Below are 112,242 nucleotides of genomic sequence, written 5' to 3'. Positions count from 1 at the left end.
ACATGAAACTGACCCCTCTGTTGTTACTGATCCCCCTGCTGAGCGGCGCCGCTCTGGCCGACCCCCAGTGTACCCAGACCGACAAGAGCAAGTGGCTGAGCGAAGCAGATGCCCAACAGCAGATCAAGGCGATGGGCTACGACATCAAGAAGTTCAAGGTGACCAAGACCAGTTGCTACGAGATCTACGGCTGGGACAAGGACAAACGCAAGGTCGAGATCTACTTCGACCCGACCGATCTGAAGAAAGTGAAAGAAGAGATTGACGAATAACCCTGCCATGGGCTCGTCTGTCTCCGACCCCTTTGATGGAACCTTGCCATGACAACCCCGTCTGAAGTGAAAGTCTGGGATCCCCTTATCCGGGTGTTTCACTGGGCCACCGTCACCCTCTGCCTGCTCAACTTCTTCATCCTGGAAGAGGGCAGCAAGCCCCACAAATATGCCGGCTACGTGGTGGGCATCCTGCTCATCATCCGCCTGTTGTGGGGCATAGTCGGCCCCCATTACGCCCGCTTCGGCCAGTGGTGGCCGACGCCAGCCCGCATTCGTTATTACCTGCGCCAGCTGGCACAAGGTCGCCACCCCTATTACCTGGGCCACAACCCGGTCGGGGCTCTGATGATCTGGCTGCTGCTGCTGTCGCTGGTCGGTACCGTCGTCACAGGCTGGCTCACCACCTGGGATGCCTTCTGGGGTGAGGATTGGCTGGAGGAATTGCACGGGACCATTGCCAACACCCTGATGGCCGCCGTCGGCGTCCATGCGGCTGTGGTGATCCTGACCGATCGTCTCACCCGCAGCGACCTGGTGCGCGCCATGGTACTGGGCAAAAAACGGGTACCCGCCGATGCCAAGGTGGAAGATCCGCGCAGCGAATGACCGGGCCGCCCCCGGCCCCGGTTTTTTGCTGCAATGGCCCGCGACACAGGAAAGATGCGCCGCCATGCCCCCGTGCTGACCATCACGACAGCCCCAAGGTACCTGCTGTTGCCCGTCACCAGCCCCTGATCCCCCACATATTCCTGCTGACGCCGGCCCTGGCCGACGCCAGCCCGTGACAACCCATACCCACAACGCCGCCCCGCGCCCCGCTGCAAACCGGGGGCAAGGATGCACTCATTATTGGCCCCCTCAGCCACCGGTCGGGAGACAGGCCCACTTTCGCCAGCCTAGGGTTGTTCTGGCCCCTCAAGCACCGCGACCGGCGGCCGGGTCGTCCCAAAAAACAAACCCCTGCCGAGGCAGGGGTTTGTCGTGGTGATGGCGAGGCGCGCTCAGATCATCACACCGGCGATCACGGCGGAGAGCAGGCTCACCAGGGTGGAGCCGTACACCAGCTTCAGACCGAAGCGGGAGACCATGTTGCCCTTCTCTTCGTTCAGTGCCTTCACCGCACCGGCGATGATGCCGATGGAGCTGAAGTTGGCGAACGACACCATGAAGATGGAGAGGATGCCGACGGTGCGCGGGGAGAGCTCGGCAGCGATCTTGCCCAGATCCATCATGGCCACGAACTCGTTGGTCACCAGCTTGGTCGCCATGATGGAGCCGGCTTGCAGCGCTTCACCGCTCGGAATACCCAGGATCCAGGCGATCGGATAGAAGAGGTAACCCATGACGTACTGGAAGTTGACGCCAAACGCCAGCTCGAACAGGTAGTTGACCAGGGCGATCAGGGCGATGAACCCCACCAGCATGGCCGCCACTATCACGGCCACGGAGAAACCGGCCATGATGTACTCCCCCAGCATCTCGAAGAAGTTCTCCTTCTTCGGAGTGTGGTGCTCGTCACCCTCGGCCAGCGCCTTGGCGTCGGTCACTGTATTGTCCGGCTCGTACGGGTTGATCAGGGACAGCACGATAAAGGTGCTGAACATGTTGAGCACCAGCGCGGCCACCACGTAACGGGGCTCGATCAGCTGCATGTAGGCACCGACGATGGACATGGAGACGGTGGACATGGCCGTCGCCGCCAGGGTGTACATCTGCTTCTCGTTCAGGTGCGGCAAGGTGTTCTTGAGCGCGATGAAGTTCTCGGACTGGCCGACGATCATCGAACTGATGGCGTTGAAGGACTCCAGCTTGCCCATGCCGTTGATCTTCGCCAGCACGGTACCGATGCCACGAATGACGATGGGCAGCAGGCGGATGTACTGCAGGATGCCGATCAGCACCGAGATGAAGACGATGGGCATCAGCACCATCAGAAAGAAGGAGAAGGCCCCTTCGTTGACCAGGCCACCGAACACGAAGTCGGTACCCTGTTTGGCAAACTCCATCAACTTGGTGAAGCCGGCGGCGAAGCCACCCACCACAGCCAGACCCACTTCGGAGTTCAGCATGAACCAGGCCAACGCCAGTTCGACCACCAGCAGTTGGCCGATATAGCGCAGTTTAATCTGTTTCCAGTTGTGGCGGTTTGCCAGCAACGCCAGCGCGAGGACCATCACGAGTCCAAGCACAAAGTGAACGTATTCCATACCAGTAGCACCCAGTGAATTGTTATTTTTGACCGGCGCCATCATAAAGAATCGTATATTTAAAAATCAGATAGCCATCACAATCCGACTCAATAATATGTATGCGAGATAATACAAACGTTTTTAAATTAATTAAGCGGAAACGGGATATTAATCGCGCAACTAAAAATCAAAATAACCTTAAAAAACATTAATTTATATTTATTCTGATTGCAGCAACAGTGCCGATCAATATTTCATTATCACTCCCGCAACATTCGCATTCAAATATTACTCATGTTTCAGCCATGATATTTAATCAACCAGAACAGAAAACGTTTACCCTTGATAAATAATTACCTGAATACCGTAAACATTCACCTCGAGCCATCCCCGTGGCACCTCTCTGTCGCCATGGCGACGGATGAGCCCACGTTGAGGTTGCGCTGGGTCAACCGTTCAAAAATCCGCCACATCCGGTGTCACATTCTGGTATGATGCGCGGCCTTAGCGTTCGCGCATCCCCGTTTTCTCCGAAATAGAGTCCTTTTGTGAACAACAGCGAATTTAGCAGCCTCAATCTCTCCCCCGCCCTGCAAGAGAACCTCACCAGCCTGGGCTATCTGCAGATGACCCCGATCCAGGCTCAGAGCCTGCCTCTGGTACTCGAAGGCAAAGACCTGATTGCCAAGGCAAAAACCGGCAGCGGCAAGACCGCCGCCTTCGCCCTCGGCCTGCTCTCCCGCCTCAACATCAACCGTGTCGACGTACAGGCCCTGGTGCTCTGTCCGACCCGCGAGCTGGCGGATCAGGTGGCCCAGGAGATCCGTCGTCTGGCCCGCGCCCTGCCGAACGTCAAGCTGGTGACCCTGTGTGGCGGCACCCCGACCGCACCGCAATCTGCCACCCTGAGCTTCGGTGCCCACATCGCCGTCGGCACTCCGGGCCGCATTCTCAAGCACCTGGAGCAGGGCACCCTGGAACTCTCCAGCCTGGAGACCCTGGTGCTGGACGAAGCGGATCGCATGCTGGACATGGGCTTTGGCGAAGACATCAACAGGGTCATCAGCTATGCGCCCGAGCGCCGTCAGACCCTGCTGTTCTCCGCCACCTATCCGGAGGGGATCGCCCAGATGAGCCGCGGCGTGCAGCGCAACCCGGTCGAGGTGAGCGTGGAGTCCCTGCACGAGGGCAGTGCCATCGAACAGAAGCTGTATGAAGTGCCGGCCGGTCAGCGCCTCGACGCCCTCACCTGGCTGCTGAGCCACTATCAGCCAGGCTCCTGCGTGGTGTTCTGCAACACCAAGCGCGCCTGCAACGACGTGGCCGATCACCTGGCCGCCAAGGGCTTCTCGGCGCTGGCGCTGAACGGCGATCTGGAACAACGGGAACGGGATCAGGTGCTGGTACGCTTCGCCAACGGCAGCGCCACCATCCTGGTCGCGACCGACGTGGCAGCCCGTGGCCTGGACATCAAGGAGCTGGGCGCCGTCATCAACTACGAGCTGACCTATGACCCCGAGGTGCACGTGCACCGCATCGGCCGTACCGGTCGTGCCGGCCAGCAGGGCCTGGCCCTGAGCCTGTATCAGCCCAGCGAAGCGCAACGCGTCAACCTGATCGAGGAGTACCAGCAGGCACCCATGCCGCTGGGTGATCTCGACAGCATAGGTCGCGAGATCAAGCCGATTGCACCACAGATGGTGACTCTCTCCATCGATGCTGGCCGCAAGACCAAGGTGCGGGCCGGTGATATCCTGGGTGCGCTGACCGGCGAAGGCGGCATTGCCGGTGCCGACGTGGGCAAGATCCAGATCTCCGAGCAGTACTCCTACGTGGCAGTCAAGCGTCAGGTAGCGAGCGCCGCCCTCAAGCGACTGCAGGAAGGCAAGATCAAGGGGCGCAGCTACCGTGCCCGCAAACTGGGCTAAGGTTCTTTACAAGCCATTGGCCAGACCACAGGCGCCTGACAGGCGCCTGTTTCATATATTTGGATGCCGCCATGCGGCAAGACAGGCACCATGACCCAAGCAATCCAAACCGATGTGAGCTGCCAGAACTGCGAAGCCTGCTGCTGCCGTCTCGAAGTGATGCTCTTTACCGACACCGGCGTGCCGGATCGCTATGTGCTCGATCGGGAAGGGGAGATCCCCGTGATGCGCCGGCTGGAAGATGGCTGGTGTGCGGCGCTCGACCGCAACACCATGATGTGCCGCATCTATGAGGTACGACCGCTGATCTGCCGTGAATTCGAGATGGGCGAGCCCGACTGTGTCGACGAACGGGACAAGTGGTTTATCAAGCTGGAATGAGACTGGCAGACAGAACAGCCCCGGGCTGTCGGGTCAGCTCACCGGTGTGACGTCGCCGCCGAGCTGCTTCCCCAACCAGTGGATGGCCGCAGCCTCCTGCTCGAAGTAACGCACCGCCCTGAACGGCAGATCGCTGAAGACCTGATCCGCCAGATAGCGTTTGAACCCACCCACCGCCACCACCGCCAGAAAGGCGCAGCCATTGGCGGTACACCAGCCAAACTGACGACGAAACCGCGCCAGCACCTCGGGACCGGCGGCTTCGAACTCGGTCGCCACCTCGACAATACCCCAGGGCGCATCGCGCAATCCTGCGATCTGCTGGCTGAACGCCGCCTCATAGGCCATGGCGCCCGCCAGATTGAAAGGGCCGCTCGGGCGGCAAATCAGCACCTGCCCCTGTCGCTGCATCTCGAAATGACCGTGTGGTTGCAAGTGCACGCCCCCTCCTCCCATGCGTTTTTCGCCGCGCCGGCGCCGCCTGATGTTGCAACAAGGTAAGGATTTATCTACAGAAAGTCCATGCCACCCCGCATGGCCAAGCCCTTGCTCCACCACCGGATCGCCCATGACTGGCATGGCGACCACGCCAGTATGGATTGGTCTCCCCTCCCGCCATGTTCTGTTGCAGTTAATAAAACGTTGCTGCTATCATCCGCGCCGCCACCAACATTCCACCAACTGAAACGTTGGTCATTGACACAAGGATCAGAGATGAAAAACCGGGACTCGAGTCACTACCAGCGGATCTGGCGCTGGCATTTCTATGCCGGTCTCTTCGTCGCTCCCTTTCTGATCCTGCTCTCTCTCACCGGCATCCTGTATCTGTACAAACCCCAGCTCGACAACCTGCTGTACCCCGAGCTGATGAAGGTAACCCCCGCCACCCAGACCCTGAGCGCCGATCAACTGCTGGCCAAGGCGACGATCGCCATGCCCGATGCCAGCCTGCGCAAATACCTGCCCCCCGCGGCCACTGACGCGAGCGCCCAGCTCGTCGTCAACCAGGGGGATCGCGAGCTGACCCTGTTCATGGATCCCGCCAGCGGCGCCCTGCTAGGCACCATGGATAACAAGTGGAACCTGCAGGCGGTGGCCCGCGCCCTGCATGCGGAACTGCTGCTCGGCACCACGGGGGATCGCCTGATCGAGCTGGCCGCTGGTTGGGGAATCGTGCTGCTCGTCAGCGGCCTTTATCTCTGGTGGCCCCGCAGGGGGCCCGGTGTGGGTGGCATCCTCTGGCCCAGAATGCACCAGCGCGGCCGCCTCTGGTGGCGGGATCTGCACGCCGTGGTCGGCTTCTGGGGCGCGGGTTTCCTGCTGTTGCTGCTGCTGAGCGGCATGACCTGGACCGGTTTCTGGGGCGATCAGTTTGCCGCCGTCTGGAACCGCTTCCCGGCCGCCATGTGGAACGAGGTACCGAAATCCGCTCCTCTCGCCCGCACCCTCAACCATGCCCATGAACAGACGGTGCCCTGGGCCGTCGAGAGCACTCCCATGCCGAGCTCGCAGCCGGTTCCGGAAAATCATGATCACAGCGCCATGAACCATGGCGGAGAGCACGACGGCATGGTCATGGCCAGCCACCGCATCCCCTTGCAACGGGTGGTGGAGATCGCCACCGAACGTCGGGTTCATCCGGGTTACAGCATCACGCCGCCGGCCGGTGACACCGGCGTCTATACCATAGCCCTGTTCGCCGACGATCCGCGCAACGACGCCACCCTGCACATAGATCAGTACAGCGGTAAGGTGCTGGCCGACGTGCGCTGGCAGGATTATGGCGCGGTCGCCAAGACGGTGGAAACCGGCGTCATGCTGCACACCGGCAAGCTCTACGGCTGGCCCCACCAGCTCGTCATGCTGCTCATCTGCCTGATGGTGCTGGCCAGCTCGGTGAGCGGGCTCTGGATCTGGTGGAGCCGCCGTCCCCGGGGCAGGCTCGCCGCCCCGCCGCTGCCTGCCAAGCTGCCTCCCATGCGCGGTGCCATCGCCGTGCTGGTGCTGCTCGGGATCTGCTTCCCGCTGGTGGGCGCCTCCATGCTGGTCATCTGGTTGCTGGACTGCCTCTTCTTCGCTCGCCGCACGGCCGTGGCACCCGCCAACTGAGATCACTCCCCTGCGATGGCGACAAACAACCAGAAGGGCCCCTCATCCGGAGCCCTTCTGGTCTCTTCCCCGCCCTATCTCATCGCCTCGACCAGTGCGATGATCTTCCGTGCCTTCTCGAAGTGGTCGAGTCTGTGGGTCTGGATCCACCAGGTCGCCGCCTCCATCAACAGCTCGGGGTCGTCGTTCCTGTTGGCGAAAAAGGCATAGAAGGAGACACCCACCCCCTCCCCCTTCCGGGCAATTTTCTGGTGGCAGACCTGGATGATTTTCTGCTTGAGCGAGTCGCGCATGGTGACGTTCCTGCCTGATGAGTGAAATGGCGGACAGCATACCTCAGCCTGCAAAAAGGGCTCCCATTCGGGAGCCCTTTGCATGACCGATAGCATGCCACTGGGTCAGGAGAGGGCCAGCCCCGCTGAGAGCAGCAGGCTGAACAGGAAGGCGCTGATGGCGGTCTTCTTGAGGGCGCCGGTCAACACCTCGCCATCGAGGCTCTCCCGCAGGGTACGGGCGGCATCGGTGAGCGGCTTCATGGCGGGCAGGAAGATCCAGGGCCAGACGCTCGCGGGCTGAGTCAGCAGGAAGGCGATGGTGGCCAGCAGCGCTGCCCCCAGCAGCCCCCAGTGATAGGCGATGGCGCGGTGGCGGCCAAGCCGCACCGCCAGGGTGATCTTGCCGCTGGCGGCGTCCGTCTCGATGTCCCGCACGTTGTTGATGTTGAGCACGGCGGTCGCCAGCAGGCCGCAGGCGGTGGCAGGCAGCAACAGGTCCCATTCCAGGCTATGGGTGAACAGGTAGTAGGAGCCGAGCACCCCCAGCAGGCCAAAGAACAGGAATACCGAGATGTCCCCGAACCCCCGATAGCCATAAGGAGTCTTGCCCACCGTGTAGGTGATGGCCGCGACGATGGCCGCCCCCCCCAGCAGGATGAACGTCAGGATCTGCTGCCAGGCCTCCCCGAAGGCGCAGACCAGCAGGGAGAGCCCGCTCACCACGGCCGCCAGCGCGGTCAATCCCATGGCCACGCACATCTGGTGCCTGGTAATGAGGCCGGAGACCACGGCGCGCTGGGGCCCAATCCGCTCCCCGTTGTCGGCACCGGAGACCGCATCACCATAGTCATTGGCCAGGTTGGAGAGGATCTGCAGCAGGATGGCGGTCAAAAGAGAGAGACCCATGATGGCGCCGTCGAAGGCTCCCCGGCTGGCTGCGAGCCCCGAGCCCAGCAAAATGGAGGAGCACGCCAGAGGCAGTGTTCGCAAACGCGCCGCCAGCAACCAAACAGAGAAGGTATTTGTCATATTGTGATGGCCAAACAATCAGATATTGATCGTGTTAAGGGTTATCGAACCGGATTTCGGTATACTTGGCCCCTAGGGAGGTAGCTCCCCGGGCGATTTACATGGAAGAATGGGCAGATAATATATAGGAAATCATCGCCCTTTGGCATCAACCTGCGCCATCCTCCCCCGGAGCGATTGCGACTATCCGGCTCAGACAAGACATCCATGTTGGCTCAGACCCATCTCAAGCAACAACTGGACGCCCTGCGTCACAGCACTGTCAGCGGTTTCGTGCGGCTGCGCGTGGCGGCCAACGTCGACCTCTTCCCGGGCTGGCTGGCGGCGCAGACCCTCTACCCCCGCATCTATTGGCAGGCCCGTGGCCCCAAGAGCCCGGAGTATGTGGCGCTCGGCGCCATCCACGAGCTGACCCGGCCAGAGGATATCCAGCGAGTCTGCGATCTCGCGAATACGAGCAGTGAAGACAGCCCCCGCTACTACGGCGGCCTGGCGTTCGATCCGGCACAGCCCGGCTGGCAGGGGTTCGGTCCCTGCCGCTTCGTGCTGCCCCGTATCGAGCTGGTACGCCGTGGAGAGTGCATCAGTCTCTGCCTCAATCTCTGGTTGCCCGCCCAGGATAAGGTGCACGAATTCGATGCCGAGCTGCAGGCGGCCGAGGCTGCCCTCGACGCCCTGCAACCGGAAGCGCCCCTGCCCTCACTGCAAAAACGGTCGTGGCAGCGCCGGGATGTCCCGGGCCCGGCCCAGTGGCAACGCCTGGTAGAGCGGGTGACGGACCCCGCCTTTCAGGCCCACACCCCCAAGGTGGTGCTGTCGCGGGAGAGCCTGCTCGAAAGCGAGGAGAGCATTCCCCCCCTCTGCCCCTGGTCCCTGCTGACCCAGTGGGCCCGTCACGCCCAGGAGTGCTTCCACTTCGGCTTCCAGTTCTCCCCCGAGCAGAGCTTCATCGCCTGCTCCCCCGAGCGCCTCTATCGCCGGGAGCAGTGCCACCTCTTCACCGAGGCACTGGCGGGCACCATTCGCCGTTCCGGGGACGAGGCGACCGACGCAGCCCTGGCCGCCGAGCTGCTGGCAGACAGCAAGAACCGGCTGGAAAACCGGCTGGTACACGCCGACATCCTCAGCCGACTGGCGCCGCTCACCACGGACGCCACCCTGACCGAGCCGCGCATCCTGAAACTGCGGCTGCTGCAGCACCTCAAGTGCGACATCGAGGCCGAGCTCAAACCCGGCGTGTGCGACTGGCAACTGCTGGCCGCCCTGCACCCGACCCCGGCGGTGGGCGGTGCCCCCCGCGAGGCGGCGCTCGCCTTTATCCGCGAGAGCGAACCCTATGATCGCGGCTGGTACGCTGGCGCCTGCGGCATGCTGAGCCGGGAGACCTCGGAGTTCTCGGTTGCCATCCGCAGCGCCCGCATCACGGCGCAGGGCATCAGCCTGTTTGCCGGCGCCGGCATAGTGGCAGGCTCGGAGCCCGCCGCCGAATGGGCCGAACTCGACAACAAGATCGCCAACGTGCTCTCCCTGCTGGGATAGCGTTTTTCATTGACCCCTCACCGCGAGAGCCTTATGCCCGCCAGCCAATTGCCTGAGCACCGAGCGTTTGCCAGCCAGCATGCCACCTTCAATCACGTCTGGTCTTCCCTCCTGCTGGAAGAGCTCCATCGCCTCGGCGTGCGCGACATAGCGCTGGCCTCCGGCTCCCGCTCGGCCCCGCTCACCATGGCTGCCGCCGCCCACCCCGGCTTTCGCCGTCATCTCCACTTCGACGAGCGCGGCCTCGGGTTCATGGCGCTGGGGCTGGCCAAGGGAAGCGGTCGACCGGTGGCGGTGATCATGACCTCGGGCACCGCGGTGGCGAACCTCTGGCCCGCAGTGGCCGAGGCACAGCTGACCGGTGTGCCGCTCATCATCCTCTCCGCCGACAGGCCCCCCGAACTCATCGACAACGGCGCCAACCAGGCCATCGATCAGCAGGGGATCTTCGGGCGCTACCCCGTCCATCAGCAGAATCTGCCGAGCCCCACCCCCAGTATTCCGGCCGCCTTCGTGCTGAGCTCGGTGGATCAGGCGCTGGCCAAGCAGGCACTGACCCCCGGGCCGGTGCACTTCAACTGCATGTATCCCGAGCCCCTCTATCCCGGCGAGGCGTACCTGGACTTTTCCGACTACCTGGCACCGCTCGGTGACTGGCTGTATTCAAGCGAGCCCTGGAGCCCCTGGCTGCAGGGCGAGCAGCACTGCCCACACCAGCCCGACTGGGACGAGCTGCAGGGCAAACGCGGCATCATCATCGCCGGCCGCATTCAGGATCCGGTCGAGGCACAGAGGGTGATCCAGCTGGCGGAGCACCTCGGCTGGCCGTTGCTGGCGGACTTGCAGAGCCAGATCCGCTTCGACAGCCGCAATCTCATCCACATGGATCTCGCCCTGCAAAACAGCGGCTTCGTGACCGAGCTGGCCCGGGCCGAGGTGCTGTTGCAGTTCGGTGCCCGCCTCATCTCCAAGCGGCTCGGGCAGTTCATCAAGCAGCACCCCTGGCAGGATTACTGGCTGGTAGACCCGCAACCGGCCAGGCTGGATCCGGACTACCGGCTGCGTCGCCGGCTGGTGTGTACACCCAGAGCCTTTGCCACGGCTCACCAGGTGAACCATCGCCATCTGCCCTGGCACCGACTGGCGGAACGCCAGCAGGGCATCAGCCAGCAGGTGCGCAGCGCCTGCGATCGCTTCTCCGAACTCGGTGTCTGCCATCGGCTGAACCGGCTCATCCAGGGCCAGCTGTTTGTCGGCAACAGCATGCCGGCCCGGCTGATGGACATGCTTGGCGAAACCGGTACGGGCCCCAGCAGGGTGATGACCAACCGCGGCGCCTCCGGCATCGATGGCCTGATCGCCACAGCCTTCGGTTTCTCCCTGTCGAGGGATGAGCCGACCACCCTGCTGCTCGGCGATCTCAGCGCTCTGCACGATCTCAACAGCCTGGCCCTGCTTGGCAAGGGGAGCCGGCCCCTGGTGGTGATCCTGCTCAACAACGACGGCGGCAGCATCTTCCGCATGCTGCCGGTACCGACCAGGGACTCGCTGCTGGAGACCTACTACTGCCTGCCCCACGGCCTGCATTTCGAGCACGCCGCCGCCATGTTCGGCCTGAACTATCGGGCACCGACCACCCTCGACGAATTTGAACGGGACTACGCCACCGCGCTGAAAACCGGGGCAACCCTGATTGAAATCAAGGTGCCGAGCAACGAGGTAGCCGAGGATCTCAAGGCACTGGGAAGCGTAATCCGTGGCAGCTAGTGCCGACCAGCCGACGCTGGTGCTGCTGCACGGCCTGCTCGGCGATGCCGACGACTGGCGGCCGGTGATCGCAGCCCTGCCGGAGATCGAATGCCACGCGCTGGATCTGCCTGGCCACGGCCGCAGCAAGGCGCGGCGGGTGACCGGCTTCGAGCAGGCCCATGAGTGGCTCTGTGAGGAGCTAGCCGCACGGGATATCGAGCACTACCGGCTGGCAGGCTATTCCCTGGGGGGGCGGCTCGCCCTCTATCATGCCAGCCAGTCCCCCGCCGGGTTGCAGGCGATCTTGCTGGAGAACTGCCATCCGGGCCTGCCGGTGGCCGAGCGCGCCGCCCGGCTCGCCCACGATGAGGGCTGGGCCCGGCGCTTCGAGCAGGAACCCCTGCCCCTGGTACTGGCGGACTGGTACCGGCAGGGGGTGTTCGCCGATCTCGACGAGACCGCCCGTGCCCGCCAGGCAGCCCGCCGTCTGGGCAACGAGGGCCCTGCCATCGCGACCATGCTGCGCGCCACATCGCTGGCCAAACAGCCGGATCTCGTCCCCTGGCTGAGCCATACCCGATTGCCGGTGCGCTGGATCTCCGGCAGCAGGGATCACAAATTCCATCGCCTGGCTTGCCAGCTGGTCAAGCAAGGCTGCAATATCAATCACTTGGCTTTGGATGGCGGGCACAACCTGCACGCCAGCCAGCCCGACACCTTTGCCCGGCTCCTGCGGGAGTGGGTCAACCAACCAGAAGAGAAGAGTCATGACTGACGCAATGACGGAAGCGCAACCCCATGCAACCGTCGCCCCTGACAGGATTGCCCGGCTGACTGCTACCACACCAGAAGGAAAACACCATGATTGAGGCAATGACGGAAGCGGAACTGTACGCTCCCATTGAGTGGCAGGATTGCTCCGCCGGTTACGAGGACATCCTCTATCACAAGTCCCTGGATGGCATTGCCAAGATCACCATCAACCGTCCCCAGGTGCGCAACGCCTTCCGCCCCCGCACCGTGAAAGAGATGCTGCAGGCCCTGGCCGATGCCCGTTATGACGATCATATCGGTACCATCATCCTCACCGGTTTTGGCGAGAAGGCCTTCTGCGCCGGTGGCGACCAGAAGATCCGCGGCGACTACGGTGGATACCGTGACGACGAGGGCACTCACCACCTCAACGTGCTCGACTTCCAGCGCGACATCCGCACCTGCCCGAAACCCGTGGTCGCCATGGTGGCCGGGTATGCAGTCGGGGGCGGCCACGTGCTGCACATGATGTGCGACCTGACCATCGCCGCCGACAACGCCCAGTTCGGCCAGACCGGTCCGAAAGTCGGCTCCTTCGACGGCGGCTGGGGCGCCTCCTACATGGCCCGCATCGTCGGTCAGAAGAAGGCACGCGAGATCTGGTTCCTGTGCCGCATGTACGATGCCCAACAAGCGCTCGATATGGGGCTGGTCAACACCGTCGTCCCCCTGGCCGAGCTTGAGCGGGAAACCGTGCGCTGGTGCCGTGAGATGCTGCAAAACAGCCCCATGGCGCTGCGTTGTCTGAAGGCTGCCCTCAACGCCGACTGCGACGGCCAGGCCGGCTTGCAGGAGCTGGCGGGCAATGCCACCATGCTGTTCTACATGACCGAAGAGGGTCAGGAAGGGCGTAACGCGTTCAACGAGAAGCGCCGTCCCGACTTCTCCAAATACAAACGGAATCCCTGATGACACTCGCCCTCTATCGCTACCAACTGCCCTTTACCCAGCCCCTGACCTTTCACGGCAAGGTGGAGGTGGCGCGAGAGGGCCTGTTGGTGCGCATTGGCGACGGCTGGGGGGAGATAGCCCCCCTGCCCGGCTTCTCCAGAGAGAGCCTGGCCGAGGCGCAAACCGAGAGCCTCGCCTGCCTGGCGCAACTGGCCCGGGGGCAGACCATGGCCCCCCGGCTGCCCTCGGTGCAATTTGGTCTGGACTGTGCGCGGCGGGTCTGGCCGGAACAAACGGCGGCACTGCCCGACCCCTATCCCCTCATTCAGGGCTCCCCCCAGGAGCTGCTCAAGAACTGGAAGCAGTGGCTGCACGAGACACCCCTCAAGGCCAAGCTGAAGGTGGCTCGCTACCCCATGCGGGACGAGCTGGCGCTGATCCGCCTGCTGCTCGACAGGCGCCCCAATCTCAAGCTGGTGCTGGATGCGAACCAGGGCTGGACCCGCGAGGAGGCCTGGGCCTTCTGCGGTCACCTGGATCCGAACCGGATCGAATACCTGGAAGATCTGTGCGCCGACTTCGCCGACATCGCCTTCGTCGCCAGTCGTACCGGTATGCCGGTGGCCCTCGACGAATTGCTGGCCCAGGGCAAGTCCTGGGAACCCATACCCCAGCTGAAAGCCCTGGTGCTCAAGCCGACCCTGCTCGGTTCCCTGGCCAACAGCGAGGCCCTGGTGGCCCGTGCCCGCGAGCTTAAGCTGAAGGTGATCGTCTCCTCCTGTTTCGAGTCCGGTATCGGCCTCGGTCAGCTCGCCCGCCTCGCGGGGGAGTGGGCGCCGGATCAGGCCCCCGGGCTGGACACCCGACGCTGGCTGGCAAGGGATCTGCTGGACAAACAGGGTCAACCCGACCCAAGTCTGATGGAACCTCTGTTTCACCGTGACTGAAGGAGCCCCCATGCCGCCCGCCCGTGCAGCTGATGCCTCACTGGCAGCCTGCCCGGTGCGCCACTGGGCACAGGCGGCCCCCGAGCACATCGCCATCCACGGCCACATCTCTCTCACCTATCGGCAGCTGGATACTCGGCTAAACGGCCTGTGCCAACAGCTGGCACAGGCAGGATTGAAGCCGGGTGATCGCCTCACCGCCGTGGTGCGCGGCGCCCTGGAGGATGTGCTGCTGGCCTGGGCCTGCGTGCGCAGCGGCCTCGTCTTCTGCCCGCTCAATCCCGCCTTCCCCCTCGTCAGACAGGCCGAGCTGGCGCGACAACTCGAGGTGGTCGCCTGCTGGTCGGCGGGAGAGATGCCACCCGGCCCTTGGCGGCGGCTGCAACTGGAGTTCGAGGCCGAGGGGGAGCCCCCCCCCGAGCCTCTGTGGCTGGATCCCAACCGGCCGAGCAACATGATCCTCACCTCGGGATCCAGCGGCAGCCCCAAGGCCGTGGTGCACCGCCTCGCCAACCACCTCGCCTCGGCCCGGGGCTCGGCCAGCCTGATCCCTCTCGATGGCGACTGCGGCTGGCTGCTCTCCCTGCCGCTGTTCCACGTGGGTGGCTACGCCATCCTGTTCCGGGTCTTCCTGGCGGGGGCCAGCCTGGTGCTGGACGATCGCACCCAGCCCCTCAAGGAGCGGCTCGAGCGCCAGCCCATCACCCACCTCTCGCTGGTGCCGACCCAGCTCTGGCGCCTGCTGGCGGAGGGGTTCGATCCCGCCCGCACCCGCTTGTGCGAGCTGCTGCTCGGGGGGGCCGCCATCCCTGAGCCCCTGGTCAACCAGCTCAAGGCCCTGGGGTTCACCCCCAAGTCGAGTTATGGCCTCTCCGAGATGGGTAGCCAGGTCTGCACCGGCCAACCTGCCGGCGCCGGGGTAGTGGGCAGGCCCCTGCCCGGGCGGGAGGTCTGCATCCGCCAGGGGGAGATCTGCGTGCGCGGCGATACCCTGTTTGCCGGCTATTTCCAGGCCGGAGCGCTGGTGCTGCCGCTGGATGAGGAGGGCTGGTTCCACACCCGGGACAAGGGCCACTTCGCCCCGGGCGGCGAGCTGGTGGTGGAGGGGCGGCTCGACAACCTCTTCATCTCGGGAGGGGAGAACATCCAGCCCGAGACCATAGAGCAGCGCCTTGTGGATCACCCCGCCGTGGCCCAGGCCCTGGTGGTCCCCATCCCCAGCGCACAGTGGGGGCAGCGCCCCGCCGCCTTTATCGACTGGCTGGCAGAGCCCGTGCCCCACGACGAACTGGCGACCTGGATCAGACACTCCTTGCCTGGCTTTATGGTGCCGGACCGCTGGCTGCCCTGGCCTGATCTGGCTGGCAGCCTGAAACCCTCCCGCACCCTGCTCGCCCATACCTTGCGGCAAGAGGAGTGACGTAGCCCCCCATATGGGGCTGAGTCCTTGCTATCAATACAGTCCCTTTTGGGGCTGTTTTTATGTTGTTTGCTCCCGAATGCATGGTTCCTCGGCGCCATCTGGCGCATTGATATTCTTTTGGAGCCCAATACCCTGTCTGGTCCCCACGTCACTCCATCCACCAAAGGGATCATGATGAATCACCTCTCTACCCGGCTGCTGCTCCTGGCAGCCCCCGGCCTGCTCGCCACCTCGGCGCTGGCCAGCTACTCCCCCGACTGGCAACAGTATCAACTCATGGGCGAAGCCAGCCGTCAGCTGGGGGATCGTCTCACCGAAGTGACCTATGAGCTGAGCGCTCGCAACGGGAGCGCCCCCTATCAGCAGCTGAGGGTGTATCGCCGCTTCGACTGGCGCGACGCCAACCTGGCGGCCCTGGCAGAGCGGCAGTGCGGCGAGCCGCAACTCAAGATCGAGCAGGGCTGGCAGATCCGCTACCTCAGCTGTGAAGAAGTGGTGCCGGCCGGCAAGGCCGTCCCGGCCAGCAGCTATGACTTTGGCTACGGCATGAAGCAGGGCCGCTGGGAGCCACTGGCAGGCACCCCGACCGCGCCGCGTCAGGATCGTCTGCCGCTGGCGGAGCGGGTCATCCTGGGTCACAGCGAGCAGGAGTTGGATCGCTGCGAGCTCAACGCCGAGGGGCGCTGTGCCGAGCAGGCATGGCAGTACCAGCCCCGAGACTGGCAGCAGTTGAAGGTGCTGGAAGAGACCCCCAACGAACGGGATGGCAGGCTCGAGCAGATCTTCTTCCGCCTGCAACCCATCGCAGGCAGCCAGGCCGCCCGTCAGGTGAGCGAGCTGCACGTCTGGCGCCAGTACAGCTGGCAACTGGACGAGACCAAGGCACAGCAGGAGTGCGATGAACCCCAGAACCGGCAGGAGGGCGACAAGACCATCAGCTACCGGGTATGCCGCCAGACCCTGCCCGCCGGCAGCGAGGTGCAGGTGGTGCTCAAAGACACCGGCTATCAATACCCGGTGGGGGGCAGCGAATGGCAGACCCTGCCGGAAACAACCGAGTGGCAGGAGAGCCGGGTACTCAATCGCCCCATCGTACTGGCCAGCAAGGAAGAGCAGCTCGACTGCCGCCGCGCCGACGGCCGCGCCTGCTCCGAGCCGGACCTGCCTGATACGGATCTGCTGGATGCCGAAGCCGCCAAAATCGTGCAGGACGCCAGTGGTCAACCCGCGCCGGTCTGGCAGGAGAACTATGGTCACGATGACCGCAAGCTGCTGGCCGTGTCGCGCGGCATCCAGCGCCTGCTGGCGGCCAATCAGCCTGCCCATCCGGCCATGAAGCTGCTGCTGGAATACGTGCGTGCCCACAACTACCACAACTACGGCAAGCACAAGGAAGACGGCCCGGCCGCCGCCGAGGCGCTGGCCGAGGCGTTGACGGCGCTGGGCGCCCATCCGCTGCTCTTCCCGGAGCAGGCCAGCGACGAGGTAGGTACCGTCATGGGGGCCTGGAGCATCGCCCTGCACGGCCAGTTCAAGAGCCCGGCAGTGCAGAGCCGCTTTGGCACCCTGCTCAGCGAGTTCAACCAGATGCTGGCCTACGCCACCCTGCATGCCAGCGAGATCAACGGTCAGCACGCCTGGGCGACCGGCCTGTTCGATCTGCTCAACTTCCTCGACTTCGCCAGCGACTACAGCGACCCCTTCGCCAACGACTTCCGCCAGCAGGATGGCGAGCTGCGCAAGCAACTGCACGCCCTCGGCATGAGCGAGCTCGCGTTGTGGAAGGGACGGGATGGCGCCGATCTGTTCCTGCTCAACAACGTGCTGGATGCCTACACCCGCCTCTACCGGGTCGCCCGCTATACCCGCCCGGACGAGCTCGACGGCTATCGCAAACTGCTGGATGACTCCGTCATCGCCCTCGTTCGTCATCACGATCTGATCCCCGGCGGACAGCAGAGCCAGCACCTGCTGGACGACATGTCACTGACCCTCTCCACCTACTACCTGACCTACACGGACCGCACCAGCGAAGCCTGCATCAGCGGTGACTTCGCCGGGCTCTGCACCCCTATCCGGGTGGAGGACGTGCTGCCGTTCGAGCACACCTGCTCGCCGACCCTGCGCCTGCGGGCCCAGGATCTGACCATGGATCAGGCCGAGGGGATCTGCCGTGAACTGGGTGCCGAAGAGCAGCAGTTCCACCAGCAGATGGAAACCGGCTGGCAGCCGGTGGCGGACGATCACAACGAAGCGCTGGAGCTGGTGATCTTCGACTCCTCCGCCGACTGGCAACGCTACGGCAGCGCCCTGTTTGGCGGCGTCGCCACCGACAACGGCGGCATCTACATCGAGGGGGATCCGGCCCGTCCCGGCAACCAGGCCCGCTTCTTCGCCTACGAGGCAGAGTGGAAGCGCCCCGCCTTCCAGGTGTGGAACCTGCGCCACGAGTACGTGCACTACCTGGACGGCCGCTTCAACCAGTACGGCAGCTTCGGCCACTACCCGCTCAACCGCACCACCTGGTGGTCGGAAGGGCTGGCGGAGTTCATCGCCCACGGCCAGTGCTTCGCCCGCGGTCTGGACAACGTCGCCGGCCGCCCGGCCAACGACCGTCCGGCCCTGGCCGACATCCTGCATCTGGATTACGACAAGGGCGGTGAGATGGTCTACTCCTGGTCCTACACGGTGCACCGCTTCCTCAGCGAGACCGGTCGCGGCGCCAACTGGCTGGCCATGGCCCAGGCCCTGCGCAACCCGGATCAGCAGCAGGCGATGAGCGCCTTCGAAGCCGAGCTGGACCAGCTGATTGCCAATGACAGCGAGGCCTACCAGCAGTGGCTCGGCCGTGAGCTGCTGCCCTGGTGGGAAGCCAACAAGGAGTCTGAGGAGTGCAAGGCGAACGACTCGGCCCATTGAGGGTGAGCCATGAATGAGGAAGGGCGGCCATGGCCGCCCTTGTTTATGGCGCCTCTTGATGGACTCAAGATCGCGCCGGGCTCTGCGACAGCCTGTGCCCGAGTGACGCCATGGGGGCGCATCAAACCTGACGCGCCACGGCAACTTGTAATAGAATGGCCCCCTGTCATCTCTTACTTCAGATCCGAACCGCACCGCGCATGAAGAAGTTTGCCAAGATCCTGCTCGCCTGCCTCTGCCTGTTGCTGGCCTCCGTTGCCGCACTGCTGGGCTACAGCGAGTGGACCGTGTCGGACGCCCGTCACTACACCTACGACGACGTCGATGCGGTGCCCTACAATCGGGTCGCCCTGGTGCTCGGCACCTCCAAGTATCTGATCGGGGGCAGCCCGAACCACTACTTCAAATACCGCATCAAGGCCGCTGCCGAGCTCTACAACAACGGCAAGGTGGACTACATCCTGGTTTCCGGCGACAACGCCACCGTCCAGTACAACGAACCACGCCAGATGCGGCGCGCCCTGATCCAGGCGGGCATTCCCGCCAGCGCCATCTACAGCGACTACGCGGGCTTCCGCACCCTGGACTCCATAGTCCGCGCCAAGGAGGTGTTCGGTCAGGCCCGCTTCACCGTGGTCTCCCAGGCCTTCCACAACGAGCGCGCCATCTTCATCGCCCGTCACTTCGGCATCGAGGCGGTCGGCTTCAATGCCCTGGATCCCAGCGCCTATCAGGGCATCAAGACCCGGGTGCGCGAGGTGTTCGCCCGCCTGATGGGGCTGCTCGATCTCTACGTGCTGGACAAAGGGCCCAAGTTCCTCGGCGAACCCATCGTCATCGGTGGTCCCATCCCCTGCCAGCTCCTGAGCACCCTGGGGACGAGCCAGCCCTGCCTGCCCATTGCACCGCCCCCTCATAAGCCGAAGGCCAAGCCGGCAGCGGCAGTGAACGCTGCAACCGCCACCAGTGCGGCGGCTGCAACCAGCAGTGCCTTGGCCACCAGCACCGCCGTGCCGAGCGAGGCAAGGCCCGTGGATAACCCGGCTGCCGCCAGTGCGGCAACACCAACCAGCGGTGCCTCGGCAACCAGCAGCGCGCTGACCCCTCAATAGCAGAGACCCGCCAACAGGCGGGTCTCTTTCATTGGGCTCGGTATTTCCGGCGATCAGGCCAGCGCCGCCACGTAACGCCGCGCCACCTCGGTCCAGTCGATCACCTTGTAAAATGCGGCTATGTAGTCGGGACGCTTGTTCTGGTACTTGAGATAGTAGGCGTGCTCCCACACGTCCAGCCCCAGAATGGGCACCAGCCCCTCCATCAGGGGACTGTCCTGGTTGGCGCTGCTCACCACCTGCAGGTGGCCCGCCTTGTCCACCACCAGCCAGGCCCAGCCGCTGCCGAAGCGACTCAGTGCCGCCTGGGTAAAGGCCTGTTTGAAGACCTCCAGCCCGCCCAGGTCCCGCTCGATCGCCGCGGCCAGCTCACCGCCCGGTTCACCGCCGCCTCGGGGGCTCATCACCTGCCAGAACAGGCTGTGGTTGGCATGGCCGCCACCGTGATTGCGCACCGCCCCCTGCACGCTCACCGGCAGGCTGTCGAAACGGGCGAGCAGTTCGTCCACCGGCAGGGCAGCCAGCTCAGGGAGCTCGACCAGGGCAGCATTGAGGTTGGTGATATAGGTCTGGTGGTGACGGCTGTGGTGGATCTCCATGGTCAGCGCGTCTATGTGAGGCTCCAGCGCGTCATAGGCGTAGCCGAGGGCAGGCAGGGTATGGCTCATGTTCGTTCTCTCTCTTGTTGGGCTCAATGCAATCGATGGGCGGGCTCGGTCTGGCACTGACATTGACCGAGGCAGCGCAAAATGCCGTCGTGATGACCGTATTTTTGCACGAAGGCGAGCAGCTCGGTGCGGGTGCCGCGGCTATGGCGCAGGGCCGCCGCCCGCAGGGGGTCCGGGCTTGCGGGAGACTGACTGGTGGCGAGCAGGCAGTCGTGGACATGGCACAACATGTCGGCAGCCCTGTCCGGCAGCGTCATGGCCACCAGCAGATCCGCCAGGTTGTGGTGGGCCACCACCAGGGCGGCCACGGCTTCGTCCGCATCCGGCCAGCAGGCGAACTGCTGACGGGCCAGCCACAGGGCCTGCTGATAATGGTCGAGCGCCCTGGCGTGCTCCCCCGCATCGAAGTGGCGATTGCCACTCAGGGTCTGCACCTTCCAGTGCGCCATGCTGTTGTCCGCGTCGGTGGCGCCGACCCATCCCTTCACCTAGGTTACCGTCATGACTCAGCCACTTAAATGATAATAATTATTATTTAACTTATTTGATGGGCGGACACAAGGAATAGTTGGCGCGGCATTTTTGCCCATATGGGTAGGGTTTTTCTGCAATCCCCGGTTTAGTGATCCCCTCCACAGATACATATGAGTTCAGCTACCATGCTGCTGCTACTGGCATGAGGCCGGTGGCTGCCCCGGTGACGATCGACGATCAGAGTGCAGCCGGTTTTTTCACAAGGATGGTGAAGATGAAAAGATGGCTATTGGTGCTGTTGTGCGCCCTGCCCATGCTGGGCCAGGGGGCCGGTTATACCCAGACCCGCTACCCCATAGTGCTGGTGCACGGGTTGTTCGGCTTCGACAAGCTGCTCGGAGTCGATTACTTCTACGGTATCCCCCAGGCACTGACCCGGGATGGCGCCCGCGTCTATGTGGCGCAGGTCTCCGCCACCCAGAGTTCGGAGCTGCGCGGCGAACAGTTGCTCAAGCAGGTACAGCAGGTGCTCGCCATCACAGGGGCGGAGAAGGTGAACCTCATCGGTCACTCCCACGGTGGCCCCACCATTCGCTATGTGGCCTCGGTCGCCCCCGAGCTGGTCGCCTCCGCCACCAGTGTGGGGGGCGTCAACCAGGGTTCGGAAATTGCCGATCTGGTACGCGCCAGGGTGGAACCGGGATCGCCAGCCGAGCAGCTGGCGGTGGCCGCCGCCTCGGCGCTCTCCGGGATCATCTCGCTGCTCTCCGGCGGCAGCGACCTGCCCCAGGATCCCCTCGCCTCCCTTGATGCCCTGACCAGCTCGGGTGCCCAGCGTTTCAACCAGCGCTATCCGGAAGGGCTTCCCAGCCAGCATTGTGGCGAGGGGCCGCTGCGCGCCGCCAACGGCGTCTACTACTTCTCCTGGAGCGGGCGCGGCAACATGACCAACATCCTGGATCCGGTGGATCCGGCGCTGGCCCTGACCGGCACCTTCTTCCGCGAGCCCAATGACGGCCTGGTCGGGGTCTGCAGCAGCCACCTCGGCAAGGTGATCGGCACCGGCTACCGGATGAACCACCTGGACGAAGTGAATCAGTCGTTTGGCATCCATCACCTGTTCGACACCGACCCCGTGACCCTGTACCGCCAGCACGCCAACCGCCTGCAGGGATTGGGGTTATGAACAGGGGTGTGCTGATACTGGCACTGCTGTGCCCGACCCTGCTGCTTGGAGTGCTGGCGCTCTGCCCGAGTGCGGAGCCACCCTTGGATGCCGCCCCCGAGCAGGGAGCCCTGCGCCACCAGCTGGCCCAGCGCCTGGAGCGAGGCGAGACAGACGAAGAGGACCCGCTGCTGAGTCGCTATCAGGGCTTCCTGGCAGCGGAGTCCAGCCTGACGGTGCCGACGGATCCCGGTCTCGCCAGCCTGCAACTGCTGTTCGACGAGCGCGAGCAGCTGCGCCAACGCAGCTTCACCCCGGCCGAGCAGGAGCAGCTGTTTGCCGAAGATCGGCTGATGGAGCAGTGGACCCTGAGGCGCAAGGCACTGGCGGAGGCCGACGACGCTGACAGGGAGGCACTCGGTGAGGAGCTCGCTCTCTGGCTGGCGGAGCAGCCCCAGTGGTTTCGGGAGGCCGAAGCCAATGGCCGCCTGCTCGGCGATCTGCAGCGCCTGGAGCAGATCTCCCCCGCCGAGCGGGACGCCGTGCTGCTGGAGCAACTGGGACCGGAGGCGGTGGATCGGCTGCGCCAGCTGGCGCAGAGCCAGCAAGGGTTCGAGCAGCAGTTGGCAGGTTATCTGGCGGAACTCGAGCCACTGCGACCCCGGGATCGTGCCGAACAGCAACGGACGATCCTGGCGCGCTGGTTCGATCCCGGACAGTGGCGGCGGGTAGAGGCTCTCACCCGGATAAGGCTGGGGGAGCCAGCATCCGAATGAGAAGGGGCCCGTAATGGGCCCCTCTTGCTGGTTCTGTTATTGCGGCTTGTTGGCGCCCGGCAGCGGCTGCCAGGTGAGGCGAGTCACCTGGGTACCCCGCACCTCGCAGGTGAGGCAAAGATCCTGCCACCCCTTCTCCTGGCGCAGAGAGACCTCTCCCTTCATGCCCTGTTCGCTCGTCTTGAGTTTCGCCTGCTCGGCGATCACCTTGTCGCCCTTGGCGAGCGCCATCAGCTTGTCATTGCAGAGCCACCGGGCCAGATCCGCCCCCTTCAGTTTGGCGCCTCCTTCGCTGGCCTTCTGCTCCGCCTGGCTCGGCACGAACAGCGCGCTCAGTTCAGCTGCCCGCCGGGTGAGCCAGGCTTCGCGCTGCTGCATGCTCATCTTGCTGACGAACTCTGCCGGCTGGCCCTTGTCATCGAGCCAGCGGGTCAGTTTGCCCTGGTCATCGAAGGCGAACTGGGCCGCAGGCTCCTTCACCCCAAACAACTTGCCTCCCTTGAAGTAGTAACGGCTCTCCCCCTCCTGCTTGCCCTGCTCGTTCAGGATGGGCACGGCGATGATGACGGGGGCGCCGTCGATCCAGGCCTTGATATCTACCCCGTCATGACTGAACTGGCGGGTATCGAGGGCACTCTGTGCCCCCTTTTCCATCAGGGCGAACTGCTCGGCCAGGGTGGTGGCGAGCGAAGGCAGGGAACAGAGTCCCAGGGTCAGAGCAATCAGGGTATTGCGCATAAGTGTCCTGTGATGGGCCAAAGGCCGGGTTAACTCTCTACCAGCCAGGTCCTCAGTCCCTCCCGGTGAGCGTCGCTCAGGGGACGGGATTGACGAGTCTGGTAGTCAAAATGGATCAGGGTCGTCTCGGCGGTCACCGCCAGCTCGCCGCCCTGCCAGGCTTCCTGCCAGAGCGTGAAGGAGCTGGTGCCGATGCGCCGTACCCCCGTCTTGATCAATACCTGCTGGCCATAGAACAGTTCCCGTTTGAACTGCACCGCATAACCCGCGATGATCAGATGCCAGTTGTGCACATCCAGCTCGGGAGAGAAGAGGCGAAACAGGGGATCACGGGCCGATTCAAACCAGACCGCCGGTACCGTGTTGTTGATATGGCCGAGGGCGTCCGTCTCTTGAAAACGGGGTTGGATCTGCATTTCCAGCATGGATATCGACTCCTTGTCGTGGGACCGCGCACAGGCTAGCGCGCCAACCCTCATGACTCAAGCGTCCCGGCATCCGGGTGGGAGCCGTCTCCGGTTTCCGCTGCCGCCATCCCCTGTTCGGGTCTGAGCCAGGCGCTGCGAAAATCGAACCAGCCGAGGGCCGTCATGCGCACCCCGTGCACGCCGACCCGGCTCTCCAGCTCCAGCCAGTGGTGAAACAACGGCACGAACCAGCCCTGGCGCTGCACCTCGGCCAGCAAGGGCCGCGGGCCGGGCTCGGCGCCGCTGGCGCGCCACTGCGTCAATCCCTGCCACAAACGCTGCTGGCCGCCCCACACCTTGCGCAGCAAGGGGGTGCCCTGGAGCCAGGCATAGGGGGCGAAGGCGTGTTCGTGCTCCAGGTTCAAGGTACCGAGCCAGAGATCCACGTCCTCATCCTCCCCGCTCACCCAGCGGCCGTAATCCAGGGTGCGCACCTCGAGCCGGATCCCCTGCTCCCCGAGCAGGCTGGCCATGGCGCCGGCACACTCCTCAAACTCCAGGTGCTGGTTGAAGCAGGCCAGCACCAGCCGGGTCGGCAACCGTGCCGGCCTCAGCTCCTCGGCGGGCAGTGTCTCGCGCCAGTGGGGCAGCAAGCCGAGGGCACTGGTCCAGCCCCGTTGCAGCTCGGGGGCGACCCGCCCCATCAGGGCGATGGGGTTCAGCAGCCGGGTCAGCCACTGGCGCAGGGCGGGATCCTGCAGCGGGGGGGATCTGTCGTCCTGCAGCAGGAAGTAGCAGCCGGATTCCAGCTCCGACTCACCGCGCATGGTGCCGAGCTCGGGGCTGTCGCGCCCCAGCTGCAGGTGGCTCTCCAGCCGCTCCGCCAGCTCCGGCAGCATCCAGATGTCGATCTCGTCGAGCAGAGCCCGCAGGCCAAAGTAGTCGTCGAAGGCCTCGAGGCACAGCTGCAGGGGATCGTTGGCAACCACCTTGTAGGGGCCGGTGCCGACCGGCTGCAGGGCAAAACCCGCCTCTTCCTTGAGCTCGCGCGGCAGGATCGCCGCCACCGGCTCCGCCAGCAGATGGGGCAGCAGGGGATCCGGACTGTCGAGATACATATCCAGGGTGCGCGGCCAGGGGCTCTCCAGCCGTGCGAGATGGGCGAACAGCGGGCGCTCGCGCAAGGCATGCAGGCTCTCCATTACATCTTCCACCCCCAGCTCGCGGCCATGGTGAAAACGCACCGCCGGCCTCAGATAGAAGCGCCAGTGACAGGGGCCGAGGCACTCCCAGTGGTGAGCCAGATCCCCCTCGATTTCCCCATTTTCCTCATTTCGCCGGGTCAGGCCGTTGAAGATCTGCCGACTCAGGTGAATCTCGGAGCGGCGCAGCGGATCCGTGGGCAACAGCTGGGGCAGCGGACGATAGTAGGGCACCCTCAGGATCTGGCGCCCCTCCCGGGTGGCCTGGCCGAGCTGCTCGATGAGCAGCGGGGTGAGCAAGTCCAGCCGCCCTTCCGCAAGCCGCACCGCCTGGGTGAGCTGCCCCTGGCTCAGCAGATCCCGCAGCCGGCGGCGAGTCAGGCTCTCCTGATTGTCCAGCAGGATGAGCCGGGAACGTCGTCCCCTGCCCACCTCGGCCGACCAGCTGAGCCAGCCCTGATCCTGCATGCGACGCAGCAGCAGGCGGGCGTTGCGCGGGGTGCAACAGAGCAGATCCGCCACCTCGGCGAGGCTGATCTCCCGCTCATCGCAGCCAAGCTGCTGGGCGAGCCGTTGAAATTGCTGGTAGAGGCGGCTGCTGGGCATAAAAGAGGAAATCCTGTTGATGAAGTTTGTCAGTTTTTACTTCCTCATTTTAGCTCAATACTGTTGGCGAACGTGAACACCACAGCACAGGAGCACCATCATGAGCCAGACCAACCCCCATGCACCGAACCGGATCCAGCAGATCCTGCGCCGCTACTTCCGCCGGATCCTGCCTCGCCCACTGACCCTGATCGAGGATCCCATGCATCAGCTCAACCGCCTGATGCAGTGGGACATGCACCAGATAGACGACAGGGAATATCGTCGCCGCCTCTGAATGGGCCAGGACTCAGGACGGGAAAGGGCGCAGCAGGATCACAACCCCACTGGCATTGCTTTGCCGGATTGGGTGGTTTACATCGGCGCAGGGCCTGCTAGATTGGACGTCTATCCATCTATAACTGCTACCCAGCAACATCCAACAAGGAGTGTGTGATGAAAGATGCGACCCTGGCCCTGCACCACGGCTTTTCCCACGATCCCACCACCAAGGCGGTGGCCGTGCCTATCTACCAGACGGTGGCCTACGAGTTCGACAGCGCCCAGCACGGGGCGGATCTGTTCAACCTGGCGGTGCCAGGCAACATCTACACCCGCATCATGAACCCCACCAACGATGTGCTGGAGCAACGGATGGCCGCCCTGGAGGGAGGCATAGCCGGGCTGGTGGTCTCGGCGGGTTCCGCCGCCATCACCTACGCCATCCAGGCGCTGACCGCCGCCGGCGACAACATCGTCTCCACCCCCCAGCTCTATGGCGGCACCTACACCCTGTTCGCCCACATGCTGCCGAGTTTCGGGGTCGAGGTGCGCTTCGCCAAAGATGACAGCGCCGAGGCAATCGCCGCCCTCATCGACGACAGGACCAAGGCGGTCTATTGCGAGAGCATAGGCAACCCGGCGGGCAACATCGTCGATCTGGCGGCTTTCGCCAAGGTGGCCCACGCCCGTGGCGTGCCGCTCATCGTCGACAACACGGTCGCCACCCCTGTGCTGTGCAAACCCATAGAGCACGGCGCCGACATAGTGGTACACAGCCTCACCAAGTACGTGGGCGGCCACGGCAACTCCCTGGGGGGCGTCATCGTCGACTCGGGCAAGTTCCCCTGGGCGGATCACGCCGAGCGCTTCCCCCAGCTCACCCGGCCCGAGCCCTCCTATCACGGAGTGGTCTATACGGACGCCTTTGGCCCGGCCGCCTTTATCGGCCGGGTGCGCACCGTGCCCCTGCGCAACACCGGCGCGGCGCTGGCCCCCATGAACGCCTTCCTGCTGCTGCAGGGGCTAGAGACCCTGAGCCTGCGCATGGAGCGCCACGTGGACAACGCCCTGCGGGTCGCACACCACCTCAAGCATCACCCCAAGGTGGCCTGGGTCAGCTATGCCGGTCTGCCGGGTCACCCCCACTATCCGCTGGCGGAGAAGTACATGGGCGGCCGTCCCTCGGCCATCCTCTCCTTCGGTCTGAAGGAAGGGTATGAGGCGGGGGTACGCTTCTACGATGCGCTGAAGATCTTCAAGCGGCTGGTCAACATCGGCGATGCCAAGTCGCTGGCCTGCCACCCCGCCTCCACCACCCATCGCCAGTTGAGCGAAGCCGAGCAGGCCAAGGCCGGGGTCAAACCGGAGATGATCCGGCTGTCGGTGGGGATCGAGGCCATCGAAGACATACTGGCGGATCTGGATCAGGCGCTGGAAGCCTGAGTCAGCACAGAGCGGGCATCTGCCCGCTCTTTTTTGTCTGCCGGTGAACCACTTGCCTCGCCCGTTCGTACACACAATCCCGCCACCGAATCGAGGTTCCCATGATAGTCCTGCACCACCTGAACAAATCCCGCTCCCAACGCATCATCTGGCTGCTCGAGGAGCTGGGCCTGCCCTACGAGATCAAGGCCTACCAGCGCGACGCCACCACCTTCCTCGCGCCCCCCGAGCTCAAGGCCATCCATCCCCTCGGCAAGTCACCAGTCATCGAGTTCGACGGCCGCGTGCTGGCCGAATCCGGTGCCATCACCGAATACCTGATCGCCCGCCATGCGGCCGAGCGGCTGGCGCCGGCCCCCGATAGCCCCGACTATCCCGAATACCTGCAATGGCTCCACTTCGCCGAGAGCTCCGGCATATTGCCGCTGCTGCTGGACATGTTCGTGCGAAAAGATGGCAGCCCGATGCGCTTCCTGCCGGACTACGCCAAGGCGGAGTGCGCAAAGGTGCTGGGCTATCTAAATGCGGTCTTGAGCACTCGCCACTATCTGGTGGGGGAGCGCCTCTCCGGCGCCGACATCATGAACTCCTTCCTAGTGGATCTGCTGGCCCAGGGCGGCCAGCTGGCGCAGTTCCCGCACCTTGAGGCCTACTGGCAGCGGCTCAACAGCCACCCGGCCCGCCAGAAGGCGGCAGCCCTGGAGCGCGAGCTGGACAAGATCGCCTGATCCTCTCCCCTCAGTGCCCCACCCCGGAATGCAAAACGCCCCGACAATCGGGGCGTTTTCTTTTCAGCTCGTCAAGCAGATGATCAGAGCGCGTGGGAAAGGATCCGCGCCACCTTGTCGGGATCTATGTCCTGCTGCTCCCCGAGCGCGGTCAGGCCGAAGCGCTTGAGGTTGGAGCAGATGGCGGGGATGCAACTCTCTGTCAGACCGTAGTCGGCGAGGCGGGTGCCCACCCCCATCTGCTGGAAGAACTGCTCGGTGCGAATGATGGCCTCCTCGATGCGCAGCGCCCTGTCCTCGCGGCCGGAGTGCCACACCCGTTCGGCGAACTGGGCCAGCTTTTCCTGCTTCTGGGCCGATTGCTCCCGCAGCAATGAAGGCAGCACCACCGCCAGGCTCTGGGCATGATCCAGCCCGTGCAGGGCGGTGAGCTGATGACCGATGGCATGGGTGGACCAGTCCTGGGGCACACCGCGCCCGATGAGGCCGTTGAGGGCCAAGCTGGCGGCCCACATCAGGTTGGCGCGCACCTGGTAGTTGGTGGGCTCCGTCAGCGCCCGCGGGCCGTTGTCCACCAGCACCTGCAGCAGGCCCTCCGCCAACCTGTCCTGCACATCTCCTCCCACCGGGAAGGTAAGGTACTGCTCCAGGATATGGACGAAGGCATCCACCACCCCGTTGCCCACCTGGCGCGGCGGCAGGCTGTAGGTGGTGGTGGGATCCAGCACCGCAAACCGGGGCAGCACCAACGGGTTGTAGAAGGAGAGCTTGGCCTCCCCCCGGCTCACCACGGCGGCCGGATTGCTCTCGGATCCAGTGGCTGGCAGGGTCAGCACGCAGCCGAGCGGCAAGGCCGCCTTGACCGGCGCCTTGTCCAGCAGGATCTCCCAGGGATCCTCGCCCTCGAAGCAGGCCGCCGCCGCCACGAACTTGGTGCCATCCACCACGGATCCGCCGCCCACCGCCAGCAGGAAGTCGATGCGCTCGCGCTTGACCAGGGCCACCGCCTCCATCAACTGATCGTACTGAGGGTTGGCACCTATGCCGGGAAACTCCAGCCACTCCCTTCCCGCCAGCGCCTGGGTCAGCTGCTCATAGACACCGTTCTGCTTGATGCTGCCGCCGCCGTAGAGCACCAGCAGGCGGCTGCCTGCAGGAACAAGCTCCGGCAATGTGGCGATCTGGCCCTCCCCGAAACAGATGCGAGTGGGATTGGCATATTGGAAGTTGTACACGGCAGAGCCCTCGGTTGAATGCATGCAGGGGGATTGTGCGCCAGCCGGCCCATCGGGTCAAAAAACGGGAGCAAGCCATCAAAATGGTGATCCGCCTCCTTTGGCATGATGGTACTCAGGTGTGACTTTGCTATGGTGTCAATGGAGAAGGGTCACTCCCCTGCTCCATCATGGCGCCGCGCCATGTCGTCATCCTGACGCCTCTCACGGGGTTCTGTTTTCCAGCCATAGGGTCTAATCATGAAACTGAAGCACGCATGGATCGCAGGAGTGCTCACTCTCTGTGTCAATCCCCTGATACAGGCCGCCGAGGTCACCACCAATGTGGCCGTCACCCCGGGCCAAGCCAGCCTGGCCGAAGAGGTGAAAGCCGAGGCGACCGTTACCGCCATCGATCTCGCGACCCGCAAGGTCAGCCTGAAGAATGCCGAAGGCAAGACCTTCGATCTGGTTGCCGGAGAAGAGGTGACCAACCTCCAGAATCTCAAGGTGGGGGATGTGGTGGCGCTGCGCTACCTGCAACTGCTGGATCTCGAGCTGCTCAAGGGCACCGCCGGTGTGAGAAAACGGGTGGTGGAAGTAGACGGGAGCAAGGCGGCCGCCGGTGAACAACCGGGCGCCGGGGCCGGCATGCAGGTGACCATCTATGCCGACGTCATCGACGTCGACAAGGCGCAGCAGACCATCAGGGTCAAGGGCGTGGACAATACCCTCACCCTCAAGGTGAAGGATCCGGCCCAGTTCGCCCTGATCGCCAAGGGGGATCAGATCAAGGCGGTCCAGACCACGGCCATCGCCATAGGGATAGTGCCAAAGCCCTGAGGCACGCCCTCTACGGCAGGGAGGGCACTGGCGCTCCCTGCTTCATCCTTCCCCGGCATCCGGGGCAAAACCTTGCCCGGCTGGCACCAAAGATTGCCGTTCGAGTCATTGGTCTCAGGCCTGGGCGCTCTGTCCGCTCGACGACTTGCCGGTGAGCCTGTCCATGGCCGCCTTGAGCATGGCATCACGCTGCTCGGTCAGGGCCCGGGTCTGGGTCTCCCGCTCTTCCGCCGAGAGCGTCTTGTCGTCGGCCACCCCCTTGATCTGGCTCTCGAGATCGTCAAATTTTTTGCGATCGAAGCCGAGTGCCTTGTCCACCAGCTGCTGCACCACCGTATTGCTGGCGCTCCCGGCCAGGGAGGCGCTCTTGCCGCTTCTGGCCAGATGCTCGTAAGTCAGTACCTGCTGCGCCTTGCCGGTCAGCACCTGGCTGGAGAGGCTGACCTGCTGATCCCAGCTCCCCTGCTGGCTGTCGTTGCCACCCAGGGTAGCCAGGGCACGGCTGTGGGACGCACTCTGGGCGAGTTGCTGACCATAAGGTTTGATGTCCATGAAGGCTCCACGCTGCTGCCGGCCGAGCCGGCGTCCGGGGAGACACTCCCCGCCAATAGCCATGACTCAGCAAGTTGCAGGCCAACTTGACCACTCGCTGGCAGCGATCTGGGATAGCGAGTGGATGACGCCAGACGGGGGCGGCGGGCGGGATAGAAAACAGAGCGAGAAGAGGCACCCGGGGGTGCCTCTTCTCATCCCGCCGAGACGGGGTTCAGCGACGGCTGATCTGCAGCGGGCCGAAGGTCTGGGCCACCGGCATGATCTCGATGCTGTTGATGTTGACGTGAGCGGGCTGCTGACTGACCCAGAGCACGGTATTGGCGATGTCCTCCGGCTGGATGGCCTGCACCCCCTGATAGACGGTGGCCGCCTTGGCGTCGTCACCGTGGAAGCGCACGTTGGAGAACTCGGTACCGCCGCACAGACCCGGCTCCACATTGGTGACGCGCACCGCGCTGCCCGCCAAATCGGCACGCAGGTTCAGGCTGAACTGCTTCACGAACGCCTTGGTGGCACCATAGACGTTGCCGCCCGGGTAGGGGTAAGTGCCGGCGATGGAGCCGATGTTGACCACGTGGCCGCGATTGCGCGCCACCATGCCTGGCAGCAGCAGGCGGGTGAGCAGGGTCAGGCCGCTGATGTTGGTGGCGATCATCTGCTCCCAGTCTTCCAGTTCCGCCTTGTGGGCGGGCTCAAGCCCCAGCGCCAGTCCGGCGTTGTTCACCAGCAGGTCCACCTCGCACCACTCGGCCGGCAGCCCGGCGATGGCGGCGCGGGTGGCGGCCTTGTCCTGCACGTCGAACGCCAGCGGCAGGAACTGCTCGCCCAGCTCGTCGGCCAGGGCGGCCAGCCGTTCGGCGCGGCGACCGGTGCCGATCACCCTGTAACCCGCGTTCACCAGCAGACGGCTGATGGCTTCACCAAACCCGGACGAGGCGCCCGTTACCATTGCGATCATCTGAACCTCCATTGTGATTTATCTTGTTGAAACAAAAAAAATTCATTCATCATCCAACTCGCGGCCCGTCGCTTTTCGCCAGATAAACACCGCCAGATGCAGCAGCAACAGGCCGCTGCCCCCCAGGGCAAACAGCAGGCCGGTGAGGGCGTTGACCGAGGTGTCGGCGCCACACCACCACCAGACCAGCCAGCCCACCAAACCGATGACGAAGGTCTGGATGGCGCAGAGCGGGCAGCGCCCCAGCCTGGCCCTGATGGCGGTGGCGAGGCAGTCGTCACAGCTCATGGCTACCCCTCGATGTCGCGGCAGCGCGGCCCATGCTGACCCCGAAGGCGGTGGCAAGACAGTCGTCACAGCTCATGGCTGCCCCTCGATGTCGCGGCAGCGCGGCTCATGCTGACCCTGATGGCGGTGGCGAGGCAGTTGTCGCAGCTCATGGCTGCCCCTCGATGTCGAGGCAGCGCGGCTCATGCTGACCCCGAACGCGGTGGCGAGACAGTCATCCCAGCTCATGACTGCCCCTCAATGCCAGAGGGCGATTCACGATGCGTCCCGCCCGGCGGGGCGCAGCGCCAGCACCAGCCGGTGGGCGTGCTGGCCCGGGCCGTAGTAATCCAGCAGCCTGAGCCTGGGGCGAAACCCCAGCCCATGGTAGAGGGTCTGGGCTTCGGGGTTGGCATCGGCGACCTCGAGCCGGATAGCCCCCCAGCCCGCTTCCCGGCCCTCCCGGATCACCTGCTCCAGCAGGCGCCTGGCCCAACCCTGGCGGCGCACCGTCCAGCGAATGGCGAGGGTCTGGATGATGAGCCTGTTCCAGCCCCTGTGCTCCAGCACGCTGAGGTAGCCCATCAACTGCGCCTTATCATCCAGCAGCAGCAGGGTGCGCCCCCTGGCATGACTGAGCAGGTAATGCCAGCGGCTGCGGCCGAAGGCGACCTCGGGGGGAAAACAGTAGCGTTCCAGCTTCACGATGGCGCCCAAATCATCGGTTCGGGCCGCGCGCACGGTCAACACGGGGAGTCCTTGTTCGGTTATTTATCCTCAGCACCAGAAATGCGACTTGTATCACAAGTTACCAAGGCAGAATATTAGGCACTGTAACCTCTTGTTTCCCCTCGCGCCATTGTCGTGCTTGTCGGTGCATCGAAGCCCACTGGGGATCCTGCCTTTTCAGGCAGTCCTTTCTGTGGAGCCGAAAATATGAGTACCTATGTCATCGTCGACGAGCCGGGCGACTGGCCCTGCCGTGCCGATTATCTGCTGACCGCCCGCACCTATCTGCAACACGGCGTGCCGACCACCGGCGGCCGTCCCCGCATCATCAATCTCTGCCGCAGCCTGGAGCACCTGAGTGCGGGCTATTACTGTTCCCTGCTGGCCCAGGCCCGCAGCCACCACTGCCTGCCGGGACTGCAGGCCATCAGCCGGCAGCAACCCCAGCAGCCACCGGCCAAGCTGTGGCGCAAGCTGCAGGGCTGGCTGGCCCGACAAAGCGAGGACAGGATCCGGGTACGCGCCATCTTCGGCCAGTGCGAACAGAGCGAGCTGGCGGGGCTGTCCCGCTACTACTACGGCCTGAACCAGCTACCGCTGCAGGAGCTGACCCTGAAACGAGGCCGTCACGGCTGGTCGGTGCGCCAGCAGCAGAGCCTCTCCCCCCTGGTGCTGAGCCCGCGAGAGCGGGAGCTGATGCTGCAGCACGCCCAGGCCCTGGTCGGTACAGGGGACGAGGAGCAGACGGCGCCGCTCTATCAGCTCGCCATCCTGATGGATCAGAACGATGGCCGGGCCAGCAGCGATGCCCTGGCGATCGAGCGCTTTATCCAGGCCGCCGCCGCCCAGGGGATCCAGGCCGAGATACTGGCGCCCTCCGCCATCGAGCGGCTGCCGGAGTTCGACACCCTCTGGCTGCGGGCCGAGACCGCGGTGGGCCACTACACCTTCGAGTTCGCCCGCCGTGCCGAGCAGCTCAAGATGCCGGTGATCGACAGTTCCCGCGCCATCCTCGCCTGCAGCAACAAGCTCTACCTCTACGAGCTGATGGTGCGCAGCGGCGTGCCCATGCCGCCCACCATGGTGGTGACCCGCCGTGGCCGCCACCAGGTGGACGAGCTGGTGCAGCGCCTCGGCCTGCCGCTGATGGTGAAGGTGCCCGACGGTGCCCAGGGCCGTGATCTCGCCATGGCCAACGACGAGACCCAGCTCGCCCGCCTGCTGGACGAGGGGCTGGGCCGCTCCGCCCTGCTGCTGGTGCAGAGCCGGATCCCCGCCGAGTTCGACTGGCGCATCGGCTTTCTCGACGGCTCGCCGCTGTTCGCCTGCCGCCGCTACCGGCCGGAGCCCGGCAACCGCATCCGCCGTCGCAAGCACCCCCTCGACATGAGCCGGATCGAGGCGCTGCCGCTCACCGAAGTGCCGGAACGGGTGTTGCAGACCGCCCGCCGTGCCGTGCACCAGCTCGGCAACGGCCTGTTCGGGGTGGATCTGCGCCAGCAGGGCCAGGGCTGCGTGCTGCTGGAAATCATCGACAACCCCTGGATCCGTGGCGACATCGAAGACAGAGAGGCCAGGGATCTCTATGAACGCCTGGCCAGGGCCTTCCGGCAACGGCTGGAGAACCGGGGGCAGAGCGCCCCTGATCGGCCATAAACAAAGAGGGCCCCGTGCTGGGGCCCTCTTTGTGATGGGACAGGCGTCATTGCAACTGCAGGAAGCGACCACTGAGGGGGGGCAAGTCTACCGTCAGGCTGCTGCCCCCCATGGCCAGGCGCTCGCCGCTCTGCAGATCCACCAGGGCGCTGCCGCTGCGCAGCTTGCCAACCGGCACGGCATAGCTCTGGGGCGTGGTGGAGACGTTGAGCAGGTAGACTATCTGCTCCGCCGCCGTCTGCTTGATGTCGCCGTAGACGCTGCCCTCGGCCACCAGCTTGATCCTTTCCCCCTGATAGAGGGCGGGGTGGGCGGCACGCAGGGCCAACAGCTGGCCAAGCCACTGCTTGAGCTCGGCCTGCTCGCTGCTTGGTGCAAAGCCGGTGACACCGGGCACCTTGCCGTCGCTGCGGGCCACGTGATCGTCACACAGCCCCTGGGCCGCACAGTCGCCGCCCACTTGGGCCGCAAAGCCCGGCACCTCGTCGCCAAACTCTTCGCCGTAATAGAGGGTGATAGGGCCGGAGCGTGCCGCCAGGAAGCTGAAGGCCGCCTTGTGACGCTGCCAGTAGTCCGCCGGATTGAAGTTGCCGCGCTCCAGCAGATCCCCGAAGCGCACCAGATCGTGGTTGCCCAGCATCAGGTTAGGCATGGCGTGATCCGGGTAGTTCTCCACCTTGTTCCAGCTGGCATCGAGCACGCTGGCCCCCTGGCCACCCTTGCCGGACTCCTCCACCGCCAGCGCCTGCACCAAGCCGTAGCGCAGCGGGAAGTCGAACGCAGAGGAGAGCGCCGGGTTGTCGCTGCTGCCGTAGGCCTCGTTACGGATGTCGTCGGCCCCCTTCCACACCTCCCCCACCATGTAGCCCAGGGTGCCCCACTGCTGGCCGGCAGCCTTGCGCGCCGCACTGGCCTGCTCCACCTCGCTGCGAATGGCGCGCCACTCGTCCAGCCCTAGCTGATAGGCCTGATCGAGGCGCCAGCCATCGATGCCGTACTGCTCGACCCAGTAGCGGGCCACCTCCTTGAAGTAGGCAAGGCTCTCGGGCTGATCGTAATCCACCAGCTGGCCAGGGTAGCCGGCGCCGCCACTCTTGAGAGCGGGCAGACGCCCCTCCGGCGAAGGCTTGCTCACCCCGACCCGGTTGACGTGGCCGAACACACCGTCCAGGAAGACATGCAACCCACGCTGATGGGCTGCCTCGACCAGTTTTTTCAACTGGGCATTGCTGCCGAAGTTCGGGTCTACGTTGAAGAAGTCGCAGGCGAAGTAGCCGGTGGCATCCAGCCGATCGTCCCCGGCCTGACCGGCACAGGAGTCGAACACAGGGGTCAGCCAGATGGCGTTGACGTTGAGGCTCTTGATGTGGTCCAGGCTGTCGATGATCCCCTGCAGATCGCCGTTGTGCCGGGAAGGACCGTAGCCGACACCGTAGTTGGCACTGCCGTCGCCATCGACGAAGGACTCCACCATCACCTGATAGGTGCGCAGGTTGCAGGCGGGCTGATCATCGCCGTAGCAGGCGCGGCTGTCCGAGGTGGGGGGCGGATTGACCACGGGGGGCTGGGGTTCGCTGCTGGAGCCCCCGCCGCCGCTGCCGCACGCTGTCAGTAACAAGGCGGCCCCGATCAGGCCGCCATGGCGCAACCTTCCTTGTTTCATTGTTATCTTCCCGCTGTGATGGTGCTGGCGCAAAATACGCCACCCTGGGGCCATGATAGCGGCCTCGCCACAGCGGGTCTGTGACTGAAAACGTTACCTGACTCAACGCGTTAGCAGGCAAGGCTCAATGCGTATTGCGATCGTGGAAGGCGTCGCGCTCGTCGATGGGCTTGATCAGGTGATAGACCTCCTGGGCCGACAGGGTGAAACCTCCAGGCCACTCCAGCTGGTGGCGGCGATTGATGAAGACCCGGGCGAAGCGACGCTCGGTGTCAATGGCGGCAAACAGGGGCTGGCTGCGCCAGGGGGTCAGGTCCAGCACCCCGGTAGTGCCATCCGAGAGCACCACGAACAGGCACCAGTCATGCACATACTCCACATCGATGAAGACCGGCATCCCTTCGGCTCCGATTGAGAAAATCCGGCGCCATTATAGGCAAGCCTCCCGCCCCGCTTTGCAATGGGGATCACACAATGCCCAGTCATTTATGCTGTCTTCTGGCCAGGTCAGGAGCACACCGGCCAGCCGAAGAGCTGGTTGCTGCTGGTTTGTCGGCGTTCTCGGCGGCTCGCCGCTGGCCACCAACATCAACGATCTCTTTATGGAAGGCTGAGCCTGCGAACCGTGCGATGCCTTCGGCGAGTCCGTCAAGCAGGCAAACCAATCCGGCTGGCGGACGACAACCGGTTCCGGCATCACAGCCGGAGGTCATGAGGGATGCCACTCTGGCGCTGTACAATGACGCAGAATAGCCAGATGACCCTCCACAGGCGGGGTGAATAATATGGCTTACGTCTCCCAAATGGTGTGCTGACGACTAAATGGGCTCTGGTTGGGTAGATTGGAAAATACGTTCCGACTAGGACGGCAGGCAGACGCAAGCCTGAACGATGGTGAGCGAAGCGGTATATCCGCAACAGGGATCACCTGCATCATGCCCTGAAAAACAATCCCCCGGTGCGGTGCATCGGGGGCTCAAGGCTGGCGGAAATGAGGTCTATCCACTGCCGAAGCGGATATGGGCTGATGGGGATCAGGCCTGGCCTTTCGGCCTCACACCCAGGGTATGGCAGATGGCGTAGGTCAGCTCGGATCGGTTCAGGGTGTAGAAGTGGAAATCCTTCACCCCTTCCTGGCTCAACACCCGCACCTGATCGATGGCGATGCTGGCCCCCACCATGTTGCGGGTCATCTGATCGTTATCCAGCCCCTCGAACCGCTGATGCATCCAGCGCGGGATCTTCACGTTGGTAAAGCCGGCAAACTTGTTGAGGGTCTGGAAATTGGAGACCGGCAGTATCCCGGGCACGATTTCGGCATCGATGCCGATGGCGGCGCAGCGATCACGAAAACGCAGGTAGGTCTCCACATCGAAGAAGAACTGGGTAATGGCGCGGTTGGCACCGGCATCTATCTTGCGCTTGAGGTTGAGCAGGTCGGACTGCGCGCTCCTGGCTTCGGGGTGGCCTTCCGGATAGGCGGCAACCGAGATGTCGAAGTCGGCTTCGGACTTGAGCAGGGCGACCAGATCGGTGGCATACATGTCCGGCTTGTCGAGTCCGGGAGGCAAATCACCACGCAGTGCCACTATGTGGCGAATGCCGCTGTTCCAGTAGTCACGGGCAATGGTTCTCAGCTCGTCGCGGCTGGCATCGATACAGGTCAGGTGCGGCGCGGCGATGAGGCCGGTGCGCTCCTTGATGTCCTTGATCACCTTGTGAGTGCGATCCCGGGTGCCCGAGTTGGCGCCATAGGTCACGGAGACAAACTTGGGTTCCAGCACCTGCAGTCGTTCGATGGATTGCCAGAGGGTATTTTCCATCCCTTCGCTGTTGGGGGGGAAAAACTCGAAACTGACCGAAATGTTGTTACCCAAGTCAGCCAGACTCTGGTTGAGTGCCTCAACCTGACGCGCGCTGTGAAATCCCATCTGCTCTCTCCCTGTCCTACAACCGATTCCTGTACGTCAAAACGGATGTTTGGACGTCTAAACGTCTTTCTATCTTTATGAGAAAACGGCTCAAAGTCAACCTCGATTTACCCACGAAGGCGGGATAAGCGATTTTTTTTATTTTGCAATTCAACCCAAGTCGCGAGCGGCCCCATCCCAAAATGTCCTCAGGCACGCTATGATGCGGGCGGATCGTCCTAGACGTTCTGAATCTGCGTGTGATTGTTTGGCCGGGTTTCCCGGCCTTTTTTTAACTTCTCCCCCTCCCTGCCGATAATCAATTCAAGCATTTGCAGGAGCCTTGTCATGGAAGATCACCCCGGTTTTGCCACCGATTTGCTGTTCGATCGCTATCAGGGCGAGGTGACGGACCATGAAGGGTTCTGGACAGTGCGCACCCCGACCGCCCCGGATTACTACTTCGGCAACTATCTGCTGCTCCCCACGCCGCCCAGCGACCGCGACAAGGGTTGGCTCGAAGCCAGCTTCGACAAGCTGATCGGCCAGGATCCCAGGATCCGCCATCGCACCTTCCAGTGGCCGCTGGCCGAGGGACAGAACAGCCGGGTCGCCGGCTTCGTGGCGGCGGGATACCAGTACATGGAGTGCGTGGTGCTGGCACTGGAAGCCGCCAGCTGGCAGACACCGAGCGACCAGAGCCTCGACTCGGCCCGCCCCTTCACCCCTGCCGACTGGGATGACTGGCTGACCTTGGAGCTCGATGACAGGGACCCAGGTCATGAGGAGGAGAGCTACCTCGCCTACCTGCGGTCACGGCGCGACCTCTATCAGGCCATGATCGCCGATGGACTGGGACAGTGGTGGGGGATCTGGCATCAGGATCGCCTGGTCGCCAGTTGCGGCCTCTTCTTCACCGGCACCATGGGGCGCTTCCAGCTGGTTCGTACCCATCAGGATTGGCGAAACCGGGGCCTCTGCCGTCAACTGCTGAGCCAGGTCGCCCGTCAGGGGTTCGAGCGAGCCAGGCAGCTCATCATAGTGGCCGACGAGCACTACCACGCCCAGCGGGTCTACCGCGCCCTGGGTTTCGTCCCGGTGGCACGTATCGGCAGCCTGTGCCGCTGGACTCACCAGCCATAGCCGGCTGGCGCAAATGAAAACGGGAGGCTGATGCCTCCCGTTTTTTTTCATGGTGCCGCCCTTCAGGGCTGCGGCGCTTCCAGCTCGCTGGCCAGCGCCTGCTCGACGTCGGTCGCGGCAGCCGCCGAGGGAGCCACAGCCGCAGACACGGGGGACGCGCTCAGCGCGGTCGAGATGGCCGCGGATGGCGTAGCAACGGCAGCCTCAACCGTGGCGGGCGCGGCAGAGACGGCGGCGGGAGCCGTGCATTGGCAGTCCACGGCCTTGGCCTGCTGGCCCTGATGCGGGGCATACCAACCCTTCAGCCCCTGCTCCAGCCGGTCGGCGGCGGCTTGCGGCGCCATGGTGCCGAGCAGCACACTCTGACTCACCTCGGCCAGCTCATCCCCCAGCTTGGGGGTGCCGCGAGAGAGGATCTGGGTGGCGACCCGGATGGTAGAGTCACACTGATCTCGCCACTCCATCATCTCTTTGGCTGCCGGGTTGGTGGCCTCGAAGAAGTGGTTGGAGAGGGAGAAGAACCCCGGCAGCGAGTTGGTATAGAGCTCGGCAAACTGGGAGGTGGTCAGCCACCGCAGGAAGGTCATGGCGGCCTCCTTGTTCTTGCTGGCCGGGTTCATCCCCATGCCGATGTCGGTGTGATCGGTGAAGAAGCAACCGTCACCCTGCTTTGCCACAGGGGGGCGCATGACACCGAAGTCCACCTTGCCGGTGAAGGGTGCTATCTCCCAGGAGCCGGCCGCATAGAAGGCAGCCTTGCCGGAGGTGAACAGCTCGTTGGTAGTGGCGTAGTCACGACCCTCCCCCCCCTCGCCGAGATAGGCACGCCAGCGGGCCAGCTCCTCGAACACCTTGACGTATTGCGGGTTGTCGAGCCGCTCCTGGCCGCCAATCAGCGCCAGCCTGCCATCCTCCCCCTTCCAGTAGTTGGGGCCAATGTTCTGGAAGCCCAGCTCGGAGGCGACCCAGCTCTCGGAGCCACTCATGGCCAGCGGCACATAGCGACCATCCGCCTTCACCTTGTCGAGCACGGCGAAAAACTCGTCCCGGCTCTGGGGCACGGCCAGCCCCAGCTCGCTGAAGATCTGCTTGTTGTAGAAGAAGCCGTGAATGACGGAAGCCATGGGCACGCAGAAGGTCTGGGCGCCGCTGTCGGTCTGCCAGGGGGACTGGGCGAAGCTCGGGAAGTTCTCCATCCCGGCCATCTCGCTCAGCTCCGCCAGATGACCCGCCTTGAACAGGGCCAGGGAGTCATCGAACGGGCGGCAGGTGATGAGATCCCCTGCCTTGCCCTCCTTCAAACTGGCCCAGAGCGTCGGCATGTAGTCGACGTTCTGCACCCCGTTGAAGCTCACCTGGATGCCCGGGTGAGCGGCCTCGAAGGCGGGGATGATCTTCTCCTCCCACAGGGCCTTGTCATCGATCCGCCAGCTTTCGATCACCAGCTCGCTGGCCATCAGCTGGCCACACAACAGGAGACTCAGGGCCCCGATCCACTTGTTAGCCATAAGTCCTCCTACACCTTGAAATGAGCGATCAATTGCTGCTGTTTGGCGACCAGATCCGCCAGCACTTCACTGCTGCTTGCCGATTCACGGGCCTCCCGTTCGGTCTCGTAGGCCACGTCCGCAATGCCGGCGATATGGCGGGCCACCCCCTGACTGACCGAGATCTGTTCCTGGGCCGCATGGGCGACCTGATCCGCCATCGACTTGATGGCACTCATCCGCTCGGCGATGGATTGCAACGCCTGATCCATGGCCCGGGTCTGTGACACGCAACCCTGGGTCTGCTCCTGGCTGCGCCCCATCACCTCCATCACCTGCTTGCTGGAGCTCTGCAGGTTTTCGATCATGGCCTGGATCTCTTCGGTCGAGGTCTGGGTCCGATTCGCCAGCGCCCTGACCTCGTCCGCCACCACCGCAAAGCCGCGGCCGGCATCACCGGCCCGTGCCGCCTCGATGGCCGCATTTAGTGCCAGCAGGTTGGTCTGCTCGGCAATGCTGCGGATCACGTCCAGAATACTGCCGATGTTGTTGCTGAATTCCCCCAGCTTGTGGGTGATGCCGACCGCCTCCTCCATGGCGCCAGCCAGCTGTTCGGTGATCCGGCGCGTGGTCGCCACCTGTTTGCGACCGGCACGCGCCTCCTCATCGGCCAGATCCACCTCGCGCTTGGTGCCGTCGGTGGAGCGGGCCACCTCGGTGGCGCTCACCTCCAGTTCGGTGATGGCGGCGGCCACCTGGTCGGTCTGGCTCTTCTGATCCTGCACCCTGGACATGGCCCTTTCGCTTATCTCGGCGGCGCGGCTCGCCTCCTCCACCAGATGACGGGAACCGGCGTTGATCTGGGAGAGCAACTCCCCCGTCTTGTCCGCCAGGGTGTTGATGGAACGGGTCAGGCTGCCGAATTCACAGCGGCTCTGGTAGTCGATGCGCCGGGTCATGTCCCCGGTGGCCATGCGATCCAGTGCCCGATCGATCAGCTGCAGCGGACGCTGTATGCTGCGGGCCGTGGTGTAACCGATGATGAGCGCGGCGGCGGCCGAGATGGCGGAGACGATCAGGATCCAGAGACTGGCACTGCTGACGGCGTCATCGGCACCGATCCGGCTCTGGCTGGCGATGCTGCCCGCCGACTTGCCCATCTCGTCCAACAGCGCCAGGCTGTTGACCAGACTGGTGTCGAGCTGCTGATTCAGGCTCTGCAACGAGGCGGCAAGCTGCTGGCCATTGCGCATGGTGGCCAGCAGTCCCTGCGGGCCGAGCGCCAGCTCCTGCATCCTGTCCAGATTGACGACGAAGCGCTGCCTCACGTCATCGGGCACCAGCACCCGCTCGAGCCGCTTGCGCGCCATCTCGATATCCTTGGCGAGCACCTTCTCCAGTTCGTTGAGATCTGTCTTGGCGTCTGCCCGACGGATGTTCTTCAGATCCCGGGCGATGCCGGAGGTGATGAGTTCGGCCTTGTTGCGCATGGAACGCTTGCTGGCGGTCTGCTGCAACAGCAGATCGGCGGCCCACTGATAGGTGTCTTCCAGCCTGATAAAGGCCAGCTCCAGCTCATGACGGCGATCGAGGGCGGCTATCCACTGACCATGCTGGCTCAGCACCTGATCCGCCAGACCGTAGAACTCCCGGGTGGCCCCATCGACCTGACGGAACCGCTCGCCCGCCTCGGCCACATCGTTGAAGCGGGCCATCTCCTTGCTCTGGGCAACGAAGCGCGCCTGCTGCGCCTTGAACTGGCTGGCCAGCTGCGGCAACTGGGTGGCATCCTCGCTGGTCCTGTAGGTCAGCACCCAGCGGTTGCTGTCCTGCAGTGCCCCCTTGAGCCCGGCGACGGCGATCACCAAGGGAGTGGCACGATCCGATACCTGGGACAGTCCCTCATTGATCCCCCGGATCTTCAGAATACTGATGAAGCCCAGCAGAACCAGCAGCAGCAACATCAGCACAAATCCGACGATGATCCGCTGCACGATAGATAAACCCATGGAGACATCCTCACTCGTTGGGAAATAAAGGGGTTAACGCAGAGGCTATCGGCACGCCGAGGCAATGGAAGAGCAATAAGTGACACTTTGAGGGGCCGGATCACAGTTATTGCCCCGAGCCAGACAGAAAAGGGCCCGAACAGAGCCGGGCCAAAGAGACATGCTTGGTTGTCATGGCCTTGAGGCGGCCAACCCTGTCATCAGAAGCGATAGCCGACGCCAAGCATGAAGGCAACCGGATCGATGGAGGTGTTGATGGTGCCCACTGCGGTGTGCACGTCGGTGTCGATGTCGATGAGCCAGGCAGAGGCGTTGACGAACCAGCGGTCATTGATCGCCATGTCCAGCCCCACCTGACCCGCCAACCCCCAGGAGGAGTCGACGCTCACATCCGTGCCCGCCAGGGCCCCGCGGCCCTCTTCATCGAAGAAGGTGGTGTAGTTGATACCGGCACCGACATAAGGACGCACCTTGCTGTTGGCATCACCGAAATAGTACTGCGCCATCAGGGTCGGCGGCAGGTGCTTGACCTTGGCGACCTCACCCAGCCCCGGGGTCGACACCGAGTGGGAGAAGGGGGTCGCCGCCAGCAGCTCGACGCCCCAGTTGTCCGTCAGCATGTAGGAGAGAGTCAGCCCCAGCTGCATGTTGCTGTCGATATCCAGCTCGCCGGTGCCGAGGACGTCGTCACTGCTGGTCTGGGGGGAGACAAAGGCCAGACCGCCACGCACCAGAATGTCGCCGGCCTGGTGTGCCAGGACGGCGGGGGAAGCAAAAGCGGCTGCGATCAGGAGAGGAAGGACTTTTTTCATCACATATTTCCTTTTTGTTTTCTTTCTATGTTGTAAGCCCGAAAACTATAAAAGGATGTGAATGACTGGTTATTGATTTGGCTCAATAGTTATCAAGAAATAGATGGATGTACACAACAGCTTCTAACAATCATAAAATCAACTCAAAATACTAAAAAACCATTTAAATACAGCACCTTGAAATATAAACACACCATAAGAACAGCCTTAAAATATCAAATAAATACACCTTAATCGCGCTCACATTGCCTTTTAACTGTTGTTTAATTATGCCGGTCAGCGTATTTTATTAAAGCAATGTAGCCATGCTGTAATTTAATCTTTATGAAACCACAAACACGCAAAGACAAAATCATCGGCATCCTGGCAGCCATCTGGGGCATCGGTTCCTTCCTGTTTATCCTGCTCGGCTTTCTGTTTGCCCTCGCCTTCCTGATGCTGGCTCACTGACACTCCGCCGTCACCGCTCATACTCCCGGTGACTGTCCTGCCGTGCCCGATCCAATGACACATTCAGCCACTCCCAGGCTCAGTGTCTGCGCCCGTCGCTGACGCCGGCCCGAGGAAAGATCCCTCGCGTCCCTCTCGATCGCCCACAAAAAAGGGGCCAAGGCCCCTTGTCTGTCTGATGTGCCCTTACTTGTTCAGCAAGGGGGCCAGGAAGCGCGCGGTGTGCGACTCCTTGCAACGGCTCATCTCCTCCGGCGTGCCGGTCACCAGGATGCGGCCACCGCCAGCGCCCCCTTCCGGCCCCAGATCGACGATCCAGTCGGCGGTTTTGATGACGTCCAGATTGTGCTCGATGATGACGATCGTATTGCCCCGATCCCGCAGCTGGTGCAGCACCTTGAGCAGTTGCTGGATGTCGTGGAAGTGCAGCCCCGTGGTCGGCTCGTCCAGGATGTAGAGAGTCTGGCCGGTGTCGCGCTTGGAGAGCTCCCGCGCCAGCTTGACCCGCTGCGCCTCGCCACCCGACAGGGTGGTGGCGGACTGGCCGAGGCGGATGTAGGAGAGGCCCACGTCCATCAGGGTTTGCAGCTTGCGCGCCACCGCAGGGACGGGATCGAAGAATGCGCGGGCATCTTCCACCGTCATCTCGAGGATCTCGTGGATGTTCTTGCCTTTGTACTTCACCTCCAGGGTCTCGCGGTTGTAGCGCTTGCCCTTGCAGACGTCGCACGGCACATAGACATCCGGCAGGAAGTGCATCTCCACCTTGATGACGCCATCCCCCTGACAGGCCTCGCAGCGGCCCCCCTTGACGTTGAAGGAGAAGCGACCCGGCAGGTAGCCGCGGGAGCGCGCCTCCTGAGTGCCGGAGAGCAGCTCGCGGATCGGAGTGAACAGGCCGGTATAGGTGGCCGGGTTGGAGCGCGGGGTGCGGCCGATCGGGCTCTGATCGATGTCCACCACCTTGTCCAGGTGCTCCAGCCCTTCCACTTCGCGATAGGGGGCCGGCGTGGACTCGGTGGCTTTGTTGAGCTCCCGGTGGGCGATGCGGAACAAGGTGTCGTTGATCAGGGTCGACTTGCCGGAGCCGGAGACCCCGGTGACGCAGGTCATCACCCCGATGGGCAGATCCAGGTTGACGTTGCGCAGGTTGTTGCCGCTCGCCCCCTTGAGCTTCAACCACTTGCCGGTGAGCGGGGTGCGCTCATCCGGAATGGCGATCTGCTTGCGACCGGAGAGGTAGTCACCGGTCAGCGATTCGGGGTTGGCGATGATCTCTTCCGGTGTCCCCTGGGCGACGATGGCACCACCGTGCACGCCGGCCCCGGGGCCGATATCGAGCACATGATCGGCGAGGCGGATGGCATCCTCGTCGTGCTCCACCACGATGACGGTATTGCCCAGATCGCGCAGATGAGTGAGGGTCTTGAGCAGCCGCTCGTTGTCTCGCTGGTGCAGGCCGATGGAGGGCTCATCCAGCACGTACATGACCCCTACCAGACCGGCACCGATCTGGCTCGCCAGCCGGATCCGCTGCGCCTCGCCGCCGGAGAGGGTCTCGGCGCTGCGAGACAGGCTCAGGTAATTGAGGCCGACGTTGACCAGGAAGCCGAGCCGCTCGACTATCTCCTTGAGGATCTTCTCGGCGATCTGGGCGCGCTGGCCGGTGAGGTTCAGCCCCTCGAAGAAGGCAAGCGCATCGCCGATGGATTGCTCGGCGATGGCCGGCAGATTACGGTTGTCCACGAAGACATGGCGCGCCTCTTCCCGCAACCGGCTGCCACCGCAGCTGGTGCAGGACTTGTTGGCGATGTACTTGGCCAGCTCTTCCCGCACCGAGTTGGATTCAGTCTCCCGGTAGCGGCGCTCCATGTTGTGCAGGATCCCCTCGAACGGGTGCTTGCGTACCACCACATCGCCGCGATCGTTCATGTAGCGGAACTCGATCTCGGTGCGGCCGGAGCCGCGCAGGATCACTTCCTGGGTCTTGGCTGGCAGATCCTCCCAGGGTGCCTCCAGATCGAACTTGTAGTGCTCGGCGAGGGATTTCAGCATCTGGAAGTAATAGAAGCTCCGTTTGTCCCAACCGCGGATGGCGCCACCGGCCAGGCTCTGGCCCGGATCGTGGATCAGCTTGGCGGGATCGAAGTACTGCTGCACCCCGAGACCGTCGCAGGTGGGGCAGGCACCGGCCGGGTTGTTGAAGGAGAAGATGCGTGGCTCCAACTCCGACATGGAGTAACCGCACTCGGGGCAGGCGAAGTTGGCGGAGAAGATCAGCGGGGCAATCCCCTCCTCCCCGTCCATGGGCGCCACCAGCACGATGCCGCCGGAGAGGGTCAGTGCCGTCTCGAAGGACTCCGCGAGGCGCAGCGCCAGGTCATCACGCACCTTGAAGCGATCAACTACCACTTCGATGGTGTGCTTCTTGTGCAGCTCCAGCGGGGGAGGATCGGAGAGATCGCACACCTCCCCATCGATGCGAGCACGAATGTAGCCCTGGGCCGCCAGGTTCTCCAGCAGCTTGGTGTGCTCCCCCTTGCGATTGCGCACCACGGGCGCCAGCAGCATCAGCTTGGTGCCTTCGGGCTGGGCCAGCACCTGATCCACCATCTGGCTGATGGTCTGGGCGGCGAGCGGGATGGCGTGGGTCGGACAGCGCGGCTCGCCGACCCGGGCAAACAGCAGACGCAGGTAGTCGTAGATCTCGGTGATGGTGCCGACGGTCGAACGCGGGTTGTGGGAGGTGGACTTCTGCTCGATGGAGATGGCCGGCGAGAGCCCCTCGATATGATCCACGTCCGGTTTCTCCATCAGGGAGAGGAACTGGCGGGCATAGGCGGAGAGCGACTCCACATAGCGGCGCTGTCCTTCGGCATAGAGGGTATCGAACGCCAGGGAAGACTTGCCGGAACCGGACAGGCCGGTGACCACGATCAACTTGTCGCGGGGCAGAATCAGATTGATGTTTTTGAGGTTGTGGGTGCGGGCACCCCGGATCACGATTTTTTCCATCTTGTTGCGCGCTCGATACGGGAACCAGAGCGGGCCAGTATGGCATAGAGACTACTGGATGAATAGACAGCCTTTTATCATCCCATCCCGGCGCTCAGAGATACTCCTTGGCCCAGCTCACCGCCTGCAGGCGGTTCTTGACGTTCAACTTCTTGAACACGTTATAGAGGTGGGACTTGATGGTGTGTTCGCTCACGAACAGGCTGTCGGCAATCTCGGTGTTGGAGGCCCCCGTCATCAGGTGGCGGACTATCTCCTGCTCACGGGCCGTCAGCAGCGTCTGGTTGCGCAGGGGCTGGCCGCTTCCCTTGCGGTAGTAATCCACCAGATCGCACAGCAGATGGCGCGGGATCCAGTACTCCCCCTGCAACACCTTGCGGATGCCGATCACCAGCCTGTCCAGGTTGTCCTGACGGAAGAAGAGCCCGCTGGTATGAGGCCACATCAGCAGCAGCTCCCGATCCGTGCTGGTCGGGGCATTGAGCAGCACGGCACTGGCCTCGCCGAAACGGCTGCAGATGGCCTTGCTCCAGTCTGCCTGCTGAGCCGACTTGAGATAGTCCAGATCGATCAGCAGCAGCGTCTGAGCTCCGGTTTCGGAGGGCTCAGGCAAGGCATCCAGCTCCCCGACCAGCAAGATGGACAAGCCAAGCTGTTCGCTGAGGTGACGCTGGAAACTGGTGGCTTGTGCATTATTTTCGGTGATCAGCACTAGGGGATATTCGGGCGTCATCAAGAGAACTTCCTTGCACATTCGAGTCGGGGTTTTCGGCAAGGAAGAGTACCAATCCCCCTCCTGGCTGCAGCATTAAAAAAGTATTAGACGCCGTTGTGATTCCTTTGAAGCTCAGCAATTTTCCAGCCAATACAAATGACTAGCACGCCCCCCCCATTTGGGGGGTCAGGTAGTGCCGACCACCACCATAACAGGCCTTGGCCGTCGTTGCAGCACTCTGCCCCGCCGTCCCCTTGCTGGTGGGCCCCTACCTCGGGTAAGTTACTCGGACGCCAGCGGCGGGGTTTGGTGCTCGCCGAGACAGGAAGGTGTGCGCTCATCTTCGCCAACTGGTATTATTGCGGGCAAACGCTGCGGCGGTGGCCGATAAACGCGTCGGTTGAATCTGGCACAGCCGTGACATGCGTGAAGATGAGGCCCATCCGTGGCGCACATCTCATTGCAAACAAACGACATATTGAATGGGCCCAGGCATTTGGCCTGGCCGGTATACATAAGGGTGGAAGAGAGATTATGGCCAGTCGAGGCATCAACAAAGTCATTCTGATCGGTAACCTGGGGCAAGACCCGGAAGTGCGCTACATGCCGAGCGGCGGTGCCGTGACTAACATCACCCTGGCCACCTCCGACACCTGGCGCGACAAGCAGACCGGTGAGCAGAAAGAGCGAACCGAGTGGCACCGCGTGGTGTTCATGGGCAAGCTGGCCGAAGTGGCCGGCGAGTACCTGAAGAAGGGTTCCCAGGTCTATGTCGAAGGCAAGCTGCAGACCCGCAAGTGGCAGGATCAGAGTGGCCAGGAGCGTTACACCACAGAGGTGCTGGTCGACAGCTTCACCGGCGTAATGCAGATGCTGGGCGGCCGTCCGCAAGGCGGCGCGGGTCAGGGCATGGGTGGTCAACAGTCCCAGGGCAACTGGGGTCAGCCACAACAGGCCGCCCCCCAGCAAGCGATGCAACGCCCGGCCGCCACCCCGCAGCAGAATATGCAGCCGCAGGGTGGTTACGGTCGTCCTGCCCAGCAGCCTCAGTCTGCACCGCCGGTCTACAACGAGCCGCCGATGGATTTCGATGACGATATCCCGTTCTGATCTACAAAAAGGCCCTGATCACTCAGGGCCTTTTTGTCTGTTTCTGACGCATTCACCCCCCCCTCATCATGTTGTTGCGACGATCCGGCCCCTCCTCTCTTCCTCGCCCCGACTTGTCGCTATCATCGGGACGTAACACTCCTCCGAGAATAAGCATGAGTTATCCTGGTCGCCTGCTGCGCCTCATCTTGCTGGTGTTTGCTGCCCCTCTGGTCGCCGAGCCGCTACGAGTGGGAGTGAGCTTCGCCATCCCTCCCTACGTGATCACTCACGAAGATCGCGGCATCGAGCTCGATCTCCTGCGCGAGGCATTCGCTGGCAGCGATCATGTGCCCGAGTTCACCTATCTGCCTCTCGAGCGGACCTTCCGGATGCTGGAGGAAGGCAAGCTGGATGCCATCATCAACGTCAAGCCAGGCATGCTTAACAATGCCCACCTGTCACAGGCGGTGATCACCTTTCACAATCGGGTCTTTACCCTCGACAAGACGGCATTTCACACCATGAGGGATCTGCAGACGCTGCGCGTCAGCGCCTTCCAGCGGGCACGGCAGATCCTGGGAAAAGAGTTTGCCGAGCTGGTCGATCAGAACCCCCACTACGAGGAAGTGGCACGGCAGGAGGGGCAGGTACAGAAGCTGCTGCTGGGACGTACGGATGCCGTGATCCTGGAGCAGCGGGTATTCTACTACTACATGACGCAACTGCTCGGGCAGACAGAGGGCAGCGTACGCTACTCCTCCGATCGGGTCAGACAACATGATCTCTTTCCCCCTACCCAGTACCACTTCGCCTTTCGCCAGGCGACGGCGCAGCGGTGGTTCGATCGCCAGTTGAGCAGGATGAAGGAAGATGGGCGCTATGAACGGATCTTTGCCACCTATGGCGCGTCGTCATCGTATAGAAACATAAAAGCCAGCCCATGACGGACTGGCTTGATACTGGCCCCAGAGGAACAACAGTGTAGTGGAGCGTTACTTCATCGCGCCGCCATTTTTCAGGTCGGCTTTCTGCCGTTTGGCCTCGCGCTTCTCTTTCAGTGACATCTGCGGTTTTTTCTTGGCATCTTTGCCGTGATGCTGTTCTTTGTTGCTCATCATCAGACTCCAAAAATGTTACCAGGACAGTTGGAATGAGATTCCAGCATGTCATCCGAATCATAGATCACAGTACGCTAGCAGTGACGATCGAGGATCGCACTGGCACCAGCATACCCCCACCCTCCATCGGGATCCAGCCTCACTGGACGGCAGTGTCACGCAGGGCGCGGGCCTCGTCATCCACGTCCCGACAAACCGCAATAACCGGCTCGTATCTGAGCGACAACCGGCAAGAAAACGCACTCAAGTTGCCCTTTTGGGGTCAAGAGGACGATTACATAAGAGTCGGCTTCCGGAGTGTGTTAGGGTGGACCATCACCTGCCGCAGGAGTGCGCCATGAAAAAGCTGGAAATGAAAGATCTTACCGAGGCCGAAAAAGCCGAGATCACCCTGTTGCTGCAGAAGGCCCAGGCCAATGCCGATCACACCCTGACCAACGGGGAACGCAACAAGATCCGTGAAGAGGGACGCCTGAAAATCTCAGAGGATCGCGCCAAGGCAGCCAAGGCGGCCTCCGCACTGGCACGGGAGAAGGCCAAGGAACGAGCCAAGAATCAGGTGCTACCTGAAACCTTCAACTGGGCGGATTCCGTCAGCAACAAATATCGCAGCAAGCGATAATTTCCGCCTCCCATGTCCGGATGCTTGTGCTGTCACCCGGACATGAGCCTGCATACTGCCCTTTCCCATACCGGAAATTGATAGATAACCTTCTGGTATAAAACGATTTTATCAAAATAAAACGCTAACGCATCCTCGTCGGGCCGGAATTAATACCAAGATAAAGATTGCCATGACGGAGTGAGCGTGTTCTAATCGATTTCGATGGTTCGGTAGTTCAGACCTGATTATGTTAGGCAGTCATTTTAAAGCAGTGATTTGTGCATAGAGTTGTCCCAGATGATTCTCGCCAAATAATTCTCCTTCTTTAGTGCTCCCCATACGTATTGCTGACGAAAAATCATGGATTGCTACAAACGTAGCGTTTCAACATCACTATTCAAGGAAATTATTATGTCTAACAAAATGACTGGTACCGTAAAGTTCTTCAACGCTGAGAAAGGTTTTGGCTTCATCTCCCCGGCTGACGGTGGCAAAGACGTGTTCGTACACTTCTCCGCTATCCAGTCCACCAGCTTCAAAACCCTGGACGAAGGTCAGCGCGTTGAGTTCACCATCGAGCAAGGCCAGAAAGGCCCGGCTGCTGCCAACGTAGTTGGTCTGTAATTCAAGCCAGGAAGCCTTTTCGTCAACCGGAAAGTCCTTCTGCAAGAATTGAAAAAACCCGCCTAGGCGGGTTTTTTGTTGCCTGCTTTTTACCTCTCTACCTTTCGCCTCTCTCAATCCACTACCAGATCCCACCTCACCGTCGTCCCACAGTCGCGAGCACCCTGTAAACACCACCGGATACAACGAGGGCGCCAACATGGCGCCCTCGTTACTGATGGATGAATGCGAGCGTCCTCACAACGGCAGGCTGATCCTCGCCTCCAGGCCACCCTCGGGGCGATTGTGGAGGCTGAGCTCCCCGCCGTGCTGGTGCACCAGGGTCCGGGCGATGGCGAGCCCCAGCCCCACACTGCCCGATTCGGTGTTGCGGGCCTCATCGAGGCGCACGAAGGGTTTGAATACCTCCTCCAGCTGGCCCTCGGCGATGCCGGGCCCCCGATCGCAGACCAGGATCAGCAGCTCGGATTCGGTGCGCACCAGTGACACCTCGGCGCCCCCAGCGTATTTGATGGCGTTGCCGATAAGGTTTTGCAGCACCCGGCGCAAAGTATTGGCACGACAGGCATAGACCTGCTTGCCCTCGGCCAGGCAGGTGACGGGTTGCCCCATGTCGGCATAGTCGTCGCACAGGCTCTCCAGCAGGCTGACCAGGTCCAGCTCCCGGGTCGCCTCCTGCTGCCCTTCCTCCCGGGCGAAGCTCAGGGTCGCCGCCAGCATCTGCTCCATCTGTTGCAGGGTCTGCTGGAAGCGATCCTTGTCCTCGCCGTCCGCCAGAAACTCGCTGCGCAGCCGCAGGCTGGTGATGGGAGTGCGCAGGTCGTGGGAGATGGCGGCCAGCATGCGGGTCCTGTCCTGCACGAAGCGATCGAGTCGGGTGTGCATGCGGTTGAAGGCCTGAATGGACTCACGGATCTCGGTGGGCCCCTCTTCGCGCAGGGGTTCGATGTTCTCGCCGCGCCCCAGCCTGTCCGCATTGGCAGCCAGCTGTTTGAGGGGCAAGGTCGCACGGCGGAACAGCCAGATCATCAGGCCGATCACCAGGCTTGCCACCAGCAGCAGGTTGAGGGTGGTCTGCCATGACCAGCTCGCCGACTCCTTGTCCACCAGGGAGCTGAACTGCAGCCAGCCGCCGTTGGGCAACTGGATGGAGCCATAGAGCCGCATGTCCTGGGGGGGCGGCATGCCATTGCGATCCTTCATCATGCGGTTGTGGTGCTGCCAGGCCCGGCTGCGCTGGATGTCCTGCTTCAGCTCGGCGCTGATCTCCACCGACAGGGACGACGGATACCCGAGCTTGGCGCGCACCAGCTTCTCGAAACGGGGGCTGCGGTTGTCCGGTTGCAGCGGCTCGTCGGCGAGGCGCAGCAGCAGGGTCTCGCTACGGCTCGCCTTGAGGATCTCGTGATAGAGGGAGGGGGGCGAGAGGGAGAGCAACCGCACCACGGAGATGATCCGCTGCATGGCGTTGCGACTGTTGACGTAGCCGAGGGCCTCCTCCCGGTCCGAGCGGTAGATCTGGATGCTGAGCAACTGGATCAACACCAGTCCCGCCAGTGCCACCAGCACTATCTGGCCGGTCAGCCCCTTGGGCAGCAGCCTGGCGAAGAAACCTTTGATCATGCTGGCCTCACTCCTGAGTCACGTCTGCGGCGAACAGATAACCGCCGCCCCAGATGGTCTTGATGAGCTCGGGGTTCTTGGGATCCCGCTCCAGCTTGCGCCGCAGCCGGCTCACCAGGGTATCGATGGCACGATCGAAGGCCACGGCCTCCCGGCCGCGGGCCAGATCCAGCAACTGATCCCGGCTCAGTACTCGCTGGGGGCGCTCCAGAAACACCTTGAGCAGATCGAATTCGGCGGTGGAGAGGCTCATCCCCACCCCCTCCTCGTCCACCAGTTCGCGGCGATTGATGTCGAGCAACCAGCGATCGAAGCGCAGATCCCGGGTCAGAGTCTCGGGCACGGGCTGGATCTCGGCCTGGGTTCGACGCATCACCGCCTTGATTCTGGCCAGCAGCTCCCTGGGATTGAACGGCTTGGCGAGGTAGTCATCGGCCCCCATCTCCAGCCCTATGATGCGATCCGTCTCCTCCCCCATGGCGGTGAGCATGATGATGGGCAGGCGGGACTTCACTCTGAGCTCGCGGCACAGGGTGAGGCCATCCTCCCCCGGCATCATCAGATCCAGCACCAGCAGATCGAACTCCCGCTCGTCCAGCAGCCGCTTCATCTCCTTGCCATCACGGGCACAGCTGACGCGCATGCCGTGTTGCTCCAGAAAGCGCTTGAGCAGATCGCGGATCTCACTGTGGTCGTCGACCACCAGAATATGAGGGCTGCCTTGGTTCATCATCGTCTCTCCCGTTATCGAGCTGGAGCGATTATACGAAAATCAACCGGGCGGGTTGTGTCAAAGTGTGCCAGAGCACCAAGATGCCACACTCTGCTACAAAATAGTCCGGTACTGGCAAAGTTCAGACACTTCCACGGTATTTACTGGGTACCAAGGCGAAACAGCCTGTACCCGTACCAATTAGACAGGAGTGACCCATGAAAAACCTGACCAAGACCCTGCTGACCGCCACCCTGATCCTCGGCCTGCCGCTCGGCGCCTATGCCGCCAGCGAAGCCGTCTCCACCGCCCAGCCGACCCAGGCCATGGCGGCCGGTTGCCCCATGGACGGCTCCGGCATGATGGGCGGCAAGCACCACAGCGGCCGCCACGACAAGATGGCCCGCATGCAGAACATGACCCCGGAGCAGATCCAGGCCCACCTGCAACAGCGCTATGACAAGATTGAAGACCCGGCCAAGAAGGCCGAATTCGTGAAGAACCTTGGCTTGCGTGCCGACGGCATGACCAAGCATGCCGAAGCGATGAAACAGTTCGCCGAGGCGCACCAGTAAAAGCTTCTAGACCCGCAACAGGGTGGCCTCGGCCACCCTTTTTTGTGTCTCCCGCTCGGCCTGCCACCCTCTGCGATTCGCCCCTGGCACCCGTCATTTCCCTTCTCATCTGCTCCGGGTTATGTGAGCGATAACAAACGTTTTATGTTCGAAATAGCTAATAATGGCGACTCAAACAACAGGATCGGGCAAGGCCCCGACAACAGTGGACAGGAGTCGTTATGGGATGGAATCTGGGCACAATCAAGGGGCGTTATACCGCCGTCTTCGTGGGATTCATGGCGCTGGTGTGCGCCCTGACGGTGATCGGCATCCAGCTCTGGATCAAGCCGGCGCTGCAGAAGGCCGGTGAGCAGAATGTGGCGATGCGGGTCAGCGAGATAGCCACCGACATCCGCGATCAGCTCAACGGGGTGCAGAGCCAGTCCCGCAGCATCACCCAGCTGGTGGCCCAGCTGCCGAGCGAGCAGATAGACACCCTGCTGCCTGCCCTCATCGATCAATACGGCAACGCCATGGTCTTCGGCGGCGGCATTTGGCCCCTGCCGAACAAGCGGGAGGCGGGCCGCGCCAAGTTCAGCACCTTCTATCACAGGGACGCGGCCAACGCGCTCATCCCCAATACCTACTGGAACTCGGCCGAGGCGCCGAACTACTTCGAGCAACCCTGGCACAAGGCGGGGCAGCAGGCTCCTCGCGGCATGTGCGTCTGGGCCGCAGCCTACAAGGATGGCGCCAGTCAGCAGCCGAGGACCAACTGCGCCATGGGGATCTACAAGGACGGCGCCCTGTACGGGGTATCGACCATAGACGTGACCCTGGGGTTCTTCAACGATCTGGTGGCCAGGAAGGAGCAGGAGATCGGTGGCCAGGTGATGATCGTCGAGGCTGACGGCAAGATCCTGAGCAAGAACGCCCGCCTCGGCGGCGATGTGGTGCTCGGCAACCTCTCCGCCCACGCCGACTACCCCTTCGCCGGGGCCATCGCCGGCCTGCTCGGCCAGGACGCTAGCAAGGGGCTGCTGCGCACCACCTTCCAGGATCAAGGGGAGGAGCAGACACTGCTGATGCAGGCCATTGAAGGCACCCCCTGGCTGCTCGCCACCGCACTGCCGACCAGCATCCTGACCCAGGACAGCCGGGACGTGCTCGCCACCCTGGCCAGTATCCAGCTGCCCCTGGTGGGGCTGCTGTTCGTGCTCATGGTGCTGGCCATCAGCCAGCTCGGCAGCCGGCTGCAGACCCTCAAGCTCAACATCGATGCCCTCAGTGCCGGCGATGCCGACCTGACCGCCCGCATCCAGGTGAAGGGCCATGACGAGCTGGACAACATCGCCCTGTCGGTGAACCGTTTCATCGCCTACCTGCAGCAGATGATGGTGCAGGTGACCGATGCCACCGACCTCATCACCCGTGAGCTGGCGCAGCTCGATCAGCAGACCGGTCAGGCCAGACGGATCCTGGGGGAACACGCCAGCGAGACGGATCAGGTGGTCACCGCCCTCACCGAGCTCAGTTCCACCGCCGACAGCGTGGCCCAGCACGCCAGCGACTCGGCGAGCTTCACCGAGGCTGCCAATGGCCAGGCTGCCAATTCACGCAAGGTGGTGGGATCGGCCTCCGCCAGCGTGGTGGCCCTGATCGACGAGGTGGATCTCGCCGCCGCCAAGGTGCTGGAGATGCAGGAGGATGCCAAACAGATTGGCAGCGTACTCGGAGTGATCGGCGGCATCGCCGCCCAGACCAACCTGCTGGCGCTCAATGCCGCCATCGAGGCGGCGCGGGCCGGGGAGCAGGGACGTGGCTTTGCCGTGGTGGCCGACGAGGTGCGCGCCCTGGCGGCCCGTACCCAGAACAGCACCGCCGAGGTGGGCAGCATGCTGTCACGTCTTACCCAGGGGGTGGCAGAGGCCGTGGTCGCCATGGAGCAGACCAAGCGCAGTTGTCAGGCCGCAGCCGACACCACGGGTCAGGTCACCGGCGGGCTCGACAGCATGGCCGACTCCGTGGTGCAGATCCACGATCTCAGCAGCCAGATAGCCACCGCCGCCGAAGAGCAGAGCCGGGTGACCGAGGAGATCAACCGCAACATGGTGAGCATTCGCGACATGCTGAGCCTGCTGGTGCAAAACGGCAGCCAGACCGAGCAGAGCGCCGCCACCCTGCTCGGCTCCAACCGCCAGTTGCTGGCCCTGGTGCGCCGCTTCAAGGTGTGATGGTGAACGTCAGCCAGCAAAAAGGGGCCCGCGGGCCCCTTTCTCATTCACTTCGCCGGGACTCAGGCCTTGTTGGCCAGGTTCAGGGTCTTGACGGTCTCGCCTTCGAACTTGATGACCACGTCTTTCTGGGCCACTTCGGAATCCTTCAGCAGGGACTTGGTGGTCTCGGCCAGCAGCGGGGAAGCCTTGTTCAGGGCGCCCAGATCATAGGTCCACACTTCCAGACCGGCGTCGGTCTTGGTGCTGGCCGGGGCGCCCAGCTTGTCCTTGATGGCCTGCTTGTTGGAGCCGCCTTCCTTGATATCCAGAGCCTTTTTGATCGCTTCGTTGGAGGCGCTGTCCATGGCAGTACCGGCCATCTCTTTGGCGGTGCTGGTGACGCTGCTGGTCACGGAGTCGGTCAGGGAGTCCATCAGGCCGGCCTGGGCAACCAGAGGCAGGGCGGTCAGGGCAATCAGGAGGCACTTTTTCATTAAGATACATCTCACAGGAATGAAAGAGCGCGCATCAGACCAGTGAGCTTGACTGGAGTCAAGGTGATCCCAAGGTCAAGCCTCATTCGGGGGGCAAGGGGCAATCCCCTTGGGTGAAGATGGTGGTCGGGAACGGATATCGGGCTGGCCTAGCCGCAGAGCTGATCCTTGCCCGCCAGCTTGGCTCGATAGAGCGCCCTGTCCACCCTCGCCATCAGCTGATTCAGGGGCTCATCCGGCATGGACTCCACCAGGCCGAAGCTCAGGGTGATGGGCTCCACCCCCTTGACCCTGGCGTAGCCCAATCGCTGTCGCAACTTTTCGGCAACCACCTGGGCCTCCGGCAGACGGGTATTGGGCAGCACCAGCATGAACTCGTCTCCGCCCCAACGGGCCAGCAGATCGATCTCGCGGATGGAGCCTCGCGTCAGACGCACTATGTCGATCAGGGTCTGATCCCCCACCCCGTGGCCATGGCGATCGTTGATCTGCTTGAAGTCATCCACATCCATGGCGATCACGGCGAAGGGCTCCTTGAAACGCCGGGCACGCTCATATTCCAGCCGGACGGCCTGCTCCAGCCGATAGCGGCTGGCGGCGCCGGTCAGGGAGTCCGTCTCCGCCAGGCGACGGTTCTCCTCAACCTGGTGCTGCAGCGCAAGATTGAGCCGCTCCAGCTCGGCGGTGCGCTCCGCCACCTGCTGCTCCAGGGAGCGATTGTGCAGCTCCAGCCGGGCATAGAGCTCACGCTGGGCATGGATATCCCGATGCGCCCCTATCATCCTGGCCACGGATCCATCCGGATTGCGCGCTATGATGCGGCCACGATCCTCTATCCAGATGAAGTCCCCGTTGCGGCAGCGGCAGCGGTACTCGACCCGGTAGTCAGGGGCCACCCCGCTCAGATAGGCGTCGAAACAAGCCATCACCCGCGCCAGATCGTCCGGATGGATGACGTTCTCCCAGGTGAACACCGTATTGTTGAGAGAATGCGGCTCATAGCCCAGCATCTGATACCAGCCCGGGTTGCGATAGACGAAACCGGTGTTGGCATTCCAGTCCCAGACCCCGTCGCTGATGACCTCCAGAATGCCGCGTACGGCGGCGTCATTGAGATCCGAGATCCTGATCGTGTCATTGTCCTGCAGCATGGGAACCATCCTTGTTCTGCTACCCCGCGTCACTGCGCGGTGACTCACATCCGATTGTTGAACATCACTGAAACATGCGCCTGGCCTGCCGGGAGTCGCCGATGGCGGTGTACGGCTTTCACACCCTGTCATGACAAGGTTATCGGCCACTCCCGAGCTCCCCTGAATAACAGTAGCAGCCGGGCTCTTCGCAGGTCTTGAGCGCCGTCAAGCCGACCCTCTTTTGTTTGTTCGCCGCATGCACCAAAGCGGTGCGCACCCTTGGCGCAGCCCTGCCAAAATTGGGCGTCTCTCGTCCCACCTCCGGACACAAAATGAATAAGACATTGAATAAATTGGAGAAAAATATTGGCCCAACATTTGCCTTTTGTCTAAGTGAGCCACCAAGGATTGGGGATATTGCATGAAATTAATCACCGCCATCATCAAGCCATTCAAACTCGATGACGTTCGCGAAGCCATGGCCAATCTCGGTGTCGAGGGGCTGACGGTCTCGGAGGTCAAGGGGTTTGGCCGCCAGAAGGGGCACACCGAACTCTATCGGGGTGCCGAATACCAGGTGGATTTCCTGCCCAAGGTAAAGCTGGAGATCGCCACCCTGGCCGACAACGTCGAGCAGATCATCGACGCCATCAGCAAGGCCGCCCACACCGGCAAGATAGGTGACGGCAAGATCTTCGTCTACGACCTGCAGGCAGCCGTGCGGATCCGCACCGGCGAGACCGACGCAGACGCCCTTTGATACGACTGGAACCGAGGAATACGACATGGAAGAGTTGATCACATCCGTCAGTGAGCTGCGTTATGCGCTCGATACCTTCTACCTGCTGATCTCCGGCGTGCTGGTCATGTGGATGGCCGCCGGGTTCGCCATGCTGGAGGCGGGCCTGGTCCGCGCCAAGAACACCACCGAGATCCTGACCAAGAACATCCTGCTCTATGCCATCGCCTGCGTCATGTACCTGCTGGTTGGCTACAACATCATGTACGTGGACAACGGCGCTGGCGGCTGGCTGCCGAGCGTTGGCAGCCTGATGGGCAGCCAGGCGGACGACGCGGGCCACTCCCTGCACGCCGACTTCTTCTTCCAGGTGGTCTTCGTCGCCACCGCCACCTCCATCATCTCGGGGGCGGTGGCCGAGCGGATGAAGCTCTGGTCCTTCCTGCTGTTCTGCGTGGTGATGACCGGCTTCATCTACCCCGTCGAGGGCTACTGGAGCTGGGGCGGCGGCTTCCTGAAAGAGGCGGGCTTCTCCGACTTCGCGGGCTCCGGCATCGTCCACCTGGCGGGTGCCGCCGCCGCCCTGGCCGCCGTGCTGTTGCTCGGCCCCCGTCGCGGTAAATATGGTAAGCAAGGGGAGATCCATCCCATCCCCGGCTCCAACCTGCCACTGGCGACCCTGGGCACCCTGATCCTCTGGATGGGCTGGTTCGGCTTCAACGGTGGCTCCCAGCTGGCGCTCTCCAGCGCCGCTGACGCCACCGCCATCGGCACCGTGTTCGTCAACACCAACGCCGCCGCGGCCGCCGGTGTGGTCGGCGCCCTGCTGGTCAGCAAGCTCACCTGGGGCAAGGCGGATCTCACCATGATCCTCAACGGCGCCCTCGGCGGTCTGGTCGCCATCACCGCCGACCCTGCCTCCCCCAGCCCGCTGTTTGCCAGCCTGATCGGCGCCCTGGCCGGGGCCCTGGTGGTCTACGCCATCGTCGCCTTCGATCGCCTGAAGATCGATGATCCGGTCGGTGCCATCTCGGTACACGGGGTGTGCGGCCTGTTCGGCCTGATGGTGGTGCCCTTCTCCAACGCGAGCGCCACCTTCGGCGCCCAGTTGCTCGGTGCCGCCACCATCTTCGGCTGGGTCTTTGTCGTCTCTCTGGTCGTCTGGAGCCTGCTCAAGGCCACCATGGGTCTGCGGGTCAGCGAAGAGGAAGAGCTGATGGGCGTGGACATGCACGAGTGCGGTGTCGATGCCTACCCCGAGTTCGTCAGCATCAAATCCAGCATCTAAGCACGCCATCTGCTTGCGGGGCCCGAGGGACACCTCGGGCCCCGTTTTTTTGGTGCCCTCAGCGCCCCTTGAAGGCGGGATGGTGAGCCTGGCGATAGTAACTGGGCGCCAGCCCATGCTGGCGCTTGAAGGCGGTGGAGAAGTGGTATTCGTTCTTGAAGCCGCACTGCTCGGCCAACTGCTTCACCGGGTCGGCCCGGCTCGCCAGCAAGAGTGCCGCCCGCTGCAAGCGCAGCCGTTGCAGCAAGGCCATGGGGGCCAATGCAAAGTGCTGCTGACAAAGCCGATGGAGCTGGCGCTCGGAGAGGTGCAGGGCGTCGGCCATCCGCCCTATGTCCCAGCACTCGGTCAGGGATTCTTTGAGCATCAACTCGAGACGCAGCGCCAGCCGCTCGCCGCGACTCTGCCCCTCTCCCTTTTGCAGCAGGCGGCGCAGATAAAAACCGAGCTGCTCCACCAGCAGCGCACTGAGCAGCGGATCCTGATGGCGCTCCTGCTCCGCATAGAGATTCTCAATGGTGCGAAGCAGAGTCCCCTGCTGGGAGGTGCAACCGAGCCTGGGGTGGTTGGCGAAGACATCCCAGGGGGAATCCTTGTGCAGCAGCAGCCACACCAGCTCCCACTCACCCGTCTCGTTCAACGGCTGATCCAACGGCTCGTTCACCTGCGCACTCAACTGCTCACTAAGCTGGTAGCAGAGCGGCTCCCCGGCCGGGATCAGCGCCCACTCGCCGACCAGCAACCGCTCGCGGCGATCCCCCACCTGCACCTCCCCCTCGCCGCCCAGGGTCAGCAGAAAGCAGTGCACATCGGCAAAGCGGCGCGCGATGCGGTAGCGGGTCTTGAGGCGGGAATAACCCGCCAGCCACACCTGCTCCTGTGCGAGGGCCGGCAGCAGGCTGTCACAACAGATCTGCTCGCGGCAGTCGGGGGAGACATCGACAAGATCGGTGTTGGCAGTTTCAGACATCATCAGGACGGGCTCAGCCATGTCGAAGGGAGAGGCCCCAGCATAGCATTAAGGGCATCAAGTCACAGGAGACCAGCCATGCATATCCATCACGTCGCCATCTGGGCGCAGGATCTGGAGGCGCTCAAGGCATTCTACTGCACCCTGTTTGGCGGGCAGGCCAATGGACGCGGCCACAAGCCAAGCCGTTCAGCTCCTGCTTGGTACGCCTCGAGGGGCCAGTCTGGAGCCGATGCACAGCCCCAGCGACTGGCCGCGCTGTTGAGATGAAGGTCACTGCCTGGCCAGATCGTCGATCCCCGGATCAGCTCCCGGGCAGCGGCATATATACACATGAGGCAGACGATGGATATGAGGGGTTATTGTTGAATGAATCGCCCCACAACATGGCGGGGCGCTTGAGGCCGCCAGGAAAGCCGTCAATCCGCCCGGATAACGGCCAGCGGCACTGACCGTGCGACCCGCAGATGTCCTTCAATATTGAGATGAAGGTGATCCCCGACATCATAGTGCGCACCGAGCCGCGACATGCATTCCGGATCCCGCACCAGCAGATCGCTGTCAATCACGGCATCAAATTCCCCGCTGGTGCGCATCCAGTGATTCACCGCCTGCCGGACAACCTCTTTTTCTGGCTGATAAAAACGCTCAATACCATACTCACCGGTACCCCGCAGCGGCACCAGGGTGACGCCTGTCATACGGATATGGTATTCCCGCGCCCTCTTCAGCAATTGTCGATAGCCGTTGATCAGCACCGTTGCCGCCGGCACCGGACTATCCGGATCCAGTGCCGTGCCCGCCAACCCGATATCATTCAGCCCGACCTGCACGATACAGCCGGTGACACCGGGCTGCTCAAGCACATCACGCTCGAAACGCGACAAGGTGGCGATGCCGACGCCGTCTTTCAGCAACCGGGAACCCGACTGCCCGGCATTCACCACCGCAATATTGTCGGCAACAAGGCGCTCTGCCAAAAAATCTGTCCAACGGCCATAGCTGTCCATCTCCACGCCGTTACCATCCACCATGGAATCACCGATGACGACCAGAGTGCGGCACGCGGAGCCCGGCTGAACCTGAACGCTTTCAACCAGCAAACGGGAGCTGATTTTCTGACCGTCGCCGGCCTCTTCCCTGACGGCCTGATTACCCGGTTCAAGCAACGAGAAATGGCGGGCATCCCAGTGGAAGGTATTGACCGGAATCGGCTCCGGCAGATAGGTCCGCAGAGTGATCACCGATAACGAGGGAATATCCAATGGAATTTCATCACTGCACAGCGTGCCCCCCGCTGGAATTATCGCGCCGGCTTGCCCATTAAAGGTGACAGCCATTGCGCCGCACAGATCAGGCACGGAAATATGGCTCTCGCCTATGACCAGCGGCTGGGCACCATAACGATTGGAAAAGATCAGCCGCAGCTTGTGACCGCCCAGGCTGATGCGCAGTGACTGCCGGAGTGTCTGATCCCCATGAATGGGTGGTATATCCGATGGAAACGGAAACGCCTCTCCCGATGCAGGCTGGGAGCTGGAAAGCCAGGTGCATATCCACCCGTCGCGCACTGGCGAGGCTGAAGACACTGAATATGACATCAGAAATTCTCCTGAAAGAAACAACAGATTTATTGCGCGACCGGCGGGGCCATCATGGCATCGAAACCCTGCATGGCGATATCCGTCATTGCCAGCAGACGCGCCCGGCTGACGCCATCCCGGGCCTGGATAGAGATCCCGTGAAACACGGTCGCCACATAATCCCCGAGCCCCTGTATATCGGTGTTTTCCGGCAGTTCACCGGACTGAACGCCCTGCCGGATGCGCTCAATGATGCCCTCTATCCGCTCCCGGCGGTAACCGGCCAGCCATGCCATGATCTCTTCGTTATCACGGCCATAGTTGGTCAGCGACAGGACCACCATGCAGCCGTGAGGCCTATCGTCACGGGTGTAGGCTTCGACCGCGTTCACCAGCAGTTGCCTGACAGCCTGGCGGGTGTCCGGCTGTGACAGGGCGGCGTCAGCAAAAGCCCCCTCTTCGGCCAGATAAAGCGCTATCGCCTCACGGAAAAGATTTTCCTTTGAGCCGAAGGCGGCATAAATCCGTGCAGACGCAATCCCCAGTGCAGCCACCAGATCAGACAGGGAAGTCCCTTGATAGCCACGCTGCCAGAACACCTCTTTTGCTATGCGCAACGCCTCTTCACGATCAAATTCTCTTGGTCTGCCAGCCATAACACACTCTCCGCATCTGTCATTTCAGACCAAGGCTACCAGTTCATTGTCGACTAACAAAGAATTATTTTTTGGTGATTGACAAAGATTGAGGCGCCCTCTTACCCTATTCGCTGTTGATCGACAAACAATAGCCACCATCCCGGTTGGCAGACGCCTTGTCTATGGCCTTCTGCGGGGATTTTTTATAGATAATTCAAACGGAAAGGGTATGAACGCATTCTTCAGAGTATCTCTGGCGGCAGTCATGCTGCTCACATTGCAGGGCACTGCGGTCGCGGAAAATACACAACGCCCGGCAGTGACGTCAGTAACAGCGCAGGTCAGTGAGGCCGATTTTCAGCATCACTATGTCAAGGTGGCGGGGCAGAAGATCCATTATGTGACGGCGGGAAAGGGGGAGCCCGTGTTGCTGATCCCGGGCTGGCCGCAAACCTGGTATGCCTGGCGTCATGTGATGACCGGACTCGCCGCCGAAGGCTATATGGCGATAGCGGTTGATCCGCCGGGAACCGGTTATTCCGATCGACCGAGCACGGGTTATGATACCGGGGCTGTGGCGACCACATTGCACAATATGATGAATCAGCTCGGTCATAAGCAATATTCGGTTGTCGGTCACGACATCGGCATGTGGGTGGGTTATGCCCTGGCCAGTGACTATCCCGTAGACATCAAGAAAATTGCACTGACCGAAGCGGTTATTCCGGGCCTCGCGCCGGCACCGTCCATCTTTGTCGATCCCCAGGACAATATTTTCCTCTGGCACTTTATGTTTAATCAGGTACAGGACTTGCCGGAAATGCTGACGGCTGGCAAAGAGCGGGACTATCTGAATTTTATTTTTGACCACTGGTCCTATCGTCGTGATCGCGTCGCAGCACAAACCTATATAGATGCTTATTCCTCCCCCGGCGGATTGCGGGCAGGCTTCGCGTATTACCGGGCGATTCCGCAGACCATCGCACAGAATAAACAGCGGGCAGAGAAAAAACTGCTGATGCCGGTGCTGGCAATTGGTGCGGATCATGCCACCCGTGACGCACCCCAGCAGACGATGCAGGGACGAGCGGTGAATTTGCAGGGCGCCATGCTCGGTGAATGCGGTCACTTCGTGACGGAGGAGTGCCCGGAACAGCTGATGACGGTATTGCTGCCGTTTTTGAAAAAATAAGACCGCGCTGATTTGCGGGTGATATCAAGACAGGCCCCCGACTCGGGGGCCTTCTTCTTTATGCCCAACATAAGCAGGCCAGCGAGCCTTGGTTTCACACCGGCTCAGCGTGGCGCAGTTGGCTCTTGGCACTCACCCGATCTCGGTTGCGCCGCAATCGACTGAAGATGATTGGCAGTTTCAGACATCATCAGGACGGGCTCAGCCATGTCGAAGGGGCAGGCCCCGGCATAGCATTGGGGGTATCAAGTCACAGGAGACCAGCCATGCATATCCATCACGTCGCCATCTGGGCACAGGATCTGGAGGCACTCAAGGCATTCTACTGCACCCTGTTTGGCGGGCAGGCCAATGAGCGCTACCACAACCCGACCAAACAGTTTTCCTCCTACTTCGTGCGCTTCGAGGGGGGCGCCAGCCTGGAGCTGATGCATACCCCCATCCTGTTTCCGGCAGATCTCGGCCTGCCGCACCCATTGCAGGGGCTGGCCCATCTCGCCTTCTCCCTTGGCAGCGTGGAGGCCGTGGACAAGATGACAGCCCGTCTCAAGCTGCTCAAGGGCGCCGAGGTGAAACACCTGGACGGCCCCCGCTGGACCGGTGACGGCTATTACGAGAGCACCTTCCTGGATCCCGAAGGCAACCGGCTGGAGCTGACCATCTAATCCCTGAGAGCTTCCCTCACCCTAACCCTCTCCCAACGGGAGAGGGGATAAAGCAGCATCCAGAATATGATCGCTCGCCACACAGGTTCGGTTCACCGCAATACCATCAGCCACGTAGGTTCGATTAGCGAAGCGTAATCGGACGAAGGTAACGGCATTGCTCCCTTCTCCCCTTCCGGGAGAAGGGTTGGGGATGAGGGGCAGGAAAAAAAGAGTTCGCGGTAAACGTTGGGCTACGCTCAGCCACAACCTACACAATCGGTAGGTTGATGCTGAGCCTGCGAAGCCCAACATCCGAGATATAAAGATATCAACATTAAATAGCGGTTAACTCTCTTTAGAAATGAATGCAGCATTTCTCATGTAAACTTGATCTAGTATATAAACAAATACAATAAAACCAAATAACATGCTGAAAAACTGAAATATCTTATCAAAGGAGAAATGTGATGTTATTAAAAATACAGCAGAAGAGAATAGAAATGATGCCAACATTATTATTAACAACACCCAATAATATGAACCACTGCTTCTGGTTGGCTTAGGAATAGTGTTTTTAGAGAGCATTACGACGCTCTTAAGCTTTTCAGACTCCGGACTTTGCTCTAAAAAATACTCTCTAATATTACTGGTTATATGGAAATGTTCTATTTGAGTGCGTCGCAACTTGGCAATTATAAGAACAAATAAAAAACCAAGCATTACGCATACTAATAAAGCAACAACAGAAACCCACAGCCAAGGTACTCCTAGAAAATCATGGTCAACATCTTTTTTCACTATGACTGATACAGTTGCCAAGGCAATACTACTCAACGCAATAAAAAATTGAGTTAACTTGCTTCTCATATCATCTACATGATAAGTAAGGTTTTGTGCTGAGTCATATTCCTTAAATAAAAAATCATCCATGTTGTTCTTTCTCATACTATCACCCATAACATTAAAGCTCTATGTATCTTCGCCCACTCGGAACAAAGAATTATTTGCCTAGAAGATAGTATCTTATTATGAACGAGAATTATTACATATAGTTATTCATTCTATAATCACCAAGTAAAACAGCGGTAAATCCCTTTGCCGCTGTCATCAATCACTCCCCCAACCTCTGTGCCAATCCAGAATACCGCTCGGTCTTTTTCCGCACCGCCTGTGCCAGCAGGGCGCGATCGCCGTAGAGATCGAGGCGCACCTTGGCGCGGGTGATGCCGGTATAGACCAGCTCGCGGGTCAGCAGCGGGCTGGGGCTGTCGGGCAATATCAGCACCGTATGGGCAAATTCCGAACCCTGGGATTTGTGGATGGTCATGGCGTAGACGGTCTCGTGGGGGGGCAACCGGCTTGGCAGCAGGGCGCGCAGGGTGCCGTCCGGCTGCTCAAACCATACCTTTAACCGCCCGCTTTCATCGGGCAGGCAGAGCCCCATATCACCGTTGTAGAGGCCGACCCCGTGGTCGTTGCGCACCACCATCACGGGGCGACCGGCATACCAGTCACCATCGCGGGCAATCAGCCCGGCCCGTGACAGGGCCAGTTCGAGGCGCTCGTTAAGCCCCAGCACCCCGAACGGGCCGTCCCGCAGGGCGCAGAGGATCTGGAAGCTGTTGAATGCCTTGAACACGGCGGCGGGCGCTTCCCCCGCGCGGGCCGCCTTCAGATAGCTGCCGTAACCGGCGACCCCCTGGGCAATCAGGGCGTCGTAGGCCTCCCCGGCCCAGGGGTGCAAGCTGATATCGGCAAAGCCCATGCCCCAGACTGATTCCACCGCCGCGGCATCGCCGCTGTTGCAGGCGCGCGCCAGCTGGCCTATGCCGGAGTGCTGATCAAAGCGCCAGCTCTTGGCCAGCAAACAGAGGCTGTCGCGCACCGGGGCGCCTGCGGGTGAGCCCTGCAGGCGGTAGCCGGTCTGGCGGGAGAGCCAATCCGCCTGCGCCGGGCTGATGCCCTGTTCGATAAAGCTGCAGATATCGCCGAGCACGGCCCCCGCCTCCACCGAAGCGAGCTGATCCTTGTCGCCGAGCAGGATCAGGCGGGCGTGGCTTGGCAGCGCATCGAGCAGGCGCGCCATCATGGGTAGGTCGACCATGGAGGCCTCGTCCACCACCAGCAAGTCGAGGTGCAGCGGGTTGCCTTTGTGGTGGCGGAACTGGCTGCGCCCCGGAATGACCCCGAGCAGCCGGTGCAAGGTGCCCGCTTCGGTGGGGATCGCTTCCACCCACTCGGGGGGCAGATCGAGGGCCTGCAGGGCAGAGCCGATACTCTCGGTCAGGCGCGCCGCCGCCTTGCCGGTGGGGGCCACCAGCCGGATCGCTGGCGCCTTGCCAGCCTGCAGGCCGGTCTCCACCAGAATGGCGAGCAGCTTGGCGACCGTGGTGGTCTTGCCGGTACCGGGGCCACCCGAGATCACCGCAAAGGGGCGCGCCGCCGCGGTGGCCGCCGCCAGCTTCTGGCCGTTGCAGCAGAGCGTCTCGGGCACCAGCGCATCCAGCTTGCCCAGATCGCTCGCCGCCTGCGCGCTGGCCAGCAATGCCTCGATGGCGGGCCAGTCCACCTCGTTCGGGAACACCAGATCGAGATACTTCTCGATAAAGTGGCGGGCCGAAAAGTCGGGGGCGAGGCGGGCTTTAAGCAGCGCCCCGAACACGAGGCCGTAGTCGCGGGCAAACAGCCGCGACAGGGCCGGGGCTATCTCTGGCCATTCAGCTCGCTCGCTCAGGGCACGCAGATGGCGAGCCACCCCCTGCTCGTGATCGTGGTAGCGGGTGAGGTAGAGCCGCCCGTGCCACAGCCGCAGCGGCCAGCGCGGGGTTAGCCCGTCATCCTGTTCCGTACCCACGAGCGGGCTTGCCGCAAACAGGGCGGGCCAGCGGGCAGGATCCGCCAGATCCAGCAGCAGATCCCGGCTCTGCTGGGGATCCAGCCCGAACGGGCGCAGGGATCCGGCAGCGAGCATCTCCAGCGGCAAACAGACATGGCCGCGCCCCAGCTCGAAGCAGGTGAGCGCAGCCCCCAGCACCAGCTCGGGGCTGCCGCCCAGGTCGGCCACCAGTTTGGCAAATTGCAGATCCAGCTGGCGGATGCGCCCCGTCAGCGCCAGCGCTTTCAACCGTTCGATCATGATTGCGCTGGTCGTGGTGCTGATCATGGTGCCGCTCATGCCTCTACCTCGTTTAATTCTGTTGATGACACACCGCCAGAGCGATCACCGTTTCTAAACAACTCATCCAGCCCCAGCACCAGTTCACGGCTCGGGCGGGTATGGAAAATGCCCCCCTGCGGCATGCCGCGCAGGAACAGATAGAAAACGCCGCCAAAATGCTGCTCGAAGTCGTAGCCCGGCAGGCGCAGGGTGAGCAGCCGGTGCAGCGCCAGCGAGTAGAGCTGGTATTGCAGGTCGTAGCGGTGCTCCGCCATCGCCCGCGCCAGCGCCGGACGGCTGTAATCGGCGGGGCTCATGCCGAGGTGGTTCGACTTGTAGTCGAGCAGATACCAGCGCCCCTGCCACTCGAACACCAGATCGATAAAGCCCTTGAGCATCCCCTGCACGGTGGCAAAGTTGAGGGGCTTGTTGCCCCGCGACAGGGGGTCATGCTGCTGGCAGAGGGCGGTCAGCGCCGGTGCCGTCACCCGCCCCATGGGCAGGAAGAACTCCAGCTCCACCTGTTTGCGCTCGGGGGCCAGATCCCGCAGCCGCACCGGATCGCCAAGGCCCGTTTCCAGCGGGGTATCCAGCACCGCCTCCACCTGCTGTTGCAGCACGGGGGCCCAGCTCTCGTCGAAGCCATCTTGCGCCAGCAGGCCAGCGATATGCTGCGCCAGCGGCTCGCCCGCCGCGCTCTCGAAGTCTATGGTCTCGAACAGGCTGTGCAGCAGGGTGCCGGGGCGCGCCCCCTTCGGGAAGGTGAAGATGGAGGGGGCTGGCGCCTCCTCTTCCTGCGCAGCGGCGGCCTCGGTCACTACCTCGTCATCGAAGCCAGGGTTCGCCAGGACCCCCTTGCCGTGGCCGTTCCCCTGGGCCGCCAGCCCGGAGTAGGAGCTGATCCACCAGTCCCGCTCCAGCCGACCGCTAAAGTGGCGCACCTGGGGATCCCCCAGCTGCTCCTCTTCTTGCGGCAACGGGGCCGGACGGGTGAGCGAGGGCTCACCGACAGCCACCCCGGGTAGCGCCTGGGCAAGCTCGGTCAGGGCGGTCGCCAGGGTTTCGGCGTCCCCCTCTTCGCCCTTTTGCAGCAGGTAGCCGATGGCGGTGTGGTGCAGCTCTGTCTTCTCCGACTTGCCGTTGCCCGAGCGCACCGGGGCCAGCCCCAGCCAGGTGGCGTAGACGCCCCGGGTCAGGGCCACGTAGAGCAGCCGCAAGTCTTCGGCGAGGCGCTCCTTGTCGGCTTCCGCCAAGGACCCCTCGGCGCCGGTCAGATCGAGAATGGTACGATTGCCCGCCTCGTCAGCCTCGTGATAGAGCGGGGTCTCGGCGGTTCTGTGGCTGCAGATGAAGGGCAGGAACACCAGGGGGTACTCCAGCCCCTTGGATTTGTGGATGGTGACTATCTGCACCAATTTGCGCTCGGATTCGAGGCGCAGTACCTGCTCCGCATCCTGGCCGCCCGGGCGGCTCACCGCCTCCCCCAGCCAGCGCAGCAGGGCATATTCCCCGTCCAGCTCGCTGCTCACCTGTTGCAGCAGCTCGCCGAGATGGAGGAAGTTGGTCAGCCGCCGCTCGCCGTAGGGGCTCGCCAAAAGCGAAGAGGCGAGATTGCGCCTGTGCAGCAGGGCCCGCAGCATGGCCAGCACGCCGCGGCGATGCCAGATCGATCGGTACTCCATAAACTCCTGCACCGCGCTCTCCCAGGCCCGCTCGTCCGAGGCCAGTGCATCGAGTGCCCTGGCGTCGAGATCAAACAGGCCGGTGGCGAGCGCCGCCCTAAGGCTGCGCTCCTCACTCGGGTTCTGGCAGGCGTGCAAAATCAGCAAAATCTCCCGCGCCTCCACCTGCTCCAGCACGCTCTCGCGGTTCGACAGATAGACGGAGGCGATGGCGAGGCGCGCCAGCTCCTGCTGCACCAGCTTGCCCTCGGCGCCGGTGCGCACCAGTACGGCGATATCCCCGGCCTTCACCGCCTTGTCACCGATCAGCGCCTTGCCCTCGCGGGCCAGGGTCAGCAGGCGGTGGATCTCGGCGGCGGTGGCACGGGCCATCTTGCTCTGGTAATCCCCCCGATTGAAGGTGGGTTGGCCGGTCAGCTGCCAGCAGTGAAGCACAGGGGCGGTGGCGCCATCGAGCAGCAGCGCCTTGCTCTTGCCCTGCGCCTCCACCGGCAGGAAGGGGATATCCGCCTCGTAGATAAAGGGATCCTTGGCTCGCTCGAACAGGCCGTTGACCGCCCCCACCAGGGCGCCGCTGGATCGCCAGTTGCGCCCCAGGGTGTAGTGGGCGCTCACATTTCGCCGCGCCTGGATGTAGGTGAAGATGTCGGCGCCGCGAAAACCGTAGATGGCCTGCTTGGGGTCGCCGATCATCAAGAGCGCCGTGTCCTGGTGGCCGCCGTAAAGCCGGTGGAAGATGCGGTACTGCTGGGGGTCGGTATCCTGAAATTCGTCGATCATCGCGACCCTATAGGTGGCGCGAATGCGATCGCACAGCCGCTCGCCGAGGCTGGAACCGAGCGCCCCGTCGAGGTCTTTGAGCAGGTCATCGAACGAGAGTTGATGGGCCTGGCGCTTGCTGGCCTGCATCCGGCTGCGCACCACCTTGGCCGCCCGTTGCAGGATAAGATCCCGGATACCGGGGCGGCTCGCCAGCAGCTGGTCGATCTGGCTGAACAGCGGCAGGGTCGGTAATGCCTTCCCCTTACTCAGCTTGGCCTCCAGGGTTTCCTGGCCGAAGCGCTCGAGATCCTTGGGCAGGGTATAACCGCTGGTCGGATCCTGTGCCCAGTCGCCTATCTTGGCGAGCCAACCTTCGTAGTTCTTGCCGGTATAAAGCTTGATTTGCCCCTCTGTCTGGCGGCGGATCTCGTCCATCTGCGCCAGCCATTCGCTCTTCACCGCCCCGATGCAGGCCATGGCGGCCTGATGGCGGGCGGCGAGGGTTTCGTCCCCCAGCGCGGGGTGGATCTCCAGCTCGCTGTTGTCGAGCCAGCCGTTCATCTCCCGCAGCAGGGCGGCGGGGCTCGGCCAGAGTGCGCGCACCGAGCTCGCCAGGGTCTTGTCCACCGGATAGAACTCGGCGCGCCAGTAGTCGCTCACCGCCTGCAGCCGGAGCTGGCTGTCGTCGGTCAAAAATTCGGTTTCAAAGAGGGCACCAGACTCGAAGGCGTTCTGCTTGAGCATCCGCTGGCAGAAGCCGTGGATGGTGAAGACAGCCGCCTCGTCCATCTGCCGCTCGGCGGCCAGCAGGCGGCGGGCCGCCAGTTCGTGATCCTCCACCTCTGCCAGCAACTGGGCCAGCAGGGTGTCACTGCTATGGCCGCGCATAAAGGCGAGCCGCGCCTCGTGGATGCGGCCGCGGATCCGCCCCCGCAGCTCGGCGGTGGCCGCTTCGGTAAAGGTCACCACCAGGATCTCGGTCACCGAGAGGGGACGCTCGTGGGCGCTGGGCTGACCGGCATCGGCACCCTCTTCGATGAGCGGGCCGTGCCCCAGTAGCAGACGCAGGTAGAGACCGGCGATGGTGTAGGTTTTGCCGGTGCCGGCGGAGGCTTCGATCAGTCGTTCACCATGGAGGGGAAAACGCAGGGTATTGAGCGGGTTAGCCATTATTTCAGCTCCTCCAGGGTCTTGAGCAGCGGGGTCAGGTGTTCGCGGGCCAAGGCCTGCAACTGGTCCAGCACGGCGTCATCCAGCTCGGGGAAGCAGCGGGCGACATAAGGGTCTTGCCCCTCCCCCGTCACCATGTAACCACCGTTGAAGCGGGTGAGGGCCGCCTTGTCGGCCGCCTCCGGCTTGTCGGGATCCTTCTCGATCGCCTTGAGCCACTCCCAGGCGGTGTTGGGGAAAAACGGCAGCGGCCGCTTCATCCCCTGGGCCCAGAGCGCCACCAGGGCCGCCAGCCTGGGGCGCGCCTCGTCGGCAGAGAGCTTGGGCAGCCGCAGACTCTGCTTGGCATCGAACAGCAGGGTGTCGCCGGGGGCGCAGCTCAATGAGAGACAGAGGTGCTGAACCCAGCCCAGCAGCAGATCCTTGCCGTTGAAGCTGCCGGGTTTGACCACCAGCGCTCGCCCCTTCTGGGTGTCGAGCCACCCCTGCAGTTGACCCTGAGTCAGGGAGATATCGATCTCCACCGCCCGTTTTTCAGCCTCATCAGCCGCAACCCAGGGGCGCAACCGATCCGCCAGCGTGCCCATCTCGGCATCCAGATCGTCCAGCAGCAGGCTGCCGAACCAACCTTGGGGCAGCAGGCCGGTAAGCTGCAACCGCTCGCGACGCACTGTACTGTCACCTTCCGCCAGATGAGCATCGAGCAGCAGACCTTTCAGCTGATAATGTTGCAGGCCATCCAGCTCGAACGGCTCGCTGTCCTCGATGTTGGCCTCGTTCAGTTCAAACCACACCTTGAGGCGGCGGTTGAGGAAATATTTGGTGGGCTGGCGATAGAAGCGCAGCAGCTCCGCCAGCTCCAGCCCCTGCTCCTTGCCCCATTCGGGGGGTAAAGGCAGCTCGCCGCTCTGGAAATTGGCCGCGCCGCGCACCGGATTGAGGGCGGGCAGCCAGTCGGCGGCATAGGTGAAGAGCCGGGAACCCGCCTGCGGGTAGAAGTAGTTGCGGCTGTAGGGGGTGAGCGGGTGCGCCACCATCAGGTGGTTGAGCAGCCGCCGGCCTGAGGTTTCGTCATCGAGGCTCTCATCCCCCACCAGCACGAAGCCCTGCCGCACATAGTCGATCAGCTCCGCCAGCAGCACCGAGGGCACCTTGTCGCTGTTGTCCTGGGCGCTGAACCCCTGATAGCTGATGTAGAGCCCCTGCTGGGCGCTCAAGAGCGCCTCGAGGAAGAGGTAGCGGTCATCATCGCGGCGGGAGCGATCCCCGCGCCGCGACGCCACCGCCATCAGATCGAACCCCATGGGAGCCAGGGTGCGCGGGTAGACGCCGTCGTTCATGCCGAGCAGGCAGACCTGCTTGAAGGGGATGGAGCGCATCGGCATCAGGGTGCAGAAGTTGACCTGACCGGCGAGGAAGCGCTGGCTGGAGCGGGACTCCCCCAGCACGCTGCCGAGATAATCCTGCAACAAATCGGCGGTGATGGGCTGCTCGAAGCGGGCCTCCCCAAGCTGGGTCTGCCAGTCGGCCAGCTGGCTACGAATCAGCTGGAGCTGACGCTCTTCATCTTCATCAGCCAAATAGAAGCGCTCCAGCAGCGCCAGCAGGCAGGCGTGCCACTCCGTCAGCGGCTGCGCCTGTTGCAAGCGGGGTAAAAATTCGGCCAGGGAGTCGACGAACCAAGCGAGCTTGCCGAGCGCCAACCCCTGCTGACCTTCGATATCGGCATAGGGCAGGATGCCCGCCACCGGCTCGCCGTCGCCCATGGCAAAACCGAGCAGCATGCGGCGCAGGCCGAACAGCCAGCTGTTGCCGGACATGGGCGGCAGATCGAAGCGCTCTGGGTAGCCGTCATCCAGCCCCCAGCGGATACCGGTCTCCTGCACCCAGACCCGCAGCTGGTTGAACTCGTCGTCATCCAGCTCGAAGCGGCGCAGCACGACAGGCACCTCGAGAATGGCGAGCAGCTCCCCTGCCCCCAAGCGGGCGTTGGGCAGCCTGAGCAGGGCGAGGAAGCTTTGCAGCAACGGGCTCTCCTGACTCGCCGCCCGATCCGAGACCGCAAACGGGATCTGACCGCGCGCCCCAAACACCGCCTGAATGTAGGGGCCGTAGCTGTTCACGTCCGGCATCATCACCACCACATCTTTCGGGGTGAGGGACGGGTCCTGCTCGAACAGCGCCAGCAGCCGGTCGTGCAGCACTTCCAGCTCGCGCATCGGGCCGTGGCAGGCGTGGATCTGCAAGGATCCATCCGCCGGGCTGATGGGGCTCTTGTGGTGGCTGCTGTCGAGATCAAATTGCCCCGCGCCCCGTTCGGCCAGTTCCAGCACATCCTTCTGGATGGCGCGCAGCAGGCTGACGTTGCCTTTGCCATCCACCTCGTCGATATCGACGAAGGCCTCGATTTGCGGCACCTCCAGCTCCATCAGCTGATGCAGATAGTCGCGCCCCAGCTTGCCCATGGAGGCGAGCAGCGGGTTGGCGGGGCCTTGCAGGGTCTCGATATCGGTGCCGGGCTTGAGCTTGTTCTCCAGCCGAGCCAGGGTCTTGCGATCCAGCAGGTCCCCCCAGTAGTAGCGGCAGGGGTTGGTGACGAACAGGTGCACCTCCACCTCCGGCCGACTGCCGAGGGCCAGCAGCGCCTCCACATAGCGCGGCGGCAGCGCCGAGATGCCGAACACAAAGACCCGCTGCGGCAGCTTGCCCGGCAGATCGGCGGTGCGTTGCAGCTCGTGGATAAACTCCTCGTAGAGGTTGGCGCGGTGGTAACCGCTCGGAGAGAGCGCCAGGGTGCGGGCCACCAGCTCGCGCCACAGCTCCGGCTGCCAATCCTGACCGCTCACCTCGGCCAGTTCGAGCCCCAGTCCCTCCCCCTGCTCCCAGCGGGCGATCCAGTCCGGCCGGTAGACCAGATATTGGTCAAAGAGATCCGCTACCTTCTGGCAGAGCTGCCACAGCCGAACTTGTTCGGGATCCTTGGCAGGATCCTCCTCATCTCCGCCGCCCAGATAAGCGGCAAGCGGCGCAAAGGCGGGGCGATCCAGCAAGGCAGGCAGAATGGTCATCAGCTGCCAGCTCATGGCGCCCTTGTTGTAGGGACTCTGGCGTGGCACATCCGCCAGCACCTGGGTGAACATCTCCCAGATAAAGCTGGCGGGTAGCGGGAAGTCGATATTGGCGGCGATGCCGAAGGCCTTGGCCAGCTCCAGCTTGAGCCACTGGGCCATGCCGGGACTCTGCACCAGGATCTGCTCGTGCTCGAAGGGGTGAGAGAGGGGCGCCTGCCGGATGCGGCTCACCAGCAGCTCCTTGAGCAGATCCAGCTGATTGGAGTGGTAGAGGGTAAACATGGACGACTCCCGCCAATTCACAAGAGGGGATGAGCGCCGGAAAAAACGAGCCATTTCCGTCACTTCACAGGAGTGGGAATTGTCAGGGATCGGGGGGGAAGATGCAAAAGGCTCTTGCGGCCAGCAGGCGGGCAAACCGCCGAACCATGAGGGGCGCCGCAGATTTGGCGCGCCGCCTCACCAACCCGGAAAACGCAGACAGAAAAAAGCCGGTGCAGTTGCACCGGCCAAAAGGCATTGGAAAACTTGAATCTTCAGGGCATTACCAGTTTTTGCCGAGACGGGCATCCACACTGAAGGCACCCGCACCAGCCGCCGCCAGGGCCAGGAAACCACCGGCCACTGAGACGTTCTTCATAAACATCAGCATCTGCATCTGTTCGGCAGGCTGATAGTGGAAGATGAAGGCGGCCATCAGGGTGAAACCGGCCAGCAGCACCGAGAGGCTGCGGGTAAAGAGACCCAGCACGATGGCGAGACCGCCACCCAGCTCCAGCAGGATCACCAGGGGCAGCATGAACCCGGGCACGCCCATGGCTTCCATGTAACCCTGGGTACCGGCGTAACCGCCGATCTTGCCCCAGCCTGCCATCACGAACATCAGCGCCAGCAGTACGCGACCCGCCAGCAGTGCCACATCTTTCATCTTGTCCATCGTCAGATTCCTTTGATTACCCATCTTGGTAATAACAGTGTAAGAGCTAATTGTTAACTCATTCATTTCGCCGTGATTTATCTATCAGGGCAAGTCAAACAGCAGGGCTTCACTCCCCTCGGAGGCGGTGAGCGTCCAGAACGCTTCATCGCGACTGAGCAGGCCGTCGCCGGGTCGGGCAGCCAGACCGTTGCCAGTCAGCTCCCCTGAAATCATATGCAGGTAACCATGACGCCCTTGCAATGCCCATTCGAGGGTTTCCCCTACGGCAAGTTGCAGTCGCCAGATGCGGGCCTGCTGGCGGATCCTGAAGGATCCATCCTCCCCATCCGGTGACGCGACCAGCGTCAGCCCGGGCTGAGAGGCTATCTTCTTCTGCTGATAACCCGGGGTAGTGCCCACTTCATTCGGCTCTATCCAGATCTGCAACAGGGAGAGGGGCTCGGTCTGCGAGGGGTTGTACTCGCTGTGCCGGATGCCGGACCCCGCGCTCATCAGCTGGAAATCCCCCGCCGGGATCTGCTCGGCATGGCCGAGGCTGTCCCTGTGCTCTATGGTGCCGCTCAGCACGCAGGTGAGGATCTCCATGTTGGCATGAGGGTGGGTAGCGAAACCGCCACCCGGCGACACCAGATCCTGGTTGATGACCCGCAGGACGGAGTGCCCCATCCAGTCCGGGTCATAGTAGTGACCGAACGAGAAGCTGTGGCGTGCATCCAGCCAGCCGAAGTTGGCATGACCCCGTTCTGCTGCGGCTCTCAATTTCATCATGGTGTGCTCCTCCAATACCTTAAACGGTTGATTAGCGCTGGCGACCGTCACCCAGACCGAACGGGATGCGGTAGCTGCTGCTCTCGTTGCCCAGGCTGACCGTCAGGTTGCCCTGGGTGCGGCTCGGGATCTTGACCTGCTGGGTGCCCATCAGGCTGGCGTGAACCGATGCCAGCAGATCGCCAGACTCGTCGCGCACCTCCAGCATGGGGTTGGCCTTGCCAGCCATGGCGGCGGTCGCGTTCCAGTTCACGAACAGCACGCCAGGGGCGGCATTGATGTCGGCCGGTACGGCAGCCTGAGCGAAACCTGCGGTCATCAGGCCTGCAACGGCCAGCATCTTGATTACGTTTTTCATGTTCATTCACTCTCTTGGTTTTTATGTCATTGCCAAGGCCGGTTCGGCCAGAATCAATGCATCCATGCAAGAGGTTATTCAAATAGTGTGTTGTTCTTTTACCGACATCAGACATCACTCTTTGTGATGCCCCAGCCCGGAACTACTGTTTATTTGGCCGCTTGGCCTTCCTGCCTAAGCGTTGATTGAATATTAAAGTCACTTGCCCTAAGTTGTTAGCGAGATAATCTGGCAAACATGTTCAAAAAAATTGAAGGTTAGATATGGCCAAAGAATCGAACAAGGAGCGGGCGCTGACCCTGGAGGCGATCCGGGTGCTGGATGCCATCGATCGCCGTGGCAGCTTCGCGGCGGCGGCCGACGAGCTGGGCAAGGTGCCCTCGGCGCTGAGCTACACGGTACAGAAGCTGGAAGACGAGCTGGACGCCATGCTGTTTGATCGCAGCGGCCACAGAACCAAATTCACCCCCGCCGGGCGCATGCTGCTGGAGCAGGGCCGTCTGCTGCTGGAGGCCGCCGAGCATCTGGTGGGAGAGACCCGGGCGCTGGCCCGGGGCTGGGAGACCGACATCACCATCGCCGTCGATGCCCTGGTGCCGCTGCAGGCGCTCTACCCCCTGGTGGAGCGGCTGGCCGAATTGACGGATACCCGGCTGCGATTACGGGCCGAGGTGCTGGCGGGCAGTTGGGAGTGTCTGGAAGATGGCCGCGCCGACCTGCTTATCTCCTCCCTCAATCCCGACATCACCCTGACCGGCATCAAGCACCAGCCCTTGCAGGAGGAGGTGATGCTCTATGTCGCCCACCCGGATCACCCCCTGCACGGGGAGCCCGAGCCCCTGGCGGACGAGACACTGCGCCGCTACCGCGCCATCGCCATCGCCGACACGGCGCGGCGCAAGCCCGCCCTCACCTATCGCCTGCTGGACAAGCAGCCGCGCCTGACCGTCAGCACCATGGGCGAGAAGCGCGATGCCCTGCTGGCGGGCATCGGGGTCGGCACCATGCCCCTGAGCTGGATAGAAGAGGACATCAAGGCGGGCCGACTCAAGGTGATCGGCCCCGAATATCGCCATCAGGTGCAGGTCGTGCTGGCGTGGCGACGAGATACCATGGGCAAGGCCAAGAGCTGGCTGGTGCGGGAGATCCCCAAGCTGTTCCCCTGCAAAGGGGAATAGCCCCTCGGGAGGGCGGCGCAGGAGGTGCCAAAAAATGCGCCCCTTCCTTGACGGCGGGCTCAAATTCGGAGAAAAGAAAAAAAGCGGACCTCTTGCGAGTTCCGCTCAATGCCAGGAAAGAATAAAACCTTGCGGTTAAAAAAACCCTTAAATTGGAAGCAAACAATCGTTTTCTCAACCAGGAAGGTATTGAATCCGATTCGTGTTGGATTATGTGCGATGTAATATGCATCACCAGCAAAATGTTGAAAGGTTGAAGGATATGCACCACCGAGTGTCATTATCTGCCACCTTGCACCACAACTGGTCAGGCCATTTCAGCCGTTATAACCGGGTTACTCTCCTCTGGTTTTTCTAGGTGTCAAAAACTGAGCCCAATACAGATAAATCACTCACTTTCTGACACGACTAAAAATGCAGATAAAGGAATAGTTGCATGACCTACAGCCAGACCCTGGCCAACCACATTCTCGACACCCTGAAGAAGACCCTGACCGACAAGGGGATCCGCTATCAGACCCTGGCGGAAGCCATGGGGGTCTCCATCGCCACCGTGAAGCGGATGATGAACAAACCCTCCCTGCCGTTCGATACCCTGCTGGAGATCTGCCATCTGGTGGGCCTCTCGTTCGAGGAGCTGCTGGATCGCACCCAGGATGCCCAGAGCCGCCGCGCCGTCTTCACCCAGGAGCAGGACGAGGCGTTTCACAAGGAGCCCGGCCTCTACGCCTTCCTCGCCAACATCTTCTGGCGCGACAAGACGCTGATCGATCTGAAACGGGATTACGGCCTGACCGACGCCTCCTGCTATCTCTATCTGCGCAAGCTGGAGAAGCTCGGCATATTGCAGCTCGGCATCGACAACAGCTACCACTTCCTCATCAGCGAGCGCATCAGCTTCGAACAGCACAGTCGCTTCGCCCGCCAGCAGGCACGCCAGGCCATGTCGGTGCTGGGGGACTATCTGGTGGAGAACATGCACAAGTCGAACAACTACATGGCGCTGTGCCAGCTCCACCTGGACGAGAGCGAAGCCATGGCCCTGATCGATCGCATGAAGGAGTACTGGCATCAGGAGCTCAAACTCAACCGCCCCGCCATCGGCCAGCGGGAGGGCAGCAAGACCTACACCATGTCGCTGCAACTGGCGGACTGCGGCTACCAGAGCTTCGACGACCTTATCCCCAATATCGACAACTGATCTCGGCGGATCCTGCGGGATCCGTCCGTTTTCGCTGGCTCGGTCGTTAGCCTTACATCGGCCATTCAGACCTTCTTGCCGCCTTCGGATGCAGTGCCTATCGAGACCGATACGGAGCGCCACTGTGCCCGTCAGTGCTCTGGATATTCCCTAATCAACGAGCCGGGTTTGCTGCAGTGTACCTGAGAGCGGCTGCAAGACGCGCGTATCGAGACAGATACGGATCGCATCCGGCCGCCAGTGTTCAATATCGCAATCCACCAGCGCCCCCCGTTCGTCGTAGTTGACCCGCACCAGTCTTAGCACGGCACTCCCCTCCGCCAGATTGAGGGCCCGGGCTATCTCTCCGCGAGCCGCCGAGGGGGTGATCTCCAGGCTCGCCCCACCCTGGCCTATGCCATAGTGCTGCTGATAGAGCTCGGTGAGTGAGCTGGCCAGCGGCGCGCTGGCGATATCGGGAAAACGACTGGCCAGCAGATGGTGGCTGACGTGCAGCACGGGACGGCCGTCGATCAGTCGCTGGCGGCGGATTTCATAGAGCGGGGTGAAGGGCACCAACCCCATCCAGCGGCAAAGCTCGCTGCTGGCAAGCGCACTGCCGTGGGCCAGCACCCGGGTTTCGGCGGTGCGCTGCTGCTCGCCGATCCACTGATGAAAGTGGGTGTGGATGGCGGGGTCATAGGTGAGGCGAGGCGGCGCCACGAACCAACCGCGCCGCTCGGCCCGGTAGATAAGACCATCCGCTTCGAGGCTGGAGAGCGCCTCCTTGATGGTGATGCGGGTGGTGGCGAAGCGCTCGCTCAGGGCCCGTTCGGCGGGCAACTGCTGCCCGGCCCCCAGCTGGCCGCTGCCAATATAGCGGCGCAGGGTCCGGCAAATCTGTTCGCACTTGGAAGGGCTGCGGCCATCGGTCAGCCCCTGTTCACTCAATCGCTCTGTCACTGTCACGTCCCTGTCGGTCATTCCGGTGTGCGCCCCCTGGAGTAGACCAGCGGCTGTCGGTCCCGAGTTGTAACCGCTGTGGATGACAGCGCCATGACAGGGCGATTGTCACGAAAACGCCATCAAAGCGCCCCGCCATCGTCATATTTCCCCTCTAGCATCCCTCTCGAACCTTAACTGACCTAGTCCAGAGGGATGGGATGATGAAAAGCGTGATCGCAAGTGCACTGGCCCTGGCGGCCATCAGTCAACCGCTGTTTGCCGCCGAGAACATCGCGGATCTCGAGAAGGCCGCTCGTGGTGAAGGGCAACTCAGCAGCATCGGCATGCCCGACAGCTGGGCCAACTGGAAGGATACCTGGCAGCAGCTGGGCAGCATCTACGGCATCAAGCATCAGGATACCGACATGAGCTCGGCGCAGGAGATCGCCAAGTTCGCCGCCGAGAAAGCCAACGCCACCGCCGATATCGGCGACGTGGGCGGCGCCTTCGGTCCGGTGGCGGTCAAGCAGGGGGTCACCCAGCCCTACAAACCCTCCACCTGGGCGGACATTCCGAACTGGGCCAAGGATGCGGACGGTCACTGGATGCTGGCCTATACCGGCACCATCGCCTTCCTGATCAACAAGGATCTGGTCAAGGCTGCCCCCACCAGCTGGCAATCCCTGCTCGGCGGTGACTACAAGGTGACCCTGGGTGACGTGGGCGTCGCTTCCCAAGCCAACAACGGCGTGCTGGCAGCGGCCTATGCCACCGGCGGCAGCGAGAAGAACCTCAAGCCCGCGCTGGATCTGTTCGGCCAGCTAGCCAAGCAGGGCCGCCTGTCGCTGAACGACCCGACCATCGCCAATATCGAGAAGGGCGAAGTGGAAGTGGGGGTGCTGTGGGATTTCAACGCCCTCAACTACCGCGACCAGATCGACCCCAAGAAGTTTGACGTGGTGATCCCGAGCGACGGCTCCGTCATCGCCGGTTACACCACCATCATCAACAAGTGGGCCAAGAACCCCAACGCCGCCAAGCTGGCCCGTGAATACATCCTCTCCGATGCCGGTCAAATCAACCTGGCCCGTGGCTACGCCCGCCCCATCCGCAGCAATGTGACCCTGCCGGATGACGTGAAGGCCAAGCTGCTGCCGGCCGAGCAGTACGCCAATGCCAAGCCAGTGCAGGATCACGCTGCCTGGGAGCAGAGCTCCAAGGCCCTGCCGCGCCAGTGGCAAGAAACCGTCATGATCAACATGCAGTAAGGGAATCCAGTGCAACACAAGGTGATAGTGGTACTTGTGGATGGTCTGGCAGCCGAGGTAGCCCACACCATGGGCTACCTCGGTGGCATGGTGGAGGCGGGGCGGGGCCTGCATACGACCCTGAGTGCCGCCCTGCCCTCTCTCTCCCGACCCCTCTACGAGTGCATCCTGACCGGCGTGCCACCGGTGGCGAGCGGCATCACCCACAACGGGGTGAGTCGCCTCAGTCTGCATGACTCCATCTTCCATCTGGCCCGCGCCGCGGGCAAACGCACCGCAGCGGCGGCCTACTACTGGGTGAGCGAACTCTACAACCGCAGCCCCTGGCTGGCAGCGCGGGATCGCTATACCCATGACGAGCAACTGCCCATTCAGCACGGCTGCTTCTACTGGGATGACAACTATCCCGACAGCCACCTGTTGATGGATGGGGAATGGCTCAGAACCCAATATGACCCCGATTTTCTGCTGATCCATCCCATGGGGGTGGACGATGCGGGCCACAAGTTTGGCCTCGATTCACGCCAGTACCGCAATCAGGCGCGCCGCATGGACAGCCTGCTGGCCGACCTGCTGCCCCAGTGGCTGGCGGAGGGGTATCAGGTGGTGGTCACCTCGGATCACGGCATGAACAACGACCTGAGCCACGGCGGCACCCTGCCCGAAGAGCGCGCTGTGCCGCTCTGGCTGTTTGGTGATGCCTTTATTGATCGCTGGCCGGATGGGGTGGTGATTGCCCAGACCCAGCTCTGCGCCCTGATGGCCGACCTGCTGGGGGTTCCCCACGACAAGCCGAGCGGCCCGCCGCTGCTCAAGGCGACCTTTATGCGCGAGGTGCACTGATGATGCCTGCAACCACCGAGATCCTCGCGGATCAACCCGTGGCAACCCGGCGCAGGGCACACCGTCACTGGCTGCCGGCCCTGGTGCTGCTGCCCTTTGTCCTCTTGATGATCCTGTTCCAGCTCGCCCCCATGGTGTGGGTATTGGTGGGCAGCTTTCAGACCCCGGATGGCTGGGGCCTCGATTACTACCGGGAGATCCTGAGCTCCCCCTTCTACCTGCAATCGTTCGGCAATTCCCTGCGCATCGCCGGTATCGCCAGTCTGGCGGGGCTTGCCATCGGCACGCTCGGGGCGGCGGCCCTGCGCCACAGCGGTGAGCGGGTCAAGCGGGTGCTGCTGGCCTTCGTCACCATGACCGGCAACTTCAGCGGGGTGCCGCTGGCGTTCGCCTTCATCATCGTGCTCGGCATCAATGGCGCGGTTACCCTGCTGCTGAAATCCTGGGGATTGATCGACGGCTTCAACCTCTACTCGGGGTCGGGCCTCATCCTCATCTACACCTACTTCCAGATCCCGCTCGCCCTGCTGCTGCTCTATCCGGCGTTCGATGCCTTGCAGGATGAGTGGCCGCAGGCTGCGGCGCTGCTGGGCGCGAGCAAGGGGCAGTATGTGTGGCACGTGGCGCTGCCGGTGCTCACTCCCGCCCTGCTTGGCACCCTGATCATCCTGTTTGCCAACGCGGTGGGGGCCTATGCCTCTGCCTACGCCCTCACCACCGGCAACTTCAATCTGGTGACCATCCGGGTGGCCAGTCTGGTCTCCGGCGACATCTTCCTCGAGCCCAATATGGCGGCGGCGCTGGCGGTGATCCTGATGGTGCTGCTGGGGGTAGTGACGGCCGCCAACCAGTGGCTGCTGAAAAAGAGCTATGTGAACAAGGGGCAATCCCATGCATGATTTGACGCCACGCTGGCCCAAGTGGGTGCTGGGGGGGCTGGTCGCCACCCTGCTGTTGCCGCTGCTGGCTACCTTTCTCTACTCCATCTCCACCCGTTGGGGGGCGACCCTGCTGCCGGATGGCTTCACCCTCGACTGGTATCTCAAGCTCTGGGGCGATCCGCGCTTTCTGGCGGCGTTTGGCCGCAGCCTGCTGGTCTGCTTCGCCACCCTGTTGCTGGGGACCCTGGTGCTGGTGCCCACCGTGCTGGTGGTGGCCTACTACTTCCCCAAGCTGGATCCCTGGATGAACCTGCTGATCCTGCTCCCCTTCGCGGTGCCGCCTGTGGTCTCGTCGGTAGGGCTGCTGCAGATCTACGCCGATGGCCCGCTGCCGATTATCGGCACGCCGTGGATCCTGATCGGCACCTGGTTCACAGTGGTGCTCCCCTTTATGTACCGGGCGCTGGCCAACAGTTTGCAGGGGGTGCCGCTCAAGGATCTGATGGATGCCGCCCATCTGCTGGGGGCGAGCAGTCGGCGCGCCTTCCTGCTGGTGGTGATCCCCTGCCTGCGCAAGGGGCTCTTGGCGGCGCTGTTTCTCTCCCTCTCCTTCCTGCTCGGTGAGTTCGTGTTTGCCAACATGCTGGTGGGCACCCGTTACGAGACCCTGCAGGTCTACCTCTACAACATGCGCGCCACTTCGGGCCACTTCACCAGTGCGCTGGTGATGAGCTATTTCCTGCTGACCCTGCTGCTCACCTGGGCAGCCAACAGATTTCATCGGTGATCCAAGATGTTTCATTTAGAAGTCAATCAGTTGCATAAATCCTACGGCGACACCCCGGTATTCGAGGGGATCGAATTCGGCATTCGCAAGGGGGAGCTGGTGACCCTGCTCGGCCCCTCCGGCTGCGGCAAGTCGACCCTGCTGCGGGCGCTGGCCGGGCTCACTCCGGTGGATGGCGGTCAGGTGCGTGTGGCCGGTGAGGACATCACCTGGCAGGCGCCCCAGAAGCGGGGCATCGGCATGGTGTTCCAGAGCTATGCGCTCTTCCCCAATATGACGGTGTGGGACAACGTCGCCTTCGGCCTCAAGATGAAGCCCCAGCCGGGGCGCGAGTTATCGACCAGCGTGAAAGAGGCACTGGCGCTGGTGGAGCTGACCGGCTTCGAGCGCCGCTATCCGGCCGAGCTCTCCGGCGGCCAGCGCCAGCGGGTGGCCTTGGCCCGGGCCCTGGTGGTGCGGCCGCGGATCCTGCTGCTGGACGAGCCGCTCTCGGCGCTGGATGCCCGCATCCGCCGCAGCCTGCGCCAGCAGATCCGCGAGATCCAGCAGCGGCTCGAGCTCACCACCATCTTCGTGACCCACGATCAGGAGGAGGCGCTTACCCTGTCGGATCGGATCTTCCTGATGAACAAGGGATCCATCGTCCAGAGCGGCACGCCGGAGCAGATCTACACCCGCCCCGCCAGCGAGTTTGTGGCGGGCTTTATCGGCAACTACAACCTGCTTGGCGCCGAGCAAGGCAAGTCGCTGTTCGGCCCCCGTTTTCAGGGCAAGCTGGCACTGCGGCCGGAGTCCATCACCCTGCTGCCCGCCGGGGCGACCAGCAGCGAACCCAGCCTGCCCGGCATCATTCGCCAGCAGCAACTGCTCGGCAACGTGATCCGCTATCAGGTGGAGTGCGAGGCGGGGCTGTTGACGGTGGATTGCCTCAACCGCTCTGCCAGTGATCTGCTGGCCACCGGCAGTGCCGTGACCCTGGCGGTGGCTCGGGATCAACTCTGTGAGGTAGCATGACGCCGCATTTCATTTCGATTTTCACGCTGAGGAGCGCCCATGGCACTGGCACTGTTTGATCTGGACGAGACCCTGATTGCCGGGGATTCCGCCAGCCTCTGGTTGGAGTACATGGTGGCCGAAGAGCTGGCTCCGGCCGGCATGATCGCCGAGGAGCAGGCCATGATGTCCCTCTACCATCAGGGCAAGATGGACATGCACCAGTACATGGCCTTCACCCTGCAGCCGCTGGTGGGCAAGTCGCGCCAGTGGCTCAGCCAGCAGTGCCACCACTTTGCCGAGCAGGTGCTGCGTGAGCACCTCTACCCCGAGGGGCTGGCACGTATCGAGTGGCATAGGGAGCGGGGTGACGAGCTGGTACTTATCTCCGCCTCTGGCGAGCATCTGGTGGCCCCCATGGCGAAGATGCTGGGGATGGATCACTGTGTGGCCATCCTGCTCGATGAGGAGGAGGGGATGCTGACCGGCCAGACTCACGGCACCCTCAGCTTTCGCGAAGGCAAGGTGGCCCGCATCAACCAGCTCTTTGCCGGGCGGGAGCAGCTCTGGCAGGGGAGCTTTGGTTACAGCGACTCCCACAACGATCTGCCCCTGCTGCGGGCGGTGACACATCCCCACGCGGTCAATCCGGCCCCCGCGCTGCGCCAGTGCGCCTCTGAGCTGGGCTGGCCCCTGTGGACATGGCAGTTACTCCCTTGAACTGCTGAATGAAGAAGAGGCCCTCAGGCCTCTTCTTTGCTCAGTACCCCATCGTCTGCCGGCGGCACCTCGTTCTGTGCCGAGGGAGCGATTCCCCCCAGATAGATGCGGTTCTTGCCATCCCGTTTGGCGCGATACACCTCGGCATCGACGATATCGAGCAATTCCTTGGCATCCAGGCCGGGGGCGCTCGCCACCAGGCCGCCGCTGAAGGTGATCCCGAGGCCGGGCTCGCGCCAGTCCAGCGACGCGACCCCAATCCTGTACTGCTCCAGCAGCATCTGACAGAAGTGAATATCCGGGTTGGCCAGCAACACCACCAGCTCCTCGCCACCATAGCGGCAGACCCAGCCGTGATCCTCCAACAGCTTGGCGCCAAGGTTGGCCACCCGCTTGAGCACTACGTCCCCGGTCTGGTGACCATAGGTATCGTTGACCCGCTTGAAATCATCCAGATCGATCATGGCCAGACAGAACGGCTGGTGCTCAAGCAGCAGGCGATTGACTCGCTCGTCAAAAAAGCGACGGTTGTAAAGGCCGGTCAACTTGTCGAGGTTCGCCTGCTGGCGCGCCTCGTGGTAATCCTTGCTCACCTCCGCCAGCTCGGCATAGACATGCCTGAGTTCGTGCATGCCCCCATGGGGCACTTCGTCAGGATGCATTCGGCTGGCGCGGATCATGGTGGAGATCTCGTCCAGCATGCGCCTGAAGTAACGGGACCAGACCAGCGCCAACACCATGTAGAGCACGCTGGCCAGCAGCACCACCCCGAGCACGTTGAGCAAGGCCCGAGCCACCACGGCCTGGATGCTCGACGCCGGCTGCACGCTGATCAGCACCCAGTTCCGATCCGGCAAGTGGCTGTAGGCCACAAATTGCCGGGAATCCTGATCCAGGAAGATGCCATCCTCCCGACTGAAGCGGGAGAGCCAGCTCGGGTGGGTCATGGACTTGAGCAGTTGGGAAGGATCGGGGTGAGCCAGCACCTTGCCGGACTGATTGACGATCATCTGGTAACCACTGTTCAATTGCCGGTTCAGCTGGGCGGAGAAGGGGGCCAGCACGGCATCGACCGCGAACACCCCGCGCACCCTGCCCTCCTTGTCGGTCAGTGCCCGCGCCAGAGCGATGACCAGATTGCCGTTGGTGTAGTCGTAGTAGGGCTCGGTCCAGACCATCTTGCCCACATGCTGGCTGGCCAGCTGATACCAGGGGCGCTCCCGGGGATCGAAGCCGGCATCCGCCTGCCATTCGGGATAGATCAACATCTGGCGTTCGGCGGTGCCGACATAGATATAGATAAGGTCTGCCATCACCCCCTTGTAGAGCTGCCACTCCTTCAGGTAGGTTTCGGCATGGTTCAGCCGGGGGCCGCTGATGTCCTCCACCTTCACCTGGTTGTAGATGAGGGTGAACTCGCGTTCCATCTCGTGCAGATAGGGTTCGATGAAGACGTGACGCAACTGGTGGTTGGTGGCGAGCAGGCGCTGTTGCAACTCGTGTTGCAGGCTGCGCTCCATGTGCAGGTAGTAGATGCCTCCCAGCACCAGCACCGGAATGAATAGCAGCAGCAGGCCCAGACGCATCCGGGCAACCAGGGACCAGGTTTTTTTGGAGACTGCTCGCTTATCCAACCCTGACTCCTGCTATCCCCTGAGGTCGTGTAGTGTCAGAATATCAGCCCCGCCCGATGGCGTCCAAAAGGAAGCTTGCCATGTGGCCAACGAGAAGGAACAGGCTCGGATGTTGAACCCGGAACTGCTGACCGCGCTCCATTATTGCGCCGTGATCACCCTGACCGGCGCCATCACCTCGGAGTACTTTCTGTTCCGGCGTGGCATGTCCATCGAACAGGTGCGCAAGCTGCTGCTGGCGGACAGCCTGGCGGCGCTGGCGCTGCTGCTCATCTTCATCACCGGCGTGCTCATGGTGCTCGCCCACCCGCTGCAACCGGCGGCCCTGCTGGCCAATCCCGGCTATCGCACCAAGCTGCTGCTGTTCTTCGCCATGGCCCTCAGCTTCGGCTACCCCAGCCGGCTGTTTCATCACTGGCGCCGCTCTCTGCGTCAGGGACGCGCGCCCATCGTCTCCATCCAGCAGCAGTTCTGGGTGATCTGGATCCTGAGGGGCAACCTGCTACTGCTCGCCCTGCTGCCCCTGCTCGCCAGGCTGGCAAGCGACTGAGCACCGGCGCCCCTCCCTCATCCAGGGACCACGCCGGATCACAAATCACCGGCGACAAAGCCCCCCGCAGGCGGGTATCGTACTGACAGGGGCCAGAGTGCTCCCTTGACTGCTCTCTCAGGGATGAATCCGTATGCGTTCAAACATGATGTTATTGATGGCCGCCGCCATCTGGGGACTGGGCTTCGTCGCCCAGCGCCTGGGGATGGATCACATGGGGCCTTTCACCTTCAACGGCCTGCGCTTCCTGCTCGGCGCCCTCTCCCTGCTGCCGCTGCTGTGGTGGCTCAAATCGCGTCAGCCCAGGCCGCAACCAGGCTCACCATCCGGTGATCGCCGCCTGCTGCTGGTCGGCGGCCTGATCGCCGGGGGCGTATTGTTCAGCGCCGCCTCCCTGCAACAGGTGGGGCTGCTCTACACCACGGCCGCCAAGGCGGGCTTCATCACGGGTCTCTACATCATACTGGTGCCCGTCATCGGCCTGGCACTGCGCCACAAGACCGGGGCCAACACCTGGGTAGGCGCCCTCATCGCCATGGCCGGGCTCTACTACCTCAGCGTCACCGAAGAGTTCACCATAGGATACGGCGATCTGTTGCAGGTGATCGGCGCCCTGTTCTGGGCCATTCACCTGCTGGTGCTCGATCACTACTCGAACCGGGTCGCCCCCATTCGCCTCGCGGGAGTGCAATTCGTGGTGTGCGGCCTGCTCAGTCTTGGCACGGCCTTTGTCATCGAAACTCCGACCCTCGGCGGCGCCATGGCGGGCTGGCAGGCCCTGCTCTACGCGGGTCTGGTCTCGGTCGGCATCGGCTACACCCTGCAGGTGGTCGGCCAGCGCGGTGCCCACCCGGCCCACGCCGCCATCATCCTGAGTCTGGAGACGGTGTTCGCCGCCATCGGCGGGGTACTGCTGCTGGGAGAGCATCTGGACGAGAGGGCCATCGTTGGTTGCGCCCTGATGCTGGCGGGCATGCTCATCTCCCAGATCCGGCTGCGCTGGTGGTGGAAGTCCCGCCGAAACAAGGTGTCCAGCCAGCCCTGATGGGCGTCGGCATGGGGATCTGCCCATGTGCCTGACTGTGCTGGTCCGGGGCACCAACACGCAATGAAACGAGGCGCCTCTGGGCGCCTCGTTTCATTGCCACGCGCTTATCGCACGCTGGAGCAGAAGCTCACGTCATCCTGCAGGGGATCATTGCTCATGCTGTGATAGAGCTCGAAACAGGGGCCGTCGCCGAACGCCAGCCCGGCGGAAACGATGTCGCCTATGTGCTCCTGCCAGCGCGGCCCGTACTGGTTGCGATCCGTGATGAGGTAGCGGGACTGGGCGTAACGCCCGGCTGGGATGAGCTGGGTCTCCACCTCCCCCGTTCCCAGGGTCCCCACCGGCACTGTGATGCCGATGTCGGTACGGCACTGGGCAGGCGGCGTCACCTCGGGGTTGTCGTGGTAGATGAAGATCCACTCCCCGTCCTCCAGCCCGCGCGCAGCAGCCCACTGATGCAGGCGTTTGCTGACGGCGTCATAGCCCTCGCCATAGGGGCCAGTGACCCTGACATAGGCCAGGGTGCGGGCATCCATCTCGACGGTTTTCATGGTGTTGCTCCTTGCTGATGAGTGACTCTCAGCATAAGGATCCGGCTGCGCAAGTGCGTGTCCCTCCTTGCTCATCAGGTGTCCATTCTTGCTCTTGTCGCGGCGAAACGCTCCCGGGGTGCAGCCATAGTGACGACGAAACGCCTTGGCAAAGGCCTGGGAGCTGCCGAGCCCCGCCCCCAGGGCGATGGCGGTGACGCTGGCATCGGTATAGCAGAGCTGCCAGGCCGCCCGCTGCATCCGCAGCCGGCGACACATCTCGCCGGGGGACTCCCCCACCACGGCGGTGAACACCCGGTGGAAGTGATAGAGGGAGAGACAGGCGCGGCTCGCCAGCTCCTCGATGGAGAGATCCGGCTCCTGCTCCAGTGCCCGCAGCACGGGAGTCAGGCGCTCGCGATAGTCGATCATGAGCGCACTCTCGCCATATAGAGGGTGTCCACCAGCACGCCGTGGCGCAGGCCGTAATCCCGGGCGACACCTTCCTGCACGAACCCGAACTTGCGGTAGAGCGCCTGCGCCGCCTCGTTGTCACTCCAGACGGTGAGCTCGAGGCGAGTCAGCCCGAGCCAGTTGTCCGCCAGATCCAGCGCCGCCGCCATCAAGTCCGAGCCCACGCCGCGCCCGGCCCAGTCATCACGCACCGCCATGCCGAGGCTCGCCACGTGGCGCCGACGCGGGTTGGGCTCCTGCCACAGGGTCAGGTTACCCACCACCAGACCATCGGATTCGGCCAGCAGCACAGTGACCCCGTCCCGCGGCTCGAGCCGCTGCTGCCAGTGGTGCAGCGAGGCGAAGGGGAGTTGCAGGGTACCGGCCTGGGCTTTGGGCATGGCGTAGAGATCGCGCAGGGGGGCGGCATCTTCCGGCCCGGCGCGGCGAATGGTGATGGACATGAGACCTCCTGATTGGCTGAGTCCCATCTTGCCGCAAGGCTGGCGTTCGTTTCCACCCCCCATCAGCGAAACCAATCAAAGGGTTAGGCACACTCCATTGGAGCCGGGCGCGCCCTTCCCCTAGTCTGGCGGCTCATCACAAGGAGATGCCCCATGACTGACAAGACCCTGCACAGCGCCAACGGTGCCCCCGTCGTCGACAACAACAACAGCCTCACCGCCGGCCCCCGCGGCCCCGTGCTGATGCAAGACATCTGGTTGATGGAGAAACTCGCCCACTTCGACCGCGAGCGCATTCCCGAGCGGGTGGTGCACGCCAAGGGTTCGGGCGCCTACGGCACCTTCACCGTCACCCACGACATCAGCCAATTCAGCAAGGCCGACCTGTTCAACGCCATCGGCAAGCAGACGCCGGTCTTCCTGCGCTTCTCCACCGTGGCCGGCGAGAAGGGGGCCGCCGACGCCGAGCGCGACGTGCGCGGCTTCGCCCTCAAGTTCTACACCGAGCAGGGCAACTGGGATCTGGTGGGCAACAACACCCCCGTCTTCTTCATCCGTGATCCGCTAAAATTCCCCGACTTCATCCACACCCAGAAGCGGGATCCGCGCACCAACCTGCGCAGCGCCACCGCCGCCTGGGACTTCTGGTCTCGCCATCCAGAATCCCTGCATCAGGTCACCATACTGTTCAGCGATCGCGGCATTCCCAGGAGCCTGCGGGAGATGAACGGCTACGGCAGCCACACCTTCAGCTTCATCAACTCGGCCAACGAGCGCTTCTGGGTCAAGTTCCACTTCAAGACAGAGCAGGGCCACAGCTTCTACACAGATGAAGAGGCGGCCAATGCCGTCGGCCAGGACAGGGAGACCAGCCAGGCGGATCTCTACAACGCCATAGAGCGGGGCGACTTCCCGCGCTGGAAGGTCTATGTGCAGGTGATGCCACAAGCCGAGGCCCAGACTTACAAGATCCACCCGTTCGACCTGACCAAGGTGTGGCCGCACAGCGACTACCCGCTGATCCCGGTGGGCATGCTTGAGCTCAACCAGAACCCGGACAACTACTTCGCCCACGTGGAGCAGGCCGCCTTTACCCCGGCCAACGTGGTGCCCGGCATCGGCTTCTCGCCGGATCGCATGCTGCAGGGGCGGCTCTTCTCCTACGGTGACACCCAGCGCTATCGCCTCGGCGTCAACCACGGCCTGCTGCCGGTCAACGCCCCGCGCTGCCCCTTCCATCACGGCGCCCACCGCGACGGCGCCATGCGCAGCGACAGCAATGGCGGCGCCAACCCCAACTACCAGCCGAACCGCTTCGGTACCCAGCAACCGAGCGAGCAGCACGAACCGGCGCTGAGTCTGGAGGGGGCCGCCCTGCACTACGACTTCCGTGACCATGACAGCGACTACTACAGCCAGCCGGGGGATCTGTTCCGCCTGATGGACGAGGGGCAGCGCGCGCGCCTCGCCGCCAACCTGGCCCGCTCCCTCGTCAACGTAGAGGATGACGCCATAGTCGCGGCCCAGCTCAAGCACTTCGAGCAGGCCGACCCCGAGTACGCCAAGCGGGTCGAACTGGCACTGGCCGCCTTGCAGCGCTAAATCGCAAGCAGGAAAAATCTGCAAAAGCAAAACGGGGGCCTGATGGCCCCCGTTGTTATTCTGCTAAGAGTAATAAACGCAAAAACGGAGCCCGAGGCTCCGTTTTTCAATGCAGTATCCATCCCGGACGGAACGCGCTTCATGCTCTTCCCGCTCCCTTGCCAACAAGGGTTTGAACCACCCGTTACGGCAACCAGGCTGTGCATTGGAAGAGTACCGCCGAGCTGGTGATAAATAAAAAACGGAGCCAGAGGCTCCGTTTTTCAATGCAATATCAATCTCTTACGGAACGTGCTTCACGCTCTTCCCGCTCCCTTGCCAACAAGCGTTTGTACCACCAGCTACTGCGACGACGTTGTGCATTGGAAGAGCGACGAGCCATTTCTTAGGTTCCAGCCAAGAGAAGAAAGGAGCTGCATTATGCGACAGGGATCACGTCCATGTCTTTAGCTGGATCAAGAAAAGGCTCACTGACCTACCCTGATCGTCTCCCTGTTGGCCGCCCCTTCGTCGACGAGTTCGTAGATGTCGGGTTCGCGCCAGGCCAGGGGCCCGTTGCTCTCCTGGTCGTTTTGCGGGCCGCACTCCAGCCAGAGATCCCCCTGTTGGATGCGGGCGCCGAGGGAATATTTCTGATCCTGATACCAGCAGACCCGCTCGGGCAATGAGCCCAGGGGCAGCACCAGATCTGTGCCCACCGAATGGATGAGGGGGTTCGATGCCGGGGCCGCCAGCACGGGGAGCTGGCCGCCGAGGGCAAACAGACAAAACACGGTTCGGATCATGGGTGACACCTGTGACAACGAGAGAGTGATCCCCTAAAGCGACCACAGGTGTCGCCAACTTGACCAATAAATGTCGGCTCATCTGGCATTCCGGAAGCAATATGATAGCCTGCCAGCGCCCGCCGATCCCATGGGTGAGAAACCGGGCCAGTTCGGGTCATGCTGTCGGGAAAAGACAGCATATAACCTCATTAATCAAATAATTACTTGGATATGTTGTCGATGCGTATCATGCCGTTGCTCCAGGCCGCCTGCCTGAGCCTGATGTTGTCCGCCTGTGTAGCTCCCTTGCTGATGATGAGCCCCACCAGCCAGCTGATGTGGGCCCTGCTCAAGCCCCTGGTCGGATTCGATCCGAACGAAGCCAACCTGTTCGAGCAGCCGTTGATCAAGGACAGGATGACCGCCATGCTGGGACCCAACTACGACAGCACCATGCAGTTGCTCAAGACGGCCAACGAGTTGCAGCAGGAGGGGCCGCTGTTTTACGTGGTCTCCCGCTACGCCCCGGTACCGGATGTGACCAAACAGGCCGGCATGGTGTGGAACGCCGACACCAACCAGCTCTCCGTCATGTTGCAGAAGGGCGACGGCGCGACTCAGGTGTTTGGCGAGAACCTGACGGCGGCGACCCCGACCTGGCCGAGCGCCATGCAGGAGTGGCAGGCTGGCAACCCCACCGCTACCGCGCTCAGCGGCGTCGGGCAGGCGATGACGGGGTCCGGCACCTCCCTGCTGGGCAACATGGTGGGCAGCCTGCAACAGAGCGCGACCCAGGCGATCTCCAGCTCCGCCAGCCAGGCGGTCAACGGCGCCACCAGCGCAGCGACCCAGCAGGTGAACAAGAGCGTCACCGGTACCCTGCAGCAGGCCAACCAGGCCGTGACGGATTCTGCCAAGCGGGCCGTGAGCGGCTCAGCCAAACAGGCCGCCAGCAGCGCCACCACGGTACAGCAGCAAGCGAGCAAGGCCGCCAGCGACTCAGCCAAACAGGCCGCCAGCAGTGCCACCACGGCGCAGCAGCAAACGAGCAAAGCCGTCAGCGACTCAGCCACACAGGCCGCCAGCAGCGCCACCACGGCGCAGCAGCAAGCGAACAAGACCGTCAGCGACGCCTCCACCACGGTACAGCAGCAAGCGAACAAGACCGTCAGCGACGCCTCCGCCACGGTGCAGCCGCAGGCGGACAAGGTCGTCAGCAATGCGGTCAGCACTGTGCACAAACAGGCCGACGCGGGAGCAGACAAGGCGATCAAGCAGAGCGATCAGGCCAGGGCGGATGCCGAGGCCGAGCTGGAGAAGCTGCTCAACTAAGATGGCGAACCCGCTCACCATGCAAACAGGCCATCCGAGGATGGCCTGTTGTTTATCTGCGAATGGGCAGGGGAGCCTTAAAAGTGGCGATCCTGCTCGGTGGGCTTGGCCACCTTGTCTTCGCTGTGTTCGATGGCCGTGCGGATAAGATCGACGCCAGCCCGGATGATCAGCACCCCCATGTTGACCAGCTTGACGCAGACCCACATGAAGGTGATGAGCAGGATCAGCTTGAGCACTGTCTGGAAGGCTTCCAAGAAGTTCTGCTCCAGCTGGGCGGTGAGGCCATTGGCGCTGCTCATCAGCCAGGTGTAGACCTCGCGCACGAAGGGGATGCGGCTCGGCATCTCCAGCACGTCCAGTGCGGCAGGCAGCGCCTGGAAGATGACGATGCTGCCAAACAGTATCAGGATGACGCCGATGGCAATCCCCAGGAAGAAACCGAACTGTCGCATGAAAGGCCCCAAGATGTGTTGAATGAGAAGAACAATAGCCGCCAATACTAGGGACTGCCCGGGTCGACGGCAATCCTTGCGCCCCAGATTGGATCGTCGCGCGCCCTGCCGGCGCCGGCCATCCACCGGAAGTCATTGCCCAAGTATCTGATTTCTGTGACCCTTGTCCCCATCTATTCCCTTATTAGCGCCATCATGCTCAGACCCGCTCTTTTCCTGCTTCTGCTGTTCGGCACCCTGTCATCTTCCCTGTTTGCCGCCGAATCGCCCCCCTCTGCGGCCGCCTGCGTGATCCGCCACCAGCAGGCGCTGTTGCTGGTGCAAGACAGGATCTCCGATCGCTACAGTCTGAGCGGTGGCTACATAGATGCGGGGGAGACTCCGGCCCAGGCTGCCCTGCGGGAGCTGTTCGAGGAGACGGGGCTCCATGGCCGGATCACCGGGGAGCTGGGGCGCTGGCAGCGCGCCACTGTATTCGCCTGCCAGACGATCTCTCCCATTCAGGCTCAGCGCGGCTCGGGTTTTGTCTCCCTGCTTGAGGCCCCGAACCTCGGCGGCGAGATCCTCAACGCCAGACTGATCGACGTCGCCCGCCTGCCCCATGATCAGCGCCGCTTCCCGACGCAGCTCGACTGGCTCGCCCCGCGGCTGGCCGAGGTGCCCGAGAGCAAGGTGCAGTGGGTGCCGGACTTCAGTCTCGAAGGCAGCGCCCTGCACAGGGCAGAGCTGCCGCTTATCCAGCGCCTGCAGCAGTGGCTGGGGCCAGACGCGCGCTGGCTTGAGGTCGGCAATCTGCTGGGATCCGCGGCCTTCCAGCTAGCCCTGATCCCCTTCTTGCTCCCCCTGCTGGGCTGGCCAAGGCTGCGCAACCTGCTGTTTGCCATGGTGCTGCTCACCCTGCTGGTGCAGCTGCTCAAGGAGGGGATAGCCTGGCCCAGGCCCTTCCACCTCGACCCCATGCTGGGGCAAAGGAGTGCCCAGGGCTTTGGCATGCCGAGCGGCCACGCCGCATCGACCCTGCTGTTCTGGGGCCTGCTGCTTGGCGCCCTGACCCCCCTCAGAGCCTGGCAGGGCATGGGGCTGGCCCTGCTGCTGGCGGCCCTGGCCGGGCTGGCCCGTATCTGGCTCGGGGTGCACTTCCTCTCGGATGTGGCGGCCGGCCTGGATCTCGGCGCCCTGCTGCTGGCACTGCGCGCCCCCCTGGCGGCACTGGCGCAGCGCCAAGCTCCCTGGGCTCTCATGCTGCTGGCCTGCGCCCTGGCGGGCTGGCTGACCCAATCCACCGCCCTGGCGGGGCTCGCCATGTTCACCCTGGGACTGGTATCGGGTAATCTGCTACAACTCGAACGACACCCAGCTCCCGCCCTCCACGCCGCCGTGCTGGCCCTGGCGGGCGGTCTGCTCATTGGGGGACTGCTGTTGGCGCTCCCGATACTCACCGACAGCTCAGTGCTGATCCTGGTGGGAAAAGGGTTACTCTATGGCTGCCTGGGATTCTGGCTGAGTGCCGCGCTCTGGTGGTTGCTGTCTTTTATCAATACGGGCTCCGGACCACGGAGCTCTCCCCCTCGCTAAAGGGAACGCAATGCATATGAAAAAAGTGGATTTGGCCAAGATCACCCTGGGCTTGCTGTTTCTCAGCCTGCTCATCATCTCGTGCTTCATGGTGCTGCGCCCCTTCCTGCCCGCTCTGGTGTGGGCCACCATGATCACCATCGCCACCTGGCCGCTGATGCAGATGGCCCAGCGCCTGCTGTGGGGCAAACGCACCCTGGCGGCGCTGCTGATGAGCTGCATCCTGCTGCTGATGTTCGTCATTCCGCTGTTCATGGCCCTGGCAAACGTGGCGGAGAAGGCCCCCATGCTGATCGATCTCGGCACCGAGCTGAGCCACTCCCCGCCCCCCGAGCTGCTCTGGCTGCAACAGGTGCCTCTGGTGGGCGACAAGCTGTTCGAGTTCTGGCAGCAGATCCTCGCGAGCGGCGGTCAGGTGCTGTTCGCCAAGCTGGCTCCCTATTTCGGCCAGACCGCCCGCTGGCTGGCGGCCCAGGCCGGCAACCTCGGCCTGCTGTTCGTCCACTTCCTGCTGACGGTGGCCATCTGCGGCCTGCTCTACCACTCCGGGGAAAAAGCCGCCGATGGCATTCGCCGCTTCGCCCACCGCCTGGCGGGCCAGCGTGGCGACAACGCCGTGGTGCTCGCCTCCCAGGCCATCCGCGCCGTCGCCATGGGGGTGGTGGTGACCGCCCTGGTGCAATCCTCGGTGGCCGGAATCGGCCTGCTGATTGCGGGCATTCCCTACGTCATGATCCTGGTGGTGCTGATGTTCCTGCTGATCGTCGCCCAGATAGGCCCCTTCCCGGTGCTGCTGGCCAGCGTGGGCTACCTCTACTGGAGCGGTGACACCACCTGGGGCACCTTCCTGCTGGTCTGGTCCCTGCTGGCGGGCACCATGGACAACTTCCTGCGCCCCTTCCTCATCAAGCGCGGCGCCGACCTGCCGCTGATCCTGATCCTGGTGGGCGTCATCGGCGGCCTGCTGGCGATGGGGATTATCGGGCTCTTTATCGGCCCCGTGGTGCTGGCGGTGGGCTACACCCTGCTGGATGCCTGGATAAAAGAGGGGGAGCAAACGCCCGCCACAGAGGCGCCCGTGCCGCCCCCGGTGGAGTGACCCGCCCGCAAGAGAAACAAGACGCCGCCCACTGGGCGGCGTCTTTTTTTGCACCGTTTGAGCCCGGTTGCGCCCACATAGAACCAAAGTTCGAGTCAGCGTGTCAAAACACGAACCAGGGTTCGAATCCACCCCCCTCCCTCCCCTAGGCTTCCCTAGCCCCTGCCGACACAATGGTTGCTCTATTGAAGGAGGAGACAAGATGAAAGAACTGAGAGCAACACGCGCCCTGATCAGCGGTGGCGCCAGTGGTATAGGGCTGGCCATCGCCGAGGCCCTGGCCAGCCAGGGGGTGGAGCTGGTACTGGTCTCGCGCCGCTTGGGACTGCTGGAGCAGGAGGCGGCGCGGCTCAGCGCCCGCTACGGGGTGAGGGTACTGCCGCTTGTGCTGGATCTCTGCGACGGCGATCAGGTGCGCGCCCGCCACGCCGAGGCCCGGGAGCGGCTCGGTCCCATCGACCTGCTGGTCAACAACAGCGGGGTGGGCAGCGACTACCTGGTGCAGGATCTGCCGGAGTCTGAGTGGGACAGGGTCATGGACACCTGCGCCAAGGGGACCTTCCTGCTGACCCAGGCTTGCCTGCCGGACATGCTGGCGAGCCACCATGGCACCGTCATCAACATCGCCTCCCAGGCCGCCAAGAACGGCTACGCCAGGGCCGGCGTCTACTGCGCCGCCAAGTTTGCGGTGCTGGGCTTCGCCAAGGCGTTGCGGGAGGAGGTGCAGCATCAGGGCATTCGGGTGCATACCCTCTGCCCCGGTCTGGTCCAGGTGCCGCCCCCGGCCTGCCCGGGCGATCGCAAGCCCGGCTGGCTGCAGGTGGAGGATCTGGCCGAGGCCGTGCTCTACACCCTGCGCCAGGGCGCCCATGTCCAGCTCGACGAGATCGGCATGACGGGGATCTGAGCGAGGTACCATGGAACGGCACCATGGACAACTTCCTGCGCCCCTTCCTGATCAAGCGTGGCGCCGACCTGCCGCTAATCCTCATTCTGGTAGGGGTTATCGGCGGCTTGCTGGCGGTGGGCTACACCCTGCTGGACGCCTGGATCGAGGAAGATGACCAACAAGCGGCAGCTGTTGTTGCACCGCCCAAGGCCGAGTGACGATTCAGTAACAAGGCGATTCAGCCATCCATCGCGATGCAAAGAGCCGCCCATCGGGCGGCTCTTTGGTTTTTGACGATCGTGATTTATGGCGATCGTGTCAGATTGGCTGATCCGCACCAACCTGCATATCCCACATATTACCGTCCCATGCTGGTTCGATTAGCGAAGCGTAATCGGAAGATCGAGATACCGCCGTCCCACCGTTTCCGTGAATCAGCGGCATCTGTCAGCAGGGAAATATGGATGGCTGTTATAGCGGGAGAATTGATTTACGCGAACGTCCGATTACGCCTTATGGCTAATCGAACCTACTGGCTTTTTGTATATCAATAACATGCTCAGGTAAAAATATTACTTCATCTTCAAAAGTTAAGTTATCTTGCTCACCAGAAGTTAAAGGCATATTGTTTAGGTTTCCTATATAGTAAGGTCCTATTCTACCTTTGACTATTACCCACATGCGCTCCCCAAAAGTACCGTCATCATCTGGATCTTCTGGGTCGGCCGTAACCGCTATAATAAAAATCAGTTTAACTATGTCTCCGACATTTAACGTTTGTCTTTCATCTTCTCTGGGCATATAGAAGGTTTCGGGTGTCCGATGATGCTGAGCTAAACCACTACGAAGCTCATAACCATCTAAGTCTATTGTTGGTAAACGAAGCTCAGAAAAATTTGTTTGTTCTTGAACATCCCATATGGGCCTTTCCCCTATTTCAGGTATGGCATGCAACGGTTCGTTAAATATACTACGCAAAAGTAATTCTATCGAACCATCTATTGAATCTTGATTTCGCATATCTACTGCGAATATCCCAGAAAAATGCGGCGGTATAGAACAGTTATTTCCAGGCTCAAAGTTTCCCTCTCGAACTACTGGTATAAATTTTTCGCGTGGTACACCAGATGCAATATGACCTGAAATAATCTGTTGCTCGTAACTTACACCACCTTTGCGACTCAAAGACTTCTCATAATAATTTGGTGTGCATATAATAATGACGTGATCACACTCAACTATTTCACGCTCCATGAATTGAGTAAGGCTTTGTCCTGGTTTTACATGCCATTGATCTAGTTTGACATCCACTCCGTTTCGCCTGAGGCGTTGAGCAATACCTCGAACCCATACTTTGTGCTCTTCGGAATCCCAAGAATAAGAAATTAACGCACTTGGAATCTTATTACTATCCAACTTTACGCTCCCTAATGCTTAAGAATGGCGTCTAAAACCCGTTAATATAGCCTTCCATGTAAGACCTGCTTACCCTGAACACCGCCAAGGAAAATTTATTTTAAATAAAAATAATAACGCTATTCCTCTGGTGCTGAACGTATCTGGTAGAGATTCTCTTTTGGCTCTATTTTTGGCCATCGGGCAAAAATACACTGAAGGCTCAGCAATGGAAAGCACCAACCAGTCTCATCTTCTTGAATAACTCGAGAGTGTGATCGAGGTGACACCCAGATGGTATTGCTGGCCAAGATGCAGGGCTGAGGCGGGTCAGGGGGGCTTGTGGTTCACAAACATGGGCGTGGATAAATAACCCGTGGCGTAGCAACGCCCCGGGTTATCGGTTGGTAGGAGAGGGTCAGGCAGGTTGATGCAGGGTGATGCAGTGAATGCCACCGCCCCCCGCCGCTACCGGGTCTATATTGACCTGCACCACCTTGCGTCCCGGATAGAGCCGGGCCAGCAGATCCCGGCAATAACGGTCGGCCTTGGCATCGCCAAACTCGGGGGCGATCACGGCGCCATTGATGGGCAGGTAGTTGATGTAACCGGCGGCAAAGTCCGGGCTGCGGCTGAACTTGTTGTCCCGCCCGCCCAGGGGCGGCGGCAGCTGATGCAGCTCCAGCTTGTTGCCGTCGGCGTCCGTCGCCTGCTGCAGTATGGCGAGATGCTGGCGGGTCACCTTGTAGTCGTAGGAGTCGGGATCCTTGTCCATGTTGATCACCACCACCCCGGGGCGCACGAAGCGGGCGTAGAAGTCCACGTGGGCGTCCGTGATGTCGCGGCCCTTGATCCCCGGCAGCCAGATGATCTTGCGCAGCCCCAGATTGGCCTTGAGCTCTGCCTCCACCTGCGCCTTGGTGAGGCCGGGGTTGCGGTTGCTGTTGATCCAGCTGCTCTCGGTCATGATGGCGGTGCCGTTGCCATCCACCTCGATGCCGCCCCCCTCGCCGATGATCTCGCTCTGCAGGTAATAGGCATCCGCCTGGCGGCTCACCAGAGAGGCAATGCTGGCGTCATGGCTGTGCTCCTGCTTGTCCCCCCAGCCGTTGAAGTTGAAGTCCACCAGCCCGAGTTCCCCCTGCTCATCCTGCACGAAGACGCCGCCGGTATCCCGCAGCCAGATATCGTCCATCACGGCGTGAACGAAGTGGGTGTTGCGCTCGCCGCACAGCTGGCGCGCCAGATCCTCGTCATCCTGGTGGCAGAGCACGTTGACCCGGGTGTAGGGCGCCATGGCCTGCACCAGCCGGCCTATGGTTGCCTGCACCTCCTTGTAGTTGCGACCCCAGATCTCGCTGGTGGCACCGAAGGCTACCCAGACCAGGGCCTGGGGGGAGGACTCCTCCGGCATGTGGTAGCGGCCGGCGGCACCGGTCTCGCTGGCGGCGAAGGCCGAGCGGGCGCCGGGCAGGCTGCCGAACCCGGCAATGGCGCCGAGGGCGACCAGTTGTTTCAATACGTGGCGTCGGGAAAACATCTTTCTACTCCTGGGGTTCAGAGGCTGCTCTTGAAACGAGTCCAGGCTCGCATCCGGGCACGCATCTGGGGTTGTGCAATGTCTTTGCCCGGAATGAGCCGCTGGTAGCTGGCTTCGTCCAGGTAGATATCCGGGTTGGCCGTCATGGTGGCATCCACCATGGGTCTGGCCCTGGCACTGGCGGTCGGATAGCCGGTGCTGTTGGTGATGGCCGCCATGTTGGCAGGGCGCATCACGAAGTTGATGAAGGCGTAGGCATAGTCAGGATGGAGCGCATCCACCGGGATCGCCATGGTATCCATCCAGACGGTGCTCCCCTCCTTCGGCAATCTGTACTCGAAGTCGACCTCCTTGCCCGCCTCGGCGGCGGCGCGCCTGGCCTAGGTCATGTCGCCGCTGTAACCCAGGGACAGGCAGAGGTCGCCGTTGACCAGCTGGGTCACCGGCTGGGACTGGAACTTGCGGATATGGGGCTTGAGCCCCTTGAGCAGCGCCAGCGCGGCATCCAGATCCTCGGCCTTGCCGCTGTGGGGATCCCGCCCCAGGTAGTGCAGCACCACAGCCAGCACCTCGTCGGGGGAGTCGATGATGGAGATGCCGCAGTCGGCAAATTTTGCCGCCAGCTCGGGCTTGAACAGCAGATCGAGACTGCCCACCGGGGCATCCGCCATCCGCTGCCGGATCATGGCTGCGTTGTAGGTGAGCCCTATGGTGCCCCAGGTGTAGGGCACCACCGCATCCCGTGAATGGGGATAGGCTTGCTGCAGGCGCCGCAAGCCGGGCTCTATCTCCCCCAGGTGCTGCAACCTGCCCTGATCCAGCGGTTGCAGGCTGCCCGCCCGCATCAGCCGCTCCGCCACCGTATCGCCGGGGAAGATGAGGTCATAACCGCTGCGACCGGCCATCAGCTTGGCCTCCAGGGTCTCGCTGCTGTCCATGACGTCATAGATGACCCGGATCCCTGTCTCTCTGGTAAAGGCGCTGAGGGTATCGGGGGCGAAGTAGTCCGCCCAGTTGTAGAGCCGCAGCACCTTCTCCTCTCCTGTTGCCGCATCGGCCTCCCCGGCCTCGGCCGAGGGGCTCAGCAGCAGGGCCAGGCAGCCCATACACCCGAATATCTTCCTGATCATGATGTGGTTACTCCCTGTGATGGGCCGCCGCCGTGCAACGCTCAGCCCCGCAGCGGCCAGGCGGGCTGCTGCTGGGTGATGCAGTGGATACCGCCGCCGCCGTGGGCCAACCGGTTGATCGAGACCGGGACCACCTCCCTTTGCGGGAAGGCGCCTTGCAGCACAGCCGCCGCCTCCCGGTCGCTCGCCACCCCGTAGGCGGGCATGATGACGGCGCCGTTGGCGAGGTAGAAGTTGGTGTAGGAGGCACAGAAGACCTCGGCCTCGGTGTCTATGGCCTCGCTCGCGTCGTTCAGATCCTGCAACTCGAAGGTGCGCCCTCTGGCATCCGTGGCCAGGGCCAGGGCCCGACGGTTCTCCCGCACCACGAGGCCGTAGGTCGAGGCGGCATCCCGGGTGGCATCCAGCAGCAGCTGGCCGGGGCGACTGAAGGCGCAGACTCCGTCCACATGGCCGTCCGTCATGTCGCCGGTGACATGGTCGGGATCCCCCGGCAGCCAGATGGTCTTCTCGATGCCGAGCAGGCGACTGAAGATCCGCTCGATCTCCCCCTTGCTGATCCCCGGGTTGCGGTTGCTGTTGAGCAGCACGGATTCCGTGGTGATCAGGGTGCCTTCGCCATCCACATGGATGGCGCCCCCCTCGTTGGCCAGAAAGCTGCCGATACACTCCAGCTCCAGGCTGTTGAGGATGCGCCGCGCCAACCCCTCGTCCAGACCGTGAACCGACTTGCCGCCCCAGGCGTTGAAGCGCCAGCTCACCCCGGCAGTGCCGAGTTCGGGATGACAGATGAAGGTGGGGCCGGAGTCGCGGCACCAGCTGTCATCCACCGGGATAGGGACCAGGGTCACCCGCTCGTCACAGAGGGTGCGCGCCTCTGCTAGCGCGGAAGGGTCGACCACCAGCCTGACCGGTTCGAACCGGACAATGGCGTTGACCACCCGGGCGAAGTCCTGCTGTACCTCGGCCAGGGTGACACCCCAGCCGGATTCCCACAGCGCCTTGTTGTGGGGCCAGACCATCCAGGTCGCGGCGTGCTGGCACCATTCGGCGGGCATGAACCATCCCTTTGCCACTATTCCCTGTTCCCGCATATTCCCTCTCTGATTAGGTACTATTAAGGTTGCTGACGATGGGAATAGACTATCCCCCCATAACACGGCGAACAAACGATCGATTTTCAGTGCAAGTGATAAGTGGAGCTAATCAATGATGTTCAAGCACTGGCCCCCGCTCAACGTGCTGCGGGGCTTCGAGGCGGCGGCTCGCCTCGGCAGTTTTCATCAGGCGGCGCAGGAGCTGCACCTCACCCAGTCCGCCATCAGCCAGCAGATCCGCTCCCTGGAGGAGCTGCTCGGCCAGCCGCTGTTCCACCGGCAGGGTCGCTCGGTCGCCCTGACCGATGCAGGGCAGGATCTGCTGGAGACCACCCAGAGCGTGCTGCTGCAACTGGCGGTGGGGATCCAGCGCCTCGAGCAGTACCGCAAGCCGAACCAGCTGGTGCTCAACACCAGCAGCGCCATCGCCCGCCACTGGCTGCTGCCCCGGCTGGGGACGTTTCATCGCCAGCACCCCGACATCGATCTCTGGCTCTTCACCAGCGACGAGGTGCCCGACCTGGCGGAGCAGACCATAGATCTCGCCCTGCGCTGGGATCTCGCCCCCCAGGCCCAATGTCGCCACCAGCCACTGCTGGCGGACAGGTTGCTGCCGGTGGCCGCCCCTGCCGTGCTGGCCCAACCTGCGGCAGAGCGCACCACCCTGCACGGGGAGCGGGAGCTGGACTGGCACCACTGGACCCTGAGAGGGGGGGAGGATCTGCAACTGCAGACCCGGGGGCTCAACTTCTCCGATCCCGGCCTGCTGCTGGAGGCGGCCAGCGCCGGGCTCGGCGTGGCTCTGGTGAGCGAACGGCTCTCCCAGCCGGCCAGGGAGCAGGGGCAGTTGCTGCCGCTCTCCGCGCTCAGGGTCAAGGGGCCCCAGTGGAGCCAGCTGATCCATCAGGAGAGCGAGGGGATGCCGGAGTGCCGCGCCTTCTGCCACTGGCTCGGCCAGCAATTTGCCGAGGGGGCGGCGGGCGAGGATCGGGATGCCATTGCCACCCTCTGAGGCAGGTCACTGAATCGGGCCGGCAAGAGTGGTTAAATGGTCGGTCTCTCTCTTGCCGGATATTGCTGTGACCATGCCATCCGACCACCAGCACCTTCAGCCCTGGCCTGACTATCTGCAGGCCTCCTGGCTGCGCTGTGCCCACCAGACCAGCGCCACCCTCTGGCATCCGCCCCATAGCGCCAAGGGGCAGACCTTGCAGAGCCTGCGCCAGCGCAAGCGGGACTTGCTCACCACAGGCGAGATGGCCCTCGAGGATCTCTACGAATTTATGGAGGGGCGCCCCTGCGCCCTGCTGCTCACCGACGAGAGCGGCTGCCTGCTGGCCCGCACCGGCCATCGCGAGACGCTGGCAGAACTCGAAGCCCTGGGTTTTGGCCCCGGCGCCTTCTTCAGCGAGGGGCGCATCGGCACCAATGCCATCAATCTGGCGGCGCTGGAGGGGCTACCGCTCTGCGTCAGCGGCCCCCAGCACTTCAACCAGACCCTGCATCCCTGGCGCAGCTGTGCCAGCCCGGTCTACAACAGCAACGGCCGTCAGGTCGCCATCATGGCCCTGATCTGCAAGGTGGAAGAGGCGAGCGCGGGGGATCTGGCGCTCGCCGTCAGTGCGGGGCGCGAGCTGGCCCATCTGCTGCAGATGGAGACCCTGATGCAGGAGTCCCAGCACCACCTGAGCGAGCTCTACGCCCTGCTGGACGGCATGGATGACGGCGTGCTGGCCTGGGACCCACAGGGTCGGCTGCGCTACCTCAACGCGCTGGCGGCCAGCCGGCTGCGGCTCGATCCGGCGCTCTGTCTCGGCCAGCCGCTGGAGCAGCACCTGCTGTTGCCCCAGCGTTTGCAGCTGGCCATCAAGAGGCAGACACCGCTCAGTCATGTGGAGGTGACGCTGGAGCGGATCGGGGGGCACTCCGGGGGGTTCATCAATGCGCTGATAAGCCTCAAGCCGCTACCCGGGCCGAAGGGGGTCAGCTTTATCACCCTGCTTCACCCGGTCGATCGGCTGCGGGCCATTCACCAGCTGCGACAGACGGTGCCCGAGCTCTCGGCGCTGGTGGGGGAGTCGAGCGCCATGCGCAAGCTGCTGCGCTACGCCCGGCAGGCGGCCCAGAGCACGGGCCCCATCCTGCTGCGCGGCGAGGAGGAGGTGGGCAAGGCCCAGCTGGCGGAGGCGATCCACTTTGGCAGTGAGCGGGCCGCCGGGCCGCTTATTACCCTCAACTGCAAGGCGCTGCCTAGCGAGCGGATGGCACTGGAGCTGATGGGCTCCGACGAGGCGGGACAGGAGCGGGCCGGCAAGTTCGAGCTGGCCCACGGTGGCACCCTGGTGCTTGAACAGGTGGAGTGCCTCTCTGCCCCCATGCAGGCTGCGTTGCTGCAACTGCTCAAGACCGGTCGCATCCAGCGCTTCGATTCGGCCCGCATCCTGCCGCTCAAGGTGCGGATCATCGCCACCAGCAGCGCCCCGCTTGAGCTGCTGGTGCAGGAGGGGCTGTTTGGCCGCCAGCTGCTCTATGCCTTGCAGGCGTGCGAGCTCTGGTTGCCGGGGCTGCGGGAGCGCACGGCGGATCTGCCCGGTCTTATCAGCCAGCAGTTGGCGGCGCAGGGGCGCGAGCCGCTGCGCCAGTTCAGCCCGGCGGCCCTCGACTGCCTGCTCGCCTATCCCTGGCCCGGCAATCTGGGGGAGCTGCGCAGCGCCATCGAGCATGCGCTGCTCCACGCCGGTCAGGAGCAGATCCCGCCGGAGGTGCTGCCCGCCGCCATTCGGCACGGCTATCAGCGGGTGGCGGACGAGGTGGTGGGGCAACCGCGGCTCACACTGGCCGAGCTGGAGTGCCAAGCCATCTTGCGCTGCGCCCACGCCTGCAAGGGACAGGTGAGCCAGATGGCCCAGCAACTGGGCATCAGTCGCACCACTCTGTGGCGGCGGCTTAAGCTGCTCGAGATCGATCCCGCCGACTACCACGGCTGACGCAGTGCTGTCACGAACAGGCCCGCAGAAAACGAAACGGCCCCGCAGTTGCGGGGCCGTGTTATATGGCAGGGTCAGCCGTGGCGCGGTTACAGCCCCAGCTGGTGGGCGGTGACAATGGCCGCCAGCACATCCTCGGCGGTGACCTTGAACGGCATGTTGTGGATGGTTTCCCCCTCCGCGGTGGAGGCTTTGGCCACCTCCATCAGGCGTGCCATATCCAGCTCCTTGACCCCCATCATATGCAGGTTGGTCGGCAGGCCGATCGAGCGGCAGAAGGCTAGCACTGTCTCGATCTCCGCCATGGGCGCGTTCTCCAGCACCAGCTGCACCAGGGTACCGAACGCCACTTTCTCACCGTGGTAGAGGTGGTGACACTCGGCGAGCTGGGTCAGGCCGTTGTGGATGGCGTGGGCGGCGGCCAGTCCGCTGCTCTCGAAGCCGATACCGCTCAGATAGGTGTTGGCCTCGATGATGTTCTCCACCGCCTTGGTGCAGAGCCCCTGCTCCACCGCCAGCTTGGCTTTGTAGCCATCGGCCAGCAGGGTCTTGTAGCAGAGCTCGGCGATGGCCTGCGCCGCCAGCGTGGAGGCACCACCGGCCATGGTCTGGCAACCGGAGACCTTGTTGGCACGCGCCTCGAAATAGGTGGAGAGCGCATCCCCCATGCCGGAGACCAGCAGCCGCACCGGGGCGCGGGAGACCACGCCGGTATCCATGATGACCATGTTGGGGTTGGTCGGGATCATCAGGTATTCGCTGAACTGCCCTTCCGGGGTGTAGATGACCGCCAGCGCGCTGGTGGGAGCATCGGTGGAGGCGATGGTGGGCACTATGACCACCGGCACCTTCTGGTAGAAGGCGACCGACTTGGCGGTATCCAGGGTCTTGCCGCCGCCGATGCCGATGATGACGTCAAACGGGGTCTGCTGGCAGCGGGCCAGCAGGCGGTCGATCTCGGGGCGGGAGCACTCGCCGTTGAAGCAGTCGAACTCTGGCTTGATGCCGGCGCCGTGGAAGCTGGTGGCCACGGTATCGCCTACCAGCTTGGTGACGAAGGCGTCGGCCAGGATGAGTGGCTTAGCGCCGAGCGCCTTGACGTAGTTGCCGATATTGGCGAGGGCCCCGTTGCCTTGCACGTATTTGCTGGGGCTGATGATGATGCGGTCCATATTCTATCCCTCTCTCTTTATCTATTAAGAATCGGGGCGAAGGGGCGGTAGTGCCGGGGACTCCTTCGTCTTTACTTGCATAACAGTGGCGCGGCGGCTGGCCGATGAGGCCGCAGCCGCGCCTTGAAGCAGGCAGGTCAGTCGCCGAAACGCTCGGCTGCCAGCTGTCGGAAGCAGGCCAAGGCGGCCTCGGCATCCTCCCCGCGAGCCAGCAGGGTGAGCCGGTCTCCCTGACGCACGTTGAGCATGGTCACCCGGGTCAGGCTGCGGGGGTTGGCCTCTTTATCCCCCTTTTGCAGCTTGAGTTCAGCGGCAAAGGGTTTGAGGGCGGCCACCAGTCGGGCGGCGGGGCGCACATGCAGGCCGTGGGGATTGTCCACCACCACTTCGCAGCGCAGCCAGCCGTCATCGGCAACGGGGGCCGTATCAGTGGCGGCTTGCACCGGGCTGGCGGGCAGCATCGCCTGTTTCGGGCCCAGCGCGCCGAGCGCCTCGGCGGCCACCTCATCCAGCGTCAGGCCGGAACCGGCCGCCACCACGGCGGCCAGGGTGCCCTCCACCAGCGGGGCGGGGCAGAGCCGCACCCTCGCGCTTAACTCGGGGGGCAGCAGTTCGAGGGCGGTCTCGGCGCTCAAGAGGGCGCTGCCCAAGTCCATCAGTACCAGCACGCCGCTGCCGTCGTCCGCCTCTTCAATCGCACTCATCACGGCGATGGCATCGGTGCCGATGGGGTGGTCGGGGTCATCGACCCCGGCCGCCAGCAGCAATCGGGCAGGGCTGCCGAGCTGGTCGGCCAGCGCTTTCAAACCTGCCGCCAGCATGGCGCTGTGAGAGACAACTACGATTCCGATCATGTCACAACCTCGCTCTGTCACGCAGGGCGGTCAGCAGCAGCAGGGTCGAGGTAGCCCCTGCATCCTGATGGCCGATGCTGCGCTCGCCAAGATAGCTGGCGCGCCCCTTGCGGGCCTGCATCTGGATGGTGGCTTCGGTACCGGCTGCTGCGGCCGCTACTGCCTTGTCCAGCGCTTCATTGAGCGGCAGCTCTTGCTGCTGCGCCTGTTGCAGGGCGGCCAGTGCTGGCCACCAGGCGTCGCACATGGTCTTGTCGCCCGGCTCGGCGCGGCCGCGGGAGACGATCCCCTCGACCCCGTCAATGAGCATTTTGCACAACTGACTGAGGCTCAGGCTCTGGCAGGCGTCAGTGCTGGCTGCGGCCCGGATAAAGAAGGTGCCGTAGAGCGGGCCGCTGGCGCCGCCGACCGAGGAGAGCAATGTCATGCCGGTGGTTTTCAGCACCTGACCGATATCCTTGTCCGCCACCGCAGGCAGCTTCTCGGCCACCTTGGCAAAGCCGCGCTGCATGTTGAGGCCGTGGTCGCCGTCGCCGATGTCGGTATCCAGCGCGGTGAGGTAGTCACGCTGCTCGGTAAAGATGTGTTCGCAGTCGAGCAGCCAGTTGACGATGTGATGCTTGCTTAACATGGGTTCTCCTTAGCAGCCGCGACGCAGGGCGGGGGTGTGAACGGGGGCATCCCACAGGGTCATCAGTTCATCATCCACCTTGAGCAGGGTGATGGAGATGCCGGTCATGTCGAGGGAGGTGCAGTAGGGGCCAATCAGGTTGCGCACCAGATGGATGCCAGCCTCTTCGCACAGGGTGGCGAGGCGACCATAGACGCCATAAAGCTCGGAGATGGGGGTGCCGCCGAGGCTGTTGACCAGTGCGATGACCCGATCGCCCTTGTTGAGCGGTTCGATAAAGGTGTGCTCTTCCTGCCAGCTGCCGGAGGCTCTGTCCCAGTGGCGCAGGGTGCGGCCATAGGGGGTGTTGTCCGCCAGCTCGCTGAACATGTCATCCACCAGGGTATTGAGGTCGGTGAAGGGGCGGCGCTCGATGCCGGGCTCACCGTGAATGCCCACGCCGAACTCCATCTCGTTGTCCGCCAGGGTGAAGGAGGGCTTGCCAGCAGCAGGCACGGTACAGGCGTGGGTGGCAACGCCGATGGTGCGGCTCTGGTTGTTGATGCGGCGGGCCAGCGCTTCGCAGCGGGTCAGGTCATAGCCCGCTTCGGCTGCGGCCCCCACCAGTTTTTCGCACAGTACGGTCGTGGCAACACCACGGCGACCGGCGGTGTAGAGGCTGTCTTTGACCGCCACGTCGTCATCGATCAGCGAGAAGCCGACCTTGACCCCGTCACCGTGCAGCAGCTCGACCGCGGTTTCGAAGTTGAGCACGTCGCCGGTGTAGTTCTTCACCAGAAACAGCACGCCCGCGCCGCCATCAACGGCCTGACCGCACTCGTACATCTGATCCGGGGTCGGGGAGGTAAAAATCTCGCCGGGGCAGGCGCCATCCAGCATCCCTTTGCCCACCAGACCGCCGTGCATCGGCTCGTGGCCGCTGCCACCGCCGGAGACCAGCGCCACTTTGCCCATCACGGGGGAGTCGGCGCGGGTGATGTAGTGGGGTTCGATACGTACCTTGAGCTCGGGGTGGGCGGCTGCCATCCCCATCAGTTGTTCACGGACCACAGCATCGACGGCATTGATCAGTTTCTTCATGGCTCACTCCTTGGCTTGCCACCGCACGGGTGGGCAAATGGTTGATGGAGCCAGTCTAACGGGATAAATCGGGAGAAAAATGACGGCCTGTTCGGTTCGGATTTGAAACAGCAGAGGGGGTATTAGTGTTTCAATCTGAAACGGCGCGGGGCAGGCGGGCGGGAAACTGTTAGCGACCTCACAGCCATGAAAAAGGGCCCCGCAGGGCCCTTCGCTATAACCGGATAAGCGGGCGGGTTAGATGGCCCAGCCACCGGCATAGAAGACCACCAGCGCCAGGGCGATGATGACGGTGCCGATGTTCAGCTTCTTCCACTCGGCAGCGAAGATGCGGCCAACGACCAGTGCCACGAAGCCCAGCATGATGCCGGTTACGATGTTGCAGGTCAGTACGATGAAGACGGCGCACAGCATACCGGCGAGGGCATCGACTGAATCGCTGAAGTCCAGCTTGGTGACGTTACCCAGCATCAGCAGACCGACGTACATCAGGGCCGGTGCAGTGGCGTAAGCCGGTACCAGATAGCTCAGCGGGGAGAGGAAAATCATCAGCAGGAACAGCACGCCGACCAGTGCAGCGGTCAGACCGGTCTTGCCGCCAGCCGCGGTGCCTGCGGCGGATTCGATGTAGACGGCCGCCGGAGCACCACCCACCACGCCAGCCACCATGCTGCTGACGGAGTCGGCAGTCAGGGCCTTGCCGCCGCTGATGATGTGGCCACGTTCGTTGATGAGGCCCGCCTGACCAGCTACGGCACGGATGGTGCCGGTGGCGTCAAACACGGCGGTCATCACCAGCGCCAGTACGGTGGGAATCACTACCGGATTGAGGGCGCCCAGCAGATCCATGCTGCCAACCAGAGAGCCCTTCTCGCCAGTCAGGCTCGGCATGGCGAAGAAGCCCTGCCAGGTCACGTTCGGGTCGAAGATGAGGCCTAGGATGGAGATGGCGATGATCACCATCAGGATACCGCCCGGCACCTTGCGACGCTCCAGACCGAAGATGGCAGCCAGACCCAGCACCGTCATGATGACAGGGAAGGAGGTCACTTCACCCAGTTGAACCGGCAGACCGGCCCCTTCGTTCTTGATCACCATGCCGACGCCGTTGGTGGCGATCAGCAGCAGGAAGAGACCGATACCGATGCCGGTGCCGTGGGCGATGCCGGAGGGGAGGTTATCCAGGATCCACTGGCGCACGCCGGTGATGCTGATCAGGGTAAACAGCACCCCCATCAGGAAGATGGCGCCCAGCGCGACCGGAATGCTCAGTCCCTGACCCAGTACCAGACTGAATGCGGTAAAGGCGGTGAGGGAAATGGCGCAACCTATGGCCATCGGCAGCTTGGCCCACAGACCCATCAGCAGGGAGCCGAAGGCGGCGATCAGGCAGGTCGCCACGAAAACGGGGCCCTGCTCAAAACCGGCGGCACCCAGCATGTTCGGCACTACTATGATGCTGTAGACCATGGCCAGGAAGGTGGTCAAACCGGCCAGCAACTCCTGGCGGACAGTGCTGCCACGCTGGGTGATGGAGAAATAGGAGTCCAGAAACCCGCTATTGCCGGTGCGGGCCGTCATTTCTTGCGTTGCCATAACTCATCCTGAATGTGTGAAGGAAATCGTTTGCGTGATGGCGCGCAAAATAGCAAGAATTTGGCTAGATTGCAGCGGATCAGGCACCATTTTCCCGAACTTTTCCATTTAAAGCCTCATTGGAAGCCTCAACTTCCACATGGGAAGCACCTCATCAGCTTCTACACTCTTAGCTAGCCCCCATCAGCCGGAGACAAGCCCATGCACACAGGTAACCTGCTTGGCCAAATCCCCTCCCCCCTGCCCAATGAGGTGTTTACCGACCTGGTCAGCACCAATCACTTTCGCATCGAGCGCATCCTCTCCCAGGGACAACAAACCCCCACGGGGGAATGGTTCGATCAGGACGAACACGAGTGGGTAGCGCTGATGCAAGGCGAAGCCATCCTGGTCTTCATCACACCGGATACCGGGGTCCAGGAGCGCGTCCACCTTGGGCCTGGGGATTACATCAACATTCCGGCGCACCTTCAGCACAGGGTGGAGTGGACCCATCCTACCGAGACGACCGTTTGGCTCTGCATCTACTACTAGGGGAGTCCACTTTTCGCCGTGTTAAGGTACAACGAGAGAAGCCCAATCGATAGATTGGGCTTCTTGGGATGCTGAAGGCGCATAGCAAAAAGGCCTTCCCGTTAGGGAAGGCCTTTCAAATTAGTGGCGGAGCGGACGGGACTCGAACCCGCGACCCCCGGCGTGACAGGCCGGTATTCTAACCGACTGAACTACCGCTCCGCTGTCTGGTTAGCTTTTTGCTAAATTGTCTGCCGCTTCATTGAGGTGTCATCCTCTCGGCCAACGTCGTGATGTTTCACAGCGTTGTTTAATTGGTGCCTGGCAGTGTCCTACTCTCGCATGGCGAATGCCACACTACCATCGGCGCTACCGCGTTTCACTTCTGAGTTCGGCATGGGATCAGGTGGTTCCACGGCGCTATGGCCGCCAGGCAAAAAACT

103 protein-coding genes, 1 tRNA gene, 1 rRNA gene and 2 pseudogenes are annotated in these 112,242 nt (G+C 62.8%); 52 read left to right on the top strand and 55 right to left on the bottom strand.

All coding sequences use genetic code 11. The features are described 5' to 3' along the window. Positions 1 to 2: 2 nt before the first annotated feature. A complete protein-coding gene (locus KW824_RS15245; RefSeq protein WP_005332935.1) occupies positions 3 to 272 on the top strand; it encodes a PepSY domain-containing protein in 270 nt (89 codons plus the stop codon). Between the two features lie 48 nt (positions 273 to 320). Continuing rightward, entirely contained in the window at positions 321 to 881 is a 561-nt protein-coding gene (locus KW824_RS15240; RefSeq protein WP_218410239.1) for a cytochrome b/b6 domain-containing protein, read from the top strand. Positions 882 to 1,276: 395 nt separating this feature from the next. Here the strand turns inward: KW824_RS15240 and KW824_RS15235 are convergent, their stop codons facing one another. After that, positions 1,277 to 2,482, bottom strand: a complete 1,206-nt coding sequence (locus KW824_RS15235) for a NupC/NupG family nucleoside CNT transporter (RefSeq protein ID WP_041206499.1) — start codon at positions 2,480 to 2,482, stop codon at positions 1,277 to 1,279. Between the two features lie 530 nt (positions 2,483 to 3,012). On the opposite strand from KW824_RS15235, the gene dbpA reads away from it, so the two are divergent. After that, entirely contained in the window at positions 3,013 to 4,392 is a 1,380-nt protein-coding gene (dbpA, locus tag KW824_RS15230; RefSeq protein ID WP_218410238.1) for an ATP-dependent RNA helicase DbpA, read from the top strand. 90 nt (positions 4,393 to 4,482) lie between these two features. Further along, positions 4,483 to 4,773, top strand: coding sequence for a YkgJ family cysteine cluster protein (locus KW824_RS15225; protein WP_041206500.1), 291 nt, complete (start codon positions 4,483 to 4,485; stop codon positions 4,771 to 4,773). 33 nt (positions 4,774 to 4,806) lie between these two features. Here the strand turns inward: KW824_RS15225 and KW824_RS15220 are convergent, their stop codons facing one another. Further along, positions 4,807 to 5,214, bottom strand: a complete 408-nt coding sequence (locus tag KW824_RS15220; RefSeq protein WP_218410237.1) for a hypothetical protein — start codon at positions 5,212 to 5,214, stop codon at positions 4,807 to 4,809. Between the two features lie 273 nt (positions 5,215 to 5,487). Between KW824_RS15220 and KW824_RS15215 the strand changes: the two genes are divergently transcribed. After that, positions 5,488 to 6,882: a PepSY domain-containing protein gene (locus KW824_RS15215; RefSeq protein ID WP_218410236.1), complete on the top strand. Its 1,395-nt coding sequence runs from the start codon at positions 5,488 to 5,490 to the stop codon at positions 6,880 to 6,882. A 74-nt stretch (positions 6,883 to 6,956) separates the two neighbouring features. On the opposite strand, the gene KW824_RS15210 is transcribed toward KW824_RS15215, so the two are convergent. Together KW824_RS15210 and KW824_RS15205 are read right to left on the bottom strand one after the other, a co-directional pair. Next, positions 6,957 to 7,175 carry a DUF6500 family protein gene (locus KW824_RS15210; RefSeq protein WP_005327038.1) on the bottom strand — a complete coding sequence of 73 codons (219 nt, stop codon included), beginning with the start codon at positions 7,173 to 7,175 and terminating at the stop codon, positions 6,957 to 6,959. 105 nt (positions 7,176 to 7,280) lie between these two features. Then, positions 7,281 to 8,186, bottom strand: a complete 906-nt coding sequence (locus KW824_RS15205) for a 1,4-dihydroxy-2-naphthoate polyprenyltransferase (RefSeq protein WP_041207095.1) — start codon at positions 8,184 to 8,186, stop codon at positions 7,281 to 7,283. 207 nt (positions 8,187 to 8,393) lie between these two features. Here KW824_RS15205 and KW824_RS15200 point away from each other — a divergent pair, with 207 nt between their 5' ends. The 8 genes from KW824_RS15200 (at position 8,394) to KW824_RS15165 (ending at position 19,579) form a co-directional block, all read left to right on the top strand. Beyond that, positions 8,394 to 9,725 (top strand): isochorismate synthase MenF, encoded by a 1,332-nt coding sequence (locus KW824_RS15200; RefSeq protein ID WP_182786743.1) that lies wholly within the window; start codon positions 8,394 to 8,396, stop codon positions 9,723 to 9,725. A 33-nt stretch (positions 9,726 to 9,758) separates the two neighbouring features. After that, a complete protein-coding gene (menD, locus tag KW824_RS15195) occupies positions 9,759 to 11,492 on the top strand; it encodes a 2-succinyl-5-enolpyruvyl-6-hydroxy-3-cyclohexene-1-carboxylic-acid synthase (protein ID WP_218410235.1) in 1,734 nt (577 codons plus the stop codon). Beyond that, positions 11,482 to 12,249 carry a 2-succinyl-6-hydroxy-2,4-cyclohexadiene-1-carboxylate synthase gene (gene menH / locus KW824_RS15190; protein WP_182786747.1) on the top strand — a complete coding sequence of 256 codons (768 nt, stop codon included), beginning with the start codon at positions 11,482 to 11,484 and terminating at the stop codon, positions 12,247 to 12,249. The genes menD and menH overlap by 11 nt, the downstream gene beginning before the upstream one ends. Positions 12,250 to 12,335: 86 nt before the next feature. Then, the gene (gene menB, locus KW824_RS15185; protein ID WP_005329409.1) at positions 12,336 to 13,196 is read left to right on the top strand and encodes a 1,4-dihydroxy-2-naphthoyl-CoA synthase; all 861 of its coding nucleotides are present in this window, start codon (positions 12,336 to 12,338) and stop codon (positions 13,194 to 13,196) included. Then, positions 13,196 to 14,125: an o-succinylbenzoate synthase gene (gene menC / locus KW824_RS15180; protein WP_005329406.1), complete on the top strand. Its 930-nt coding sequence runs from the start codon at positions 13,196 to 13,198 to the stop codon at positions 14,123 to 14,125. Before menB ends, menC begins: the two co-directional genes overlap by 1 nt. A gap of 10 nt (positions 14,126 to 14,135) precedes the next feature. Then, positions 14,136 to 15,545 carry an AMP-binding protein gene (locus tag KW824_RS15175; protein ID WP_218410234.1) on the top strand — a complete coding sequence of 470 codons (1,410 nt, stop codon included), beginning with the start codon at positions 14,136 to 14,138 and terminating at the stop codon, positions 15,543 to 15,545. A 177-nt stretch (positions 15,546 to 15,722) separates the two neighbouring features. Next, entirely contained in the window at positions 15,723 to 18,467 is a 2,745-nt protein-coding gene (locus KW824_RS15170) for a collagenase (protein WP_218410233.1), read from the top strand. A gap of 155 nt (positions 18,468 to 18,622) precedes the next feature. Next, on the top strand, positions 18,623 to 19,579 hold the full coding sequence (locus KW824_RS15165; RefSeq protein WP_218410232.1) for a vancomycin high temperature exclusion protein: 957 nt from the start codon (positions 18,623 to 18,625) through the stop codon (positions 19,577 to 19,579). Positions 19,580 to 19,632: 53 nt separating this feature from the next. Here the strand turns inward: KW824_RS15165 and KW824_RS15160 are convergent, their stop codons facing one another. Beyond that, on the bottom strand, positions 19,633 to 20,247 hold the full coding sequence (locus KW824_RS15160) for a superoxide dismutase (RefSeq protein ID WP_218410231.1): 615 nt from the start codon (positions 20,245 to 20,247) through the stop codon (positions 19,633 to 19,635). Between the two features lie 23 nt (positions 20,248 to 20,270). Beyond that, positions 20,271 to 20,696 (bottom strand): DUF2753 domain-containing protein, encoded by a 426-nt coding sequence (locus tag KW824_RS15155; RefSeq protein ID WP_218410290.1) that lies wholly within the window; start codon positions 20,694 to 20,696, stop codon positions 20,271 to 20,273. A 299-nt stretch (positions 20,697 to 20,995) separates the two neighbouring features. Between KW824_RS15155 and KW824_RS15150 the strand changes: the two genes are divergently transcribed. Both KW824_RS15150 and KW824_RS15145 read left to right on the top strand, forming a co-directional pair. Beyond that, positions 20,996 to 21,907 (top strand): triacylglycerol lipase, encoded by a 912-nt coding sequence (locus tag KW824_RS15150; protein ID WP_043128902.1) that lies wholly within the window; start codon positions 20,996 to 20,998, stop codon positions 21,905 to 21,907. Continuing rightward, the gene (locus KW824_RS15145; RefSeq protein WP_218410230.1) at positions 21,904 to 22,662 is read left to right on the top strand and encodes a lipase secretion chaperone; all 759 of its coding nucleotides are present in this window, start codon (positions 21,904 to 21,906) and stop codon (positions 22,660 to 22,662) included. The genes KW824_RS15150 and KW824_RS15145 overlap by 4 nt, the downstream gene beginning before the upstream one ends. A gap of 36 nt (positions 22,663 to 22,698) precedes the next feature. On the opposite strand, the gene KW824_RS15140 is transcribed toward KW824_RS15145, so the two are convergent. The 3 genes from KW824_RS15140 to sgrR are packed head-to-tail and all read right to left on the bottom strand — an operon-like array spanning position 22,699 to position 25,615. Beyond that, on the bottom strand, positions 22,699 to 23,400 hold the full coding sequence (locus KW824_RS15140) for a hypothetical protein (protein ID WP_042649382.1): 702 nt from the start codon (positions 23,398 to 23,400) through the stop codon (positions 22,699 to 22,701). A gap of 29 nt (positions 23,401 to 23,429) precedes the next feature. Continuing rightward, positions 23,430 to 23,825, bottom strand: a complete 396-nt coding sequence (locus KW824_RS15135) for a thioesterase family protein (RefSeq protein ID WP_005329373.1) — start codon at positions 23,823 to 23,825, stop codon at positions 23,430 to 23,432. A 50-nt stretch (positions 23,826 to 23,875) separates the two neighbouring features. Further along, positions 23,876 to 25,615 carry an HTH-type transcriptional regulator SgrR gene (sgrR, locus tag KW824_RS15130; RefSeq protein ID WP_218410229.1) on the bottom strand — a complete coding sequence of 580 codons (1,740 nt, stop codon included), beginning with the start codon at positions 25,613 to 25,615 and terminating at the stop codon, positions 23,876 to 23,878. 100 nt (positions 25,616 to 25,715) lie between these two features. Here sgrR and KW824_RS15125 point away from each other — a divergent pair, with 100 nt between their 5' ends. From KW824_RS15125 to KW824_RS15115, 3 genes are all read left to right on the top strand, one after another. Then, complete coding sequence (locus tag KW824_RS15125; RefSeq protein WP_081934379.1) at positions 25,716 to 25,892, top strand: hypothetical protein; 177 nt, start codon at positions 25,716 to 25,718, stop codon at positions 25,890 to 25,892. 158 nt (positions 25,893 to 26,050) lie between these two features. Continuing rightward, positions 26,051 to 27,319 (top strand): O-acetylhomoserine aminocarboxypropyltransferase/cysteine synthase family protein, encoded by a 1,269-nt coding sequence (locus KW824_RS15120; RefSeq protein WP_041206508.1) that lies wholly within the window; start codon positions 26,051 to 26,053, stop codon positions 27,317 to 27,319. A gap of 101 nt (positions 27,320 to 27,420) precedes the next feature. Then, positions 27,421 to 28,047, top strand: coding sequence for a glutathione S-transferase family protein (locus KW824_RS15115; protein ID WP_218410228.1), 627 nt, complete (start codon positions 27,421 to 27,423; stop codon positions 28,045 to 28,047). An 83-nt stretch (positions 28,048 to 28,130) separates the two neighbouring features. On the opposite strand, the gene KW824_RS15110 is transcribed toward KW824_RS15115, so the two are convergent. Beyond that, the gene (locus KW824_RS15110) at positions 28,131 to 29,306 is read right to left on the bottom strand and encodes an iron-containing alcohol dehydrogenase (RefSeq protein WP_218410227.1); all 1,176 of its coding nucleotides are present in this window, start codon (positions 29,304 to 29,306) and stop codon (positions 28,131 to 28,133) included. Between the two features lie 216 nt (positions 29,307 to 29,522). On the opposite strand from KW824_RS15110, the gene KW824_RS15105 reads away from it, so the two are divergent. Continuing rightward, the gene (locus tag KW824_RS15105) at positions 29,523 to 30,104 is read left to right on the top strand and encodes a hypothetical protein (RefSeq protein ID WP_041206510.1); all 582 of its coding nucleotides are present in this window, start codon (positions 29,523 to 29,525) and stop codon (positions 30,102 to 30,104) included. 114 nt (positions 30,105 to 30,218) lie between these two features. Here the strand turns inward: KW824_RS15105 and KW824_RS15100 are convergent, their stop codons facing one another. From KW824_RS15100 to KW824_RS15080, 5 genes are all read right to left on the bottom strand, one after another. After that, positions 30,219 to 30,656: a hypothetical protein gene (locus tag KW824_RS15100; protein WP_139751032.1), complete on the bottom strand. Its 438-nt coding sequence runs from the start codon at positions 30,654 to 30,656 to the stop codon at positions 30,219 to 30,221. Between the two features lie 214 nt (positions 30,657 to 30,870). Further along, positions 30,871 to 31,617 (bottom strand): SDR family oxidoreductase, encoded by a 747-nt coding sequence (locus tag KW824_RS15095; protein WP_218410226.1) that lies wholly within the window; start codon positions 31,615 to 31,617, stop codon positions 30,871 to 30,873. 42 nt (positions 31,618 to 31,659) lie between these two features. Beyond that, the gene (locus KW824_RS15090; RefSeq protein ID WP_218410225.1) at positions 31,660 to 31,905 is read right to left on the bottom strand and encodes a DUF3624 family protein; all 246 of its coding nucleotides are present in this window, start codon (positions 31,903 to 31,905) and stop codon (positions 31,660 to 31,662) included. A gap of 72 nt (positions 31,906 to 31,977) precedes the next feature. Further along, on the bottom strand, positions 31,978 to 32,133 hold the full coding sequence (locus tag KW824_RS15085; RefSeq protein WP_218410224.1) for a hypothetical protein: 156 nt from the start codon (positions 32,131 to 32,133) through the stop codon (positions 31,978 to 31,980). A 27-nt stretch (positions 32,134 to 32,160) separates the two neighbouring features. Beyond that, a complete protein-coding gene (locus KW824_RS15080; RefSeq protein WP_218410223.1) occupies positions 32,161 to 32,634 on the bottom strand; it encodes an N-acetyltransferase in 474 nt (157 codons plus the stop codon). Positions 32,635 to 32,820: 186 nt separating this feature from the next. Here KW824_RS15080 and KW824_RS15075 point away from each other — a divergent pair, with 186 nt between their 5' ends. Then, a complete protein-coding gene (locus KW824_RS15075) occupies positions 32,821 to 34,269 on the top strand; it encodes a RimK family protein (protein WP_218410222.1) in 1,449 nt (482 codons plus the stop codon). 46 nt (positions 34,270 to 34,315) lie between these two features. On the opposite strand, the gene KW824_RS15070 is transcribed toward KW824_RS15075, so the two are convergent. From KW824_RS15070 to metF, 3 genes are all read right to left on the bottom strand, one after another. Further along, the gene (locus KW824_RS15070) at positions 34,316 to 35,932 is read right to left on the bottom strand and encodes an alpha-amylase family protein (protein ID WP_180344964.1); all 1,617 of its coding nucleotides are present in this window, start codon (positions 35,930 to 35,932) and stop codon (positions 34,316 to 34,318) included. A gap of 124 nt (positions 35,933 to 36,056) precedes the next feature. Beyond that, complete coding sequence (locus KW824_RS15065; RefSeq protein ID WP_005328751.1) at positions 36,057 to 36,329, bottom strand: DUF2442 domain-containing protein; 273 nt, start codon at positions 36,327 to 36,329, stop codon at positions 36,057 to 36,059. 637 nt (positions 36,330 to 36,966) lie between these two features. Next, on the bottom strand, positions 36,967 to 37,863 hold the full coding sequence (metF, locus tag KW824_RS15060) for a methylenetetrahydrofolate reductase (protein ID WP_025328549.1): 897 nt from the start codon (positions 37,861 to 37,863) through the stop codon (positions 36,967 to 36,969). A gap of 327 nt (positions 37,864 to 38,190) precedes the next feature. Between metF and KW824_RS15055 the strand changes: the two genes are divergently transcribed. Next, the gene (locus KW824_RS15055; protein WP_218410221.1) at positions 38,191 to 38,985 is read left to right on the top strand and encodes a GNAT family N-acetyltransferase; all 795 of its coding nucleotides are present in this window, start codon (positions 38,191 to 38,193) and stop codon (positions 38,983 to 38,985) included. Between the two features lie 62 nt (positions 38,986 to 39,047). Here the strand turns inward: KW824_RS15055 and KW824_RS15050 are convergent, their stop codons facing one another. The 3 genes from KW824_RS15050 to KW824_RS15040 all read right to left on the bottom strand — a co-directional run bounded on the left by KW824_RS15050 (position 39,048) and on the right by KW824_RS15040 (position 43,293). Further along, positions 39,048 to 40,493 carry an ABC transporter substrate-binding protein gene (locus KW824_RS15050; protein WP_218410220.1) on the bottom strand — a complete coding sequence of 482 codons (1,446 nt, stop codon included), beginning with the start codon at positions 40,491 to 40,493 and terminating at the stop codon, positions 39,048 to 39,050. Positions 40,494 to 40,501: 8 nt separating this feature from the next. Continuing rightward, positions 40,502 to 42,481 (bottom strand): methyl-accepting chemotaxis protein, encoded by a 1,980-nt coding sequence (locus KW824_RS15045; RefSeq protein WP_218410219.1) that lies wholly within the window; start codon positions 42,479 to 42,481, stop codon positions 40,502 to 40,504. A gap of 200 nt (positions 42,482 to 42,681) precedes the next feature. Next, positions 42,682 to 43,293: an OmpW family outer membrane protein gene (locus KW824_RS15040; protein WP_171272784.1), complete on the bottom strand. Its 612-nt coding sequence runs from the start codon at positions 43,291 to 43,293 to the stop codon at positions 42,682 to 42,684. A 324-nt stretch (positions 43,294 to 43,617) separates the two neighbouring features. On the opposite strand from KW824_RS15040, the gene KW824_RS21025 reads away from it, so the two are divergent. After that, positions 43,618 to 43,743, top strand: a complete 126-nt coding sequence (locus KW824_RS21025) for a hypothetical protein (RefSeq protein ID WP_005328766.1) — start codon at positions 43,618 to 43,620, stop codon at positions 43,741 to 43,743. Positions 43,744 to 43,929: 186 nt separating this feature from the next. Here the strand turns inward: KW824_RS21025 and uvrA are convergent, their stop codons facing one another. Together uvrA and KW824_RS15030 are read right to left on the bottom strand one after the other, a co-directional pair. Beyond that, the gene (gene uvrA / locus KW824_RS15035; protein ID WP_171272785.1) at positions 43,930 to 46,758 is read right to left on the bottom strand and encodes an excinuclease ABC subunit UvrA; all 2,829 of its coding nucleotides are present in this window, start codon (positions 46,756 to 46,758) and stop codon (positions 43,930 to 43,932) included. Positions 46,759 to 46,852: 94 nt separating this feature from the next. Next, complete coding sequence (locus KW824_RS15030) at positions 46,853 to 47,491, bottom strand: LuxR C-terminal-related transcriptional regulator (protein ID WP_139750669.1); 639 nt, start codon at positions 47,489 to 47,491, stop codon at positions 46,853 to 46,855. 516 nt (positions 47,492 to 48,007) lie between these two features. On the opposite strand from KW824_RS15030, the gene KW824_RS15025 reads away from it, so the two are divergent. Both KW824_RS15025 and KW824_RS15020 read left to right on the top strand, forming a co-directional pair. Beyond that, positions 48,008 to 48,583 carry a single-stranded DNA-binding protein gene (locus tag KW824_RS15025; protein WP_218410218.1) on the top strand — a complete coding sequence of 192 codons (576 nt, stop codon included), beginning with the start codon at positions 48,008 to 48,010 and terminating at the stop codon, positions 48,581 to 48,583. A gap of 155 nt (positions 48,584 to 48,738) precedes the next feature. After that, entirely contained in the window at positions 48,739 to 49,509 is a 771-nt protein-coding gene (locus KW824_RS15020; protein WP_218410217.1) for an ABC transporter substrate-binding protein, read from the top strand. 48 nt (positions 49,510 to 49,557) lie between these two features. Here KW824_RS15020 and KW824_RS21020 read toward each other — a convergent pair whose 3' ends face one another. Beyond that, a complete protein-coding gene (locus tag KW824_RS21020) occupies positions 49,558 to 49,680 on the bottom strand; it encodes a hypothetical protein (RefSeq protein WP_080675244.1) in 123 nt (40 codons plus the stop codon). 340 nt (positions 49,681 to 50,020) lie between these two features. Between KW824_RS21020 and yjbD the strand changes: the two genes are divergently transcribed. Beyond that, positions 50,021 to 50,305 carry a DUF3811 domain-containing protein gene (gene yjbD, locus KW824_RS15015; RefSeq protein ID WP_218410216.1) on the top strand — a complete coding sequence of 95 codons (285 nt, stop codon included), beginning with the start codon at positions 50,021 to 50,023 and terminating at the stop codon, positions 50,303 to 50,305. Positions 50,306 to 50,698: 393 nt separating this feature from the next. Then, the gene (gene cspA / locus KW824_RS15010; protein WP_025328559.1) at positions 50,699 to 50,911 is read left to right on the top strand and encodes an RNA chaperone/antiterminator CspA; all 213 of its coding nucleotides are present in this window, start codon (positions 50,699 to 50,701) and stop codon (positions 50,909 to 50,911) included. Between the two features lie 237 nt (positions 50,912 to 51,148). Here the strand turns inward: cspA and KW824_RS15005 are convergent, their stop codons facing one another. Both KW824_RS15005 and KW824_RS15000 read right to left on the bottom strand, forming a co-directional pair. Continuing rightward, positions 51,149 to 52,534, bottom strand: coding sequence for an ATP-binding protein (locus KW824_RS15005; protein WP_042648577.1), 1,386 nt, complete (start codon positions 52,532 to 52,534; stop codon positions 51,149 to 51,151). A gap of 7 nt (positions 52,535 to 52,541) precedes the next feature. Next, positions 52,542 to 53,264: a response regulator gene (locus KW824_RS15000; protein ID WP_041207099.1), complete on the bottom strand. Its 723-nt coding sequence runs from the start codon at positions 53,262 to 53,264 to the stop codon at positions 52,542 to 52,544. Between the two features lie 200 nt (positions 53,265 to 53,464). On the opposite strand from KW824_RS15000, the gene KW824_RS14995 reads away from it, so the two are divergent. Together KW824_RS14995 and KW824_RS14990 are read left to right on the top strand one after the other, a co-directional pair. Next, positions 53,465 to 53,821, top strand: a complete 357-nt coding sequence (locus KW824_RS14995) for a hypothetical protein (protein ID WP_218410215.1) — start codon at positions 53,465 to 53,467, stop codon at positions 53,819 to 53,821. Positions 53,822 to 54,042: 221 nt separating this feature from the next. Further along, the gene (locus KW824_RS14990) at positions 54,043 to 56,037 is read left to right on the top strand and encodes a methyl-accepting chemotaxis protein (RefSeq protein WP_218410214.1); all 1,995 of its coding nucleotides are present in this window, start codon (positions 54,043 to 54,045) and stop codon (positions 56,035 to 56,037) included. 62 nt (positions 56,038 to 56,099) lie between these two features. Here KW824_RS14990 and KW824_RS14985 read toward each other — a convergent pair whose 3' ends face one another. Together KW824_RS14985 and KW824_RS14980 are read right to left on the bottom strand one after the other, a co-directional pair. Beyond that, positions 56,100 to 56,513 (bottom strand): hypothetical protein, encoded by a 414-nt coding sequence (locus KW824_RS14985; RefSeq protein ID WP_005328788.1) that lies wholly within the window; start codon positions 56,511 to 56,513, stop codon positions 56,100 to 56,102. Between the two features lie 149 nt (positions 56,514 to 56,662). Beyond that, entirely contained in the window at positions 56,663 to 57,664 is a 1,002-nt protein-coding gene (locus KW824_RS14980; protein WP_041206522.1) for a diguanylate cyclase domain-containing protein, read from the bottom strand. 403 nt (positions 57,665 to 58,067) lie between these two features. On the opposite strand from KW824_RS14980, the gene glnK reads away from it, so the two are divergent. Both glnK and KW824_RS14970 read left to right on the top strand, forming a co-directional pair. Then, positions 58,068 to 58,406 carry a P-II family nitrogen regulator gene (gene glnK, locus KW824_RS14975; protein ID WP_005328794.1) on the top strand — a complete coding sequence of 113 codons (339 nt, stop codon included), beginning with the start codon at positions 58,068 to 58,070 and terminating at the stop codon, positions 58,404 to 58,406. Between the two features lie 25 nt (positions 58,407 to 58,431). Then, the gene (locus KW824_RS14970; protein WP_161506830.1) at positions 58,432 to 59,673 is read left to right on the top strand and encodes an ammonium transporter; all 1,242 of its coding nucleotides are present in this window, start codon (positions 58,432 to 58,434) and stop codon (positions 59,671 to 59,673) included. A 58-nt stretch (positions 59,674 to 59,731) separates the two neighbouring features. Here the strand turns inward: KW824_RS14970 and KW824_RS14965 are convergent, their stop codons facing one another. After that, positions 59,732 to 60,646: an AraC family transcriptional regulator gene (locus tag KW824_RS14965; protein ID WP_218410213.1), complete on the bottom strand. Its 915-nt coding sequence runs from the start codon at positions 60,644 to 60,646 to the stop codon at positions 59,732 to 59,734. A 75-nt stretch (positions 60,647 to 60,721) separates the two neighbouring features. On the opposite strand from KW824_RS14965, the gene KW824_RS14960 reads away from it, so the two are divergent. After that, positions 60,722 to 60,913, top strand: coding sequence for a VOC family protein (locus KW824_RS14960; protein WP_256351396.1), 192 nt, complete (start codon positions 60,722 to 60,724; stop codon positions 60,911 to 60,913). Positions 60,914 to 61,062: 149 nt separating this feature from the next. Here the strand turns inward: KW824_RS14960 and KW824_RS14955 are convergent, their stop codons facing one another. Together KW824_RS14955 and KW824_RS14950 are read right to left on the bottom strand one after the other, a co-directional pair. Then, on the bottom strand, positions 61,063 to 62,244 hold the full coding sequence (locus tag KW824_RS14955; RefSeq protein ID WP_218410212.1) for an SGNH/GDSL hydrolase family protein: 1,182 nt from the start codon (positions 62,242 to 62,244) through the stop codon (positions 61,063 to 61,065). Positions 62,245 to 62,273: 29 nt separating this feature from the next. After that, a complete protein-coding gene (locus KW824_RS14950) occupies positions 62,274 to 62,882 on the bottom strand; it encodes a TetR/AcrR family transcriptional regulator (RefSeq protein ID WP_218410211.1) in 609 nt (202 codons plus the stop codon). Between the two features lie 211 nt (positions 62,883 to 63,093). Here KW824_RS14950 and KW824_RS14945 point away from each other — a divergent pair, with 211 nt between their 5' ends. Together KW824_RS14945 and KW824_RS14940 are read left to right on the top strand one after the other, a co-directional pair. After that, positions 63,094 to 64,056, top strand: a complete 963-nt coding sequence (locus KW824_RS14945) for an alpha/beta fold hydrolase (protein ID WP_218410210.1) — start codon at positions 63,094 to 63,096, stop codon at positions 64,054 to 64,056. Between the two features lie 266 nt (positions 64,057 to 64,322). Then, positions 64,323 to 64,721, top strand: a complete 399-nt coding sequence (locus tag KW824_RS14940; RefSeq protein ID WP_218410209.1) for a VOC family protein — start codon at positions 64,323 to 64,325, stop codon at positions 64,719 to 64,721. Positions 64,722 to 65,048: 327 nt separating this feature from the next. Here the strand turns inward: KW824_RS14940 and KW824_RS14935 are convergent, their stop codons facing one another. From KW824_RS14935 to KW824_RS14905, 7 genes are all read right to left on the bottom strand, one after another. Further along, positions 65,049 to 65,648 (bottom strand): hypothetical protein, encoded by a 600-nt coding sequence (locus tag KW824_RS14935; protein ID WP_218410208.1) that lies wholly within the window; start codon positions 65,646 to 65,648, stop codon positions 65,049 to 65,051. 166 nt (positions 65,649 to 65,814) lie between these two features. Next, entirely contained in the window at positions 65,815 to 67,878 is a 2,064-nt protein-coding gene (gene recD, locus KW824_RS14930) for an exodeoxyribonuclease V subunit alpha (RefSeq protein ID WP_218410207.1), read from the bottom strand. Next, a complete protein-coding gene (gene recB / locus KW824_RS14925; RefSeq protein ID WP_218410206.1) occupies positions 67,875 to 71,474 on the bottom strand; it encodes an exodeoxyribonuclease V subunit beta in 3,600 nt (1,199 codons plus the stop codon). The genes recD and recB overlap by 4 nt, the downstream gene beginning before the upstream one ends. Then, the gene (recC, locus tag KW824_RS14920) at positions 71,474 to 74,827 is read right to left on the bottom strand and encodes an exodeoxyribonuclease V subunit gamma (RefSeq protein ID WP_218410205.1); all 3,354 of its coding nucleotides are present in this window, start codon (positions 74,825 to 74,827) and stop codon (positions 71,474 to 71,476) included. Before recC ends, recB begins: the two co-directional genes overlap by 1 nt. Positions 74,828 to 75,089: 262 nt before the next feature. Continuing rightward, positions 75,090 to 75,482: a DoxX family protein gene (locus tag KW824_RS14915; protein ID WP_161506824.1), complete on the bottom strand. Its 393-nt coding sequence runs from the start codon at positions 75,480 to 75,482 to the stop codon at positions 75,090 to 75,092. A gap of 84 nt (positions 75,483 to 75,566) precedes the next feature. Continuing rightward, complete coding sequence (locus tag KW824_RS14910; protein WP_218410204.1) at positions 75,567 to 76,253, bottom strand: pirin family protein; 687 nt, start codon at positions 76,251 to 76,253, stop codon at positions 75,567 to 75,569. Positions 76,254 to 76,284: 31 nt separating this feature from the next. Then, positions 76,285 to 76,617: a hypothetical protein gene (locus KW824_RS14905; RefSeq protein WP_025328578.1), complete on the bottom strand. Its 333-nt coding sequence runs from the start codon at positions 76,615 to 76,617 to the stop codon at positions 76,285 to 76,287. A gap of 257 nt (positions 76,618 to 76,874) precedes the next feature. Here KW824_RS14905 and KW824_RS14900 point away from each other — a divergent pair, with 257 nt between their 5' ends. After that, positions 76,875 to 77,789, top strand: coding sequence for a LysR family transcriptional regulator (locus KW824_RS14900; RefSeq protein WP_005330088.1), 915 nt, complete (start codon positions 76,875 to 76,877; stop codon positions 77,787 to 77,789). A gap of 436 nt (positions 77,790 to 78,225) precedes the next feature. Beyond that, the gene (locus KW824_RS14895) at positions 78,226 to 78,990 is read left to right on the top strand and encodes a helix-turn-helix transcriptional regulator (RefSeq protein ID WP_218410203.1); all 765 of its coding nucleotides are present in this window, start codon (positions 78,226 to 78,228) and stop codon (positions 78,988 to 78,990) included. A gap of 150 nt (positions 78,991 to 79,140) precedes the next feature. Here the strand turns inward: KW824_RS14895 and KW824_RS14890 are convergent, their stop codons facing one another. After that, the gene (locus KW824_RS14890) at positions 79,141 to 79,953 is read right to left on the bottom strand and encodes a UTRA domain-containing protein (RefSeq protein WP_043129536.1); all 813 of its coding nucleotides are present in this window, start codon (positions 79,951 to 79,953) and stop codon (positions 79,141 to 79,143) included. Between the two features lie 182 nt (positions 79,954 to 80,135). Here KW824_RS14890 and KW824_RS14885 point away from each other — a divergent pair, with 182 nt between their 5' ends. From KW824_RS14885 to KW824_RS14860, 6 genes are read left to right on the top strand one after another with little or no spacing between them, the layout of a single operon-like run. Continuing rightward, positions 80,136 to 81,182: an ABC transporter substrate-binding protein gene (locus KW824_RS14885; RefSeq protein ID WP_218410202.1), complete on the top strand. Its 1,047-nt coding sequence runs from the start codon at positions 80,136 to 80,138 to the stop codon at positions 81,180 to 81,182. A gap of 9 nt (positions 81,183 to 81,191) precedes the next feature. Then, complete coding sequence (locus tag KW824_RS14880; protein WP_218410201.1) at positions 81,192 to 82,025, top strand: alkaline phosphatase family protein; 834 nt, start codon at positions 81,192 to 81,194, stop codon at positions 82,023 to 82,025. Then, the gene (locus tag KW824_RS14875) at positions 82,025 to 82,924 is read left to right on the top strand and encodes an ABC transporter permease subunit (protein ID WP_218410200.1); all 900 of its coding nucleotides are present in this window, start codon (positions 82,025 to 82,027) and stop codon (positions 82,922 to 82,924) included. Before KW824_RS14880 ends, KW824_RS14875 begins: the two co-directional genes overlap by 1 nt. Next, positions 82,917 to 83,693 carry an ABC transporter permease gene (locus KW824_RS14870; RefSeq protein ID WP_042655595.1) on the top strand — a complete coding sequence of 259 codons (777 nt, stop codon included), beginning with the start codon at positions 82,917 to 82,919 and terminating at the stop codon, positions 83,691 to 83,693. The genes KW824_RS14875 and KW824_RS14870 overlap by 8 nt, the downstream gene beginning before the upstream one ends. A 6-nt stretch (positions 83,694 to 83,699) precedes the next feature. Next, on the top strand, positions 83,700 to 84,707 hold the full coding sequence (locus KW824_RS14865; protein WP_218410199.1) for an ABC transporter ATP-binding protein: 1,008 nt from the start codon (positions 83,700 to 83,702) through the stop codon (positions 84,705 to 84,707). A gap of 39 nt (positions 84,708 to 84,746) precedes the next feature. Next, positions 84,747 to 85,406: an HAD family phosphatase gene (locus tag KW824_RS14860; protein WP_218410198.1), complete on the top strand. Its 660-nt coding sequence runs from the start codon at positions 84,747 to 84,749 to the stop codon at positions 85,404 to 85,406. A 23-nt stretch (positions 85,407 to 85,429) separates the two neighbouring features. Here KW824_RS14860 and KW824_RS14855 read toward each other — a convergent pair whose 3' ends face one another. Then, positions 85,430 to 87,040, bottom strand: a complete 1,611-nt coding sequence (locus KW824_RS14855) for a sensor domain-containing diguanylate cyclase (protein WP_218410197.1) — start codon at positions 87,038 to 87,040, stop codon at positions 85,430 to 85,432. A gap of 109 nt (positions 87,041 to 87,149) precedes the next feature. Between KW824_RS14855 and KW824_RS14850 the strand changes: the two genes are divergently transcribed. Continuing rightward, positions 87,150 to 87,590 carry a DUF2214 family protein gene (locus tag KW824_RS14850; protein ID WP_042648087.1) on the top strand — a complete coding sequence of 147 codons (441 nt, stop codon included), beginning with the start codon at positions 87,150 to 87,152 and terminating at the stop codon, positions 87,588 to 87,590. 133 nt (positions 87,591 to 87,723) lie between these two features. Then, positions 87,724 to 88,635 carry a DMT family transporter gene (locus KW824_RS14845; RefSeq protein ID WP_218410196.1) on the top strand — a complete coding sequence of 304 codons (912 nt, stop codon included), beginning with the start codon at positions 87,724 to 87,726 and terminating at the stop codon, positions 88,633 to 88,635. Positions 88,636 to 88,742: 107 nt separating this feature from the next. On the opposite strand, the gene KW824_RS14840 is transcribed toward KW824_RS14845, so the two are convergent. Next, positions 88,743 to 89,600 (bottom strand): GyrI-like domain-containing protein, encoded by an 858-nt coding sequence (locus KW824_RS14840; protein WP_218410195.1) that lies wholly within the window; start codon positions 89,598 to 89,600, stop codon positions 88,743 to 88,745. After that, positions 89,597 to 90,085 carry a GNAT family N-acetyltransferase gene (locus tag KW824_RS14835; protein ID WP_139436211.1) on the bottom strand — a complete coding sequence of 163 codons (489 nt, stop codon included), beginning with the start codon at positions 90,083 to 90,085 and terminating at the stop codon, positions 89,597 to 89,599. The genes KW824_RS14840 and KW824_RS14835 overlap by 4 nt, the downstream gene beginning before the upstream one ends. A gap of 153 nt (positions 90,086 to 90,238) precedes the next feature. Here KW824_RS14835 and KW824_RS14830 point away from each other — a divergent pair, with 153 nt between their 5' ends. After that, the gene (locus KW824_RS14830) at positions 90,239 to 91,687 is read left to right on the top strand and encodes a catalase (protein WP_218410194.1); all 1,449 of its coding nucleotides are present in this window, start codon (positions 90,239 to 90,241) and stop codon (positions 91,685 to 91,687) included. Positions 91,688 to 92,154: 467 nt separating this feature from the next. Here the strand turns inward: KW824_RS14830 and KW824_RS14825 are convergent, their stop codons facing one another. Next, positions 92,155 to 92,472: a YnjH family protein gene (locus tag KW824_RS14825; protein WP_218410193.1), complete on the bottom strand. Its 318-nt coding sequence runs from the start codon at positions 92,470 to 92,472 to the stop codon at positions 92,155 to 92,157. A gap of 222 nt (positions 92,473 to 92,694) precedes the next feature. Between KW824_RS14825 and KW824_RS14820 the strand changes: the two genes are divergently transcribed. Further along, the gene (locus tag KW824_RS14820) at positions 92,695 to 93,786 is read left to right on the top strand and encodes a hypothetical protein (protein ID WP_218410192.1); all 1,092 of its coding nucleotides are present in this window, start codon (positions 92,695 to 92,697) and stop codon (positions 93,784 to 93,786) included. A 77-nt stretch (positions 93,787 to 93,863) separates the two neighbouring features. Here KW824_RS14820 and KW824_RS14815 read toward each other — a convergent pair whose 3' ends face one another. Next, positions 93,864 to 94,241, bottom strand: coding sequence for a hypothetical protein (locus KW824_RS14815; protein WP_005330064.1), 378 nt, complete (start codon positions 94,239 to 94,241; stop codon positions 93,864 to 93,866). A gap of 195 nt (positions 94,242 to 94,436) precedes the next feature. Between KW824_RS14815 and KW824_RS14810 the strand changes: the two genes are divergently transcribed. From KW824_RS14810 to KW824_RS14795, 4 genes and pseudogenes are all read left to right on the top strand, one after another. Beyond that, positions 94,437 to 95,816: a phosphatase PAP2 family protein gene (locus KW824_RS14810; RefSeq protein WP_218410289.1), complete on the top strand. Its 1,380-nt coding sequence runs from the start codon at positions 94,437 to 94,439 to the stop codon at positions 95,814 to 95,816. 10 nt (positions 95,817 to 95,826) lie between these two features. Then, positions 95,827 to 96,915, top strand: a complete 1,089-nt coding sequence (gene ydiK / locus KW824_RS14805) for an AI-2E family transporter YdiK (protein ID WP_218410191.1) — start codon at positions 95,827 to 95,829, stop codon at positions 96,913 to 96,915. 202 nt (positions 96,916 to 97,117) lie between these two features. Next, entirely contained in the window at positions 97,118 to 97,822 is a 705-nt protein-coding gene (locus KW824_RS14800; protein ID WP_218410190.1) for an SDR family oxidoreductase, read from the top strand. A gap of 17 nt (positions 97,823 to 97,839) precedes the next feature. After that, a pseudogene (locus KW824_RS14795) lies at positions 97,840 to 98,022 on the top strand (AI-2E family transporter YdiK); the annotation flags it as partial. Positions 98,023 to 98,323: 301 nt separating this feature from the next. On the opposite strand, the gene KW824_RS14790 reads toward KW824_RS14795, so the two are convergent. The 4 genes and pseudogenes from KW824_RS14790 to KW824_RS14770 form a co-directional block, all read right to left on the bottom strand. Then, positions 98,324 to 99,220 (bottom strand): toll/interleukin-1 receptor domain-containing protein, encoded by an 897-nt coding sequence (locus tag KW824_RS14790; protein ID WP_218410189.1) that lies wholly within the window; start codon positions 99,218 to 99,220, stop codon positions 98,324 to 98,326. Positions 99,221 to 99,617: 397 nt separating this feature from the next. Continuing rightward, the gene (locus tag KW824_RS14785; RefSeq protein WP_218410188.1) at positions 99,618 to 100,739 is read right to left on the bottom strand and encodes an agmatine/peptidylarginine deiminase; all 1,122 of its coding nucleotides are present in this window, start codon (positions 100,737 to 100,739) and stop codon (positions 99,618 to 99,620) included. A 17-nt stretch (positions 100,740 to 100,756) separates the two neighbouring features. Beyond that, positions 100,757 to 101,845, bottom strand: a pseudogene (locus KW824_RS14775) (extracellular solute-binding protein). Between the two features lie 65 nt (positions 101,846 to 101,910). Next, complete coding sequence (locus KW824_RS14770; RefSeq protein ID WP_200877919.1) at positions 101,911 to 102,927, bottom strand: agmatine/peptidylarginine deiminase; 1,017 nt, start codon at positions 102,925 to 102,927, stop codon at positions 101,911 to 101,913. Between the two features lie 151 nt (positions 102,928 to 103,078). Between KW824_RS14770 and KW824_RS14765 the strand changes: the two genes are divergently transcribed. Together KW824_RS14765 and dhaR are read left to right on the top strand one after the other, a co-directional pair. Next, a complete protein-coding gene (locus KW824_RS14765) occupies positions 103,079 to 103,978 on the top strand; it encodes a LysR substrate-binding domain-containing protein (protein ID WP_218410185.1) in 900 nt (299 codons plus the stop codon). A 73-nt stretch (positions 103,979 to 104,051) separates the two neighbouring features. Continuing rightward, on the top strand, positions 104,052 to 105,953 hold the full coding sequence (dhaR, locus tag KW824_RS14760; protein ID WP_218410288.1) for a dihydroxyacetone kinase operon transcriptional regulator DhaR: 1,902 nt from the start codon (positions 104,052 to 104,054) through the stop codon (positions 105,951 to 105,953). A gap of 89 nt (positions 105,954 to 106,042) precedes the next feature. On the opposite strand, the gene KW824_RS14755 is transcribed toward dhaR, so the two are convergent. From KW824_RS14755 to KW824_RS14735, 5 genes are all read right to left on the bottom strand, one after another. Next, on the bottom strand, positions 106,043 to 107,125 hold the full coding sequence (locus KW824_RS14755; protein ID WP_218410184.1) for a glycerol dehydrogenase: 1,083 nt from the start codon (positions 107,123 to 107,125) through the stop codon (positions 106,043 to 106,045). Between the two features lie 137 nt (positions 107,126 to 107,262). After that, the gene (gene dhaM, locus KW824_RS14750) at positions 107,263 to 107,979 is read right to left on the bottom strand and encodes a dihydroxyacetone kinase phosphoryl donor subunit DhaM (RefSeq protein WP_218410183.1); all 717 of its coding nucleotides are present in this window, start codon (positions 107,977 to 107,979) and stop codon (positions 107,263 to 107,265) included. 1 nt (position 107,980) lies between these two features. Further along, positions 107,981 to 108,610, bottom strand: coding sequence for a dihydroxyacetone kinase subunit DhaL (dhaL, locus tag KW824_RS14745; protein WP_218410182.1), 630 nt, complete (start codon positions 108,608 to 108,610; stop codon positions 107,981 to 107,983). A gap of 9 nt (positions 108,611 to 108,619) precedes the next feature. Next, positions 108,620 to 109,690 carry a dihydroxyacetone kinase subunit DhaK gene (dhaK, locus tag KW824_RS14740; protein WP_033137955.1) on the bottom strand — a complete coding sequence of 357 codons (1,071 nt, stop codon included), beginning with the start codon at positions 109,688 to 109,690 and terminating at the stop codon, positions 108,620 to 108,622. A 237-nt stretch (positions 109,691 to 109,927) separates the two neighbouring features. Continuing rightward, positions 109,928 to 111,286: an NCS2 family permease gene (locus KW824_RS14735; RefSeq protein WP_218410181.1), complete on the bottom strand. Its 1,359-nt coding sequence runs from the start codon at positions 111,284 to 111,286 to the stop codon at positions 109,928 to 109,930. A gap of 201 nt (positions 111,287 to 111,487) precedes the next feature. Here KW824_RS14735 and KW824_RS14730 point away from each other — a divergent pair, with 201 nt between their 5' ends. Continuing rightward, a complete protein-coding gene (locus KW824_RS14730) occupies positions 111,488 to 111,820 on the top strand; it encodes a cupin domain-containing protein (protein ID WP_043130806.1) in 333 nt (110 codons plus the stop codon). Positions 111,821 to 111,944: 124 nt separating this feature from the next. Here KW824_RS14730 and KW824_RS14725 read toward each other — a convergent pair. Together KW824_RS14725 and rrf are read right to left on the bottom strand one after the other, a co-directional pair. Further along, positions 111,945 to 112,021, bottom strand: a tRNA-Asp gene (locus tag KW824_RS14725). Between the two features lie 97 nt (positions 112,022 to 112,118). Then, positions 112,119 to 112,233: ribosomal RNA gene (gene rrf / locus KW824_RS14720) — 5S ribosomal RNA — on the bottom strand. Positions 112,234 to 112,242 lie beyond the last annotated feature (9 nt).

Source organism: Aeromonas sp. sif0611 (assembly GCF_019218845.1).
Lineage (GTDB): Bacteria > Pseudomonadota > Gammaproteobacteria > Enterobacterales > Aeromonadaceae > Aeromonas > Aeromonas media.
The sequence above is the reverse complement of the archived record's forward strand: the minus strand, read 5'-3'. Positions and strand labels throughout refer to the sequence as shown.

Coding starts and splice junctions, on each gene's coding strand:
- KW824_RS15245 (WP_005332935.1), top strand. CDS start 3: ATGAAACTGACCCCTCTGTTGTTACTGATCCCCCTGCTGAGCGGCGCC.
- KW824_RS15240 (WP_218410239.1), top strand. CDS start 321: ATGACAACCCCGTCTGAAGTGAAAGTCTGGGATCCCCTTATCCGGGTG.
- KW824_RS15235 (WP_041206499.1), bottom strand. CDS start 2,482: ATGGAATACGTTCACTTTGTGCTTGGACTCGTGATGGTCCTCGCGCTG.
- KW824_RS15225 (WP_041206500.1), top strand. CDS start 4,483: ATGACCCAAGCAATCCAAACCGATGTGAGCTGCCAGAACTGCGAAGCC.
- KW824_RS15215 (WP_218410236.1), top strand. CDS start 5,488: ATGAAAAACCGGGACTCGAGTCACTACCAGCGGATCTGGCGCTGGCAT.
- KW824_RS15210 (WP_005327038.1), bottom strand. CDS start 7,175: ATGCGCGACTCGCTCAAGCAGAAAATCATCCAGGTCTGCCACCAGAAA.
- KW824_RS15205 (WP_041207095.1), bottom strand. CDS start 8,186: ATGACAAATACCTTCTCTGTTTGGTTGCTGGCGGCGCGTTTGCGAACA.
- KW824_RS15200 (WP_182786743.1), top strand. CDS start 8,394: ATGTTGGCTCAGACCCATCTCAAGCAACAACTGGACGCCCTGCGTCAC.
- menD (WP_218410235.1), top strand. CDS start 9,759: ATGCCCGCCAGCCAATTGCCTGAGCACCGAGCGTTTGCCAGCCAGCAT.
- menB (WP_005329409.1), top strand. CDS start 12,336: ATGATTGAGGCAATGACGGAAGCGGAACTGTACGCTCCCATTGAGTGG.
- menC (WP_005329406.1), top strand. CDS start 13,196: ATGACACTCGCCCTCTATCGCTACCAACTGCCCTTTACCCAGCCCCTG.
- KW824_RS15175 (WP_218410234.1), top strand. CDS start 14,136: ATGCCGCCCGCCCGTGCAGCTGATGCCTCACTGGCAGCCTGCCCGGTG.
- KW824_RS15170 (WP_218410233.1), top strand. CDS start 15,723: ATGAATCACCTCTCTACCCGGCTGCTGCTCCTGGCAGCCCCCGGCCTG.
- KW824_RS15165 (WP_218410232.1), top strand. CDS start 18,623: ATGGCCCCCTGTCATCTCTTACTTCAGATCCGAACCGCACCGCGCATG.
- KW824_RS15160 (WP_218410231.1), bottom strand. CDS start 20,247: ATGAGCCATACCCTGCCTGCCCTCGGCTACGCCTATGACGCGCTGGAG.
- KW824_RS15155 (WP_218410290.1), bottom strand. CDS start 20,696: ATGGCGCACTGGAAGGTGCAGACCCTGAGTGGCAATCGCCACTTCGAT.
- KW824_RS15150 (WP_043128902.1), top strand. CDS start 20,996: ATGAAAAGATGGCTATTGGTGCTGTTGTGCGCCCTGCCCATGCTGGGC.
- KW824_RS15145 (WP_218410230.1), top strand. CDS start 21,904: ATGAACAGGGGTGTGCTGATACTGGCACTGCTGTGCCCGACCCTGCTG.
- KW824_RS15140 (WP_042649382.1), bottom strand. CDS start 23,400: ATGCGCAATACCCTGATTGCTCTGACCCTGGGACTCTGTTCCCTGCCT.
- KW824_RS15135 (WP_005329373.1), bottom strand. CDS start 23,825: ATGCTGGAAATGCAGATCCAACCCCGTTTTCAAGAGACGGACGCCCTC.
- sgrR (WP_218410229.1), bottom strand. CDS start 25,615: ATGCCCAGCAGCCGCCTCTACCAGCAATTTCAACGGCTCGCCCAGCAG.
- KW824_RS15125 (WP_081934379.1), top strand. CDS start 25,716: ATGAGCCAGACCAACCCCCATGCACCGAACCGGATCCAGCAGATCCTG.
- KW824_RS15120 (WP_041206508.1), top strand. CDS start 26,051: ATGAAAGATGCGACCCTGGCCCTGCACCACGGCTTTTCCCACGATCCC.
- KW824_RS15115 (WP_218410228.1), top strand. CDS start 27,421: ATGATAGTCCTGCACCACCTGAACAAATCCCGCTCCCAACGCATCATC.
- KW824_RS15110 (WP_218410227.1), bottom strand. CDS start 29,306: ATGCATTCAACCGAGGGCTCTGCCGTGTACAACTTCCAATATGCCAAT.
- KW824_RS15105 (WP_041206510.1), top strand. CDS start 29,523: ATGAAACTGAAGCACGCATGGATCGCAGGAGTGCTCACTCTCTGTGTC.
- KW824_RS15100 (WP_139751032.1), bottom strand. CDS start 30,656: ATGGACATCAAACCTTATGGTCAGCAACTCGCCCAGAGTGCGTCCCAC.
- KW824_RS15095 (WP_218410226.1), bottom strand. CDS start 31,617: ATGATCGCAATGGTAACGGGCGCCTCGTCCGGGTTTGGTGAAGCCATC.
- KW824_RS15090 (WP_218410225.1), bottom strand. CDS start 31,905: ATGAGCTGTGACGACTGCCTCGCCACCGCCATCAGGGCCAGGCTGGGG.
- KW824_RS15085 (WP_218410224.1), bottom strand. CDS start 32,133: ATGAGCTGGGATGACTGTCTCGCCACCGCGTTCGGGGTCAGCATGAGC.
- KW824_RS15075 (WP_218410222.1), top strand. CDS start 32,821: ATGAGTACCTATGTCATCGTCGACGAGCCGGGCGACTGGCCCTGCCGT.
- KW824_RS15070 (WP_180344964.1), bottom strand. CDS start 35,932: ATGAAACAAGGAAGGTTGCGCCATGGCGGCCTGATCGGGGCCGCCTTG.
- KW824_RS15065 (WP_005328751.1), bottom strand. CDS start 36,329: ATGCCGGTCTTCATCGATGTGGAGTATGTGCATGACTGGTGCCTGTTC.
- metF (WP_025328549.1), bottom strand. CDS start 37,863: ATGGGATTTCACAGCGCGCGTCAGGTTGAGGCACTCAACCAGAGTCTG.
- KW824_RS15055 (WP_218410221.1), top strand. CDS start 38,191: ATGGAAGATCACCCCGGTTTTGCCACCGATTTGCTGTTCGATCGCTAT.
- KW824_RS15050 (WP_218410220.1), bottom strand. CDS start 40,493: ATGGCTAACAAGTGGATCGGGGCCCTGAGTCTCCTGTTGTGTGGCCAG.
- KW824_RS15045 (WP_218410219.1), bottom strand. CDS start 42,481: ATGGGTTTATCTATCGTGCAGCGGATCATCGTCGGATTTGTGCTGATG.
- KW824_RS15040 (WP_171272784.1), bottom strand. CDS start 43,293: ATGAAAAAAGTCCTTCCTCTCCTGATCGCAGCCGCTTTTGCTTCCCCC.
- KW824_RS21025 (WP_005328766.1), top strand. CDS start 43,618: ATGAAACCACAAACACGCAAAGACAAAATCATCGGCATCCTGGCAGCC.
- uvrA (WP_171272785.1), bottom strand. CDS start 46,758: ATGGAAAAAATCGTGATCCGGGGTGCCCGCACCCACAACCTCAAAAAC.
- KW824_RS15030 (WP_139750669.1), bottom strand. CDS start 47,491: ATGACGCCCGAATATCCCCTAGTGCTGATCACCGAAAATAATGCACAA.
- KW824_RS15025 (WP_218410218.1), top strand. CDS start 48,008: ATGGCCAGTCGAGGCATCAACAAAGTCATTCTGATCGGTAACCTGGGG.
- KW824_RS15020 (WP_218410217.1), top strand. CDS start 48,739: ATGAGTTATCCTGGTCGCCTGCTGCGCCTCATCTTGCTGGTGTTTGCT.
- KW824_RS21020 (WP_080675244.1), bottom strand. CDS start 49,680: ATGAGCAACAAAGAACAGCATCACGGCAAAGATGCCAAGAAAAAACCG.
- yjbD (WP_218410216.1), top strand. CDS start 50,021: ATGAAAAAGCTGGAAATGAAAGATCTTACCGAGGCCGAAAAAGCCGAG.
- cspA (WP_025328559.1), top strand. CDS start 50,699: ATGTCTAACAAAATGACTGGTACCGTAAAGTTCTTCAACGCTGAGAAA.
- KW824_RS15005 (WP_042648577.1), bottom strand. CDS start 52,534: ATGATCAAAGGTTTCTTCGCCAGGCTGCTGCCCAAGGGGCTGACCGGC.
- KW824_RS15000 (WP_041207099.1), bottom strand. CDS start 53,264: ATGAACCAAGGCAGCCCTCATATTCTGGTGGTCGACGACCACAGTGAG.
- KW824_RS14995 (WP_218410215.1), top strand. CDS start 53,465: ATGAAAAACCTGACCAAGACCCTGCTGACCGCCACCCTGATCCTCGGC.
- KW824_RS14990 (WP_218410214.1), top strand. CDS start 54,043: ATGGGATGGAATCTGGGCACAATCAAGGGGCGTTATACCGCCGTCTTC.
- KW824_RS14985 (WP_005328788.1), bottom strand. CDS start 56,513: ATGAAAAAGTGCCTCCTGATTGCCCTGACCGCCCTGCCTCTGGTTGCC.
- KW824_RS14980 (WP_041206522.1), bottom strand. CDS start 57,664: ATGCTGCAGGACAATGACACGATCAGGATCTCGGATCTCAATGACGCC.
- glnK (WP_005328794.1), top strand. CDS start 58,068: ATGAAATTAATCACCGCCATCATCAAGCCATTCAAACTCGATGACGTT.
- KW824_RS14970 (WP_161506830.1), top strand. CDS start 58,432: ATGGAAGAGTTGATCACATCCGTCAGTGAGCTGCGTTATGCGCTCGAT.
- KW824_RS14965 (WP_218410213.1), bottom strand. CDS start 60,646: ATGATGTCTGAAACTGCCAACACCGATCTTGTCGATGTCTCCCCCGAC.
- KW824_RS14960 (WP_256351396.1), top strand. CDS start 60,722: ATGCATATCCATCACGTCGCCATCTGGGCGCAGGATCTGGAGGCGCTC.
- KW824_RS14955 (WP_218410212.1), bottom strand. CDS start 62,244: ATGTCATATTCAGTGTCTTCAGCCTCGCCAGTGCGCGACGGGTGGATA.
- KW824_RS14950 (WP_218410211.1), bottom strand. CDS start 62,882: ATGGCTGGCAGACCAAGAGAATTTGATCGTGAAGAGGCGTTGCGCATA.
- KW824_RS14945 (WP_218410210.1), top strand. CDS start 63,094: ATGAACGCATTCTTCAGAGTATCTCTGGCGGCAGTCATGCTGCTCACA.
- KW824_RS14940 (WP_218410209.1), top strand. CDS start 64,323: ATGCATATCCATCACGTCGCCATCTGGGCACAGGATCTGGAGGCACTC.
- KW824_RS14935 (WP_218410208.1), bottom strand. CDS start 65,648: ATGAGAAAGAACAACATGGATGATTTTTTATTTAAGGAATATGACTCA.
- recD (WP_218410207.1), bottom strand. CDS start 67,878: ATGAGCGGCACCATGATCAGCACCACGACCAGCGCAATCATGATCGAA.
- recB (WP_218410206.1), bottom strand. CDS start 71,474: ATGGCTAACCCGCTCAATACCCTGCGTTTTCCCCTCCATGGTGAACGA.
- recC (WP_218410205.1), bottom strand. CDS start 74,827: ATGTTTACCCTCTACCACTCCAATCAGCTGGATCTGCTCAAGGAGCTG.
- KW824_RS14915 (WP_161506824.1), bottom strand. CDS start 75,482: ATGGACAAGATGAAAGATGTGGCACTGCTGGCGGGTCGCGTACTGCTG.
- KW824_RS14910 (WP_218410204.1), bottom strand. CDS start 76,253: ATGATGAAATTGAGAGCCGCAGCAGAACGGGGTCATGCCAACTTCGGC.
- KW824_RS14905 (WP_025328578.1), bottom strand. CDS start 76,617: ATGAACATGAAAAACGTAATCAAGATGCTGGCCGTTGCAGGCCTGATG.
- KW824_RS14900 (WP_005330088.1), top strand. CDS start 76,875: ATGGCCAAAGAATCGAACAAGGAGCGGGCGCTGACCCTGGAGGCGATC.
- KW824_RS14895 (WP_218410203.1), top strand. CDS start 78,226: ATGACCTACAGCCAGACCCTGGCCAACCACATTCTCGACACCCTGAAG.
- KW824_RS14890 (WP_043129536.1), bottom strand. CDS start 79,953: ATGACCGACAGGGACGTGACAGTGACAGAGCGATTGAGTGAACAGGGG.
- KW824_RS14885 (WP_218410202.1), top strand. CDS start 80,136: ATGAAAAGCGTGATCGCAAGTGCACTGGCCCTGGCGGCCATCAGTCAA.
- KW824_RS14875 (WP_218410200.1), top strand. CDS start 82,025: ATGATGCCTGCAACCACCGAGATCCTCGCGGATCAACCCGTGGCAACC.
- KW824_RS14870 (WP_042655595.1), top strand. CDS start 82,917: ATGCATGATTTGACGCCACGCTGGCCCAAGTGGGTGCTGGGGGGGCTG.
- KW824_RS14865 (WP_218410199.1), top strand. CDS start 83,700: ATGTTTCATTTAGAAGTCAATCAGTTGCATAAATCCTACGGCGACACC.
- KW824_RS14860 (WP_218410198.1), top strand. CDS start 84,747: ATGGCACTGGCACTGTTTGATCTGGACGAGACCCTGATTGCCGGGGAT.
- KW824_RS14850 (WP_042648087.1), top strand. CDS start 87,150: ATGTTGAACCCGGAACTGCTGACCGCGCTCCATTATTGCGCCGTGATC.
- KW824_RS14845 (WP_218410196.1), top strand. CDS start 87,724: ATGCGTTCAAACATGATGTTATTGATGGCCGCCGCCATCTGGGGACTG.
- KW824_RS14840 (WP_218410195.1), bottom strand. CDS start 89,600: ATGATCGACTATCGCGAGCGCCTGACTCCCGTGCTGCGGGCACTGGAG.
- KW824_RS14835 (WP_139436211.1), bottom strand. CDS start 90,085: ATGTCCATCACCATTCGCCGCGCCGGGCCGGAAGATGCCGCCCCCCTG.
- KW824_RS14830 (WP_218410194.1), top strand. CDS start 90,239: ATGACTGACAAGACCCTGCACAGCGCCAACGGTGCCCCCGTCGTCGAC.
- KW824_RS14825 (WP_218410193.1), bottom strand. CDS start 92,472: ATGATCCGAACCGTGTTTTGTCTGTTTGCCCTCGGCGGCCAGCTCCCC.
- KW824_RS14820 (WP_218410192.1), top strand. CDS start 92,695: ATGCGTATCATGCCGTTGCTCCAGGCCGCCTGCCTGAGCCTGATGTTG.
- KW824_RS14815 (WP_005330064.1), bottom strand. CDS start 94,241: ATGCGACAGTTCGGTTTCTTCCTGGGGATTGCCATCGGCGTCATCCTG.
- KW824_RS14810 (WP_218410289.1), top strand. CDS start 94,437: ATGCTCAGACCCGCTCTTTTCCTGCTTCTGCTGTTCGGCACCCTGTCA.
- ydiK (WP_218410191.1), top strand. CDS start 95,827: ATGCATATGAAAAAAGTGGATTTGGCCAAGATCACCCTGGGCTTGCTG.
- KW824_RS14800 (WP_218410190.1), top strand. CDS start 97,118: ATGAAAGAACTGAGAGCAACACGCGCCCTGATCAGCGGTGGCGCCAGT.
- KW824_RS14785 (WP_218410188.1), bottom strand. CDS start 100,739: ATGTTTTCCCGACGCCACGTATTGAAACAACTGGTCGCCCTCGGCGCC.
- KW824_RS14770 (WP_200877919.1), bottom strand. CDS start 102,927: ATGCCCGCCGAATGGTGCCAGCACGCCGCGACCTGGATGGTCTGGCCC.
- KW824_RS14765 (WP_218410185.1), top strand. CDS start 103,079: ATGATGTTCAAGCACTGGCCCCCGCTCAACGTGCTGCGGGGCTTCGAG.
- dhaR (WP_218410288.1), top strand. CDS start 104,052: ATGCCATCCGACCACCAGCACCTTCAGCCCTGGCCTGACTATCTGCAG.
- KW824_RS14755 (WP_218410184.1), bottom strand. CDS start 107,125: ATGGACCGCATCATCATCAGCCCCAGCAAATACGTGCAAGGCAACGGG.
- dhaM (WP_218410183.1), bottom strand. CDS start 107,979: ATGATCGGAATCGTAGTTGTCTCTCACAGCGCCATGCTGGCGGCAGGT.
- dhaL (WP_218410182.1), bottom strand. CDS start 108,610: ATGTTAAGCAAGCATCACATCGTCAACTGGCTGCTCGACTGCGAACAC.
- dhaK (WP_033137955.1), bottom strand. CDS start 109,690: ATGAAGAAACTGATCAATGCCGTCGATGCTGTGGTCCGTGAACAACTG.
- KW824_RS14735 (WP_218410181.1), bottom strand. CDS start 111,286: ATGGCAACGCAAGAAATGACGGCCCGCACCGGCAATAGCGGGTTTCTG.
- KW824_RS14730 (WP_043130806.1), top strand. CDS start 111,488: ATGCACACAGGTAACCTGCTTGGCCAAATCCCCTCCCCCCTGCCCAAT.